The 112,601-nt window shown below is 67.2% G+C and carries 104 protein-coding genes and 4 pseudogenes (1 of these 108 running past the window's edge); 52 read left to right on the forward strand and 56 right to left on the reverse strand.

The window, feature by feature from the left end; translation table 11 throughout:
- The first annotated feature begins 563 nt into the window (after positions 1–563).
- Entirely contained in the window at positions 564–1,034 is a 471-nt protein-coding gene (locus HWX36_RS29785; RefSeq protein WP_175957291.1) for an ATPase, read from the forward strand.
- A 153-nt stretch (positions 1,035–1,187) separates the two neighbouring features.
- Here HWX36_RS29785 and HWX36_RS29790 read toward each other — a convergent pair whose 3' ends face one another.
- The 11 genes from HWX36_RS29790 to HWX36_RS29840 form a co-directional block, all read right to left on the reverse strand.
- Entirely contained in the window at positions 1,188–1,874 is a 687-nt protein-coding gene (locus HWX36_RS29790) for a DUF429 domain-containing protein (RefSeq protein ID WP_175957293.1), read from the reverse strand.
- Between the two features lie 9 nt (positions 1,875–1,883).
- Positions 1,884–2,408: an HD domain-containing protein gene (locus tag HWX36_RS29795; protein ID WP_175957295.1), complete on the reverse strand. Its 525-nt coding sequence runs from the start codon at positions 2,406–2,408 to the stop codon at positions 1,884–1,886.
- A gap of 112 nt (positions 2,409–2,520) precedes the next feature.
- A complete protein-coding gene (locus HWX36_RS29800; RefSeq protein WP_175957304.1) occupies positions 2,521–5,991 on the reverse strand; it encodes a YhaN family protein in 3,471 nt (1,156 codons plus the stop codon).
- A gap of 3 nt (positions 5,992–5,994) precedes the next feature.
- A complete protein-coding gene (locus HWX36_RS29805) occupies positions 5,995–7,245 on the reverse strand; it encodes a DNA repair exonuclease (protein WP_175957306.1) in 1,251 nt (416 codons plus the stop codon).
- Positions 7,246–7,309: 64 nt separating this feature from the next.
- Positions 7,310–7,852 (reverse strand): CbrC family protein, encoded by a 543-nt coding sequence (locus HWX36_RS29810; RefSeq protein WP_175957308.1) that lies wholly within the window; start codon positions 7,850–7,852, stop codon positions 7,310–7,312.
- Positions 7,853–7,930: 78 nt separating this feature from the next.
- Positions 7,931–8,536, reverse strand: coding sequence for a hypothetical protein (locus tag HWX36_RS29815; protein ID WP_175957310.1), 606 nt, complete (start codon positions 8,534–8,536; stop codon positions 7,931–7,933).
- Positions 8,537–8,662: 126 nt separating this feature from the next.
- Entirely contained in the window at positions 8,663–9,433 is a 771-nt protein-coding gene (locus tag HWX36_RS29820; RefSeq protein WP_175957312.1) for a hypothetical protein, read from the reverse strand.
- Between the two features lie 375 nt (positions 9,434–9,808).
- A complete protein-coding gene (locus HWX36_RS29825; RefSeq protein ID WP_175957313.1) occupies positions 9,809–10,333 on the reverse strand; it encodes a hypothetical protein in 525 nt (174 codons plus the stop codon).
- A 292-nt stretch (positions 10,334–10,625) separates the two neighbouring features.
- A complete protein-coding gene (locus HWX36_RS29830) occupies positions 10,626–10,994 on the reverse strand; it encodes a hypothetical protein (RefSeq protein ID WP_175957314.1) in 369 nt (122 codons plus the stop codon).
- Positions 10,995–11,073: 79 nt separating this feature from the next.
- On the reverse strand, positions 11,074–13,059 hold the full coding sequence (locus HWX36_RS29835; protein ID WP_175957315.1) for a gamma-glutamyltransferase family protein: 1,986 nt from the start codon (positions 13,057–13,059) through the stop codon (positions 11,074–11,076).
- 231 nt (positions 13,060–13,290) lie between these two features.
- Positions 13,291–14,247 (reverse strand): LysR family transcriptional regulator, encoded by a 957-nt coding sequence (locus HWX36_RS29840; protein ID WP_175957316.1) that lies wholly within the window; start codon positions 14,245–14,247, stop codon positions 13,291–13,293.
- 102 nt (positions 14,248–14,349) lie between these two features.
- On the opposite strand from HWX36_RS29840, the gene HWX36_RS29845 reads away from it, so the two are divergent.
- The 3 genes from HWX36_RS29845 to HWX36_RS29855 all read left to right on the forward strand — a co-directional run bounded on the left by HWX36_RS29845 (position 14,350) and on the right by HWX36_RS29855 (position 17,941).
- Positions 14,350–15,474 (forward strand): aryl-sulfate sulfotransferase, encoded by a 1,125-nt coding sequence (locus tag HWX36_RS29845; protein ID WP_175957317.1) that lies wholly within the window; start codon positions 14,350–14,352, stop codon positions 15,472–15,474.
- A gap of 58 nt (positions 15,475–15,532) precedes the next feature.
- Positions 15,533–16,888: a uracil-xanthine permease family protein gene (locus HWX36_RS29850; protein ID WP_175957318.1), complete on the forward strand. Its 1,356-nt coding sequence runs from the start codon at positions 15,533–15,535 to the stop codon at positions 16,886–16,888.
- A gap of 114 nt (positions 16,889–17,002) precedes the next feature.
- Complete coding sequence (locus tag HWX36_RS29855) at positions 17,003–17,941, forward strand: site-specific integrase (RefSeq protein ID WP_175957319.1); 939 nt, start codon at positions 17,003–17,005, stop codon at positions 17,939–17,941.
- A gap of 34 nt (positions 17,942–17,975) precedes the next feature.
- On the opposite strand, the gene HWX36_RS29860 is transcribed toward HWX36_RS29855, so the two are convergent.
- From HWX36_RS29860 to HWX36_RS29870, 3 genes and pseudogenes are all read right to left on the reverse strand, one after another.
- Positions 17,976–18,455, reverse strand: coding sequence for an RES family NAD+ phosphorylase (locus HWX36_RS29860; RefSeq protein ID WP_175957321.1), 480 nt, complete (start codon positions 18,453–18,455; stop codon positions 17,976–17,978).
- A complete protein-coding gene (locus tag HWX36_RS29865) occupies positions 18,452–18,907 on the reverse strand; it encodes an antitoxin Xre/MbcA/ParS toxin-binding domain-containing protein (RefSeq protein ID WP_041492387.1) in 456 nt (151 codons plus the stop codon). Before HWX36_RS29865 ends, HWX36_RS29860 begins: the two co-directional genes overlap by 4 nt.
- A gap of 989 nt (positions 18,908–19,896) precedes the next feature.
- Positions 19,897–20,463: pseudogene (locus tag HWX36_RS29870) on the reverse strand (HD domain-containing protein); the annotation flags it as partial.
- Here HWX36_RS29870 and HWX36_RS29875 point away from each other — a divergent pair.
- Positions 20,459–20,731, forward strand: a pseudogene (locus HWX36_RS29875) (helix-turn-helix transcriptional regulator); the annotation flags it as partial. The pseudogenes HWX36_RS29870 and HWX36_RS29875 overlap by 5 nt on opposite strands.
- Before the next feature lie 69 nt (positions 20,732–20,800).
- Here HWX36_RS29875 and HWX36_RS29880 read toward each other — a convergent pair.
- Positions 20,801–21,064 carry a hypothetical protein gene (locus tag HWX36_RS29880; RefSeq protein ID WP_175957327.1) on the reverse strand — a complete coding sequence of 88 codons (264 nt, stop codon included), beginning with the start codon at positions 21,062–21,064 and terminating at the stop codon, positions 20,801–20,803.
- On the opposite strand from HWX36_RS29880, the gene HWX36_RS29885 reads away from it, so the two are divergent.
- Positions 21,051–21,362 (forward strand): DUF4148 domain-containing protein, encoded by a 312-nt coding sequence (locus HWX36_RS29885; RefSeq protein WP_175957329.1) that lies wholly within the window; start codon positions 21,051–21,053, stop codon positions 21,360–21,362. The two genes, HWX36_RS29880 and HWX36_RS29885, sit on opposite strands and share 14 nt — an antisense overlap.
- A 60-nt stretch (positions 21,363–21,422) precedes the next feature.
- On the opposite strand, the gene HWX36_RS29890 is transcribed toward HWX36_RS29885, so the two are convergent.
- Positions 21,423–21,686: a hypothetical protein gene (locus HWX36_RS29890; protein ID WP_175957331.1), complete on the reverse strand. Its 264-nt coding sequence runs from the start codon at positions 21,684–21,686 to the stop codon at positions 21,423–21,425.
- Between HWX36_RS29890 and HWX36_RS29895 the strand changes: the two genes are divergently transcribed.
- Positions 21,685–22,398, forward strand: a complete 714-nt coding sequence (locus HWX36_RS29895) for a dienelactone hydrolase family protein (protein ID WP_175957333.1) — start codon at positions 21,685–21,687, stop codon at positions 22,396–22,398. The two genes, HWX36_RS29890 and HWX36_RS29895, sit on opposite strands and share 2 nt — an antisense overlap.
- Positions 22,399–22,575: 177 nt before the next feature.
- Positions 22,576–22,713 (forward strand): hypothetical protein, encoded by a 138-nt coding sequence (locus tag HWX36_RS29900; RefSeq protein ID WP_175957335.1) that lies wholly within the window; start codon positions 22,576–22,578, stop codon positions 22,711–22,713.
- Between the two features lie 12 nt (positions 22,714–22,725).
- On the opposite strand, the gene HWX36_RS29905 is transcribed toward HWX36_RS29900, so the two are convergent.
- From HWX36_RS29905 to HWX36_RS29915, 3 genes are all read right to left on the reverse strand, one after another.
- Positions 22,726–23,697, reverse strand: coding sequence for an aliphatic sulfonate ABC transporter substrate-binding protein (locus tag HWX36_RS29905; protein WP_175957337.1), 972 nt, complete (start codon positions 23,695–23,697; stop codon positions 22,726–22,728).
- A 265-nt stretch (positions 23,698–23,962) separates the two neighbouring features.
- On the reverse strand, positions 23,963–24,904 hold the full coding sequence (locus HWX36_RS29910; RefSeq protein ID WP_175957339.1) for a LysR family transcriptional regulator: 942 nt from the start codon (positions 24,902–24,904) through the stop codon (positions 23,963–23,965).
- 297 nt (positions 24,905–25,201) lie between these two features.
- Complete coding sequence (locus HWX36_RS29915; RefSeq protein WP_175957341.1) at positions 25,202–26,500, reverse strand: adenylosuccinate synthase; 1,299 nt, start codon at positions 26,498–26,500, stop codon at positions 25,202–25,204.
- A 139-nt stretch (positions 26,501–26,639) separates the two neighbouring features.
- On the opposite strand from HWX36_RS29915, the gene gcvA reads away from it, so the two are divergent.
- Entirely contained in the window at positions 26,640–27,545 is a 906-nt protein-coding gene (gene gcvA / locus HWX36_RS29920; protein ID WP_175957343.1) for a transcriptional regulator GcvA, read from the forward strand.
- A 179-nt stretch (positions 27,546–27,724) separates the two neighbouring features.
- On the opposite strand, the gene HWX36_RS29925 is transcribed toward gcvA, so the two are convergent.
- On the reverse strand, positions 27,725–28,033 hold the full coding sequence (locus tag HWX36_RS29925; protein WP_175957345.1) for a DUF4148 domain-containing protein: 309 nt from the start codon (positions 28,031–28,033) through the stop codon (positions 27,725–27,727).
- A gap of 2,593 nt (positions 28,034–30,626) precedes the next feature.
- Between HWX36_RS29925 and HWX36_RS29930 the strand changes: the two genes are divergently transcribed.
- Positions 30,627–31,943: a replication initiation protein gene (locus tag HWX36_RS29930; protein ID WP_175957347.1), complete on the forward strand. Its 1,317-nt coding sequence runs from the start codon at positions 30,627–30,629 to the stop codon at positions 31,941–31,943.
- Positions 31,944–32,037: 94 nt separating this feature from the next.
- Here HWX36_RS29930 and HWX36_RS29935 read toward each other — a convergent pair whose 3' ends face one another.
- From HWX36_RS29935 to HWX36_RS29950, 4 genes are all read right to left on the reverse strand, one after another.
- Positions 32,038–33,069 (reverse strand): ParB/RepB/Spo0J family partition protein, encoded by a 1,032-nt coding sequence (locus tag HWX36_RS29935; RefSeq protein ID WP_175957349.1) that lies wholly within the window; start codon positions 33,067–33,069, stop codon positions 32,038–32,040.
- A complete protein-coding gene (locus tag HWX36_RS29940) occupies positions 33,062–33,757 on the reverse strand; it encodes a ParA family protein (RefSeq protein ID WP_011350423.1) in 696 nt (231 codons plus the stop codon). The genes HWX36_RS29935 and HWX36_RS29940 overlap by 8 nt, the downstream gene beginning before the upstream one ends.
- A 1,711-nt stretch (positions 33,758–35,468) precedes the next feature.
- Positions 35,469–35,813 (reverse strand): AraC family transcriptional regulator, encoded by a 345-nt coding sequence (locus HWX36_RS29945; RefSeq protein WP_244136565.1) that lies wholly within the window; start codon positions 35,811–35,813, stop codon positions 35,469–35,471.
- Positions 35,814–35,918: 105 nt separating this feature from the next.
- The gene (locus HWX36_RS29950) at positions 35,919–37,043 is read right to left on the reverse strand and encodes an MBL fold metallo-hydrolase (protein ID WP_175957352.1); all 1,125 of its coding nucleotides are present in this window, start codon (positions 37,041–37,043) and stop codon (positions 35,919–35,921) included.
- Positions 37,044–37,126: 83 nt separating this feature from the next.
- On the opposite strand from HWX36_RS29950, the gene HWX36_RS29955 reads away from it, so the two are divergent.
- Entirely contained in the window at positions 37,127–37,780 is a 654-nt protein-coding gene (locus tag HWX36_RS29955; protein ID WP_175957354.1) for a TetR/AcrR family transcriptional regulator, read from the forward strand.
- 192 nt (positions 37,781–37,972) lie between these two features.
- Positions 37,973–38,464: an NAD(P)H-dependent oxidoreductase gene (locus tag HWX36_RS29960; RefSeq protein ID WP_175957356.1), complete on the forward strand. Its 492-nt coding sequence runs from the start codon at positions 37,973–37,975 to the stop codon at positions 38,462–38,464.
- A 110-nt stretch (positions 38,465–38,574) separates the two neighbouring features.
- On the opposite strand, the gene HWX36_RS29965 is transcribed toward HWX36_RS29960, so the two are convergent.
- A complete protein-coding gene (locus tag HWX36_RS29965) occupies positions 38,575–39,159 on the reverse strand; it encodes a DUF2889 domain-containing protein (protein WP_175957358.1) in 585 nt (194 codons plus the stop codon).
- Positions 39,160–39,890: 731 nt separating this feature from the next.
- On the opposite strand from HWX36_RS29965, the gene HWX36_RS29970 reads away from it, so the two are divergent.
- On the forward strand, positions 39,891–40,550 hold the full coding sequence (locus HWX36_RS29970) for a ProQ/FinO family protein (protein WP_175957360.1): 660 nt from the start codon (positions 39,891–39,893) through the stop codon (positions 40,548–40,550).
- Positions 40,551–41,050: 500 nt separating this feature from the next.
- Positions 41,051–42,112, forward strand: coding sequence for a DMT family transporter (locus HWX36_RS29975; protein WP_175957362.1), 1,062 nt, complete (start codon positions 41,051–41,053; stop codon positions 42,110–42,112).
- Between the two features lie 120 nt (positions 42,113–42,232).
- On the opposite strand, the pseudogene HWX36_RS29980 reads toward HWX36_RS29975, so the two are convergent.
- The 8 genes and pseudogenes from HWX36_RS29980 to HWX36_RS30015 form a co-directional block, all read right to left on the reverse strand.
- A pseudogene (locus tag HWX36_RS29980) lies at positions 42,233–42,590 on the reverse strand (bleomycin resistance protein).
- A gap of 61 nt (positions 42,591–42,651) precedes the next feature.
- Entirely contained in the window at positions 42,652–43,242 is a 591-nt protein-coding gene (locus HWX36_RS29985) for a nitrogen fixation protein NifQ (RefSeq protein ID WP_175957364.1), read from the reverse strand.
- An 84-nt stretch (positions 43,243–43,326) separates the two neighbouring features.
- Positions 43,327–43,752 (reverse strand): TOBE domain-containing protein, encoded by a 426-nt coding sequence (locus HWX36_RS29990; protein WP_175957366.1) that lies wholly within the window; start codon positions 43,750–43,752, stop codon positions 43,327–43,329.
- A 188-nt stretch (positions 43,753–43,940) separates the two neighbouring features.
- Positions 43,941–45,440: an efflux transporter outer membrane subunit gene (locus tag HWX36_RS29995; protein ID WP_175957368.1), complete on the reverse strand. Its 1,500-nt coding sequence runs from the start codon at positions 45,438–45,440 to the stop codon at positions 43,941–43,943.
- Entirely contained in the window at positions 45,437–46,432 is a 996-nt protein-coding gene (locus HWX36_RS30000; RefSeq protein ID WP_175957370.1) for an HlyD family secretion protein, read from the reverse strand. Before HWX36_RS30000 ends, HWX36_RS29995 begins: the two co-directional genes overlap by 4 nt.
- A gap of 1 nt (position 46,433) precedes the next feature.
- Positions 46,434–46,646 (reverse strand): DUF1656 domain-containing protein, encoded by a 213-nt coding sequence (locus HWX36_RS30005; protein ID WP_011350409.1) that lies wholly within the window; start codon positions 46,644–46,646, stop codon positions 46,434–46,436.
- A gap of 34 nt (positions 46,647–46,680) precedes the next feature.
- The gene (locus HWX36_RS30010) at positions 46,681–48,813 is read right to left on the reverse strand and encodes an FUSC family protein (protein WP_175957372.1); all 2,133 of its coding nucleotides are present in this window, start codon (positions 48,811–48,813) and stop codon (positions 46,681–46,683) included.
- On the reverse strand, positions 48,810–49,289 hold the full coding sequence (locus HWX36_RS30015) for a MarR family transcriptional regulator (protein ID WP_175957374.1): 480 nt from the start codon (positions 49,287–49,289) through the stop codon (positions 48,810–48,812). Before HWX36_RS30015 ends, HWX36_RS30010 begins: the two co-directional genes overlap by 4 nt.
- Positions 49,290–49,609: 320 nt before the next feature.
- Between HWX36_RS30015 and HWX36_RS30020 the strand changes: the two genes are divergently transcribed.
- The 3 genes from HWX36_RS30020 to HWX36_RS30030 all read left to right on the forward strand — a co-directional run bounded on the left by HWX36_RS30020 (position 49,610) and on the right by HWX36_RS30030 (position 51,461).
- The gene (locus HWX36_RS30020) at positions 49,610–50,470 is read left to right on the forward strand and encodes a MaoC family dehydratase N-terminal domain-containing protein (protein WP_175957376.1); all 861 of its coding nucleotides are present in this window, start codon (positions 49,610–49,612) and stop codon (positions 50,468–50,470) included.
- A 213-nt stretch (positions 50,471–50,683) separates the two neighbouring features.
- A complete protein-coding gene (locus tag HWX36_RS30025; protein WP_175957378.1) occupies positions 50,684–50,971 on the forward strand; it encodes a DUF1330 domain-containing protein in 288 nt (95 codons plus the stop codon).
- Between the two features lie 28 nt (positions 50,972–50,999).
- Complete coding sequence (locus HWX36_RS30030) at positions 51,000–51,461, forward strand: hypothetical protein (protein ID WP_175957380.1); 462 nt, start codon at positions 51,000–51,002, stop codon at positions 51,459–51,461.
- 144 nt (positions 51,462–51,605) lie between these two features.
- Here HWX36_RS30030 and HWX36_RS30035 read toward each other — a convergent pair whose 3' ends face one another.
- From HWX36_RS30035 to HWX36_RS30045, 3 genes are all read right to left on the reverse strand, one after another.
- Positions 51,606–53,306 (reverse strand): dihydroxyacetone kinase family protein, encoded by a 1,701-nt coding sequence (locus HWX36_RS30035; RefSeq protein WP_175957382.1) that lies wholly within the window; start codon positions 53,304–53,306, stop codon positions 51,606–51,608.
- 247 nt (positions 53,307–53,553) lie between these two features.
- Complete coding sequence (locus tag HWX36_RS30040) at positions 53,554–54,654, reverse strand: sigma-54 dependent transcriptional regulator (protein WP_175957384.1); 1,101 nt, start codon at positions 54,652–54,654, stop codon at positions 53,554–53,556.
- Positions 54,651–55,883, reverse strand: coding sequence for an acyl-CoA dehydrogenase family protein (locus HWX36_RS30045; RefSeq protein WP_244136566.1), 1,233 nt, complete (start codon positions 55,881–55,883; stop codon positions 54,651–54,653). The genes HWX36_RS30040 and HWX36_RS30045 overlap by 4 nt, the downstream gene beginning before the upstream one ends.
- 18 nt (positions 55,884–55,901) lie before the next feature.
- Between HWX36_RS30045 and HWX36_RS30050 the strand changes: the two genes are divergently transcribed.
- The 4 genes from HWX36_RS30050 to HWX36_RS30065 all read left to right on the forward strand — a co-directional run bounded on the left by HWX36_RS30050 (position 55,902) and on the right by HWX36_RS30065 (position 58,289).
- Entirely contained in the window at positions 55,902–56,372 is a 471-nt protein-coding gene (locus tag HWX36_RS30050; RefSeq protein ID WP_175957385.1) for a hypothetical protein, read from the forward strand.
- A 73-nt stretch (positions 56,373–56,445) separates the two neighbouring features.
- Complete coding sequence (gene msuE / locus HWX36_RS30055; RefSeq protein ID WP_175957386.1) at positions 56,446–57,006, forward strand: FMN reductase; 561 nt, start codon at positions 56,446–56,448, stop codon at positions 57,004–57,006.
- A gap of 36 nt (positions 57,007–57,042) precedes the next feature.
- Positions 57,043–58,146, forward strand: a complete 1,104-nt coding sequence (sfnG, locus tag HWX36_RS30060) for a dimethylsulfone monooxygenase SfnG (protein WP_175957387.1) — start codon at positions 57,043–57,045, stop codon at positions 58,144–58,146.
- Entirely contained in the window at positions 58,146–58,289 is a 144-nt protein-coding gene (locus HWX36_RS30065) for a hypothetical protein (RefSeq protein ID WP_175957388.1), read from the forward strand. The genes sfnG and HWX36_RS30065 overlap by 1 nt, the downstream gene beginning before the upstream one ends.
- A gap of 72 nt (positions 58,290–58,361) precedes the next feature.
- On the opposite strand, the gene HWX36_RS30070 is transcribed toward HWX36_RS30065, so the two are convergent.
- Positions 58,362–59,009: a LysE family translocator gene (locus HWX36_RS30070; protein ID WP_175957389.1), complete on the reverse strand. Its 648-nt coding sequence runs from the start codon at positions 59,007–59,009 to the stop codon at positions 58,362–58,364.
- A gap of 110 nt (positions 59,010–59,119) precedes the next feature.
- Here HWX36_RS30070 and HWX36_RS30075 point away from each other — a divergent pair, with 110 nt between their 5' ends.
- The gene (locus HWX36_RS30075; RefSeq protein WP_175957390.1) at positions 59,120–59,971 is read left to right on the forward strand and encodes a LysR substrate-binding domain-containing protein; all 852 of its coding nucleotides are present in this window, start codon (positions 59,120–59,122) and stop codon (positions 59,969–59,971) included.
- Positions 59,972–59,993: 22 nt separating this feature from the next.
- Here the strand turns inward: HWX36_RS30075 and HWX36_RS30080 are convergent, their stop codons facing one another.
- Positions 59,994–60,890 (reverse strand): LysR substrate-binding domain-containing protein, encoded by an 897-nt coding sequence (locus HWX36_RS30080; protein ID WP_175957391.1) that lies wholly within the window; start codon positions 60,888–60,890, stop codon positions 59,994–59,996.
- 153 nt (positions 60,891–61,043) lie between these two features.
- Here HWX36_RS30080 and HWX36_RS30085 point away from each other — a divergent pair, with 153 nt between their 5' ends.
- Positions 61,044–64,103, forward strand: coding sequence for an FAD-binding and (Fe-S)-binding domain-containing protein (locus HWX36_RS30085; RefSeq protein ID WP_175957392.1), 3,060 nt, complete (start codon positions 61,044–61,046; stop codon positions 64,101–64,103).
- A 93-nt stretch (positions 64,104–64,196) separates the two neighbouring features.
- On the opposite strand, the gene HWX36_RS30090 is transcribed toward HWX36_RS30085, so the two are convergent.
- The 3 genes from HWX36_RS30090 to HWX36_RS30100 form a co-directional block, all read right to left on the reverse strand.
- On the reverse strand, positions 64,197–64,499 hold the full coding sequence (locus HWX36_RS30090; protein ID WP_175957394.1) for an XRE family transcriptional regulator: 303 nt from the start codon (positions 64,497–64,499) through the stop codon (positions 64,197–64,199).
- A gap of 93 nt (positions 64,500–64,592) precedes the next feature.
- Positions 64,593–65,747, reverse strand: coding sequence for a branched-chain amino acid ABC transporter substrate-binding protein (locus tag HWX36_RS30095; protein ID WP_175957396.1), 1,155 nt, complete (start codon positions 65,745–65,747; stop codon positions 64,593–64,595).
- Positions 65,748–66,386: 639 nt separating this feature from the next.
- Entirely contained in the window at positions 66,387–67,286 is a 900-nt protein-coding gene (locus HWX36_RS30100; RefSeq protein ID WP_175957397.1) for a DMT family transporter, read from the reverse strand.
- A 57-nt stretch (positions 67,287–67,343) separates the two neighbouring features.
- On the opposite strand from HWX36_RS30100, the gene HWX36_RS30105 reads away from it, so the two are divergent.
- The 3 genes from HWX36_RS30105 (at position 67,344) to HWX36_RS30115 (ending at position 69,777) form a co-directional block, all read left to right on the forward strand.
- Positions 67,344–68,330, forward strand: coding sequence for a LysR substrate-binding domain-containing protein (locus HWX36_RS30105; RefSeq protein WP_175957399.1), 987 nt, complete (start codon positions 67,344–67,346; stop codon positions 68,328–68,330).
- Between the two features lie 183 nt (positions 68,331–68,513).
- The gene (locus tag HWX36_RS30110) at positions 68,514–69,182 is read left to right on the forward strand and encodes a nitroreductase (RefSeq protein WP_175957401.1); all 669 of its coding nucleotides are present in this window, start codon (positions 68,514–68,516) and stop codon (positions 69,180–69,182) included.
- A gap of 112 nt (positions 69,183–69,294) precedes the next feature.
- The gene (locus HWX36_RS30115; protein ID WP_175957403.1) at positions 69,295–69,777 is read left to right on the forward strand and encodes a sodium:proline symporter; all 483 of its coding nucleotides are present in this window, start codon (positions 69,295–69,297) and stop codon (positions 69,775–69,777) included.
- Here the strand turns inward: HWX36_RS30115 and HWX36_RS30120 are convergent.
- The 5 genes from HWX36_RS30120 to HWX36_RS30140 form a co-directional block, all read right to left on the reverse strand.
- Positions 69,729–69,893 (reverse strand): hypothetical protein, encoded by a 165-nt coding sequence (locus tag HWX36_RS30120; RefSeq protein ID WP_175957405.1) that lies wholly within the window; start codon positions 69,891–69,893, stop codon positions 69,729–69,731. The genes HWX36_RS30115 and HWX36_RS30120 overlap by 49 nt on opposite strands.
- A gap of 127 nt (positions 69,894–70,020) precedes the next feature.
- Positions 70,021–70,665, reverse strand: coding sequence for a glutathione S-transferase (locus HWX36_RS30125; protein WP_175957407.1), 645 nt, complete (start codon positions 70,663–70,665; stop codon positions 70,021–70,023).
- Positions 70,666–70,775: 110 nt separating this feature from the next.
- On the reverse strand, positions 70,776–71,948 hold the full coding sequence (locus tag HWX36_RS30130) for a porin (RefSeq protein ID WP_175957409.1): 1,173 nt from the start codon (positions 71,946–71,948) through the stop codon (positions 70,776–70,778).
- Between the two features lie 254 nt (positions 71,949–72,202).
- On the reverse strand, positions 72,203–72,715 hold the full coding sequence (locus tag HWX36_RS30135) for a DUF4262 domain-containing protein (protein ID WP_175957411.1): 513 nt from the start codon (positions 72,713–72,715) through the stop codon (positions 72,203–72,205).
- 124 nt (positions 72,716–72,839) lie between these two features.
- Positions 72,840–74,693, reverse strand: coding sequence for an ABC transporter ATP-binding protein (locus HWX36_RS30140; RefSeq protein ID WP_175957413.1), 1,854 nt, complete (start codon positions 74,691–74,693; stop codon positions 72,840–72,842).
- Here HWX36_RS30140 and HWX36_RS30145 point away from each other — a divergent pair.
- The 4 genes from HWX36_RS30145 (at position 74,693) to HWX36_RS30160 (ending at position 76,929) form a co-directional block, all read left to right on the forward strand.
- Positions 74,693–75,181 (forward strand): hypothetical protein, encoded by a 489-nt coding sequence (locus HWX36_RS30145; protein WP_208457830.1) that lies wholly within the window; start codon positions 74,693–74,695, stop codon positions 75,179–75,181. The genes HWX36_RS30140 and HWX36_RS30145 overlap by 1 nt on opposite strands.
- Before the next feature lie 102 nt (positions 75,182–75,283).
- The gene (locus tag HWX36_RS30150; protein ID WP_175957417.1) at positions 75,284–75,655 is read left to right on the forward strand and encodes a CidA/LrgA family protein; all 372 of its coding nucleotides are present in this window, start codon (positions 75,284–75,286) and stop codon (positions 75,653–75,655) included.
- Positions 75,652–76,386: an LrgB family protein gene (locus HWX36_RS30155; protein WP_175957419.1), complete on the forward strand. Its 735-nt coding sequence runs from the start codon at positions 75,652–75,654 to the stop codon at positions 76,384–76,386. Before HWX36_RS30150 ends, HWX36_RS30155 begins: the two co-directional genes overlap by 4 nt.
- Before the next feature lie 237 nt (positions 76,387–76,623).
- Complete coding sequence (locus HWX36_RS30160; RefSeq protein WP_175957421.1) at positions 76,624–76,929, forward strand: hypothetical protein; 306 nt, start codon at positions 76,624–76,626, stop codon at positions 76,927–76,929.
- Positions 76,930–77,011: 82 nt separating this feature from the next.
- Here HWX36_RS30160 and wrbA read toward each other — a convergent pair whose 3' ends face one another.
- Both wrbA and HWX36_RS30170 read right to left on the reverse strand, forming a co-directional pair.
- A complete protein-coding gene (wrbA, locus tag HWX36_RS30165; protein WP_175957423.1) occupies positions 77,012–77,614 on the reverse strand; it encodes an NAD(P)H:quinone oxidoreductase in 603 nt (200 codons plus the stop codon).
- Between the two features lie 61 nt (positions 77,615–77,675).
- Positions 77,676–78,401 (reverse strand): pirin family protein, encoded by a 726-nt coding sequence (locus tag HWX36_RS30170; RefSeq protein ID WP_175957425.1) that lies wholly within the window; start codon positions 78,399–78,401, stop codon positions 77,676–77,678.
- Between the two features lie 128 nt (positions 78,402–78,529).
- On the opposite strand from HWX36_RS30170, the gene HWX36_RS30175 reads away from it, so the two are divergent.
- The 5 genes and pseudogenes from HWX36_RS30175 to HWX36_RS30190 all read left to right on the forward strand — a co-directional run bounded on the left by HWX36_RS30175 (position 78,530) and on the right by HWX36_RS30190 (position 82,250).
- On the forward strand, positions 78,530–79,447 hold the full coding sequence (locus tag HWX36_RS30175) for a LysR family transcriptional regulator (RefSeq protein ID WP_175957427.1): 918 nt from the start codon (positions 78,530–78,532) through the stop codon (positions 79,445–79,447).
- Positions 79,448–79,541: 94 nt separating this feature from the next.
- Positions 79,542–80,663 (forward strand): Fic family protein, encoded by a 1,122-nt coding sequence (locus tag HWX36_RS30180; protein WP_208457831.1) that lies wholly within the window; start codon positions 79,542–79,544, stop codon positions 80,661–80,663.
- A gap of 47 nt (positions 80,664–80,710) precedes the next feature.
- A pseudogene (locus HWX36_RS37865) lies at positions 80,711–80,782 on the forward strand (hypothetical protein); the annotation flags it as partial.
- A gap of 118 nt (positions 80,783–80,900) precedes the next feature.
- Entirely contained in the window at positions 80,901–81,053 is a 153-nt protein-coding gene (locus tag HWX36_RS37870) for a hypothetical protein (RefSeq protein ID WP_347879236.1), read from the forward strand.
- Between the two features lie 126 nt (positions 81,054–81,179).
- A complete protein-coding gene (locus HWX36_RS30190; protein WP_175957429.1) occupies positions 81,180–82,250 on the forward strand; it encodes a lysozyme inhibitor LprI family protein in 1,071 nt (356 codons plus the stop codon).
- 37 nt (positions 82,251–82,287) lie between these two features.
- On the opposite strand, the gene HWX36_RS30195 is transcribed toward HWX36_RS30190, so the two are convergent.
- Positions 82,288–83,373: a LacI family DNA-binding transcriptional regulator gene (locus HWX36_RS30195; protein WP_175957431.1), complete on the reverse strand. Its 1,086-nt coding sequence runs from the start codon at positions 83,371–83,373 to the stop codon at positions 82,288–82,290.
- Between the two features lie 232 nt (positions 83,374–83,605).
- Between HWX36_RS30195 and rbsK the strand changes: the two genes are divergently transcribed.
- The 4 genes from rbsK to HWX36_RS30215 all read left to right on the forward strand — a co-directional run bounded on the left by rbsK (position 83,606) and on the right by HWX36_RS30215 (position 88,473).
- Positions 83,606–84,532: a ribokinase gene (gene rbsK, locus HWX36_RS30200; protein WP_175957433.1), complete on the forward strand. Its 927-nt coding sequence runs from the start codon at positions 83,606–83,608 to the stop codon at positions 84,530–84,532.
- A gap of 60 nt (positions 84,533–84,592) precedes the next feature.
- Positions 84,593–85,912, forward strand: a complete 1,320-nt coding sequence (locus HWX36_RS30205) for an MFS transporter (RefSeq protein ID WP_175957435.1) — start codon at positions 84,593–84,595, stop codon at positions 85,910–85,912.
- A gap of 44 nt (positions 85,913–85,956) precedes the next feature.
- Complete coding sequence (locus HWX36_RS30210; protein ID WP_175957436.1) at positions 85,957–86,901, forward strand: dihydrodipicolinate synthase family protein; 945 nt, start codon at positions 85,957–85,959, stop codon at positions 86,899–86,901.
- Between the two features lie 945 nt (positions 86,902–87,846).
- Positions 87,847–88,473 carry a hypothetical protein gene (locus tag HWX36_RS30215; RefSeq protein WP_175957512.1) on the forward strand — a complete coding sequence of 209 codons (627 nt, stop codon included), beginning with the start codon at positions 87,847–87,849 and terminating at the stop codon, positions 88,471–88,473.
- A gap of 203 nt (positions 88,474–88,676) precedes the next feature.
- Here the strand turns inward: HWX36_RS30215 and fliD are convergent, their stop codons facing one another.
- The gene (fliD, locus tag HWX36_RS30220; RefSeq protein WP_175957438.1) at positions 88,677–90,179 is read right to left on the reverse strand and encodes a flagellar filament capping protein FliD; all 1,503 of its coding nucleotides are present in this window, start codon (positions 90,177–90,179) and stop codon (positions 88,677–88,679) included.
- A 375-nt stretch (positions 90,180–90,554) separates the two neighbouring features.
- Here fliD and HWX36_RS30225 point away from each other — a divergent pair, with 375 nt between their 5' ends.
- From HWX36_RS30225 to HWX36_RS30250, 6 genes are all read left to right on the forward strand, one after another.
- Positions 90,555–90,743 carry a hypothetical protein gene (locus tag HWX36_RS30225; RefSeq protein ID WP_175957440.1) on the forward strand — a complete coding sequence of 63 codons (189 nt, stop codon included), beginning with the start codon at positions 90,555–90,557 and terminating at the stop codon, positions 90,741–90,743.
- A gap of 462 nt (positions 90,744–91,205) precedes the next feature.
- Positions 91,206–91,619: a DoxX family protein gene (locus HWX36_RS30230; RefSeq protein ID WP_011350305.1), complete on the forward strand. Its 414-nt coding sequence runs from the start codon at positions 91,206–91,208 to the stop codon at positions 91,617–91,619.
- Positions 91,620–91,955: 336 nt separating this feature from the next.
- Positions 91,956–92,921 (forward strand): SDR family oxidoreductase, encoded by a 966-nt coding sequence (locus HWX36_RS30235; protein WP_175957442.1) that lies wholly within the window; start codon positions 91,956–91,958, stop codon positions 92,919–92,921.
- Positions 92,922–93,081: 160 nt separating this feature from the next.
- Positions 93,082–93,990, forward strand: a complete 909-nt coding sequence (locus HWX36_RS30240; protein WP_175957444.1) for a LysR substrate-binding domain-containing protein — start codon at positions 93,082–93,084, stop codon at positions 93,988–93,990.
- A gap of 181 nt (positions 93,991–94,171) precedes the next feature.
- A complete protein-coding gene (locus tag HWX36_RS30245) occupies positions 94,172–95,500 on the forward strand; it encodes an MFS transporter (protein WP_175957446.1) in 1,329 nt (442 codons plus the stop codon).
- A gap of 81 nt (positions 95,501–95,581) precedes the next feature.
- On the forward strand, positions 95,582–96,565 hold the full coding sequence (locus HWX36_RS30250) for a succinylglutamate desuccinylase/aspartoacylase family protein (RefSeq protein ID WP_175957447.1): 984 nt from the start codon (positions 95,582–95,584) through the stop codon (positions 96,563–96,565).
- A 224-nt stretch (positions 96,566–96,789) separates the two neighbouring features.
- Here HWX36_RS30250 and HWX36_RS30255 read toward each other — a convergent pair whose 3' ends face one another.
- Positions 96,790–97,062, reverse strand: coding sequence for a hypothetical protein (locus HWX36_RS30255; RefSeq protein ID WP_175957448.1), 273 nt, complete (start codon positions 97,060–97,062; stop codon positions 96,790–96,792).
- Positions 97,063–97,978: 916 nt separating this feature from the next.
- On the opposite strand from HWX36_RS30255, the gene HWX36_RS30260 reads away from it, so the two are divergent.
- The 7 genes from HWX36_RS30260 to HWX36_RS30290 all read left to right on the forward strand — a co-directional run bounded on the left by HWX36_RS30260 (position 97,979) and on the right by HWX36_RS30290 (position 106,533).
- The gene (locus HWX36_RS30260) at positions 97,979–99,328 is read left to right on the forward strand and encodes a reverse transcriptase family protein (RefSeq protein WP_175957449.1); all 1,350 of its coding nucleotides are present in this window, start codon (positions 97,979–97,981) and stop codon (positions 99,326–99,328) included.
- A gap of 324 nt (positions 99,329–99,652) precedes the next feature.
- Positions 99,653–99,982 carry an H-NS histone family protein gene (locus tag HWX36_RS30265; protein WP_059522924.1) on the forward strand — a complete coding sequence of 110 codons (330 nt, stop codon included), beginning with the start codon at positions 99,653–99,655 and terminating at the stop codon, positions 99,980–99,982.
- Positions 99,983–100,275: 293 nt separating this feature from the next.
- Positions 100,276–101,523: an MFS transporter gene (locus tag HWX36_RS30270; protein WP_175957450.1), complete on the forward strand. Its 1,248-nt coding sequence runs from the start codon at positions 100,276–100,278 to the stop codon at positions 101,521–101,523.
- Complete coding sequence (locus HWX36_RS30275; protein ID WP_175957451.1) at positions 101,520–102,119, forward strand: DNA-binding protein; 600 nt, start codon at positions 101,520–101,522, stop codon at positions 102,117–102,119. The genes HWX36_RS30270 and HWX36_RS30275 overlap by 4 nt, the downstream gene beginning before the upstream one ends.
- Positions 102,120–102,384: 265 nt before the next feature.
- On the forward strand, positions 102,385–103,641 hold the full coding sequence (locus HWX36_RS30280; RefSeq protein WP_175957452.1) for a putative Na+/H+ antiporter: 1,257 nt from the start codon (positions 102,385–102,387) through the stop codon (positions 103,639–103,641).
- Positions 103,642–104,145: 504 nt separating this feature from the next.
- On the forward strand, positions 104,146–105,384 hold the full coding sequence (locus tag HWX36_RS30285; protein WP_208457832.1) for a dicarboxylate/amino acid:cation symporter: 1,239 nt from the start codon (positions 104,146–104,148) through the stop codon (positions 105,382–105,384).
- Positions 105,385–105,519: 135 nt separating this feature from the next.
- On the forward strand, positions 105,520–106,533 hold the full coding sequence (locus HWX36_RS30290) for a beta-xylosidase (protein WP_175957453.1): 1,014 nt from the start codon (positions 105,520–105,522) through the stop codon (positions 106,531–106,533).
- Here HWX36_RS30290 and HWX36_RS30295 read toward each other — a convergent pair.
- The 5 genes in view from HWX36_RS30295 to HWX36_RS30315 are tightly spaced (each overlapping or abutting the next) and all read right to left on the reverse strand, a layout consistent with a single transcriptional unit that may run on beyond the window.
- Entirely contained in the window at positions 106,510–107,571 is a 1,062-nt protein-coding gene (locus tag HWX36_RS30295) for a hypothetical protein (RefSeq protein WP_175957455.1), read from the reverse strand. The genes HWX36_RS30290 and HWX36_RS30295 overlap by 24 nt on opposite strands.
- The gene (locus HWX36_RS30300; RefSeq protein WP_175957456.1) at positions 107,561–108,847 is read right to left on the reverse strand and encodes a polysaccharide biosynthesis protein; all 1,287 of its coding nucleotides are present in this window, start codon (positions 108,845–108,847) and stop codon (positions 107,561–107,563) included. Before HWX36_RS30300 ends, HWX36_RS30295 begins: the two co-directional genes overlap by 11 nt.
- A complete protein-coding gene (locus tag HWX36_RS30305; protein ID WP_175957457.1) occupies positions 108,844–110,007 on the reverse strand; it encodes a polysaccharide pyruvyl transferase family protein in 1,164 nt (387 codons plus the stop codon). The genes HWX36_RS30300 and HWX36_RS30305 overlap by 4 nt, the downstream gene beginning before the upstream one ends.
- A complete protein-coding gene (locus HWX36_RS30310; protein WP_175957458.1) occupies positions 110,004–111,215 on the reverse strand; it encodes a glycosyltransferase family 4 protein in 1,212 nt (403 codons plus the stop codon). The genes HWX36_RS30305 and HWX36_RS30310 overlap by 4 nt, the downstream gene beginning before the upstream one ends.
- A protein-coding gene (locus HWX36_RS30315; protein ID WP_175957459.1) for a polysaccharide biosynthesis tyrosine autokinase crosses the window boundary here: on the reverse strand, positions 111,212–112,601 show its 3' portion. Its footprint extends 893 nt past the window's final position; only the last 1,390 of its 2,283 coding nucleotides appear in the window; its start codon lies off the right edge, out of view; it ends in the stop codon at positions 111,212–111,214. Before HWX36_RS30315 ends, HWX36_RS30310 begins: the two co-directional genes overlap by 4 nt.

The raw sequence follows: 112,601 nt of genomic DNA on the forward strand, positions 1-112,601 counted from the left end.
CAAAGCTGACAGGAATATGAATTGCTTCATAAACCTGACTTACTTTAGTGTGAGACTCTTGATACTTTTGCTATCTGATCCGAGGATCAGCTCGCTTCGATCAAGCGCCCACACTTATCGGCTGTTAATTTTTAAAGAGCATTCTGCGAGGAACTTCGTGTTTCCCGGCAGCGCTGCGTTTTCAGCAGCAGAGAAGCGAAATTATGAACCATGTTTCGCAGTTCGTCAACAACTTTTTAACATCAGCGTTGCGACTGCGGGGCTCAACTTCCAGGCCAGCTGCGCGCGCCACACTGCCGCACACCACCGACCCTGCTTCCCTCTCCCGCGCCGCGTTTCCGTTAGCGCGAAAGAGGCGTGATTCTAAGCACCCGCCCCCAACCACGCAAGCCCCTTTGTGAAAATATTTTGAAAAAGCCCCCGTGCGCTGTCGCGCACGGGGGCTGGGGCTCGACGGGACGCCCATCGCAACACGGTCCACCCTCGATTGATGTGAAGTATGTCTCTCGCCGCCTATATAGGAGGGCGCGGAACGGGCAAGGAATCGGGTGCGGTCGAGTATCATGCCGCGACCGAACCACGCACTCCTATCCACGATGAACAGCACCACTCAACCCGGCGACGCCGACCTTCGCGACGAATATGCAGCGCTGCGCGAGCGCGCCATCATCCTGGAAGAACAGGTTCCGCCGCTTCTGCAACGCATCTCGGATGTATTGCCGCGGATCAGCGGCGAATCCGAACTGGCGGACGAACACCGCGAGCGACTCGTCGGCGCGCGCAACGCGGCGATGGTCTCGATCGAAAACTATCAGCAGGCGATTCCTTTCCTGCAGACGGCCGACTCGATCATCGAGCAGCTGGACAAGACGCCCGAGCGCGACGAAGACATCGAGTGGCGCGAATCGCTGCTGCAACGACTCGACGAACTGATCGACGTCGCAGTCGTGATGATCGACGATGCTGAAGGCTACTTCGAACAGGCGCAAGCCTGCGACCTGTCCAGCGTGCCGAAAGCCATCCTCGAGGATTAAGGAGCGCCGCTCGGGATCGCGTCGCGCACCCGCGTCATGTCGTGTGCGGCAACCATCCTGATGCTTGCCGCGCCTTGGTCGTCACGCAGGCCACACCCCTCCCGCAAAAGCTCACCCTTTCTCTGCGCCTCTCGCCCAGGACGCGCGACGCTGCTACGGTGCGTCGAGAACGATCGCCTCGCTCACGGTCGGCACGCGGATATATCCGCCCTCCGTATCGCCATACGCGTGCGCATTCCCGTCGATGACGAATTGCGCCGTCAACGCGCAAAGGGTCGCGTCTCGCGCATCGACGGACTTCAGCGCCGACACGTCGATCCCCAGTCGCTCCAGCAATTGCCGGCGCTGGTTGCGTTTCTGCTTCGCCGACGCAACATGCTTGCCCAGCATCGCGCAGGTAATCGCATAAGGATAGGTTTCGAAGCTGGCGCGTCCGCCTGCATAGTGCGCGCCAGTCAGCAGCGGATAGGCATCTGCGAGCGCGCGGTAGACACGCTCTCCCATGAACATCCAGTCGAAGAAGCCTGACGTGCTCGCGACCGCCTGCTCCCGCGACGGCGTCGGAAAGCACGAGATCCGTTCGCGTGCGAGCGCCTGTTCGGCCGCCCGGCGCCCGCTGCCCGTCCACCACAGGCTCGGTGCGTCGACACCGACGACCACGACGTCATGGGCGAGACACAGCGCCGGAACCGCCTCGGGTGCGACCCGTTCCTCGCGGCAGACGACAGTGGGGCCGCGCAGGATCACGAGATCGCATTGCTTCTTTTCGCCGCCCACGTCGACACCCGCCACGGTCGGCAATCGACGCGCGGCGGATTCGATGGATCGAGCCGATCGCATGCGAGCGCCTCAGTCCACCGGTCGTGCGTCGTAGGCGGCGTCGAAGATCGCCTCGAGACCGGGATGCACGCCGCGCATCGGATCAACGACCGACTTCGCCCAGTCGAAGTACGCCTGCTTGCGCTCGAGCGGCCAGTCCGCGGGCGGATGCCGCGAGATGTCGCGCAGGTTGCAGATCTTGTCGGCCAGCTTCACGAGCTTCGCGCGCCGGCTGATGGTCGCCGCATGCTCGACCTGCAGGCGCTTGCGCTCCTCCTTCGGCAGCGACTTGTCGTCGGTGACTTCCATCACGATGTCCGCCACGTCCTTGCCGAACAGCCGCAGCAGTTCCTGCTCGGTCGTCTCGGTATCCTCGACCGTGTCGTGCAACACGGCCGCGACGATCACGCGCTCGTCCTCGACGCCGGCCTCGTTGGCCAGCACGTCGGCAAGCGCGATCGGATGATTGATGTACGGCGACGCTGCTTCGTCCTTGCGCCGCTGATTGCGATGCTTGTCCGCCGCGAACGCGATGGCGGCTACCAGCTTTTTCATATTCACCCCTCGTGTGGCCAGACCCGCGACCGGCAGAACCGGCCGCGTGCATTTCGGAACCGCCCATACTACCTGTACGCGATGACTCTGCCCGTGCACCGGCATCCCCGCATCACGCGCCCACCGGCATGCGCTGCAATTCGACCACGTTGACCCGTGCGCCGAATACGTCCCTCACGAGCGGCAGCAGGTGGTCGTGGTGCGTCAGGAACAGCACCTGGGTTCGCGTCGACAGATCGCGCAGCGCATCGAGGCCAGCCTTCGCGCGCGCATCGTCGAAGTTGATGAACAGGTCGTCGGCCACGAACGGCAGCGCGGTCCGGCTGCCGAGCTGCAGCTCCAGCGCCGCGATCCGCAGCGCGAGGAACAACTGGTCACGCGTTCCTTCGCTCAACCCGGCGACCTCGACCGATGCGCCCTTCGTCCGCCGTGCATACAGTGCAGGCGGCGTCCGTTCGGTATCGACGGTCAACCGCGCGAATTCGCCCAGCGTGAGCCCGGCGAAGATCTCTCCCGCGCGCCTGAGCATCGGCCCCTGCTTCTGGTCGCGATAGCGATCCGTCGCCCACTTCAGCAACCGGCTCGCCGTGGCTGCTTCCAGATACTGTTCGGCTGCATCGCCCATCGCCGCCAGCGCTTCCTGCCGTTTCGACTCGGCAACGGCCGCGTTCGCCTGGCCGTCGATCGCGCTGAACGCCTGGTCGGCCACGACCTGCTGCTGTGAAAGCGCGTTCAGCCGCTTGCCGATATCGCCGAGCGACTGCTTCACGGCTTCGAGCTGCGCCGGTACGTCGGCGATGTCCTGCTCCGCGACTTCCGCTTCGACGGCCGACCGGGACAGGCCATCACCATCGCGCACCAGCGCCTCGTGCGCGGCATCGACCGCCTGCCGAAGCTGGCGCTGGCGATCCGAGCGTTCCGCCAGCGGCAGCGCCGCGTCGATCGACGCCACGCCGGCCAGTTGCAGCAGCGGCTGAATGCGCGCGTCGGCGCCGGCCACCGCGGCAGCCGCATCCGCGACCTTGCCGTCGGCCTGCCGCACGGCCTCATCGGCACGACCGATCGCACGCGCGATTTCCCTGGCGGCGGCGAGGCGCATCGTCAGCCGGCGTGCGACGTCCGGCCAGTCGCCGCTCGTCAGCCATTCCGGCGCGAGCGCTTCGGCAAGCCGCCTTGCGCCAGCCTCGAGCGCGGCCAGCTCCGCGCGGATCGCGGCAATCCGGTTGCGCGGCGCGTCGGCATCGGCCAGTTCGGCCATCACCGCGTTGGCGAGCCCGAGCGCACCTTCCGCCGCAGCCAGCGTCGCCGCGCTCGCGGACAGCTTTGCGTCGGCCAGCGCGTCTTGCCATTGCGCGTGCCACGCATCGTAGGCCGTCTGCGCGTGGCCGACGCGCGACTGCGCCGTCGCGCATCCACGTTCGGCTTCCCGCGCACGATCTTCAAGGCTGTCCTGTTGCGCGAGCGCTTTCTCGGCCGACTGTACGAAGGTCTCGGCAATCGCGACGAGCGCCGCCAGGCCGTCCGACTCGCCACCTCGCGACACGGTGCGCAGCGCCGCGCGCAACGCGGCTTCGGCAGCGGCCCGTTCGGCGCGAATCGTGTCGAATTCGCGGCGCTGCCGGTCGAGGTCGGCCTGCGCGGCGAACACGATGTCGCGCTTCGCGAGCCAGTCGCTCATCGTCGCCAGCGGCATGCCGGGCACCGCGGCGGCCGTCGCCAGCGCGTCCCATGCGTCGCGATGCGCGGTGAGCTCACGCTCGCGCTCGTCCAATGCGGCCTGCCTGCGCGTCACGCCGGCACGTGCGGATTCGACCTGCTGACGAAGCGACTGCAACGTCGCCGCCGCCTGCGTCGCACCGAGCTGTGCATCGACGAGTTCGTCGGCAAGGCGAATCGCGTCGTCGACCGCAGGTGCGCCCGATGCGAGATCGACCGCGCCGCTGCGGATATCGCCCCACGCGCCGTCGCGCCGCGCACGCGCCGCCAGCACGTCGGCGGTCGTCACGACCTTGTGGTTCTCCGCGAAGTGTTTCTCCTGCAGTTCGAGCCGCTCGAGCTCTTCGAGCGCGCCGTCCCGCGCGTCGCGCGCAGCAGCGACCGCGCTCGCACGTTCGCTGTCTTCCTTCAGCAGCGCGCCGAGCCGCGCCGCCGATGGCACGTCGAGCGCACGCAGCGTATCGACCGGCATGCGCCACTGGCCGAGCGCATCGAGTGCGCCGGACAGCGTGCGGTCAGCAGCGGCGATCTCATGTTCGAGTGCCTGCTCGCGCTGGCCGCTATTGCGAAAGCCCTGCGCATCGGCCAGCGCCGCACGCAGCGCCTCCGGCACATCGACGGTCGACAGGCGCGCCTGTTGTTCCTGCACCTGCGCAAGCTCGCGCGTGCGTTCGTCGAGCGATTCGCGCGCGCCGGCAAGCGCCTGGTGCAGCGCACCGTGTTCGCGCAACAGGTTTGCGACGGTCTTCAGCGACAACGCCGTCGGCAACGATGCACGCAGCGACGCTTCGTCGGTCGGCCAGCCGAGCTGGGCGGCCGCAGCGAACGCGGCGGACAGGTGCCGTTCGACATCCGCGCCGAGCAGCAGCAGATCCTGCGCGTGATTCATGCACGCGCCGCGCAACCGATCGAGCGCTTCGATGTCGGTTTCGAGCGCCAGCGTGTCGGCGTCGGCGTCGATCGCATCGCGCGCCTGCCGTTTTGCGAGCAGATCAGCACGCCGTTCCTCGAGCACCTTCTGTTCGGCCGCGAGATCGCCCTGCGCCTTCAGCAGATCCGCATACGCGGTGGGTGGCAACTCGACGACCGCGCCCAGTTCCGCCAGCGCGGCGTCCTTGACCGTCAGCTCCTTCAGGTAGGGCGCGAGCCGTCGCACGCGTTCGAGCTTCGAACGCAGCGCTTCGAGCCGACGCTGTTCCGCGCGCGCCTGCTCGATCTGCTGTTCGACCGCTTCACGCGCGTCCTTGCGTTCGACCCAGTCGCGCGTGCGCACCTGAACCGTCTTCAGTTCGGTCACGGCTTCGTTGAACGACGCTTCCGCGAGTGCAAACGCGCTGCCGCTGCGGCGCGGCGCCCAGAGTTCGACCGAACGCGCATCGAGCTCCTCGCGCACCGGCCCGAGACTGCCGACACCGGCAGCCGATTCGAACAGCACCTGGCCGAGCTTGTCGGATGCGTCGAGAATGCTCCGGCCGCCGTCGACCAGGCGCCCGTGATCGAGCCCGAACATCTGCTCGAAAAATTCGCGCGTCGCGCCGTCGAGCACGGCGGCCAGATAGTCGTCGGGCAACTTGTCGTCAGCGGGCGTGCGCAGCGGACTGCGCCCGCGCGCACGGTGGAATGCGAGTTCGCCCGTGCCGCTCTCCAGCACGCCGCCGATCCGCAGTTCGGGCGTACTGTGCAGGAAATCCAGCGGCGTCTGCAGCTTCATCCCGAACAGCAGTTCCGACACGGCCGTGCGGATCGTCGACTTGCCGGCCTCGTTCGGCCCCACGATCACATGGAAATCCTCGCCGGCCGACGGGAAACGCAGCGTCTCGTCGGTAAACTTGCCGTACTTGATCAGATCGAGCTGATTGATCCGCATCGCTTACTCCCCCCTCGCCAGCCGCGCAAGCAACGCAGGCCCGACCTGCTCGACGAGTGCGGTAAGCTCGCCCGCACGTGCCTTCGTCAACAGCGGCACCTCCTCCTTCACGTCGCTGCGCACCTTGCCGACGAACGGCTTCAGGTCGCGTTCAAGCAGTTCGAGGAAATCCGGATCGCGCGCGGCGTCGGCCAGGATCTGCTTCAGGTCCTCCAGCGCTTCAAGCTGCTCGCTTTCGCCCGGCTGGTGATCGGCCGCGGACGTCTCGAGACGGACTTTCTCGAGCCACATCCGCTCGTTGCCGATGATGCCGATCTGGTTCAGCACCTCCGCGCGCAACTGCGGCGCGCGGCCGAAAAAGAGGCCATGCGCGCGTGTGCGCCCCGTGACGGTCACGCGTACCGCGCGCGGCACATGGCCGTCGACGGTCAGCAGCGCTTCCAGCGACTGGCCGATCTTTCTCGACAGGTCGGCAACGGTAAGGCAATCGGACGCGTCGACCGACACGGCTTCCCAGCGCAGCACGTCGAGATACAGGCGCTCGACCTGCGTGCGGCCTTGCTCGACCGTCACGAGCACCGCGCCGCGGCGGCCCGTCTCGCGGATATGACGCCCCTGCAGGTTGCCGGGAAACACCACCGTGGACGGCCCCGACCATTGCTGGAATTCGTGCACGTGGCCGAGCGCCCAGTAGTCGTAGCCTTTCGCGTGCAGTTCGGCCAGCGTGCACGGCGCATAGTTCGCGTGCGCCGCATGGCCTTCGAGCGCCGTGTGCAGCACGCCGATGTTGTAGTAGCCGGGCACCGGGTCCGGATAGCCGATCGCGAGATTGTCGACGACAGCCTTGTCCTTGAAGCTCTGTCCGTGCAGCGCAACGTCAAATTCCGGCAGCGTGTGGGTTTCCGCCTTGCGGTGGCTGAACACGGTGACGTTGTCGGGCAGCGTCAGCTTCTTCGTCATCTCGCTTTCGGCATCGTGGTTGCCGCCGAGGACGAACGCGCGGATACCGGCCTTGCGCAGGCGCCCCATCTGCTGGCCAAAGAAGATGCCCGTGTTGTGATCCTTCCAGTCGCCGTCGTAGAGGTCGCCGGCGATCACGAGGAACGCGACTTCCTCTTCGATCGCCCGATCCACGAGCTGCCGCAGCGCCTCGCGCGACGCGTTGCGCAACTGCGCAGCCGGCGCGTCGGGGTATGCGCTCAGGCCGTGCAACGGGCTGTCAAGGTGTATGTCTGCCGCGTGGATGAACTTCACGAAGATTCCTCTGTTTCATGACGATGGGGCCTGCGATCGCCGTGCGATGCCGCCAGCCGGGCCATCAGTCGCAATCCTGGTAGCCGCCGAATTCGCCGCAATGGATACGGCGAAACATATACGTTGTCGGTGAGCCGTCCTTGTCGAGTGCGGCGAAGAAACGCGCCCACTCGGCGCCCTCGTCGAGTCCGGTCGATTCACGAATCGACGCAACCGCCTGCGGGCCGAGCGCGGTCGGTTCGCAGGCGCCCGCACGACCGATGAACGTTGCGCCATCGCCGCAATGCGTCCACCACCGCGCCTGCTGCCAGCCCTGAAAGCCCGGCGTGCGGCAGGCGATTTCGTCGACGACTGCATCGGGCACTTCGTCCCATTCGCCGCCGCCCATGCCACGCGTGTCGGTAAAGACTGCATCGAGCCGCGCGTGCGCCGAGCCGTCGGCGATGCACCACGGGCAAATGCATTGCTCATACTCGTCTGCTGCATATACGGGGCCGGCGTACACGCAACCGCACGCATCGCCGCAACACGCGCAGCGCGCGTCCGAGCAGATCACGCTGCCCGTTGCCGGCGGGTCGGGATGGTACCTGAAAGCGGGTAACGACATGAGGCGCTCCGTCGATCCGGATGGTGAGGACGCACGCGAGGCGAATTCGAACGGCCATTGTGCCGCAACCCGGCCGCGTTACTGCGGAACCTCAGCCTCGACGAACGTGCCGTTCACGAAACGATAGACGCGATGCGTTGCACCGCCGTGCGCGAGATATTCCCACCGGATGTCGATGCCGACCGGGCCGTCGCGCCACGCGATCGCCAGGTAGGGAAATTGCGCTCCATCATCGGTCTCGAGCGAAATGGAGTCGATGCAGCTTTGAACCGGCAGCGAGAAACGCGGCACCGCACGGGCGCCGTGCAGTTCCAGCACGTACAGCGCCCCTTCTTCACCCGCGCCGCAATATCCGGTCGGGCGGCTGTTCGACGAGCGGTTGACGACGACCATCAGATAGTCTTTACCTTCGATCCGCTTCGTATGGTCCGACGGGAACGCGACACTCGATGCATCGCGCAATGCGTGGCGGAGCGCGGTCGGCACGATGAGTGCCGATTTCTCGTGGCGGCCTGCATCGACCTCGACCAACACCGGGCGCACCCACTCGATTTCGTGACCGTTGGCGAGCCGCACCGAATCGGGTGCCGGCGTTTCGGCGATGGCAACGGTGGCATTCGAGACCAGCAACGCCAGTGCCGCGAGCTCAACGCAATCGATTTCGTCGGGATGATCCGTGTCCACATGAATCGCGCAGGATTGTCGTGAAATTCACCGTATGCGCCAGCATGCCATACGTGCAGTGCCATTTCAGGATCGCCCGGCGTACGCCGTTCGTCACGACACACGCGGCCGACCCGCGACGCGCCGTCACTCTCCGCGCGGCACCGGCGGCGGTGCATAGCCGTTGTCATTGCCCGGGAACGGATTCGCGTTGCGGCGCAGCGCTTCCTCGTCGTTCTCCTTCTGCGCGAACACCGCGACGCCGATCACGCCGACGTTCGCGGCATCGCCATACTTCGAATTCGCGACATAGCTGTCAGGCACCGCCGCGAAGCGGAACGCGGCGACTTCGTCGCGGCTCTTGCGGAAGCCCTCGATCGTCAGCGTGTGCCCCGGATACAGCACGTAACCGCCGTTCGTATAGCTGCCCGGCCGCCCCGACAGCACGTCGAGCCCGTCGACGCTCGACACGACCTCGAACGTCCGACGCCCCTGGTTATGCAGCACGATCATGTAGCGCGAACCTTCGACGCCCGCCATGTGCCAGCGGCCGTCGCTGCGCGCCAGACGCAGCGGCGCACCCTTTTCGTCCGTATACGACAGCGCGATGTCGCCGTTGGCAAGCGCGACGCGGGTCGGCAACCGGCGAACCTGGGACGCGGGCGGGTGTCCGGGCAACGCATCGTTGTAGTAGACCGACGCGAGATCCGTCGGCTTCGCCGGATCCGCGCGTTCGAATTCGACCTGGCGAGTTTCGGACCGCACCGACTCGCCCCATGCCGTGCCCAGCCCGCGGCGTTCACTGGCATCCGGTGCAGCGGCGGACGCGCTGGAACTCGCGGACGGCGGGGGCGGCGCTGCGCAGGCGGCCAGCCAGAGCGCGCAGGCGAGCGCGAGAAGACGGAACAGCATGGTCATGACGTGAGGCCTCGGAATGTTATCGGGCCGCGCCGGGCTGGCCGGAACGGCGTATTGGTGTCGTCTGTCGTCACGATATCGCTCGGACGTGCTGGCCCGTATCGGCCGGCGTCGCGATCGCGGCGGCCCGGCAACCGGGAGCCCCGCTATTTAAGCATGGCACGCGGGTAATGGGCAGGGGACGCACGCCGCCCGTTGCCGGTCCGGGCCGGCGGGCATCCGGCAAGGCGCCGATGCGTGTCGCGTTGCCGGATAGATGGCGAACGCCGACGCATTCCCGTATCGAGGACGGGATGAACGGCGCGCCGCGCGCGCCAATAAAAAAAAGCCCGGCCCGCATCGAAGCGGGCCGGGCCGTGTCGGAAAGCGTGACGTTTACAGCGCGCCGCCTTGTGCCGATGCCGCTCCCTTCACGCCGACCGATGCGCCACCCTGCACCGAGTTCGTTGCGCCTTCGAGCGCCTCACCGGCTTTCGCCTTCGCGCCGCCTGCCGTCGACACCGCGCCTTGCGCGTGGCTCTTTGCCGTGCCTGCGACGTGCTTCACGTGCGATTTCGTCGAGTGGGCGGCCGATGCGGCGGCATCCTTCGCGGTGCCCGCTGCCGAACCGACCGCATGCTTCGCGCCGCCAACCGCGTTGCCGGCTGCCGAGCCCACGCCGCCGACCGTCTTGCCGACGCCGTTCAGCGCGCCGCCAACGGCGTTGCCCGCGCCCGAACCTGCCGCATTCGCGCCGGCGCCAGCCTGCACGCCCACGCCGCCACCGAGCAGCGGCGTCTGAACCTGTGCGCCGACACCTGCGGAACCCTGGGCGCCGGTCTGGGCCGTCTGTGCGAACGCAGCCGACGTCGCCATCGCCGTCAGTGCAGCACCCACCAGAATCGTACGAATCTTGTTCATGGTCATTCTCCCCAAAGACGTTGTTGCTGCGGGCCGCCTTCGTGCGGCCTGTCGCATGCCTTGCCGCGACGTGCGGCAGGTGGCGCTAATGTAGCGGCGCCGACGAGCAAAGCGATTGATTTGCGGGGACTGTTACTTCCGTTGCAAATGCTGACGATTGACTCACACTGCTTGACAATCGAGGGCTTTCGGCGGGATTGGACGGGGAGAATCTTGAGGCGTGCCGCGCGGAGCATGCCGCGACGGCGGCACGGCCGATTGCCACGGATCGGGAAACCAGGCAGGCGAACGGCTAGCAGGGAAACCGGCCGCTTCTATAAGCATTCCAAAGAACGTGTGTCGGCCAGCCGTCGGCGCGGCCCGACAACCGGCTCCGCGCGATCAGTTCGATATCGTCGGACACGCATGCCGCCACACCGGCGTTCCCCGATGCGCCGAACGCGAGCTTGAACGCCTTTTCCCTCAGCGCGCTCACGGCGGCCCGGTCGATCGCAGCACCCGGATCACCATCGATTTCGTCGAACGACGCCATCCACTGCGCATCGAACGGCTCGGCATCGCGACGGTCCAGCGCGCGGTCGCAATCCAGGTCGCCGAGGAAATCGAAAAAGCCCGGCACGGACAGGATGGCGTCCATTTCAAGCAGATGCGCGTTCGTCATTGCGACTCCTTCATGATGCGCGGCCCCGGCCGCCCATTGGTGAATATGGGCAGATCGAGGCCGCGCGCGTACCGCCCGATCACGGCCGGAATGTATCGCCGAGCACGACACCTTCACGCCGCGGGTCGGTGCCGCCCTGCAACGCGGGCGACTGGCCGACCGTTACGCGCATCACCGTATTGACGCCGCTCGCCTGCGCGGACGTCGACACCTTGTGCCCGAGCGCGAGCAGCCCCGTGATCAGCGGATCGTTCGCCCCGTTGTTCGCCGTGTTGACGTTCGGGTGCTCGCCGCCAATCGTGGTCGTCGGGCTGTTGCTCGCGCCGAAATCGACGAGCCCCGCGGACTGCTGCGCGTCGAGGCCCCAGTCGAGCCCGCCGACGAGCGTCTTGACCACGTATTGCGGAATCGTGCCGCCTCCCGGCGAACCGGTCGCCATCACGAAATCGCCGCGCGATCCGTCCGCGGCCTGCCCGAACACGATCGTCGGCGCCATCGAGCTGCGCGGCCGCTTGCCCGGCTGCAGGCGGTTGGCCACCGGATTGCCCGCGCTATCGACCGGGTTCGCGGAAAAATCGGTCAACTGGTTGTTCAGCAGGAAGCCGTTGGTCATGTGGAACGAGCCCATACTCGACTCGACCGTCGTCGTCGCGCTCAGCACGTTGCCGTCGCCATCGACGATCGTGAACTGGTTCGTGCCATGCTCGATCAGTGTCGTGTCGACACCAAGCGGCACCGCGCCGAGATTGCCGGGCTGTGCGGTGCCCATGCTCTTGGTCGGGTCGATCAGCGCCGCACGCGATTTCAGGTACGGCTTGTTCAGCAGCGTATTCCACGTACCGCCCGGCAGCGGCACGAAATCCGTATCGGCCACGTACTTGTCGCGATCGGCATACGCAAGCCGTTCAGCCTCGGTGACGAGGTGCACGCCGGCGACGGTCGGCTTGCCCCCTTCGAGATCGATCGCCGTCGGCTTCAGCAACTTCAGGTTGTAATTCTCGAGAATGCCGAGCGCCGACGCGACCGCGATGCCGCCCGACGACGGCGGCGGCATCCCGCATACCCAATAGCTGCGATAGGTCGTGCACACGGGCTCGCGGCGCTTCGCCTGGTACGCGGCCAAGTCGGCTAAGGTCGTCTTGCCTGGCGTGAGCGTCGAGCCGTCCGCGCCCTTCGTCGTGGCGATCTTCGCAACGATGTCCTGCGCGATCTGCCCCGTGTACAGCGCGTTCGCACCCGACTGCGCCATCAGCGTCAGCGTGCGCGCATACGCCGGATTCTTCAACACGGCGCCGAGCGTCTTCGGCGAACCGTCGGCGTTCAGGAAATACGCGGCGGCCTCGGGGTCGCGCTTCAGGTTCGCGGCGTTCGCCGCGATCGCGTCGGCGAGCCGGCCGCCGATCGGGAAGCCGTTGGTCGCGAGCGTGATCGCATCGCCGAACAGGTTCTGCCACGGCAGCCGGCCGTGATCCTGCTGCAGCGCCTCGATCAGCCTCGGCACGCCGATCGTGCCGATCGAGCGGCCGCTCGCCCGCGCGTTCGGCAGCGGCACGGACTGGTTGGTTGCGTCGTCGACGTAGCGCAGGTAGTTCTCCGTCGCGGCCGCCGGCGCGGTTTCCCGGCCGTCGTACGCCTGCAGCGTCCTGCCGCGCGCATCGTAATAGAGCAGCACGCCGCCAGAGCCAAGGCCCGTCGCTTCGGGCACGGTCAGGCCGAGCACGGCCTGCACGGCGACTGCCGCGTCGGCGGCCGTGCCGCCTTTCTTCAGCACCGCGCAACCGGCCGCGCTCGCGTACGCATTCGACGTGGCCACCAGATAGGTCTTCGCATACACCGGCTTCATCCCGGTGCGATAGCCCGACGATGCTTCCGGCAGTGACGGGTCGCCCGGCTGGTTCGAGCCCACCACGACCGTCGCGCCGCTGTTGTCGACCGCGAGGCAGCTCGCATCGATGGAAGGTGTCGGCGTGCGGCCTGCTTCGTTCTCGACATCGCCGCCGCACGCCGTCAACAGGGTGGCCGCGAACAACGCGGACGCATACGGAAAAATCGTCGTTCTGTTCATTGTCTGCCGATGTTCTTTTAGCTCGTTGCGATAGACATCACGCTGCCTGCGACCCCCTCGGTGCGCCGGCAACGCGTTCGATAGTCCCATGAACAAAATTTTTTCCGCAACAAGGGAATGGCGTCATTCGGCCGGACGTTGCGTATGCAACGTCACCGATCTCGCCGGCGGGTTCGCGTGTTGCCCTGCATCGCAGTGCGATGCGCTTGCGCGACCGATGTCGTTGCGCCGTTACCTTACTGCCCGACGGCGCTTGCCGGCTGCCCGGCCGTCGCGCGCCAAACCGCTCTCCATCGCCTCGATTGCCTCGGAGAAGAACTCGAGGAACATCGTCATCGCGACGGTCGCGCTCATGTCCGCCCGCTGGTAGATGCAGCTGAACGAGCGTGCCCCCGCATCGGCAAGCGGCGTCCACGCGAGCCGGCCGGCGGCCACGTCGTCCGCGACGTTCTCGGCAATCAGGAAGCCGACGCCCGCGCCTTCGGCCGCGAGGCGCCGCACCATCGGCACCGACCCCGTCTCGACCAGCGGCCGCACGTTGCGCGGCTGTCGCGCATCGATCCGGTCGAACATCGCACGCAGTTCCGTGTCGGGTGTCATCAGGATCAGCGGATGCGCGCAGCAGTCGCGCATCCGCACCTTGCCGGCGGACGCCGCGAGCGGATGGCCCGGCGCCGTGACGACACCCAGCGGCTGAGCGAACGCGCGCACCTCGACGACGCCCGCCGACGTGCGCCGGCGCAGCGCATAGCCGATGTCGGCCTCACCCGTCTCGACCCAGCGCACGATGCTCTCGCCGTTTCCCGAGCGCACGCTGTACGTGACGCCCGGGTAGCGCTGCATCGCGGCGAGGATAGCGTCGGGCACGAGCTTTTCCGCGGTGGACGCGGGCACCGCCAGGTTCACATGCCCGCGCCGCAGCGCGCGCAGGTCCTCGACCTGCGTGAGCGCATTGTCGAAATCGCGCTGGCCGCGTCGCACGGCCGCGATCACGATCTCGCCGGCCAGCGTCAGCTGCATCCCGCGCGGCAGCCGGTCGAACAGCGGTGCGCCGACCTGCTCCTCGAGATTGCGGATCTGCTGGTGCACCGCCGCAGCGGTGAGGTGCAGCGTGTCGGCCGCCTTGCGGATCGAGCCGCGTCTCGCGACTTCGTCGAAACAGCGGAATGTCTGCGATATCGAACGCATGAAGGATCCGTTAGATTTTTCCGAACAGGGCGTCAAGAATAATCCGATTTTACTGACCGTCCGGATCGTCTAGATTCCGCTGCATCCCCGTGTCCGATTCGAATGGAGACCGCAGTGACAACCGTCGACCAGATTACCCAGCGCCGCCGTGGCGTCGGCCTCATTGCCCACGATCCCGCCCTGTCCGCGGGCGGCTATACGCTCATCGCGCCACAGACGGCCGACGGCAACGTCTATCTCGTCGGCATCGACGGCGAAGTCGCCCATCAGTGGAAGATGCCCGTGCGCCCCGGCCGCCATGCGGTCATCCTCGCGAACGGCAACCTCGGCTACAACGGCAACCATCCGCAATCCGAATCACGCTATGCGCCGTGGTCGATGTGGCACGGCGGCGACTTCTACGAGGTCACGCCGCAAGGCGAAACCGTGTGGCGCTACGAGGATCCCGCGCACCACCACGATGCACAGTGGCTGCCGAACGGCAACCTGCTCTACGCCGCGTGCGAGCCGGTCGACGCCGCGTTCGCGCGGCGCGTGCCGGGCGGCACGCCGCACGGCGACGACGAGGTGATGTATGCAGACGTGATCCGCGAGGTCAACCGGACCGGGCAGATCGTCTGGGAATGGCATGCGCGCGAACATCTGCGGCCCGAGGATTTCCCGATCGCGTCCGGCTTCGGGCGCTATCACTGGCCGCTCGTCAACGGCCTTGCGGTCGATGCGAACGGCCGCGTGCTGATGAGCCTGCGCACGACGTCGGGCATCATCGGCGTGGATCGCGAAACCGGCCGCGTCGACCTGCAGATCGGGCCCGACGTCGTGTCGCATCAGCATGCGCCGGTACCACTCGCGAACGGCAACATCCTCGCGTTCGACAACGGCAATTTTCGCCACGGCGCGCACGTCGTGTTCTCGCGCGTCGTCGAGATCGATCCCGCGACGCAGCGCGTCGTGTGGTCGTATGCGGACGACGTCGTGAACCTGTTCTACACGCCGTTCATGGGCAACGCGCAGCGCTTGCCGAACGGCAACACGCACGTCACCGAATCGTCGACGGGCCGGCTGTTCGAAGTGACGCCCGCAGGCGAGGTCGTCTGGGAATACGTGATTCCGTGGTTCGCCGAATACCCGGACGAAGCCGCGCGCAAGACCGGTCCCGGGCAGCTCAACAGCGTATTCCAGACGTTCCGCTACAGCGCCGCGCAACTGCCCTGGCTGCGGGGCTGACCTTCCGTTCACCGCCGGTTTCCGGCGCTCGCCGCCGTTCGCTTCGAAGGGGCCTGCCGTGTCGCACGATCCGATCCCAACGCCCGTCGACCCGCGGCTGCCCGCATGGCAGCTCGTGCTGTTCGGGCTGCAGCACGTATTGTCGATGGCCGCGTCCCCGATCACGGCCGTGTTCCTGATCGCCAAAGTGCTCGCGCTGCCGGCGGAGTTGACGGTCCAGCTGATCGGCGCGACGTTCTTCGCGTGCGGGATCGGCACGCTGCTCCAATCGCTCGGCGCCGGCCCGATCGGCGCACGCATGCCGTTCGTGATGGTGCCCGGCGGCGCACCGACGATGCTGTTCGCCGGCATCGCCGCGCAATCGGGCCTGCCGACGGCGGCCGGCGCGGCGCTGCTCGCCAGCGCGTTCTACTGGGTGCTGCTGCCCGTCTTCACGCGCTGCCTGCGACTCTTTCCGCGCATCGTCGTCGGCGCGATGATGCTGCTCGTGTCGATCAACCTGATCCGGATCTACGCGACGATCGTCGTCGGCCAGCCGGGTTCGGCCGACTTCGCTCAGCCGCGCGCGCTCGGTCTCGCGCTGGCGACGATCGTCACCACCGTCGTCGTGGCCGGTGCGTTCCGCGGCACGATCGGGCGGCTCGCGGTGCTGATCGGCCTGATGGCCGGTGCGACGCTCGGATGGGCGATCGATGCGATGCCCGCGCTCGCCGACGTATGGCGCGGCCCGCTGTTCACCCATCCGGTATGGCTGCCGTTCGGGATGCCGCGCTTCGACGTGCTGGCCGCGCTGCCGCTGCTGATCTTCACCGCGATCTCGATGGCCGAGGCCACGGCGCAGACGGTCGCCGTCGGCGAAACGTGCGGCAAGACGATCTCGCTGTCGCGCGACGTGCCGAAGACGATACGCGGCGATGCGCTGGCGTCGCTGGCCGGCGCGCTGTTCGGCACGCCGCTGATCGTGACCAGTGCCGAGAATATCGGCGTCGTGCAAACGACCGGCGTACGCTCGCGCTACGTGACAGCTGCCGCCGGCGCGATCCTGATCGTCATCGCGCTGTTCGCGCCGCTCGCGCGGCTCGCGTATGCGATTCCGGCCGCCGTGGTCGGCGGCACCGCGCTGGTCGTGTTCGCGATGATCGGCGTCATGGGCATCCGGCTGCTCGCCAGCGTCGACCTGCACGCGCGCGCCAGCCAGTACACGCTCGCGGCCGCGCTCGTCGTCGGCCTTGCACCGATCCTGGTGCCGAACCTGTATCGCCATTTCGGCGCGCCGGTGCAGATCGTGCTCGGCAACGGCATGGCGGCCGGCACGCTCGCGGCCATCGCGACGCAACTGGCGTTCGCTGCATTTGCGCGGGTACGCGGACCGGTGAGCACGGGAGCGGTACCTGCGCCTTCGCGCGACGCATGACGGCGACGGCCGGCAGCGCGACACGCGCGCTGACGCGTCGCTTGCAGCGGGCCGGGCGGCCGGAAGGACATCGGGACGATTGCCGGCGTCATCGCGTCCGGCTATAAATCGTGCATGGACACGAATCGCTGGATTCACGACCCCGTTGGCGCCTTCCGCACGTGGCAGGAAACCGCCGCGACCGGCGCCGATCGCCGACCGTTCGCGCCGCGATCGGTCGTGCAGCACGTCGCGATGTTCGAACGGTTCCTGCGTTATCTGCTCGCACGGCGCGTGTCGCTGGCCACGTTCGGGCCCGACCACGTCGCAGCCTTCCTGGCGGAACTCGAACGCACCTGCGCGCCCGGCACGTCGACCCGCGTGCGCTACGCGAAGCTGATCGACCGGCTGGGCCGGCATCTGGTCGAAGCCGGCTTGCGCACGATCCATCCGGCCGGCCGGACGACGCGCGATCTCGCATGGCCGGACGGCGAGCCCGAGCCGTGCTATCTGCCGCCCGATGCCGACGCGGCGCTGCAGCGCCATGTGCAGCCTCGAGCGGGCGACACTGCGGCCGACTGCAGGAATCACGCGATCGTCGCGCTGCTGCTTGCGAGCGGCATCACGTCGGCCGAGATCCGCGCGACGACCCATGACGCGCCCGATCTCGACGCGCGGCCGCCCGCGCTATCCTTGCCGCGCGATCGGGCACGGCCGGCGCGCCGAATCACGCTCGCCGAATTTGCGCTGGCGCCGCTCGCCGCATGGCGCGTGCGCTCGGCGGACGCACCGGCGTCGGCGTTACTGTTTCCCGCGCCGCGCGGCGGTGGCGCGATGAACGACATGTTCCTGCTGCTCGTGGTGCGCGACGCGTTGACCGCGATCGGTTTCCGCGCGGCGGACATGAGCCCGCGCGTGCTGCGCAATACGTATGCGCGCCGCCAGTTGCTTGCAGGCCACGCACTTGCCGACGTCAGTTCGATGCTCGGTCTCGTCAGCACGCGAACGGTCACACGCATCCGGCAGACGCTGCCGCCCGATGCCGCCGCGGACCGCGCCGCACACGAGCGCTGATTGCGCTCGTGCTCGGCGCGTGCCGTCGGGCTCCCTATTCGCCTGCCGGCGGCTGGATCAGCCGCAGAATCCGGGTGTCGTACGGCGATTGCATGACTTCCGCGATACGGGCCTCGGAAGCGGCCGGATGCAGCGGATTCAGCAGGAAGTTGTGCGCGTGCGGCACGATGACGCTTGGCACGCGCAGCAGCGCGCTCGGCTGCGTGTGCAGCCATTCGGTGCCGGCGCTGCGGGTCCAGTCGACGTTGGTTCGCCAGTCGTCCGGCGCATCGCCCTCCGCGATTTCGGCGATATCGACCGAATCGGCCACCTCGATGCGAAGCAACTGGTATCCGCTCGGTAATTGCGCGACCGTGGCGATTTCGAAATGAACGAGCGTCTCGAGCAGCGCGAGCGCCGGATGCTCGGCGAGATACACGACGGGCTGCCCGGCAAAATGCCAGCGCCCGCCGGCACGCAACCCGCCGATGCCTTTCAGGTCGGCGAAATTGCTGATCCGCCACAGCGTCGTCAAGCGAAGTACCCCTCGTCGATCTGCGTGAGGACTTCCTCGACGAGCCGCGCGCCATGCTCGGTGCTCGCCATGTCGAGCGACGTGCGGCCGCCGAAGCGCTGGAGCCCGTTGCGCAGCCACGCCATCGCCTTGTCCTGGTCGCCGAACGTGGCCGTCGCCTGCGCGACGATGCGCGCGAGACGAATCGCCTTGTCGGATTCCTCCTGCGACAGGCGTTCGTGCGCCTGGCGACGATGGCTCAGCGTGCGACGCGGAATGATGAAGGCCAGTTCGTCCGATTTCAGCCCGCGCTCGGACAGACGGTCGATCACCGAGACGTCGACGCGTGCGCTCGCCAGTTCGGCAAGATCGGCCCCCGATCGGACACGGATCGCCAGCAGCTGTTCGAGAATCGTGAATTCGGCCTGGCGCGGATGCGCGACACCCGAAGGATGGAAAGCGATGGTGCTCATGACTCTCTCCCGGCAATTTGCCCAACCATTATAGGCGTTTTGCCAAACTTGCGGAAGGCGGATGATGAGCGCGCCTGAGCCGCTCGCCAGGGTGCCTGCGAAGGTGGGAGCGACATGACTCACCTGCCGGGAGACAGGCTTCCGTGACCGCGAATCGAAGATTCGCCCGGGAGACGGGATGCAGTCATTCAGTATATAAAGTCCCGATAAACATCGTACGGTTGTCACGTAACAACTTTTTAACTGGCTTCATTTGCTCCCATTTCGCCGCTTCATCCTTCCGGACAAGGTCGAGCACACACCGATACGGGGAATATCGGGCACGTTATGAAGTATGGAAGCCATTGGAACGCTCGTATCGGTAGAAAATCCGGCAGCGTAATGAATCGCGCCCCCATATACGGCTACCTTTTCGCCTGCGACGCGGCGGATGCCACCACACCAACCCGCCCCGCTGGACTCGACGCCGCCGCCAGCCGCACCCGTGTCGCCGCGATGCCCGCGCCACAAGTCGGCCCGGGCTTCGCACAGTTGCCAACTTGACGTGAGGGATGCCCTTCGACACCCCGGCGATCCGACGCGCGCTGTTGTCCAACGACGTCGACCGAACCACGTTCGCCGCTGACCGTCGGAAAGCGCGCAAACATCAGCGTCTGCTTGCCGATTGCCGAGATGGTTACCGCCCCTCGTGCATCGGCCGATCTCGTCCGCCACGGCAAACGTGCCGTACACGCCAACACCCTTCGCATGCATGCGCTGCTCCGGGATCACTGCGCGATCAGCCAGATATCCCACAACCGCGCGAGGTCGCCCGGGCCGGCCGTATGAATATTGGCGTTGTCGCCCGCAGTCGCGCCATTCGCGTGGGTAAGCGGTCGATCGTGCGATTTGCAATATATGATCGCACTCCTGAATACGCCATGAACCACGATTCACGCTACACGCACGATCTCCGCTCAGCACCCGGACGTGCACCGTCCCGCGAGCAATTAGCCGGCCCACGCAGACGACCGGATCACGCTGCAGAAATTTCCCGCGCGGAAAGGCGGATCCTTGTCTGCGAGCACGTCGGCCTTCACGTTGCCGAACGTCGAGTCGGGCTTGTGCTTGATCCCGTCGTAGAACGCCTGAATGATGTCTTCCTTGAAGTGCGGCGTACGCGGATGCGCACGGACGACAGCCTCACGTTCGACGTCGCTGTATTCCGGATACATCAGGCCCAGCACGTCCATCTCGACGCCGGCGGTAACGAGCGCGATCACCGGATGCATGTGCTGCGGGATGCCCGGCGTGGTATGCAGCGCGATCGAGGCCCACACGACGTCGATCTCCTGCTGCGAGATGCCCTTGCCCTTCAGGAAATCGCGGGCGGCGTTGGCGCCGTCCACCTCGAAACGCTCGCACGCGCTGCTGTGTCTGTGCGTGAGCCCCATGTCGTGGAACATGCAGCCGCAGTAGAGCAACTCGGGATCGTATTCCAGCCCGCGCCTCTGGCCCGCGAGCACGGCGAAATAGAACACTCGACTGGAATGATGGAACAGCAACGGAGATTCGGTGGCTGAAATGGCGAAGCACGCGGGCATTAGCCCGCGCCACTTCGCACGGCTGTTCCGCGCGGAAGTTGGCATGACGCCCGCCGCATGGGTCGAGGCGACCCGCATTTCGGCCGCCCGCCACTTGCTCGAGAACGGCCACGACACGCCGAAACAGGTCGCCGCGAAATGCGGCTTCACGAATGTCGATACGCTCAGGCGGTCGTTCACCCGGCACGTCGGAATCACGCCTGCCGAATACCGGAAACGGCAGGCGGTCGCGGTCAAGTGACGCGGCTGTGTGCCTGCGATACGGCATGAACGATATGAGCGGCCTCGCTCAAATACTTCGGAATGCGATTTAACTGATCGTTGTGTGGCCCCGGCCGATCGACGACATCGCTCCATTCTCAGCGCCATCCGCAGTCCCTATCAAGCGCCGGACAGCGTCGCCATCATCAGACAAAACGCCAGCCACCTCGGATCGTTTACCCAGTTGCAATAATGATTCGCTGGAACGCGTATTTCCGACCGGTAACGTGATCGTTACGATGCAATCAACCGCTGAACGCAACAAGCGAAGCGCGAAATCAATGAAACCGGAGGTCATCATGAAGTCGTTCATCTACGCTGTCGTCGCCGCAACTGCCCTGTCCGCCTCGTACGCCGCATTGGCGCAATCGAACCCGTCGGGCCAGTTGACGCGTGGCCAGGTGCGTGCGGAACTCGTCCAGCTCGAACAGGCCGGCTACAAGCCGGAGGTCTCCGATCAGTATTACCCGCGCGCGCTGCAGACCGCACAGGCCCGTGTGACGAACGCCGATGAAACCGGCTACGGCGCGCAAGCCTCCGCCGGCGTACACGCCGGCCGCGCGATCGCGGTCAAGCAGGACGGCCGCGACTCCGTGTATTTCGGCCAGTAAGCCGGACACGCGCCCGCATATTCCGATACGCGCGCAGCAAACGAAACACCCCGCTCCCGTTCATCGGGGCGGGGTGTTTGCGTTCCGGGCGCCCGCTTCCGGAACGGATTGCGCGCCCCGATCGATGCGATCTTGCGGATCGCGCGCGGCGCGGCTCCGTTCACGCCGGCAGCCGGTGTTTGCGCATAGAATGGCCGCGTGGTCGGCGCCGGCCGAAACGAACGCGAGCAGAACCACGACGCCCGGCCTGTCCGATCGTCGCCGCGCCCGCAGGCCGGCCCCGATGCCGCACTCATCGCATTTTTCGAAAAGGAGCGGTTTCATGTCTCAAACATCCGGTTCCATGATCACGTTTCGACGCCCGGACGGCCAGGAACTGCAGGGCTATCTCGCCACGCCGGCAAAGACCGAGGGCGCGCCCGCGGTCGTCGTCATCCAGGAATGGTGGGGGCTGAACGACCAGATCCGCGGCGTCGCGGATCGCCTCGCGCGCTGCGGCTACTTCGCGCTCGTGCCCGACCTGTATCGCGGCAAATCGACGGTCGAGGAAGAGGAAGCGCACCATCTGATGACCGGGCTCGATTTCGGCGACGCGGCTTCACAGGACATTCCGGGCGCCGTGACGCATCTGAAGACGCTTGCCTCGCGTGTCGCGGTAACGGGTTACTGCATGGGCGGCGCACTCACGCTGCTGTCGCTGCAATTCGCCGATGCGGACGCGGGCGTCACGTGGTACGGCTTCCCGCCGCTCGACTACCTCGATCCGGCGAAGCTCAAGGTGCCGCTGATGGGCCACTGGAGCACGCAGGACGCGTTCTTCGCGATCGACCAGGTCGATGCGCTCGAGAAGAAGCTGACCGATGCGAAGGTCAATATCGAATTCCATCGCTATCTCGCGCATCACGCGTTCGCGAATGAAACAGCCGTCGGCCCCGGCCGCATCGCCGGCACGCAGTTCGATCCGGTGTGGTCGCAAATGGCGTGGGATCGCACGCTGACGTTCTTCGGCCGCACGCTTTGGGAAAAGCAGGGGTAACGTAACGCCGCTTCCAACGCGAACGGCTACGCAGGTTGCGTAAAAAGAAACGCCACGGATTTTCATCCGTGGCGTTTTCGTTTTCGCGTACGGTAGCCTCCGCGAACAGGGGTCGTGGCTTGCCCCTGCCCTTGGACTTGCTTACCCGTCAGCCTTCGGGCGAGATCTCGAACGGCAATGACCGCGACCGCGATCGACCTGCTCGTCGCGCCGGACACACTCGCACAGGTGAAGGCGGAACTGCCCGAGCGGCGCGGCGGCCGGCCGTATGTGCGCCCGATTCCGGACGATGTCGCGCTGCCGTTCCTCCGTTGACCCGCGGCACCGTCAAGCGAGCGCGGGTGGTGCAGCCAGGCTGACGTCGACGCGCTTCGGCAGGACGCCGGCCTGGTAGAACACGTCGGCGATGCGCTGCTGATACGCGAGCGTGTCACGCGTAACAGGCTCGACACCGAAGCGCGCGCGGCGAAACGCGAGCGCAACCGCCGGCTCCGGAATCCCCCACAGCTTCGAGAACTCGGCCGCGCCCTGCGCGCGGTTCGCATCGAGCCATCGCTGGACCGCCGTCAATTCCGCCACGGCCGCGTCCAGCACGTCGGCATTGCGCTGCGCATACGTGCGCGACGCAAAGTAGTAGCCGCGATTCTCGACGAGCCCAGTGCCGTCCGCGACGATCCGCGCGCCGAACGCCTGCTGTACCACCGCGAGAAACGGATCCCAGATGATCCACGCATCGACCGAACGATTCTCGAACGCGGCGCGCGCATCGGACGGCGACAGCCAGACCGGCGAGATGTCGGCATGGTTGAGCTTCGCGGCCTGCAGCAACCGAACCAGCAGGAAGTGCGTGTTCGATCCCTTCACCAGCGCGATGCGCTTGCCACGCAGGTCCGCAAAGGTCCTGACCGGCGAATCCTTCGCGACCACCAACGCCTCGGCCGAAGGGCCGGCCGGTGTCTGCGCGTAATAGACGAGCGGCGCGCCGGCCGCGAGCGCGAAGATCGGCGGCGCCTCACCGACATCGCCGAAGTCGATCGATCCCGCGTTCAGTGCCTCGAGCTGCGGCGGCCCTGACGGAAACTCGGTCCACGTGACGGTCACGCCGAGTGTCGCGAGCTTGCTTTGCAGCGTACCGCGCGCCTTCAACAGGCTGAGCGGCCCTTTCTGATAGCCGATGCGCAACGTACGCGCGCCGGCCGTGCTCGCCAGCGCGAAGCCCGGATGCGCGGCGGCGCCCGCCGCGATCGCCAGGCCGGCATGCAGGAACCTGCGGCGGGTTGTGGAGTGTTGGTCTGCCATGTCGTATCGGGTTCGATGAAGAGGATGCAGCTTGGCGCACGCATGCGATGAAGCCGGTCGAACCGATTCTAGGGCGTCGGCACCACGCACCGAACCAACGATGTTCGATATCGAAAGCAAGCGCTTTCATAAGGGCACGCCGGTTACGCGGGCGTCATTGCCCGGGCCGGTCGTGGGGATGGCCGATATCTGCGCCAAATAGAGGACTGCGTATTACTCGTTTGATTGACGCACCGCCTCGTGCTCACACGACGACGGTACAACCTCAGGACTTGCAGGAAGCGTGCAGCGCAGCCTCGTCGGTGGACAGCATTTCGGGCACGCATTCGCGCAGGAAATCGACGAATGTGCGGATCTTCGCATCGAGATACTGGCGCGATGCGTACAGTGTGTAGACCGTCAGCTTCTGCAATCGGTAGTCGGGCAGCACGCGTACCAGTGCACCGCTCGCCAGCGCGGGCAGCGCCGACGACATCGGCAGCGAACCGATGCCGAGGCCGGCGCGCAATGCGGCGCCGAGCGCGTCGGCGATGTTCACCTGGAAATCCGGCGACGGCAGGTCGAACGTCTCGGGGCCGTCAGGGCCGTGGAGATGCCAGCGATCGCGCGGAAATACCGGCGTGACGATCTGCAGGCACGCATGGCCGTCGAGCTCGCGTACCGTGCGCGGCGTACCGCGCTCCTTCAGATACGCGGGCGACGCGCACAGCACGCTGTGCACCTCGCCGAGCCGCTGCGACACAAGCCCTGAATCGGGCAACTCCGTCGCGCTCAACTGCAGCGACACGTCGTAGCCTTCGTCGATGATGTCGGGCACGTGCTGCGACAGCGTCAGCTCGACCGCGACCGATGGATAGCGCTGCCGGTATCGCACGACCGCGGGCACCACGTAGGCCTGGCCGAAGCTCGTCGTCGCATGGACATGCAGCCGTCCGGACGGCTTTGCCTGTGCATCGGCCGCCTCGGATTCCGCTTCTTCGATATAACCGAGGATGCGCTGGCAGCGGTCGAGATAGCGCTGCCCGGCGTCGGTCAGCGCGATGCGGCGCGTGCTGCGGTTGAGCAGGCGCGTGCGCAGATGCGTTTCGAGCTGCGCGACCGACCGCGATGCGTAGGCCGTCGTGATGTCCAGGCGCTGGGCCGCGCTCGTGAAGCTGCCCTCCTCCGCAACCCGGACGAAAATGCGCATCATCTGTAACGTGTCCATCGACCTGTCCCCGGGATTGAGATCACGTCGCGCCACCGTGTGGCCATGGTGCCGGCGGCTCCGGCGCAGGCCGGTCTGGCGCGAATTGTGCGGAACAGTACAGCAGCGGTGCAGACGTGTCCAGTTCGCCGTACGCGGCGTGATCCGGACGCCGGATCGTGTCGCCGAGCCGCCGTGCGCGATGGATGGCCCGAGCGGATACGCGACCGGTCGCGCCGGCACACGAGCGGCACCGGATCGGCAAAAACTGCCCGACGACCACGGTGCCGCCCCGCGATTCACCGCATGCATGACGCCTCAGGCCGTGGCTGCGGCATCGAACGGATTACGCAACACGATCGTGTCGTCGCGCTCCGCACCGGTCGTGATCATCGATACCGGTGCGCCCGCGACCGCCTCGATGCGCGCAATGAAATCCTGTGCGGCGCGCGGCAGCGCCGCCCGTTCACGTACCCCTTTCACGGTGCCGCTCCAGCCGTCGAACCGCTCGTACACGGGCTTCGCGCGCGACTGTGCATCGAGGCTCGCAGGCAGATGATCGACCCGCACGCCGTCGAGTTCGTAGCCGACGCACAGCGCGATCGACGCGAAACCGTCGAGCACGTCGAGCTTGGTGAGCGCCAGCGAATCGATACCCGAGATCCTGACCGCCTGACGCAACTGCGCGGCATCGAGCCATCCGCAGCGGCGCGGCCGGCCGGTATTCACGCCGAACTCCTGCCCGCGCGCACGCAGCGTTTCGCCGGTCGCGTCGGACAGCTCGGTGAGGAACGGGCCGCCGCCGACCCGCGTCGCATACGCCTTGGTGACGCCCAGCACGTGGCCGAGCTTCGCCGCACCGAGCCCCGTACCGGCCGCCGCCGCCGATGCAACGGTACCGGACGACGTCACGAACGGGTACGTGCCCCAGTCGATGTCCAGCATCACGGCTTGAGACCCTTCGAACAGGATGCGCTCGCCGCGGTCGGTCGCGTCGTTGAGATCGGCCCAGACGGGGCGCACGAACGGCAGGATCCGCGGCGCCAGATCGACCAGCGTCGCCAGCATCGTGTCGCGCGAATACTCGTCGAGCCCCAGGCCGCGGAACCACGCGTTGTGATGGTCGACGAGCGCATCCAGTTTGGCGGCGAGTTGGCCCGGTTCCGCGAGATCGCCGATGCGCAACCCGCGACGCCCGACCTTGTCCTCGTAGGCCGGCCCGATCCCGCGCAGCGTGGTGCCGATCGGCTCGCGGCGCAGACGCTCCTGAGCCTGGTCGATCGCGCGGTGTATCGGCAGCACCAGCGTCGCGTTCTCGGCGATCGACAGGTTGTCCGGCGTCACCGACAGCCCGAGCTCGGCCACCCGCCCGATTTCCGCGAGCAGCGCTTCCGGATCGAGCGCCACGCCGTTGCCGATCACGCCGCGCTTGCCGCGCACGACGCCGCTCGGCAGCAGCGCGAGCTTGTACGTCTTGCCGCCGACGACCAGCGTATGACCCGCGTTGTGGCCGCCGTTGTAGCGTGCAACGAGATCGGCCTGTGCCGCCAGCCAGTCCACGACGCGCCCCTTGCCTTCATCGCCCCATTGAGCGCCCACGACCACCACGTTCGGCATGCTTCGTACTCCATGTGAGAAATTCAGACAATCGTTCGGCCGAATCGGCCGTTTGTGTGCCATATTGGCGGAGCTTAAGCCCCCGATCAAACGATAAAACCTGAATCCTCGTGTGAGCAAATATCACACGAACCATACAATGGCCCGACGACTCCCTCCGCTGAATTCGCTGCGTGCGTTCGAAGCCGCCGCGCGCCTCGGCAGCTTCACGCTGGCCGCCGACGAACTGTGCGTGACGCACGGCGCGATCAGCCGTCACGTGCAGCAACTGGAGACATGGCTCGGGCGGCCGCTGTTCGAACGCCACAACCGGCGGGTCGAGCTGACCGATTCGGGCCGTGCGTATCTCGCCGAGGTCGGGGCGTCGTTCGACCGGATCGCGCTCGCCACCGCGCAGCATTTCGGCCATGCGCAGCCACGGGTGCTGCGCGTGAGCGCCCCCGCGACGTTCTCGTTGCGCTGGCTGGTGCCGAAGCTGTCGTCGTTCCAGGTCGCCCATCCGGCTATCGAAGTGCGGCTGTCGACGTCGAACGAGCCGATCGACAAGCTGCGCGACAGGGTCGACCTGATCGTTCGCGGCGGCCCGCAGGCCATCGACGGGTACGTTGCAGAGGAATTCCTGTCCGAAGTCCGGCTGCCGGTGTGTGCGCCGAAGCTGCTGGAGGGGCGGCCATTGCATACGCCGGCCGATCTCGCCGGCTTCACGTTGCTGCACGCGGCCACCTATCCCGGCATGTGGCCCGAATGGCTCGCGGCAGCCGGACAGCCGAATCTCGTGCCGCGCCACTCGCTCACGCTCGAGCATTTCTACCTGACGCTGCAAGGGGCGCTCGACGGGCTCGGCGTCGCGATGGGGCCGATCGCGCTCGTCGCGGACGACATCGCCGAAGGTCGGCTCGTGCAGCCGTTCAGCGAACCGGCGCTGCCGCCGTGGCGCTACTTCACCTACGTGGCCTCGGCCCGCGCGAACGACGAAGCGGTGCGGGCGTTCAAGGACTGGCTGAAGATGACGGGAAATGCGGCTGCACCTGGCGGGGGGAACTGACTGGGCAGTGTGCGGGAAGGCGTGCGCCAAGACATGCAGGAATGCGAATCAAATAACGCAAGCGTATCGATTGCGTTTTCCCTCGTCGATACCGGGAATGTGGTTTTCGATGTGCGCCGTGAGATCACGACGCACACGGCAAGCCGCGGATCGAACCGTGGCTTGCCGCCGGCCGACGCTTACTGACCAGCGCCGGCAGCTTTCTTCTCCGCGTTCTGCAGGTTCTGCGGATAGTTAGGATCGTTGGCCGCCGGCTTGTAACCGGCATCTTCGAGTTTCTTCAGCTCGGCGGTGTTCTTCGCACGTGCAGCCTTGTGCTCCGCCCTGCGTTGGGCCCTGGCCGCCTTGCGTGCCTGGCTCTTCGCTGCTTTCGCGTCCTGTGCCGCGGGCGCGCTGGCGTCGGTCTGCGCAAACGCGGGAACTGCCGAGCCGAACAGGAACGCGGCTGCAGTAGCAGCCAGCGTGAGTTTTCTGATCTGGATTCGCATCGCTGAACTCTCTTTTCTGGTTTATCACGGATTGAAAGACCATCGAGATACCGCCCCTGACCCGATCGGTTGTCATGCCGTGTTCGGGACCTGTGCATCATAACCGTGCCGCGAAAAATGTGGCGTCAACGTGCAAGCGCAATTGGGATACACGTATGGGAGAAAACGTGGGGGGCCGCTTGACTGTCACAGGCACGATGAACTGTGTCGTGCGTGTCGGCACGCCTGCTGAGCGCGCGGTGGCGGAGACGGGAAACGGTCGGTGCACCCGTGCTTCAGTGCCGAGGATGGGCCATGTCCGCGCGGTGCAGTGTGATGTGCGTTACCCGTGACTGTTTCATAAACGGTGCCGCCGGCACGCTCACGCTTGATGTGACCGTTATCAGATCAATCACGATCACAGCATCAGCAGTCGAACTGTCTGCCGCGTTGCCAGTCGCCGCGGTTCAAGCGACGGTTCTTCCCATAAACGACCACGATTCGGTTTAACGGTAATCAGGGCATGCGCGATCGAATCGCCGCAGCGCCCAGCAATCGCTCCGGCAACCAATCGCCGCGCTGTGATGCCAAGCGTTACCCGAGCCGGTATCACTCGTCGCCGCGCGGTCCTGTGGCCCGTATGACGAAAGGTGTGGACACGTTGCGTGCGGTGAAGAATTCGGTGGGAATCACTTCACGGCTACGCCGACGATACGGCACCGAGGTCGCCACGCTCGTCTGGCGATCTTGGCACGTTGGGTCGTGATGTCGCGGCAATGCTTGTGACCCGTCCGATTCCGCTCAGGAACGTATCGCGCAACATGCGCGGATCACAGGATTTTCATTCCGCGGTTTTGGCCGCCGGGAATTCAGGCGGGAGTCGCTGCCCGCACAGCATGCCGATTCCTGCGGCCTCGTCTGGTTGGTGAGCTTTTACGGGATCTGGAACTATCGGAAGGTGAGAATGTTCGGGATCATCGCTCGAATTCGATTGCGGTGAGCTTCGCGGTCGCCCGCATCTTCACGTTGGTTCACGGCATGCACGAGATCGACCCAAGAGCCGGCGACGCGTGACCCACCGGGTCCATCTATGGGAAGCCGTTCCCGGGCCTCTCCTCGTGAGACGGACGCACAGCATTGAACTTGGGTTGGTCGCTCCAAAGGTAGAAAGTTGGAAGACCACGGAGGCAGCAAATCGAATGGCGTCGATTTCCTCTGTGTACAGGCCACAGGCTAAATTTGACGAGATGCGTGGGCGGGCAATCGGAAAAACTTGTCCATGGACAGGGAAGCGTGAGTGCAAAAATCCCTTCGCCTGCCGTCCCGGATGATTTCAAGCTGCTGTGAACGAAACCACAGAGATTCGTGTTTTCGGAACGCTGATCTGCTTTGCCGGTTGGTAACAGGTGCTGACGAGGTTACGGTGCCGGGTTTTGGGTCCCATAAATGGGAACCTGTGCCTGGAAACGGCACTTTCTTCCCGTTTTTCTCCCATAGGTTTCTACGTTTCAGTCGATGTGAGTGGGTGCTCACCTCTTCTGGAAGCCTTGTCGGGCCTCGAGCCAGTGTCGATCGAGGAGCCAAGTCATTGTTTTCAGGCTTGAATCGACGGTTTGAGTTGTCTGGGACACCACAGACGGCTACCAATTGGTAGCGGTTTATGGGGTTCGTCTTTCTGCGGAAGCGCACGTGTGTTTACATCTTTTGTTAACCACGTTTACTTCTTTAACTACTTTTAGACGGCTCACAGCCTTATCTGACAAGGGTTTGACGGGTGTTCGGTACCCATTTATGGGAGCACAGGTGTAAGGCGCTGGGGGTTAAGGTCTGTGGATTTGGGGTTTGGGGTACCGCGTTGTGGGGAATCGGGGTTGTGGATATGGGGCACGCGTACCCGGTTATGGGAAATCGGCCCGGAAACGCGTTGGGTAGTCGTCTATGGGAATGCCCGTAGGTAGCCTTTTATGGGGCGCTTTTTTTGATCCGTGGACGCCGGGTCACACAGTGTTTTTTCTCGGGTAGCCGGTTATGGGGCGCCTTAAAGGTAGCTGGTTATGGGTAGCATTTGGGTCAGCTCGGTTGCGTGCCACCACGATTCCCTATGGCTGGTTCCCATGGACAGGATCGATGGCACCAACAGGTAACCTTTTATGGGGAAACCAACAGGTTGCCGTTTATGGGAGCGATGTCTGCCTTCAAGGCCAAAATCACCGCAGTCAACGCTACCGAAGCGGGTCGATAGGTACCCTCCTGTGGGAATCGGCAAAGGTAGCAAGTTATGGGAGCAAAACAGGTCTGTGCTGCAGAGCATCACGAATTCGCGAACCGATCTCGGATCCGCACGTTTGCTTCCCATGGATGGTTACCTTGCCGAGGGCAAATCTCATGCCGGGTTTCCGTGTCCGGGCATGAAAGGTAGCGGCTTGTGGGAAGCTTTTTTGACGAAAGGTAGATGGATATGGGGCTCCGCACAGATCGTCTGATCGTAAATTTTCTTTTCATATCAGAATGTTAGCAGCGATATTGCAAGTAAAGCCGGAACAAGGGCGTTGCTCCTCGACACGAAAAGGTATAAAGTCCGCTTTCAACAAGGTGACCTTATCCGGACATTACGATGCCGCGCAAGCCCGCAAGCAAAGGCTCAGATAAACAGGTTTCGCTGTTTCAGACACCCGAGCCGCCCGACTTGCTGCGCAAGGCGGTCCAGGCGATTCATATCGCGCCCAAGTCCGGAAAGATCGGTCTGCAGCAGCGCAAGATGTTCAGCTCGCTGATCAAGAACGCGCTTCGACAGGAGGCGTTCGAGCCAGGCCGGACGAGCTTCTCGATCTCGATTGCGTCGCTTTCGCACGAGAGCGGGTTGAACAGCAACAACACGAAGTACGTGAAGGACACGGTCAACTCGCTGATCAGTACCGTCGTCAACTGGGACTATCTGGCCGCGGATCGGTCGACAGTCTGGAAAGCATCGGGCCTGCTCGCCGGCGCGGAGCTCGAGCAATCGGTGCTGAAGTACAGCTTCTCCGACCAGATTCGCAGCGAGTTGCTCAACCCCGAGATCTACGCACTGATCGATATGCGGATCGCCCGCGAGTTCCGGCGGTCGCACTCCCTCGCGTTGTGGGAAAACACGGTGCGCTACGAGGGGATCGGCATCACCGCGAAAATCCCGCTACCGAAATTTCGTGACCTCATTCTCGGCCAGGACAAGGCGTCGCAGTCGTACAAGGAATACAAGCTGTTCAAGAGCAAGGTCCTGGTGCCGTGCATTCAGGAGGTGAACGAAGTTTCGGATCACACGCTCGAGTTGATCGAACACAAGTCCGGCCGGAGCGTGGAGGCTGTCCAGTTCAAGGTGACGCGCAAGCAGAGCACCGATACGGTCGAGGACGGCGACGTCAAGAACGAAGCGCTGGTCGAGGAGGTCGCCAAGTTCGGCATCCCGCGTTCGGAAGCGCGCCGGCTGATCACGCAATACGGTGTGCAGCGCATCAAGGCGGCGATTGCCTATACGCTCAATCGGACTACGAAGAAGAATGCGGCCCCGGTCGACAACGTGGCCGCGTATTTCCGCAAGGCGTTGACGCACGGCTACACGCTGTCCGACGGGCAGGGAACGGAGGCGGCCGCGCCGGCGAAGGAATCCGCGCAGAGCAAGCAGGAACAGATTCGCGACAAATATCTGGCGGCCAAGGTCGAGGAAGCCGGCGCGTATTTCCGTGAACTGGAGATCGACGACCAGACCAAGCTGATCGAGCGTTACAACGAGACGGTGGCAGGTTCGAAAGACCTCACGCTGTCGCCGAAGAAGAAGGCGAGCAAGCTCGCGCAGACCAGCTTCTTCCGATGGCTCGCGCTGGATACGTGGGGCGAACCGACCTCGGACGACTTGCTGGAATTCCTGCTGAAAAGCAGTCTCGCAGGCAACTGAACAAGGCCTCGCGGCCGGTGTGCGTCGCGGGCCGGACATCGTTGTCCGGCTTCGCGGTGCACACCCGGATGCGAGGCCTTCTGCTTTTCGCGCGTTACTGCTGCGTGGCCGTTGCCAGCTCGGCAACGTACGCGTCGATGACGGTCTTGAGCTTGTCGGCGAGCGCCTCCTGGTGCGATGCGTCGACGCCCTTGAGCTGCAGATCCAGGCGTCCGTCCGGATAGGTCTTCAACTGGCCGATCGCTCGCGATTCGAGCGCGAAGTCGTGGCGAACGCTGTAGCGCGTGCGCCCCGCTTTCTTGCTGCCGTCGCTCTGTGCACGCAGGAAATTCTCGAGATCTCGAACCGATTTTTTCCGGTCGATCACGGCCGTCAACAGCCGGTCGGCCGTCGGCTCGCCCAGGCGTTCGAAGATCAGCTTCAGGAAGTACGCCGCCTGCAGGCCGACCACGTCGTTCGCACTCGCCATCCGTTCCAGGAGGGTGTTCGGGAGCGCGTTGAGCGACAGCGTCTTGCTGATCGAAGCCTTGTCCTTGCCGATCTTTTCCGCCAGCGTGTTCTGATCGGAAAAGACCTTCTCGTCGAGGAGACGCTTCCACGCGACCGCATCGTCGAAGATCGTCTGGCGTTCGTGGTCGTGGTTCGCGCGATACGCGATCGTGTAGAGCTGCTCGGGCGTGTGATCCGTGCGGAACGTGGCGTTGATGGTTTCATCGCCGTTGATGCTCGTCGCGCGGAGCCGACGTTGCCCGTCGATCACCACGAGCTTGCCGGGAAACTCCGGGAGCCGCGTAACCTTGATCGGCTCGATCTGCCCTTCCCGTTTCAGCGTCAGGGCGAGCTCGTGCAGGCTCGACTCGGAGTAGAACACGCGCGGGTTGAACGGGTTCGGAATGCAATCCTTGACCCATACCTTCTGAGGCGCGCCAAGATCCGGCGTGCCGGCGGGCGTCGCTGCGGCCGGGGCGCCGATGGGCGCCGTCTCGCCGACGACGTTCGGTGCGATCGCCGGTTCGGGCAGCCGCGTTTCGAGGGCCGCGTTTTCCTGCGCGAGCCCGCGCAACAGGCCGGCTGCGAGATGCAGGTTGCCGGTCGGCTTCTTGTCTTTCGAAGTGTCCTTAGCCATGGGCGGCTCCGGTAGCGCGCGTCGACGCGATGTATTGGGCCATTTCCGTGACCAGCTTTTCGATTTCCGCCCGGGCTTCCTTCAGGCCCTTCAGGTATCGATTGTGGTGGTGGATCGTGGTGCCGAGCGCAAATGTCTGACGGTAGACCTCGCGTTGCGCGATCTGGCTGTCGAGCAGATGCTCCCCTATTTCCTCAGCTCTTAGAATTTTTAAAATTTCTTCACGCATTTTAGTTTTTCCATTAACACTATTCAGCATTAATGCGGAAGAAAGATTCGGGTTACGGACGGATCGCATCGACTCGATCATTCGGATCATCGCGACGGTGCTGTAGAGATCGGCCGGCGACGGCGACAGCGGCACGAGGCAGAAGTCGGCGACCTCGAGCACGGAGGCAATTCGCGGGTCTTCGAGGTTGCCAGGACAATCGACAACAATGACGTCAAAGTTCGCGTCCTGTTTCTTGATCTCGCCGCCGATGCCGCGACCGGCAGGGGCCAGAGAAAGAACCGTCATCGGCAACGTGTTCTCGCCGCTCGTCACCCACCGGACGGACGTGCCTTGAGGGTCGGCATCGATCAGGGCGACTTTGTTGCCGCCGGCTTCGAACGCGGCGGCGATATTGACGGAGATGGTTGTCTTTCCAGTCCCACCTTTTTGATTACTGACGGCGATCTTGAAAGCCATTAAATTCCTCCACGGAGTTTTGCGTAATATATGCAATTATTATCAAAATGTCCAGAAAACCCTTCGTCGAGATGTATGTTTTGGTGATCGATGTGGTTGTCACGTGACAAGTGGGCCGAATGGCTAACGAGTCGTCGTGACTGGTGGTCGAATAAAAATAAAATTGGCGATCACGATTGAAAAATACGTACGAAGATCGAGAGAAAATTCGACGCATTTCAATGTTGATGGTGGTGTTAGCGAGTGGCGAGAGGCTGCTGATCTCGTAGTGTTCTTGATAGAACTCGTCGGAGCTGGGATCGATCAATTCCGAGGGTGTCGCTGGAAAACTCAGTTGTCACGTGACAAGCAGCAGGGATTTGCTTCTTCTCAACGGAATCCCGTGTCAGTAAATCTTTGATTCAATCGAGCTTCCGGTAATGGCGAGATCATTTCGATGCCCGAAATTCTGTCTTTAGCTCGGCGTGACTACCTCGCGCGCGATGAGTTGTCACGTGACAATCGATTCAGAACGGAAGACAACGTCAGTGAGGAATCGTCTCTCAGGAGGCTTTGTGATCGGACTCCATTGAATGTGAATAAGTGGATCGTGAATGATGAGATTCGCTACCGGTGGCTCGTCTCGAAATGCACTTTTCTGGGCGAGTTCGCTGGCGTGTTGTCACGTGACAACTGAAGTGTTGTATCGGGGAGCTTCCGTGTCGAAGTGCCGGGTTACGCCCATGTCAGGCGGGAGGCACCTGTGTCGAAGAGTCTGAGTTATCAGTTGGTCTCCAGACCCTGGGCCTTTATCGCTGACTATTCGCAATCATGCGTCAGAGGAATGGCCGCTGGGCTACGCACGCGAATGTATATCATCGGCCATCTTTGATATGACCCCATTTATTCGAAGTGTTCAGATCACGTTCGTCGCATGTGTTGGCCGGCGGGGGAGGGTATAGGCTTTGTCACGCGTACCTCTCAGTTGCGACCAGTGCAGCTGGGAGCTTCCCGCTCAACTACGCATCAGGGGCCCCGATTTGCGACAAACTTCGGTGTTGAAGACCCTACGTCAACTCAAACGGGCCGGATCGTGAAACATTTGCGAGAAATCCGGTGTTCGTTGAAATCCTTATGTGGCAATGGGTTGCGCCATATTCTTCATGTTGTTTCACGCGAAATCGATGAGATCATCCTTGTAAATAGGGGCGCATGATCATTTCGCATGCTTCGCTCCGACGCTGGCGCTAATACATCGTGAATCGTCTCAATAGATACGTAATGTGTAGTATTTAAGACGTATTTAGCTAATCTGATGCCGCAGACACATCGAACCGCGGCGAATCAGTTGGATGCGCTGCGCCGATCTATCAGCGCGAGTTGTCACGTGACAACGCAGACTCTAGTCGCGCAAATCGTTGGATTGCAGCGTGGCGCGTGACTCCCACCACTCGAGAGTTAGCGGTCGATCGTCAGGAAGACATTAAGAAGACTCAATTGTGGAGGGGGCAAAGTCCTCATCAATCAACGAGGTTGGTATGAGGCGACTTGTCCCTAGTCGACGGACGCTTGCGAGTTCGGATACAGATCCGACGTCGCGAGGTGCCCACGCACCGCTCGGTACTCAAATTGAAATTCGCAGACGACCCGCCGAGCAATCAATCCGGAGCTGGCAACAAGCACGTATTCCGTTGCGCTCGTCTATCTCAACCAGATCGACAGGATTGCCCCTTCACGCGTGAACGGGCAATCCGCCCATTTTGCGGATACCACCTAAAGCGGCATCCTGCGTCACCGGTACCGTCTCAGCGATCAATACGTTGCGACCACAGACAGCACAACATCCGCTCCGCAGGCTATCGATATCTCTCCGCGCAGAATTACCGAACAACCGGCTGTATTCCCGATTGAACCGAGCCGGGCTCGCATATCCGACCCTGAACGACGCCGACGCGGCGTCGAGCCGCTCGGGACGCATCAGCCGACGTGCTTCGTTGAGCCGTATCCATTTCTGGTACTGCAGCGGACCTTTGCCAGTGAGCGGGCGGAAGTGGTGGTCGAAGGTCGAGCTGCTCATTTGTACCTGCACCGCCAGATCGTCGACGTGCGGGTACGCCGGCAACGTGCCTGCCGGAGCGCGGCATTGCCGCGCTCCGGGAAAAATGTGCAACGACCGCTGGGTCTACTTCGTCGCCTGCGATGCGCAAAGCGGCCGGCGGCGCGATGTCGTGGCAACGGGCGTCACACGCTCGTCGACCGTGCGCCACCACCGCTCGCCGCGGTGCGGCTCGTCGAGTGCGAGGCGCTCGCCCATCCTGGGCGTCGACAGTTCGACGCCGCGCACGATCGCCAGCGCCGTGACGCGTTCGAACGGTTCCTGCCAGCGATGCATCGCGAGATCGAACGTGCCGTTGTGGATCGGGACCAGCCAGCGTCCGCGCAAATCGATGTGCGCCTGCACGGTCTCTTCCGGTTGCATGTGCACGTACGGCCATTGCGCGTCGTATGCGCCTGTTTCGATCAGCGTGACATCGAACGGCCCGAGGCGCTCGCCGATCGTCCGGAAACCGTCGAAGTAGCCCGTGTCGCCGCTGAAGAACACGCGCAAGTTGTCGTCGACGATGACCCAGGAGGCCCACAGCGTGCTGTTGCCGTCGAACAGGCTGCGCCCGGAAAAGTGCTGGGCTGGTGTCGCGGTCAGCGTCAGGCCGGCCACGTCCACGCTTTGCCACCAGTCGAGCTGACGGACTTTCTTCGCGTCGATGCCCCATTCGATCAGGCGGTCGCCGACCCCCAGCGTTGTCACGAACACACCGGTGGTTGCCGCGAGCGCGAGCACCGTATCGCGGTCGAGATGATCGTAGTGATCGTGCGACAGGATCACGCCGCGCAGCGGCGGAAGATCTTCAAGCGCGATCGGCGGCGCATGGAAACGCTTCGGACCGACACGACGAAACGGCGACGCGCGCTCGGCAAACACCGGATCGGTCAGCCAGAATTCTCCGCGCAGCTTGAGCAGCAGCGTCGAATGACCCAGCCGGTACAGGCTGCGATCGGGGGCTGCGTCGAGTGCCGCACGCGTCAGCGAATCGACGGGTAGCAGCCCGGCTGGCACGGTATTGCGCGGCTTGTTGAGCAGCATGTTCCAGGCGATCGCGAGCGTCTTGCCCAACCCCTCGACCGGACGGGGCGCGACATTGCTGAAGCGCTCGCCATTGTGCTGCGGCGAGCCGCCAGACAGCGCGCGGCCGCGTCGGGCGGCCGCAAAACCCAGAATGCGATGAATCAAAACGAGAGGCGATGCCATGTCGGTTCGTCCGGAGCAAAAAGTATACTGAACAGTGTAGTTTATTTCTGGGATAAGTAAACTCCCCGGTGTAAAATTTCTGAATGAATACCCGTACTCCCCCTCAGCGCCTGACCGATCGAAAGCGCGCGGCCATCGTCGACGCGGCCATTGAGGAATTCCTCGCATCGGGTTACGACGCGACCAGCATGGACCGTATCGCCGCGCGTGCGGACGTGTCGAAGCGCACGGTCTATAACCACTTCCCGAGCAAGGAAACGTTGTTCGCCGCGATCCTGCAAAAATTGTGGGATGCGACCCGGACCGGTAGCTCGCCAACCTATCGTGCCGATGTGCCGCTGCGCGAGCAATTGCTCGCGTTGCTGAATCGCAAAATGCGCCTGCTCAGCGACGAGGCATTTCTCTCGCTCGCACGCGTTGCGATCGGTGCGGCGATCCATTCGCCGGAACGTGCGCGTGACATGGTCGAGCGCCTTGGCGAGCGCGAGGAAGACATGACGGTCTGGGTGCGGGCGGCCGCGGCGGCCGGACGCCTGTCCGTGACCGATCCGGTGTTTGCCGCGCATCAGTTGCACGGTGTCGTAAAGGCATTCGCGTTCTGGCCGCAGATCACGATGGGCCAGCCGCCGCTCGCGGAGCCGGAGCAACAAACAGTCGCGCAATCGGCTGCCGACATGTTTCTCGCGTACTACGCGCGACCGGAACACACCGATGCACCGCGTGCCGTAACGGACTGATCGTGCGTCCGGCCGAACTAGCTCGAACCGAACCTGGCGCAACGCGCATGATCGATGCGTGCGTTGCCACGGCGAGCCGGCAAACCGGCAGATCCGCGCAAGCGACCGTGGAACAGCCTCATCTGGTCTGGCCATTCAGCGGAAATCGGCGATGCCGTCAGCGTACCTGAAACCGAACGCGAGTAACGACGAATGAAGACGCTGTTGATCGTCTATCACACGATGACCGGAGGCACGCAACAGATGGCTGAAGCGGCTGCCGGCGCTGCGCGCGAGCAGCCTGGCGTCGACGTCAGGCTGCAGCGCGCGGATGCGACGAGCGCGGACGACGTGCTGGCCGCCGACGCCTACCTGTTTGCCACGCCGGAGAATCTCGCGGCCATGTCCGGGCTAATGAAGGATTTCTTCGACCGCTGCTACTATGCGGCGCTCGATCGCGTGAACGGCCGCCCTTATGCGGTGATGATCTGTGCGGGAAGCGATGGGCAGAACGCGTTGCGCCAGATCGACCGGATCGCGGCCGGATGGCGGTTGAAGAACGTGGCACCGGGCCTGATCGTCTGTACGCACGCGCAGACACCGGAACGCATCCTTGCGGCGAAGACGATCGACGCCGCCGATCTCGCGCGCTGCGCCGAATTGGGCGCCGGTCTTGCAGCGGGACTTGCACTGGGTGTTTTTTGATCGGCAGCGCCGAGACTTCGACGACCGGTCGACGCACATTTGTGCACGCGACGCGCGCGTTCTCGAGCAGTACCGATCCTGTGGCACGGGGCTGGCCGAACGCCCGGCCCTTAGCTGTCCTTTGCGGTTTCCGAAGGCCGGTGATATTCGGGCCAAAGACGTTTCACGAGATCGCGCGATGCGCCATAGGCATGGCAGCTGTCGATCTTGCGCGGTTTTCCGTCGCTGTCGCGCTCCTCGAGCGACGACTTACGCATGCCGACCATCGTCTGGTAGGCCGTGGTGGCGATCGGGCCGAGCAATTCCTTCAGATGCGTGCACGTATCGCAGGACGGCAGGCGCTTGCGAATCTCGCTGTTCCAGCCCGCGCCGATGCTCAGTCCGACGAGCGCCTGCAGCGAGTCTCCGCCGCCCGGGCACTGCGCATACGGATGCGACCGGAGGAACGTGGACACGGCGCGGACGACCATGTCGGAGTCGAAGACCAGCGTCACGCCGAGGTCGTGGATCGGCGACCGCGCGGCGACCGTCCGCGTGCCGCCGGGCGGCGTGAAATCAAAGGTTTTGCGGTCCGCGAGGCAGGCTGTGACTTCGAACTGGCCGTCGCTGCGCCGGTAGCCGCGCATGTCGATCTGCCGATGGTGAATCTCCTCGCGTGTAATGCCGTCGTGCGGGATGTCGTGTGGGGGAACCATGTATCTGCTCCGTTTCGTACAACCGGTTCGTTCTTTGGGCAGTCAAGGGAGATGCCGACGGCTCGCCGGAAGGGCGCGGCGAAACGGCCCGAGGTACGTGGCGACGACATCGATCCGGCCATACTACGCACTTTCCGGCCGCTTCGTGCGCCACGGGATCGATGCGGACGCAACGAGTCATGCGCGGGCGCCGACGTGATCGAATGGGCACGGCACTTGCGCCTATCCATCGCCGTGAGCGTTGATTCGCACGCAGCCGACGCCGCTGTCCGGGATGCGGAATCGCAGCCGGGGCCCGCAACGTACCGATGCGGGGGGATCCGCGTTCGACGTCCCGAGGCGGAACACCACGTGTCGGGCGTCGATCAGTGCCGCCAGGGGCAATCGGGGCGCGCAAGATGGCCCCGATTTCCGCTATAGAGGGTGAACGGCGTGACTTCCGGCAACGTATCCCTATAATGCGCAACACGACCGCATGGACGCATTTCCGGTACCCCGAATCGGGCCCATGCAGACCAGCGAGTCAACCAGCCGTCGCGCGTACCGGTATACTTCCACTCCTGCCTTGTCCGGCATCGTGGCCGGGTGCCTGAAAACAGAGTGGCGTGCGCGATGCGGCCCCGTTGTGTTCCGCAACGGCGGCAGACGGGGCGCCCGCATGGCGGCGAAGCTTTTGCGCCGCGCGGCATGACTGCACGAACCACACCTTATATTCCTGGTGGATTGAATTTATGGGTTTTGAACAACTTGCCGAATTGCGGGCGCAGCTCGCAGCGAAGGCCAAGCAGGAGCGCAACGCGAAGCGGCCGGCAGCGCCGGCGGACACCGGCGCGAAGCCGAAGTCCGGCGACCAGCCGCAGCGTGGCGCCAAGCCGGCTGCGGCCGGCGGCAAAGCACCGCATCGCGCGAAGCCCGCATCGGCGAAGCCGTCGGCGCCGGTCGATCCGGTCATCGTTGCGATCGGCAAACTGCAGCGTAAGTTTCCGCGCGCGTTCCCGAAGAATCCGGCCCCCAAAGTGCCGCTCAAGGTCGGTATCTGGGACGATCTCGCACGTGAAGCACAGGCCGTCGGGCTCAACGAAGCCGAACTGCGCGAAGCGATGTCGACGTGGTGCCGTGGCAACCGTTACTGGTCGTGCCTCGTCGAAGACGCTGTGCGGGTCGACCTGCAGGGCAACGAAGCAGGGCGCGTCACGCATGACGACGCAGCACGGGCGCGCCGGCTGAAGGCGCGCCGCCCCGGCAAGGGTGCGGCGCAAGCGGCCAAGGGCCCGCAGCAGCAGCCAAAGGCCGGGCAGCAGGCCGAGGCCGCCGAGCCGCAACCAGCAGACGTGGAAGCGCAAGCCGACGCAGCGCCGCAGGTCGAGCAGCAAACGGCCGGAAACGAGTAACCGGCACCGCGCCGCTGCATGCCGCACGGCGCGATCCGCATGCACCTCGCCTGCGGTGAATGACACGACAGACCGACCTGCCTCGACAGAGGCAGGTCGGGACTGCTCTCACCGGCACTCGACGTGCCGGGTCCGCACCTGTCCCGCCTCGAACAGATCACACGACCGGACGAAGAAAGTGCGTCGATCGGCGCTGCATGTGCGATGTTTCGACTTTGCCGTTTGCGCATGGACGGTTCATATGTCCTGAATGCGGAAATAGTTCCATCAATTATTTCGTTTTCCTAAAATAAAATGATACCGGGCCATCGATTGGCCTGTGAGCGTTCGCGCCAGGTCATCGTGACATGACGACGCGCGATAATCCCGGCGGGGCCGTCGGTTCGCGCGCGCAACCCGGCCGATGCGATGCAGCTTGCATTCCGAAAGGTACGAAAAGCCCGCTGCGATACGGTCCGCTGCCACGGCCGGCGCCTATCAACGTCCATTCAAACCGGATCATGTACTCGAGACATTCCGCGATTCTCGTCGCGCTCACCGCTGCCGCGCTGTTCGGCGCCGCGACACCGCTCGCCAAGGCACTGGTTGGCGCGATGTCACCGTTCATGGTCGCCGGCCTGTTCTATCTCGGCAGCGGCGTCGGGCTCGGTATCGGGATCCTGCTTCGCCGCCTGCGCAACCGTCATGCGCCGGTCGCGGACGCCGCGACACTGCAGCGTGCAGACCTGCCGTGGCTGGCCGGAGCGATTGCGGCGGGCGGGGTGGCCGGCCCGGCTTTGCTGATGCTCGGGCTATCGAGCACGCCAGCAGCGACGAGCGCATTGCTGCTCAATCTCGAGGGCGTGCTGACGGCTGTCATCGCGTGGGTCGTGTTTCGCGAGAACGTGGATTCGCAGGTGTTCCTCGGGATGGTCGCGATCGTCGCCGGCGGCATGCTGCTGTCGTGGACGCCGGGGCGGGCCGGCGTGCCGGTCGGCGCGTTGCTGATCGTCGGCGCATGCCTGTGCTGGGCGGTCGACAACAACCTGACCCGCAAGGTGGCCGCAAACGACGCGATGGTCATCGCGTGCGCGAAAGGACTGATCGCCGGACCCGTGAACATCGGCATCGCGCTGGCGACCGGCGCAACGCTGCCGGCTATCCCGGTCACGGCTGCCGCGATGCTGACGGGGCTCGGCGGCTACGGGATCAGCCTCGTGCTGTTCGTCGTCGCCCTGCGTCATCTCGGCAGCGCGCGCACGGGCGCGTATTTCTCGATCGCGCCGCTGTTCGGTGTCGTGCTGTCGCTGCTGATCTGGCCCGCGCTGCCGCCCGCGACGTTCTGGATCGCCGCCGCGCTGATGGCGCTCGGTATCTGGCTGCACGTCCGCGAACGGCATGAACACATGCACACGCACGAGCAACTCGAGCACACGCATCGGCATCGGCACGATGAACATCACCAGCATGTGCACGATTTTGCATACGACGGTAACGAACCGCATGCTCATCCGCACGTGCATCTGCCGATCACGCACAGCCACGCGCATTTCCCGGACATTCATCACCGGCACCGGCATTGACCGCGTCATGAAAGGCGGACGCAACGGATCGCAAGGTGACCGTTTATGGGGCGTTCGCCGTATCGCGCGCGCACCGGTTTGCCGCGCCGCCCGGTCGCGGCCGCAACAGCGGGTGCGGGCCTAGTCTTCGGCCTGGATCAGCCGGATCAGCCGGATCGATCGGCGTGGCGACCGTGCCGCCCCGGGCGTCGCGCGTCGGCCGGGGCGCGCGTGGCCAGCCGGCCGCCTGCTCCGGAATGCCGGCTGCGGGCACGTCGTCGAAGAACGTGCCGACGTTCTCGAACCGGAAACCGCAATTGAACCCGCTGGTCGCCGGATCGAGTTCGGGATGCGGGAAGCATTCCAGCAACAGGTTGCCGCGCTTGAGGATCATCCAGCCGTCGCCGCGTCAGGTTGCAGCGAACCCCGGTTTTCCGTCGAAGCGGGACGTGACTTCGAAATCGCGCGACGGCAGGTTGGCGCTCGCAACGCCGGTCAAGACGGTTTCTCCGGATGGCGATGCGACGAATCGAATGAGCAGCCCGTACTGCCGTGCGTGATTATCGCGCGTGAGGAAAGCAGATGCCGAAATCCTCGCAGCCCGGGCACCCGGGGGCCGGGCCCGGCGGTACCCCGAGCGATGCGGCCACTTCCCGTGCGAGGAATTGCTTCCAGCGCAGGTGAGCGACGTTGCGCGCGGCGAGCGCAGGGAAATAGCGATCGAGCATCGCGGATACCGCGTCACGTCCGTCGAGCCCGAGATCTCGCCACAGATGATCCGGGCGCAGGCAGGCGTGCGCGATGATCGACGCGAGACAGCCGACGTCGTCGCGGTCGGCGGCGGGATTCGCGTCGTCCATCAGCCGTGTGTGCAGCGTCGCGACGAATGTCGCGTGGGGGGATGGCAGCAGTACCGTCGCGGCCGTCGGCACGAGTGCCGCGACATCGGCCGCGGGCAGGCGCGGAAACTGCCGTGCCAGCAGGCCGGCCAGTTGCGGATGAGACAGGCCGAGCAGCCCGAGTTCGTTGCGGCGCGCGCGCGTCGCAACGAGGGCGCCGAACAGGCGTGCCTCGGGCGTGGCGGTGTTGGCCGCTGCGGACTGCAGCGACTGCAGCGCTCGTTGCCGAGCGTGATCGAACGCGGCTGTCATCGCGTGTATCCGACCGACCGCCGCACGGCGCGCTTCGCGTGAATGCACCGTGACAAGCGGATCGCAATCGCGATCGTCACGCGTTCACTCGACGCCGACGATCACGCTCGATGCCTTGAAGATCGCGGACGCGGCCGTGCCGCTCGCGAGGCCGAGGCGATCGACGCTGTCGTTGGTGACGATCGCGACGATCTCGGCGCCGCCCGCGGCCTTGATCACGACTTCCGAATTGACCGCGCCTTTCGCGACCGACGAGACGGTGCCCGCGACGCAGTTGCGGGCCGACACCTTGCTGCTGTCGACGTCGACCATCACGATGACCGACGACGCCTTCACGAGTGCGAACGCCTTCGAGCCGGCCGCGAGGCCCAGTGAAGCCGCGCTGCCGTGAGTGATCACGGCGACGATGTCGAGGCCGTCCTGCGTGCGGAGCATGACTTCGTCGTTGACGGCGCCGGTCTTGACGGCGCTGACCTGGCCGGCGAAGTGGTTGCGGGCGCTGGTTCGCATTATCGATCTCCGAGTGGATGCCGCCGCGGGTTCCGCGGCGAAAGATGAATGGAAATGCATCGGCCAGTTTACCGTCAACGCGGGTGTCCGTCGTTCGTCCGACGCTATGGCGCGAATCGGCAAAACCCGCCACCCCGGGCGTTTCGCCGGACAAGCGTTACGTATCGAAGGCGATGACGCTACCGTGATTACTCGCTGGTCGCGGGTGTCGCGGCGGCTCGTATGGCGTCGGGACGGGCATCCGTCGCAGGCGCCGCACCCTCGGATTCCCACCCGCCGCCAAGCGCGAGGAAAAGCCGCACCTGGTCGGCGGCGACCTGGCCTTCGGCTGCCGCCACTTGCGCCTGCACGCTCGTCAGCGTGCGCGTCGCGTCGAGATCGGAGATGAACGACTCGCGGCCGGCCAGATAGAGACGATGCGTTTCGTCGGCGGAATTGCGTGCCGATTCGTAAGCCGTGCGCAGTGCTTCCGTGCGCTGCAGGTCGGCCGCATAGGTCGCGAGGCTCGACTGCGTTTCGCGCAGCGCGTTCAGCACGACGCCGTCGAAGTGCGCGAGCGCGCCGCCCGTCGCGGCTTCGGCCTCGCGCACGCGCGCACGCTGGCCGTTGACGGGGAACGACCAGCTGATCAGCGGGCCGAACGACCAGCGATTCGTCGTGGACGAGAACAGGTCGGCGGCGACACCGACCGAGCCGGCCGACGCGCCGATGCTGATCGACGGGTACAGCGCGGCGGTTGCCACGCCGATCCGCGCGGTCGCCGCGGCGAGTTGCCGTTCGGCGGCGCGCACGTCGGGGCGGCGGCGCAGCAGCGCGGCGCCGTCGCCGATCGGAATCGGCTGGCGCAGCTTCGGCAGGCGCTCGCATTCGGCGACGGCCTTCGGCAGGTCGGCCGGCGAGCGCGCGAGCAAGGCGGCGAGCTGGTATTGCGCGACCTTGCGGCGGCCTTCGAAGCGCGGGATATCGGCGGCAAGGGTGCGTACTTGCGTCACGCCGCGCGTCACGTCGGTCTGGTTGCCGCGGCCGGCATCGCGCAGCCGCTGCGACAGCGCGACGCGCTGCTTTTGCAGCGCGAGCGACTGCTTCGCCACGGCCAGCTCGTCACCGGCCGAGCACGATTCGACGTACGCGCGCACGACGTCGGCGACGACCGTGATGCGCGCCAGGTCGCCGGCGGCCCGAACGGCTTCGCTATCCGCGCGCGCGGCTTCGACGCCGCGCCGCAGCTTGCCGAACAGGTCGATCTCGTACGACACGTTGATGCCGACCAAGCCTTCGTTGACGACCGGCAGCTTGTTCTCGAGCAGGTATTGCTCGGCCGATTCCTGAGCGCGTTGCACGGCGGCTTCCGCGCCGCCCGAAAAACCGCCCTGCTGGCTCGCGACTTCCAGCGCCGCGCGCGAGCGCGCGAGGTTGGCCGCGGCGACGCGCAGGTCGGTGTTCGACTTCAGTGCATCGCGCACGAGCCCGTCGAGCACGGGGTCGTCGTAGAGCTGCCACCAGTTGCCGGGCACGGCGTCGCGCGACACGAGCGTGCCGTTCGCGTCGTCGAGCGCATGGTTCGCGAGCGGCGCATTCACGTACGCCTGCTGCGGCAGCGTGTAATCGGGGCCGACGGACTTGCACGCGCCGAGTGCGAGCGCAAGCGGCGCGAGCGTCGCGGCGAGACGCAGACCGTGCCGCTTCATTGCGATGCTCCTGCTGCGCCGGCGGCCATGCCGGAAGCCGTCGATACCGGCGTGACGGCCGACGAAGCGCCGGCGGCTACCGCCGATGCGCCGGCTGCAGGTTTCGCCTTGTCGTTGCGTCGCGTGTCGGCTTCGCGCATCGAGACGGTCGCGGTGCGGCCCGCGATCATCCGGAAATCGTCGGGCACTTCGTCGAGCACCACGCGCACCGGTACGCGCTGCGCGAGCCGCACCCAGCTGAATGCCGGGTTCACGTTCGGCAGCAGGTTCGCGCCCTGCGTGCGGTCGCGATCCTCGATCGCGGCGACGATGCTCTGCACGTGGCCGCGCAGCGCACGCGGCTCGCCCATCACGATGATGTCGACCGGCTGGCCGATGTGGATGCCGCGCAGCTTGGTTTCCTCGAAGTAGCCGTCGACGCGGAACGAATTGCGATCGACGACCGACAGCACCGCGCGGCCGGCCGGCACGTATTCGCCGACGCGCGGCGCGCGGTCGTTCAGGTAGCCGTCCACGGGACTGACGATCGTCGTGCGCTGCAGGTTCAGCTTCGCCGTGTCGAGCGACACCTGCGCGTCCGCGACGGCGGCTTCGCCCTGTTCGACGCGCGTGCGGCTTTCCTCGACCTGTTCGCTCGCGACCAGGTTGCCGAGCTGCAGGTTGCGCGCGTATTCGCGTTTCGCCTGGGCGAGCGTCGCGCGGCGCTGCGCGAGCGTGGCTTCGGCGAGCCGCTCCGCGAGCGTGTAACGGGCCTGGTCGATCACGAACAGCACCTGGCCGCGCTTGACCTCCTGGTTGTCGGCGACTTGCACCGACGTGATGAGGCCCGCCACGTCCGGCGCAACCTGGATCACGTCGGCGCGCACGTGACCGTCGCGGGTCCACGGCGAGAACATGTAGTAGTTGACGATGCGCCACAGCACGATGGCGGCCACGACGACGACGATCAGGGTGAGCAGGATTTGCCCTGCCGAGAGCCAGGTTTTTTTCACGTTAGGTAGCCACGAGATGGTGGGAAACGATCACGACGGCGGCAAACACGAATACGTAGATGCCGAGGTCGAAGATCGAACGGTGCCAGACGAGGCGGTAGAAGCCGACGCGCTCGAGCACGGCACGCACGACGATGTTGATCAGGTAGGCGATCAGCATCAGCACGAGCGGGGCCGGCACGAATACGCCGAAGATGTCGATTTCGCCGATCATGGTCGCGGTCGGAAAGACGAATGGGAAAGCGGGATCATGCGCGTGCTCCGTCGGCCGCCTGCGGCGGCTGCCCGGCCGCGGCCGGATACAGCGACAGGCGCAGGCCGACGAGCGCGTGCAGCGTGTCGCGCAGCCGGCGATGCATGGTGGGCGTGGCCGGCGCAGCGGGCGCCGTGCCGCTGTCCGCCGGCGCGGCGCCCGGCAGGTTGCGGCCCGCGACGCGGCGCAGCGCGTCGTCGATCGTCGCGAGCAGCGCCGGCGGCGCCGGCTGGCGCGCGTTCGCGGCGGCGCAGCGCGCGTAGTGTTCCGTGACGCCGGCCAGCACGCGGTCGATCGCATCGGGCACGTCGCCCGACAGCCGGCGGCGTGAACGGCGCAAGTCGAGCGCATTCAGCGCGATGCGCAGGTCGCGGAAGCTTTCGATCGACGGGTGGCGATGGTCGTCGGACGCGCCGAGGCGCGGCAGCAAGTGCGTGACACGGTCGAGCATGCGCGACGCGTGGTTGCGCTGGTCGTCGAGCGGCTGCGTCGACGCGGAGCGTGCGACGTCTTCCCAGCCCGAGCGCAGCAGGCGCCGCACCGCGAGTTCCGCACCGAACGGCCGCGTCGCACGCGTCCATACATACGCGAACAGCAACCCGGCGACGCCCGCGAGGTTGCTGTTCAGGAACACGAAGAAATCGGCGTCGTACGCACCCTGGATGCTGATGAAGGTGGCCGTGTTTACGGCGACGAGCATCGTCACCATGTTGAACTGCGGGCGCGGCAGCAGCGTGCCGATCAGGATGAACGGGCCCGCGAACATCACGACGAGCATCGCGAAATCGTGCACGTGCGGCAGCACGACGAACAGGTACAGCCCCGCGAACACGACGCTCGCGGTCGTCGCGAGGAAGAACTTGAACACCAGCGGCGCCGGCTCGTCGAGCGCGGCGAAGAAGCTGCAGGACACGGCCACGAGCGTGACGGCCGCGGCGCCGTCGTGCCAGCCGGACGCGATCCACAGCCAGCTCGCGAACACGATCGCGGCGGCGACGGTCAGCGTCGAGAACAGCATCATCCCGCGATCGAAGAAGCGTTCGGTGCCACCGAGCCGCCAGTGCCGGTAGCGCGGCTGCCAGATGCCCGCTTCGTTGCCGATCAACGCGCGCAGCGAGCGGCAGTCCTGCCAGATGTCGATGACCTGGCGCAGCCGCCACAGCGCGTTCGACAGCAGCGCGCCGTCCCAGCTCGCGAGCGCATCGTCGGCCGGCTGCAGCGCCGCGATGCGTTCGCGCAGGCGTTGCGCGACCGGGTCGTCGGCCATGTCGCCGTCGGTGCCGGCCTTGACGGCCGGCAGCGGCGCGTCGAACCATTTCGCGGCATCGGCCAGCAACTCGTCGAGCCCGGCCGGCCGGACGCGCAGGTCGCGCATCAGCGCGATCAACGGATCGGCGAGCGACGACATCAGCGGCAGGAACAGCTGCATCCGGCCCGCGAGCGCCTGTGCGCGCGCGAGGATGCGCGGGTGGGCATGGTCGTAGCTCAGCTGGCTCAACAGGAACTCGAGGCCCGTGATGGTCGACGCGAGGCGTTGCCGGCACGCGGACAGCGCCTTGCCGGCGATGTGCCCGGACAGCGTCTCGCGGCCGTAGAACGCGGCATCCTTGAACCACGCGTCGGTGCGTTCGATCAGCGTCGGCGCGAGCCGGTTCGGGAAGATCGCGCTGCCGACCACGCTTGCGCACACGATGCCGAGCACGATCTCCTCGGTACGTGCAATCGCGACGTCGAACACGGTCGACGGATCGGTCACGGTCGGCAGCGCGATCAGCGGCATCGTATAGCCGGCGAGCATGAATACGTAGCTGCGCGCGGTGCGGTCGGAGATCGCGAGGTAGAGCAGCGTGCCGCACCAGGCGGCGACGATGATCGCGAACAGCAGCGGCGTCTCGACGAACGGCGGCACGAAGAAGATCGCGGCGGCCGCGCCGAGCGCGGTGCCGAGCGCACGATACAGCGCCTTCGAGCGCGTCGCGCCGACGAACGGATTCGACACGATGTAGACGCTCGCCATCGCCCAGTACGGGCGCGGCAGCTGGAAATACAGGCCGAGGTACAGCGCCAGCATCGACGCGGCGAACGTCTTGCCCGAGAACAGCCAGTCGCGAAGGCTCGGAAAGGTCATGACGTGGCGTTGCCGGTGTGGGAGGCGCGCGCGGCGGGCGTGTGCGCCTCGGACGCATTGAAGGCGTCGAGCACGCGCAGCGTCGCTTCGAGATCGGCGCGCGTGACGCCCTTGAGCACCCGTGCACGCAGCACGCGCAGGTCTTCCTCCATCTTCGCGGTGACCGCGCGGCCGGCGGCCGTCAGCGAGATCGTTTTCGCGCGGCGATCGTGCGGATCCTCGTCGCGGCGCGCGAGGCCGGCCGCGCACAGCTGGTCGAGCAGGCGCACGAGCGACGGCCCTTCGATGCCGACGTGTTCGGCGAGCGTGCCTTGACGCACGCCTTCGCCGAGGCGCCCGGCGATCAGCAGCGGCGCCGCGCAGGCCTCGGACACGTTGTACGCGGTCAGCACGCCGTCACTGGTACGGCGCCACTTGCGCGCGGACAGCACCAGCAGGCTGCTGACGGCGAGGCGGAGGTCGTGCAGATTGGTCATGGGCGAGATGATAGGGGCAAAATAATTCGATAGCAAACTATCGTTTTGTCACCCGCATGACACATCGCTCGCCGCGCGGCCGGCCCGTCTGATGCAATTTAGGCGGCGTGCCGGGAAGGGTCAAGCGGTAAGGTTGTCGGTACGGCACGGCGCGTCGCCTGCGCGCGGCGGCCGCGATCGAATGGTCAGACGAAAGTCGTCCGGCAGGGCCGCGCGGCAGGTCGGGCCGGTTCGAAGCCGGGGTTCTGGAAATCCGGCTTCGCGAAACGGCGCGCGGCGTGCATATTGAGACCGTTGCAAGCCTCCCGGAGAATCCGCGCGTGTCCACCTCATCCTCGCAGCCCCCCGCCCGGGCGTCGCTCGACGCGTGGCTTGGCAAGACCGAAACGCTCGGCGACGACATCGCCGCGTTCCCGCTGAACGCGCTGGCCGCCACGCTCGACCGCCCGTCGCCCGGCGACGTCGTGCCGCCGCTGTGGCACTGGCTCTATTTCCTGCCCGTCGCGCCGCTGGCCGAAGTCGGCCCCGATGGCCACCCGAAGCGCGGCGGCTTCCTGCCGCCCGTGCCGTTGCCGCACCGGATGTGGGCCGGCGGCCGCCTGGCGTTCCACGCGCCGCTGCGCACGGGGCGGCGCGCGACGCGCGAATCGACGATCGAGAACATCGAGGACAAGACGGGCCGCAGCGGCCGGCTCGTATTCGTGACGGTGCAGCACCGGATCGAGTGCGACGGCGCGTTGTGCGTCGAGGAAGAGCACGACATCGTCTATCGCGATGCGCTGCAACCGGGCTCGCCGGCGCCGAAGCCGGTCGCGGCGCCGGCAGGCGAGACGTGGTCGCGCACGGTCACGGCCGACGCGGTGATGCTGTTCCGCTATTCGGCGCTGACCTTCAACGGTCACCGCATCCACTACGACCGCGGCTACGCGACGCAGGAGGAAGGCTATCCGGGGCTCGTCGTGCACGGCCCGCTGATCGCGACGCTGCTCGTCGATCTCGTGCACCGCGAACGGCCCGACGCGACGCTCGCGAGCTTCGCGTTTCGTGCGGTGCGCCCGACGTTCGACGGGGAGCCGTTCACGCTATGCGGCAAGCCGTCGGAGGACGGCAAGACGATCGAGCTGTGGGCGAAGGATCGCGACGGCTGGCTGACGATGCAGGCCACCGCGACCCTGGTGTAACGGGCGCCGTGCCGTTCATCCGCGATGCGGCGAGATCCGCACGCGGGTGACCGGTACCGCACGCCGCAACTGCCCGGGCGGCCACTCGGGCGGGCCCCGGCGTTCGTCGGCAATTCCCGGTAAGCTGCGAGCAGGTCGCATGACGTCCCGCCGAACGGCGCGGCGCGCGGCCGGCCCTTCCCCCTTCCACGCATCGCATCAGGAGCACGTATCTTGGCCACCTATATTGTGTTTACACGTGAAAGCATGCAGGACCCGCACGAATTCGACCTCTACCAGAACAAGGTCGGTGCGACGCTCGCCGGGCATCCGGTAAAGGTGCTCGCCGCCTACGGGCCGCAGGAAACGCTCGAGGGCGAAGGCCCGGAAGGCGTCGTGATCGTCGAGTTCCCGTCGAAGGAAGCCGCGCACGCGTGGTATCACGGCCCCGAATACCAGGCCGTTGCCCAGCACCGGTTCAAGGGCGCGCGCTATCGCGCCGTGCTGGTCGAAGGCGTCTGAACGACCCGCATCGGACGCCCTGCCGCCGATGAAACCATCGATCTCCGCCCCTGCGCCCGTTCGGCCGCCGATGGGGCGCGCTGCCACCGCGCTGCTGGCGATCAGCGTGGCGCTCTATCTGGTCGCCATGTTCACCGCGCCGTTCCGCACCGGTGCGCCCGACCCGCATCCGTGGGCCGACGGCTGGCAGGTGCTGCTGACGGGCTGGATGGGCGTGCTCGGCGGCATCTATGCGTGGCTCGCGAATCCGCTTGTGTTTGCCGCCTGGCTGCTGACGGTGAAGCGCTACCGCGCGCAGGCGGTCGTGCTGGCCGTACTGGCCTTGCTGTTCGGGATGAGCTTCCTGTCGCAGCGCCAGATCGCCGTCAACGAAGCGGGGGACGTCGAACCCGTGCATCTCGACGCGATCGGCTACTGGTGCTGGCTTGCGAGTTTCGGCGCGGCGTCGGTCGGCGCGACGTTGTTGCCCGGGCGGACGAAGGCGCGCTGATGGATGGCGGACGCTCGATGCGGATGTCGACGGCGGTGAAGCCGCGCGGCATCGCAACGATCCGCTGCATCGGCGCCTGACGCGAAAGGGCGTCTTGCGTGCCGATGCATGGAAGGCGCGATGCCGATGGCGCGCCTTCAACCTTCACCCGATGTGTGCCTGCAACGCACGCAGCCAATACGACACCGCTACCGCGCCGCCGTCCGGCGTGCCGATCGCACGTTCGCCGAGATAGCTCGCGCGCCCGGCGCGCGGCGTCATGCGTGCGGTTTCCTGCGCGCCGCGCTCGGCGGCTTCGACCGCGGCCGCCCATGCGCCGGCGGGATCGCGATCGTTGTCGAGCGCACGCTCGAATGCCGCGACGGCCGGTACCAGCGCATCGAGCATCGTGCGGTCGCCGGCGTGCGCGCCGCCCAGTTCGCTGATCGCATCCACCGCGCCGCGGAACGCCGCCGCCCAGTCGCGTGCCGACGGCTCGGCGATATCGGCCAGCCGGCGCGACGCGCGCAGCAGCGCCGTCGCATAGAACGGCCCCGAGCTGCCGGCGATCGCGCGGCGCAACGCGGCGCCGAGCGCCGCAAGTGCGCCGGCCGGCGTGCCGTACGCGGTTTCCGGCAGTGCGAGGATCGCCTGCGCGGCGCGCAGCATGCTCGCGCCGAGATCGCCGTCGCCGGCCGCCGCATCGAGATCCGTCAGCGTCTGCTCGTGATCGGTCAGCGTCTGCGCGACCGCGTGCAGCGCCGGTCGCAGGCGCGCCGCCCACGCGCGGCCGTTCGCGTCGAGCGGCGGCAACGGCGCTTTCGGCGCAGCGGCCGCGGCCACGCGGATCCGCGTGTTCACCGCGCCGCCGCCCGGCCATGCGCGCGCTTGCGTCGGCGCGTCGAGCAGCACCGCGCGCTCGTCGTTCAGCCGCAGCACCGAGATCGAGCAGCCGGGCATGTTCAGCGCCGACAGGAACGTGCCGGCCCACGCGCGCGCGACGACGATGCCGCGCCGGTGCAGGTTGTCGTGCGCGGCGCGCAGCACGATCGCGAGTTCCATGTCCGGCGTCGCGCCGAGGCCGTTGACGAACAGCGCAACGCGTTCGCCGCGGTCGAGCACGAGATCGGCGACGATGCTCGACAGCAGCGTGTCGACCAGCGCATCGACCGGCAGCGGCGCGCGGCGTTCGACGCCTTTCTCGCCATGAATGCCGAGACCGAGTTCGATCTCGTGATCGCCGAGGCTGAAGCCCGACTTGTCGGCGCCCGGGATCGTGCAGCCGTCGAGTGCGACGCCCATCGTGCCGAGTTCGGCCGCCGCGTCGCGCGCGATGGCCGCGACGCGGGCGAGCGGCAGCCCGCGCGCGGCGGCCGCGCCGGCGAGCTTGTGGATCAGCACGGTGCCGGCGATGCCACGCCGCTGGCCGCGCTCGACGCGGCCGCGCAGCGACACGTCGTCGGCGACGATGACGGTCTCGACCGGAATGCCTTCGGCGCGCGCGAGCTCGGCGGCGAGCCCGAAATTGAGCCGGTCGCCCGTGTAATTCTTCACGATCAGCAGCGCGCCGTTGGGGCCGGCGCTCGCGCGGATCGCGGCGAGCACGGCGTCGGTGGACGGCGACGTGAACACTTCGCCGCAGACGGCCGCGCTCAACATCCCTTCGCCGACATAGCCGCCGTGTGCGGGCTCGTGGCCGCTGCCGCCGCCGGAGAGTATGGCGACGGGGCGTAGCGCCGGCTCGGGCAGCGGCTGGCGGACGAGCACGTGCTCGTCGCCGAGGATCGCGACATGCGGCGACTGCCGCGCGATGCCTTCGAGCATTTCTCTCACGACATCGGACGGGCGGTTGACAAGCTTTTTCATGGCGAGGGATTCCGGACGGGTGAGAACGGCACGGCCGGGCCCGCACGGGCGCCGGACGGCTTTTCGTGTTGCGCAGGATCGTGCGGGCGCGCTGTCGCCGGGTGCGGGCGGTCGCGTAACGGACGACCGGATGCGGGAGGCAGACGAGGCGCATGCTTCGCGCCACGATACATCAGGTTCGGACGTTGCTGTAAGGATCGCGGTGCGATCGCGCCGGAGCAACGCAGCGGCGCGCTCCCATACGCGGCTACTTCACCGCCGCAATTTCCTTCGCGCGAATCAGCCGCGCGCGCAGCACGTTGCGGCTGATGCCGAGCAGCCGTGCGGCCTGAATCTGGTTGCGGTGGCTGAATTCGAACGCGACGCGCATCACGGTGTCCTCGATGCGTTCGAACAGGTTGCCGTGATCCTCGTCGAACAGGTCGCGCAGCGCGCGTTCGAGCGCGGCCTGTGCACCGGCGGCCGGGCCGGGTTCCTGCTCCGGCGTGCGCGCGGCGGGAGTCGGTACGCCCGGCGGCGTGATGTGCAGGTCGGCCTCCTGCAGCGCGTCGTGGCGACTCACGAGCAGCGCGTGATGGATCACGTTCTCGAGCTCGCGGATATTGCCGGGCCAGCCATGTGCCTCGAGCCGGCGCTCCGCGCGCGGATCGATGCTGCGCGGCCCGTAGCCGAGGCGGCTCCGGTAGTCGTCGAAGAAGTGGCGCGCGAGCGGCAGGATGTCGCCCGGGCGCTCGCGCAACGTCGGCACCGCGAGCTGCACGACGTTGAGCCGGTAGAACAGGTCGCCGCGAAACTGTCCGTTCGCGACGGCCTGCTGCAGATCCACGTTGGTCGCGGCGACCACGCGCACGTCGATCGGCACGCCCGTGCGCGAACCGAGCCGCACGACCTCGCGCTCCTGCAGCACGCGCAGGAGCTTGACCTGCATCGACAGCGGCAGGTCGCCGATCTCGTCGAGAAACAGCGTGCCGCCGTTCGCGGCTTCGAACCAGCCGGGCTTCGCGCTGAACGCGCCGGTAAACGCGCCTTTCTCGTGGCCGAACAGTTCGCTCTCGACGAGTGTTTCGGAGAAGGCGCCGCAGTTCACCGCGATGAACGGCCCGCCATTGCGGCGGCTGAGGCCGTGTACGTGGCGCGCGATCAGTTCCTTGCCGGTGCCGGTCTCGCCGACGATCAGCACGTTCGCATCGCTCGGCGCGACCAGGCGAATCCGTTCGAGCAGCGCGACCGAGCGCGGATCGACGAACACCTGCGCGCGGGCACGAATGGACGTCGCAAGCGCGGGCCGATCGGGCAGCGTGAGGACGGGCGCGGCGTCGGGCCACGTATCGGAAGGGGAGTGGTTCACGAGTAGAAGCCCGGCGTCGGAGGGGTTCGCTTGAGCGCCCATTCGCCGATCTCGCGAATCTTGTACGCGAGCGGGTCGTGGAGCGTGTGGGTGCGCAGGTTGCGCCAGTGCCGGTCGAGCCGCAGCGCGCCGTGCGTTGCGCGCGCGCCGGCGACGTCGAACATCCGCGTGCAGAGATCGAGCCCGGTGCGCGCGGCCGACACCTTGGCCGCGGCTGTGGCGAGCGCAACCTGGCCGCGCTCCGCATGCGTGAGCGCCGCATCGCGCGACCATGCGGCGTCGAGCTGGTCCGCCGCGCGATCGGCGAGCACGCGTGCGGCTTCGAGCCCGACCCAGAATTCGCCGTACTGGCCGAGGATGTACGGATCGTCGCCGGTGCTCGCGACCTGCGCGCCGGGCCACGGCCGCGCCTCGTGCAGCGTGTAGTGCCGCGCGTCGTTGAACGCGGCTTCGGCGATGCCGAGATACACGTTCGTCAGCACGAGCTGCGCGACGAGCGGGCGCAGGCACGCGAACGGCGTCGACAGCGGGCCGGGGTCCGTCAGCAGTTCGTGATCCTCGACGCGTACTTGCTCGAACGTGACCGTGCCGCTGTCGGTCTGGCGCTGGCCGATGTTGTTCCAGTCGTCCGCGATCGAGATGCCGCTGCGCTGCGTCGGCACGGCGGCGACCAGGAACGCACGCGTGTCGGCATCGTGCGCGGACGCGATCAGCATCTGCGAATCGAGCGCCCCCGAGCAGAAACTCTTCTGGCCGCTGAATTCATGCCATGCGCCGCGCGAGCGGCTGAGCGTGCGCTCGTCGAGCGGATTCAGCGCGTTGCCCCAGAACCATTGCTGGCGCGCGGTGCGTTCGAACCACGATTCCCACTGCGCGGGCGCGCCGAACAAGCGCACGGTCGCGAGCATCAGGTGGTGGAAACCGAACACGTGCGCGAGCGAACTGTCCGCCGCCGCGAGTACGCGGACGACGTCGAGCGTCGTGCGCCAGCTCGCGCCGAGGCCGCCATAGGCGGCCGGGATGCTCAGCGCGAGCAGGCCGCTGTCGCGCAACTGGTCGCGCTCGGCCTTCGGCGTGCCGCCCTGCCGGTCGCGTTCGGCCGCCGTGCTCGCAAAGCCGGCCGCCAGGCGCTCGGCAGTTTGCAGGGCGTCAGCGGGCGCCGGTTCGCCGCGGGGCGGCGCGACGACGCGCAGGCCTTCCGCGCGGGGCGATACGGAAATGGATGTCATGGCGATGAATGCGTCGAGTTGCCGCACGAAAACGGTCGGGCCGCGGCGGGCGTTGCTGACCGGGTGCTGCGTGATCAGCAGAGTGTTCAACGTTTTGCGCAACGCGGGAAACATCGATTTCTGATAACCAATGCGGGATTGCTGCGCTGGACGCAGTCTTTCACGGCAAGGTCGCGCGGCGCGGCGATCGGCGGTGCCCAAGGTGACGATGCGGCACGCATGTCGGCGCTACGGCAAGGACGGGACGCGCCGTGCCTGACGGAATCCGTGTCGAAGCAGAAAAATACGCGTGCCGGACACAGCGCTGCTGATCACGCAGCAGCGTATCAGCAGCGTTGTTTCCCCGAGTTCATCGCGCTGCGGAATATGGTTGTGATGCCGCGGCTGGCACGCTTATCAATGTGCGGCGTTCGTCGGGGAGGCCATGACGGGCCGTCGATCGCGATGCATTTCGTCATGCAGACGATTGTTCGTCGTCGCGATCGTTGAAATGGCACGCTCCTTGCTGATCCATGACGCGACGGGTGCGTCGGCACCCGACTCGACAATGGGAAAGCAACCGATGAGCCATGCAATCAACGTGGTCGCGATATCGGGCGGGCTGCAACGGCCGTCCCGCACGCTGGCGCTGACCGACGCGATCGTCGCGGCGCTCGGCGCCGCGCTGCCGATCGAAACACGGCTGATCGAACTCGGCGAGATCGGCGCCCGGCTGGCCGGCGCGCTGACGCGCGCGCAGGTACCGGCCGACCTCGATGCGCAGATCCGCGCGATCGAGACGGCCGATGCGCTCGTCGTCGCGAGCCCCGTGTATCGCGCGTCGTATACGGGGCTCTTCAAGCACCTGTTCGACCTCGTGCATCACGAAGCGCTGATCGACGTGCCCGTGCTGCTTGCGGCCACCGGCGGCAGCGAGCGTCATGCGCTCGTGATCGACCATCAACTCCGTCCGCTGTTCAGCTTCTTCCAGGCCCGCACGCTGCCGATCGGCGTGTATGCGTCCGAAAGCGATTTCGACCAGTACCAGATCGCGAGCCCGGCGCTGCGCGCGCGTATCGCGCTCGCCGTCGATCGCGCGGTGCCGCAACTGCGCCCGCATGCGCTTTCCGTCGCGGCCGCGTAGGCGGCCTGCATTTTCTCCCCCGACCAGGACACACTCATGAGCCATACCGATCCTTCCGCCGACGGCGTCAAGTTCGCCTACTGGGTGCCGAACGTCAGCGGCGGCCTCGTCGTCAGCACGATCGAGCAGCGCACCGACTGGAGCCTCGAATACAACCAGCAGCTCGCGCGCACGGCCGAAGCGGCCGGCTTCGAGTATGCGCTGAGCCAGATCCGCTTCACGGCCGGCTACGGCGCCGAATACCAGCACGAGTCGGTGTCGTTCAGCCAGGCGCTGCTGCATGCGACGACGAAGCTCAAGGTGCTCGCCGCGATCCTGCCGGGGCCGTGGCATCCGGCCGTGGTCGCGAAGCAGCTCGCGACGATCGACCACATCTCGAACGGCCGCATCGCGATCAACGTCGTGAGCGGCTGGTTCAAGGGTGAATTCACCGCGATCGGCGAGCCGTGGCTCGAGCATGACGAACGCTATCGGCGCTCGAAGGAATTCATCCAGGCGCTGAAGGGCATCTGGACGCAGGACAACTTCACGTTCAAGGGCGACTTCTACCGCTTCAACGACTACACGCTGAGCCCGAAGCCGGTGCAGAAGCCGCATCCGGAGATCTTCCAGGGCGGCAGCTCGCGGGCGGCGCGCGACAACGCGGCGAGCGTGTCGGACTGGTACTTCACGAACGGCAATACGCCGGAGAACCTGAAGGCGCAGATCGACGACATCCGCGCGAAGGCGGCGGCGAACAACCATCGCGTGCGCATCGGCGTCAACGCGTTCGTGATCGCGCGCGATACCGAGGAAGAGGCGAAGGCCGTGCTCGACGACATCATCCGGCACGCGCACGTCGAGGCCGTGCATGCGTTCGGCGATGCGGTCAAGCAGGCCGGCAGCGCGTCGCCGGAGGGCGAAGGCAACTGGGCGAAGTCGACGTTCGAGGATCTCGTGCAGTACAACGACGGCTTCCGCACGAACCTGATCGGCACGCCGCGGCAGATCGCCGAGCGCATCGTCGCCCTGAAGGCGATCGGTGTCGATCTCGTGCTCGCGGGGTTCCTGCATTTCATCGAGGAAGTCGAGTACTTCGGCAAGCGCGTGCTTCCGCTCGTGCGCGAACTCGAGGCGCAGCGGCAAGCGGTTGCTGCGTAATGCGCAGGCCGGCGGGCGTCCATGCGTGGCTGCCTGATGTGTTCGTCGTGCTGCTGGCGATCGGGCTCGGGTGGTTTCTGGCGCTGCGCGTCCGGTTTCCGGAGCGCTTGCGCGAGCTCGAGGCTGAGTTGCTGACGAAGTGACCGAGCCGCGCCGACGCAGGCGTTCTTGCGTGACGGCCGGCCGATTCCGCTTCAGCGGCTCGCTCGCGGCCGTTACGCCACCCCGGCCATCTTCGACGCATCGACCAGCATCTGCACGCCGAGCCCGCCGAGAATGAGCCCCATCGCCCAGCGCTGCGCGAGCAGCAGCGTCGGGCGTCCGTGCAGGAATTTCGCGATGCGGCTCGAACCGATCGCCACCAGCCCGTTCGCGCAAGCGAATGCGGTGATCAGCAGCGCGCCGAGAAACAGCGATTGACCGAGCACGCTGCCGTTCCGGTAGTCGATGAACTGCGGCAGCAACGAGATGAACAGCATCGCGAGCTTCGGGTTCAGCACGCTGGTTGTCGCACCCATCGCGAGCAACCGGAGCGGCCGCTCGCTGGGCAACGCCTGCACCTCGAACGGCGAGCGGCCGCCGGGCCTGACGGCCTGCCATGCGAGATACAGCAGGTATGCGGCACCGACCACGGCCAGCCCGCTGCCCGCGTAGGGCACGCGCATGAACAGCGTCGTGATGCCGAACGCCGCGCCGAACATGTAGAACAGGTAGCCGATCATCACGCCGCCGAGCGAAATGAGCCCCGCCGTGCGACCTTGCGCGATCGAGCGCGACATCACGTAGACCATGTTCGGCCCGGGCGTGACCGCGAGCATGCCGCCGATGACGAGAAATCCGCAGAGCGATCCGGACGTATGCATGTCTGATGATTCCTGCAACGAGTGAGGGCTGACGGGATGCATTGTCCGGCCGTGGAGGAGAACAGTAAAACGGGATAAACTGAATCGATTAATCAGTTTTTCTGAATCCGATGAAAAAGCTCGACCTCGATGTGCTCGCGATGGTGGTGGCCGTCGCCGAATCCGGATCGTTCGCGCAGGGCGCGCAGGCCGTGCACCGGTCGCCGTCGGCGGTGAGCATGCAGATCAAGGCGCTGGAAGACGCGCTCGGCAAGCCGCTCTTCATCCGCGACACGCGCAACGTGACGCCGACCGACGACGGCACGACGCTCGCCGAATACGGCCGCCGGATGCTGGCGATGCGCGACGAGGCATGGGCGTCGGTCGTGCGCCCGGAGATCCGCGGCCGCGTGACGATCGGCGTGCCCGACGACTACATTTCGTCGCTGCTGCCGCAGGTGCTCGGCAAGTTCGCCGCGATGCATCCGCGCGTGGAAGTGCGCGTGATCGGCCAGCCGAGCAGCGCGCTCGTGCCGATGCTGAAGGACAACACGGTCGATCTCGCATGCCTCACGCGGATCAAGGGCGTGACCGGCGAGCTGATCCGGCTCGAACCGCTCGTCTGGGTCGGGTCGCCGAAGCGCAACGTGTGGGAGGAGCGGCCGCTGCCGGTGGCCTTCTTCACGCACGGCGGCAGCATGGCGCGCGATCAGGCGGTCAAGGCGCTGAACCGGCGGAAGATCCCGTACCGGATGTCGTACGAAAGCCCGAGCCACCTTGGCCTGCTCAGCATGGTGGAGGCCGGGCTGGCGGTCGCGCCGCTCGCGCGCTGCTGCATTCCCGATCATCTCGTGCAGCTGTCGGAAAGCCACGGGCTGCCGTCGCTCGGCGAACTCGAGGTCGTGCTCGCGCGCAGCGCGCAGTCCGCGCGCCCGCCGTGCGACTACCTGGCTGAGCAGATTCTCGGCGAATGGCGCACCTGAGCGGCCCGCCGGCGGTCGCGCTTCAGCACGACTTCAGCAGCCATTCGCGGAATGCGGCGAGCGACGGCAGCGTCTCGTTCCCCGGCGGGTAGACGAGGTAGTAGCTGCGCTGGCTGGTGATCGCGTCGCCGATCGACACGAGCTCGTTGCGGCTCAGCTCGTCTTCCACCAGCACCTTCGGCACCAGCCCGATCCCCATCCCGGCCCGCACCGCCTGGATCAGGTGCGACGTGAGCTCGAAGCTCGGGCCGATGCGCATCTGCCGATGGTCGAGCCGATAGTGCGAAAACCATTCCGCCCACGCCTGCTGGTTGCTCGTCACGCCGAGCAGCGTCTGCTTCGCGGCCCATGCCGGCGGGCGTGCGCCGGCCTTGCGGCGGCTTGCGCTGCCCGCGTCCGGCGGCGCGATCGCGATCAGGAATTCGTTGTACAGCCGGTGCGCGCGCAGGCCCGGCCAGTCGCCCGCGCCGACGGTAATGGCTGCATCGAGGTCGTCGTTGAGAAAATCGACGCCGCCGATCCGCGAATGAAGGTGCACGGTCACGCCCGGATGCGCGGCGTAGAAATCGTGCAGGTGCGGTAGCAGCCATTTCGAGCCGAATGTGGGCAGCGTCGCGAGCCGCAGCGTGCCGGCGCCTGCCTGGTGCGACATCGCCTGCAGCGTCGCGCCGCGGATGCGCCCGAGTGCACCGCTCAGCTCGGTGAAGTAGCGGCGCCCCACTTCGGTCAGCTTGACCGAGCGGCCCTCGCGCCGGAACAGCGGCACGCCGAGTTGATCCTCGAGGGTCTGAACCTGCCGGCTGATCGCGCTCTGGCTCAGCGACAGCTCCTCGGCCGCGCGCGTATAGCTTTCATGCCGCGCGGCGGCCTCGAACACGAGCAGCAGCGACATCGACGGGGTGAGGCGACGGTAATTCATGAGTTTTATGCAATATTCGCCGGAGCAGAATTCGTTTGTTTCTCGCGAGGTATCCAAAGATACTGGAATTCCCGGTCGCGTGGAAACTTGCTAAAAAATCATGTTTCGGCCGCGCGAGCCGGCCGGTTCCACCCACACTGCCGCTTCTGCCCCATGTCGATCGTCTCGTTGCCCCGTCCCGCCAGCCCGCCCGCGCAGGCATACCGTGACTTTCTCGCCGCGCTGCAGGCCGCCGGATTCGCCGGGGAAATCCGCGCGGACCACGCGAACCGGACGGTGCAGGCCACCGACAACTCGATCTACCAGCGCCTGCCGCAAGCGGTGGTCTGCCCCGCGCATGCGGACGACGTCCGGCTGCTGGCGCGGCTGCTCGCGGAGCCCGCGCATCGCGACGTCGCGGTGGCCGCGCGCGGCGGCGGTACGGGCACCAACGGGCAATCGCTGACCGACGGCGTGGTCGTCGACCTGTCGCGCAACATGAACCGGATCCTCGAAATCGACGTCGAGCAGCGCTGGGTGCGCGTGCAGGCCGGCGTCGTCAAGGATCAGCTCAATGCGGCGCTGAAGCCGCACGGGCTGTTTTTCGCGCCGGAACTGTCGACGTCGAACCGCGCGACCGTCGGCGGGATGATCAACACCGACGCGAGCGGGCAGGGCAGCTGCACGTACGGCAAGACGCGCGACCACGTGCTCGAGCTCGATTTCGTGCTGATGGGCGGCGAACAGTTGCACAGCGACGCGCTCGCGGACGACGAGCTGGAGCGCCGCTGCGCGCGGCAGGACCGCATCGGCAAGGTCTACCGCACCGCGCGGCGCATCAGCGACGACAAGGCGGCGCTGATCGAAGCGAAGTTTCCGAAGCTCAATCGCTGCCTGACCGGCTATGACCTCGCGCACCTGCGCGAACCCGATGGCCGCTTCAACCTGAACAGCGTGCTGTGCGGCGCCGAAGGCTCGCTCGGCTTCGTCGTCGAGGCGAAGCTCAACGTGCTGCCGATCCCGAAGTATTCGGTGCTGGTCAACGTGCGCTATGCGGGCTTCATGGATGCGCTACGCGACGCGCGCGCGCTGCTCGCGCACCAGCCGCTGTCGATCGAGACGGTCGACTCGAAGGTGCTGCTGCTGGCGATGAAGGACTTCGTGTGGAGCAGCGTGGCCGAGTATTTCCCGCAGGACGACGCCCGGCCGACGCTCGGCATCAACCTGATCGAATTCAGCGGCGACGACGCGGATGACGTCGATGCGCGCGTGCGCGCGTTCGTCGACCATCTGCGCACCGATACGAGCGTCGAGCGCCTGAGCCACACGCTCGCGGCCGGCGACGACGCGGTGAAGCGCGTGTATGCGATGCGCAAGCGCGCGGTCGGCCTGCTCGGCAACGTGCAGGGCGAGGCGCGCCCGCAGCCGTTCGTCGAGGACACCGCGGTGCCGCCGGAGAACCTTCCCGCGTATATCGCCGAATTCCGCGCACTGCTCGACGGCCACGGGCTGCAATACGGGATGTTCGGGCACGTCGACGCGGGCGTGCTGCACGTGCGGCCGGCGCTCGACATGAAGGACCCGAAGCAGGCGGCGCTGGTGCGGCCCGTGTCGGATGCGGTGGCGGCGCTCACGCAGCGCCATGGCGGCCTGTTGTGGGGCGAGCACGGCAAGGGCGTGCGCTCCGAATATGCGCCGGCGTTTTTCGGCGAGCTGTATCCGTCGCTGCAGCAACTGAAGGCCGCGTTCGATCCACACAACCAGTTCAACCCGGGCAAGATCGCGACGCCGCCGGACCCCACGATGCGGCTGCTGAAGATCGACGAAGTGCCGACGCGCGGCGACCACGACCGGCAGATCGACGAACGTGTGTGGCAGCGCTACGGCACCGCGATGCACTGCAACGGCAACGGCGCGTGCTACAACTTCGACCCGGACGATGCGATGTGCCCGTCGTGGAAGGCGACGCGCGAACGCGTGCAATCGCCGAAGGGGCGTGCGTCGCTGATGCGCGAATGGTTGCGTCTGCAAGGGCAGGCCGGCGTCGACGTCGTCGCGGCGGCGCGTGCGCGGCAGCCGTTCCTGAGCGGCCTTGCCGCGCGCTGGCGCAACAGCCGCGCGGCGCGCAACGGCGAAGCCGATTTCTCGCACGAGGTGTACGACGCGATGGCCGGGTGCCTCGCGTGCAAGTCGTGCGCGGGGCAGTGCCCGGTGAAGGTGAACGTGCCGGAGTTTCGCTCGCGCTTTCTCGAGCTGTATCACCAGCGCTACCTGCGGCCGCTGCGCGACTACCTGATCGGTTCGCTCGAATTCACGATGCCGTGGATGGCGCGGGTGCCCGCGCTGTACAACGGGCTGATGCGGGCGGGATGGGTGCGCACGGTGCTTGAGCGGCACGTCGGCATGGTCGACAGCCCGCTGCTGAGCCGTTTCGATCTCGCGGCCGTGATCCGTCGATGGCGCGTGAAGCCGGCCGACCCGCAGGCGCTCGCCGCGCTGAGCGACGCGCAGCGCGCACGCAGCGTCGTCATCGTGCAGGACACGTTCACGCGCTATTTCGATACCGAGCAACTGGCGACGCTGATCGAGCTGGCGGCGCGCATGGGCTTTCAGGTGTGGCTCGCGCCGCTCGCGCCGAACGGCAAGGCGCTGCACGTGCAGGGCTTTCTGCGCGCCTTTGAGCGCGCGGCGATCCGCAATGCGACGCAGCTGGCCGCGCTGGCGCGCTCGGGCGTCGCGCTGGTCGGCCTCGATCCGGCGATGACGCTCACGTATCGGCAGGAATACCTGAAGGTGACCGGGCTCACCGATGTGCCGAAGGTCGCGCTGCCGCAGGAATGGCTGCTGCAGGCACTGCCGGAAGACGGTACGGGAGCGGGCGCCGGCGGCGTGCCCACGGCGTACCGGTTGCTGCCGCACTGCACCGAGAAGACCCATGCGCCCGACAGCGGCAAGCAATGGGCGCAGGTGTTCGCGCGACGCGGGCTGCGTTTGCAGGTCCAGGCGGCCGGGTGCTGCGGGATGTCGGGCACCTACGGGCACGAGGCGCGCAATCTCGCGACGTCGAAGACGATCTATTCGCAGTCGTGGGCGGCGCACGTGGACGGGCCGGAGGACGAAGGCGAGGCGCTGGCGACCGGGTATTCATGCCGCAGCCAGGTGAAGCGGATGTCGTCGAAGCAGGTGCGCCATCCGTTGCAGGCGCTGCTCGATCACGTACGGGCGGCGGGGTGACGATCGGGCGTGGCGTTTCGCGTTGCCCGCGAGATGACGTTCGTTTCAGCGTCGAGCGGTAGGCGCCGTGCCGCTGTCGACGCACGCCTGTGCTCAGGCGTCGGCTTTGGCCGTCTTTCCGGAGTGCGGCTTGTCTGCCGCGGGAAACGCGCCGCCGCCGCGCGGCCGTTTCGGATCGATCCGCATCTGCCGGATCACGCGTCGGAAATCGATCTCGTGCGCCGCCATCGTGCCGATCAGTGTCGCGATGACCGCGAGGTGGGACGGGACCGTGCCCTTGCTCGAGTAGTTCGTGATCGAGCTTTCGTTCATCCGGATCAGGCGGGCGAACTCGCGCGCCGTCAGCTGTGCCTTCTTCAACTCCTGTTGGAATTCCGCATACGCCATTGCACACATGATGCTTTGTCTCCGTGAATCAGAAATCGGCCCGCGCGGCGCCGGCGCCGACGACGACGGGTGGCGTTCCCGTCGTGCCGGCGCGGCGGCGGGTTACATCTTCACCTGGTCGAGGAAGGTCTTCTTGCCGCTCTTGTAGCCGTAGATCGAGATGATCCCGTGCGTCAGATCGCCCTTCGCATCGAACGTCGTCGTGCCGATCACGCCTTCGTACTTCGTCGCCGGCATCGCCGCGAGGATCTTCGCCGGATCGGTCGAGTTCGCGCGCTTCATCGCGTCGACCGCGATGTAGACCGCGTCATACGCGAACGGCGCATCGAACTTGACGCCCTGGTTGAAGCGCTTCTGGTACTTCGCGAGGAAGGCCGCGCCGCCCGGCATCTTCTCGAGCGCAGCGCCGGCCTGCGAGCACAGCACGTTGTCGGCCGCCGGGCCGGCCAGTTCGGCGAGCGAGTCGGTGCACACGCCGTCGCCGGACAGGATCTTCGCGCGCAGGCCGAGCTGCTTCGCCTGCTTCGCGAGCGGGCCGCCGGTGGCGTCCATGCCGCCGTACATGATCGCGTCCGGGTTCTCGCCCTTGACCTTCGTCAGAATCGCGCGGAAGTCGACCGCCTTGTCGTTGGTCGCGTCGTGCGACAGGACCTTCAGGCCGAGCGCTTTCGCCTTCTTCTCGAACTCGTTCGCGAGGCCCTGGCCGTACGCGGTCGAATCGTCGATCACCGCCACGCTCTTCACGCCCTTCGACTGCGCGTAGCTCGCGAGCGCCGGGCCTTGCTGCGCGTCGGTCGCGACGACGCGGTAGGTCGTCTTGAAGCCTTGCTGCGTGTAGGTCGGGTTCGTGGCCGACGGCGAGATCTGCACGATGCCCGCGTCGCTGTAGATCTTCGACGCCGGGATCGACGTGCCCGAGTTCAGGTGGCCGATGACGGCGACGACCTTGTCGTCGACCAGCTTCTGCGCGACCTGCGTGGCCTGGCGCGGGTCGGCCGCGTCATCCTGCGCATCGAGTTGCAGCGTGATCTTCTTGCCGCCGATCGTGAGCCCCTTCGCATTGATTTCCTCGACCGCGAGGCGCGCGCCGTTCTCGTTGTCCTTGCCGAGGTGCGAGATGCCGCCCGTCGTCGGTTCGACGCTGCCGATCTTCACGACCTGGTCGGCCATCGCGGTCGACGCGGCCGCGAACGCGGCGGCAGCCAGTGCGACGGTGACCAGGGGTTTGCAGCGCATGCCGACAGTGCTTCGTTCCATCTGCCTTCTCCGATTTGAATGTCTTTCTATTGACGTCTCGACCGGCCGACGGCGAGGTCGGGGCGATCGGACGAGTCTCCATAGCCATCATGGGCTTCACTTGCATCGCGTCCGGCCGCTCGACGCGCCGCCCGGGTGAGCGGGCAAATCGGGGCCGGATACGGTGCAATTCGTGTGAATATATATGAAGCCGATTTTGCGCGCTGCAGCGAATCGCGTTGCGGGGCGGGTGCAGCACGGCCGGCGTCCGGCATTCGAAGGCGCCGGATGCCGGAAATCGTGCATCGCGGCAGGCTACAGCCTGCGATTCACTGTCGACGGCCTTACGGCCGCATCCATTATTCGGCCGGTGGCCGGGACGAAGCCATGGACACTGATGTGCGGTCAATCCGGAACTGTTCGGTCGATTTGTCTGCACAGTTTGGGCGATTTCGATTGCGCATCCGGTTGCGGGGCCATGCTTCCTCGGCATCGACGTGCGCTTTGATGCAACTAACGGTCAAGCTCGGTGGCGTCGGCGAACTGGCGCCGATCGACCGCCCACGCGACGCGTTCGGCTTCGCAGATACCGGAGTTCGTCCTGGCCGGCCCGCTTGCGGATCGCCGGGGCGATCGGGCCGGCCCGATGCGGCGTCGAGCCTACGAACGTCCGCGCAACGCCACGAAGATCACGCCGGCAATCGCCAGCAGGCCGCCGCACACCGTCTCGATGCCGGGCCGCTCGCCTGTCAGTGCCATCGACAGGAGCGTCGCGACCGCAGGCGTCAGATAGAGGAAGTTGGCGGCGCGCGCCGCGCCGAAGTAGCCGAGTGCGAACGTCCACGTCGCGTAACCCAGCGCGGCTGGGAAGATGCCGAGCGTCAGCACGGCCAGCGTCGTGTCGCGCGACCCGCTGCCCAGCGCCGCGAGTGCGCCCGGCAGCCACGGTGCGAGCAGCAGCGCGCCGGCCAGCAGCGTGTACGCGGTGCAGGCCAGCGCGCCGTATACCGGAATCAGCCGCCGCTGCAGCACGAAATAGCTGGCCGAACACAGGGCCGCGCCGAGAATCAGCGTGCTGCCGGCGCCGAGCACGAGGCCGCCCGGTTGCCCGCGCGCGATCACCGCGATGCCGGCGAGGCTGACCAGCGAGCCGAGCCAGCCCCAGCGATTGAAGCGCTCGCCGAGAAACACGGCGGCCAGCAGCGCCGTGAAGATCGGCAGCGTGTTCACGATGAAGCTCGCCGCGCCGGCCGAGACGGTCTGTTCGCCGGTATTGAGCAGCGCGTTGTAGAGCGCGATGCCGAGCAAGCCGCACAGCAGGAAGCGCAGTGCGTCGCTCCGTGTCGGCACGCGTGGCCGCCGCGCGATCAGCCACGCGACGATCAGCACGGCCGCGGTGGCGAAGCGCGCCGCCGCGAGCTGCAGCGGAGTCAGGCCATGCAGGCCGATCCGGATGAACGGGAAAGCGGACGCCCACGAAACGATCGTGAAGGCGACCGCGCCGGCCGCGATCAGCGGCTGTCGCGCAGGGCGCGACGACGGTGTGGAGAGTGTGTTCATGCGGCAATGATGCGATGTGGCAAGATGCTAAGCTAGCGCACAGATCAGCACGCAGATATGACCATGATTCACAGCTCGAGCCGGCGGACGGCCAGCGCTTCAACCCGCGCGAAGCGCGCGCCGGCAGCGTCGCCCGCCGCGGCGCCAGCGCCGGGTTCGCGGCCGCCGCTCGCGAGCCTGGAGACGGTGTGCACGGTCGCGCGCGAGGGTTCGTTCCTGGCGGCGGCCGATGTTTCCGGCGTGACGCACGGCGCGATCAGTCGGCGGGTGGCCGCTGTCGAAAACTGGCTCGGGCTGAAGTTGTTCGAACGTCATGCGCGCGGCGTGCGCCTGACGCCGGACGGCCAGCGCTTCGTCGGCCGGATCGAACAGGCGTTCGCGATCATCGACAGCGCGGCCGATCAGTGGCGCTCGCCGCGTACGCCGCGACTGGTCAGGATGAGCGTGGTGCCGGCCTTCGCGCAGCTCTGGCTGTTCGAGCGCCAGCATGCGCTCGAGAGCGAGGCGCCCGCATTGCGGATCGAACTCGGCATCGATCTTCGCAACGTGGATATCGCCGGCGGCGAAGCGGACTTGTCGGTCCGGTACGGGCGCGGCAACTGGCGTCAGCTCGAGACCCGCGCGTTCATGCCGGAGCGGCTCTATCCGGTCGCGCATCCGCGGCTCGCCGCACAACTGGCCAAGGCGCGCCGCCGGCGCGGCGATGCCGCGTTGCTCGACCTGCCGTTGCTGCACGATTCCGATGTGACCGGCTGGCGCACGTGGTTCGATGCATTGGGCGTGCCGTTCAAGCCGCGCGCGCAGGATCGCCGTTTCGAGGATTACAACCTCGTGCTCGCCGCGGCCGAGGCCGGACTCGGCGTGGCGCTGGCGCGTGTACCGCTCGCCGACGCCTATCTCAAGCGCAGCGGCCTCGTGCGCGTGAGCCGGCACGAGGTCGATTCGGTGCTCAGGTATTACTTCGTGCACGCGAAGGGGGAAAATCGGCCTGAGGTGCTGGCGTTGATGGAGCGGATGCGAGCGGCGGTGGGGGCAGAAGGTTAGCCGGCCTGCCGCCGCGAGACCTGCCACGGTGCGCCGGCGGGGGCGAAGAAAGCGTTGTGCGATATGGGGCACTAGGCTCGGGCCGCCGGATCGACGACAATGCGACCGCGAATAACGATGAGGTGGAGCGATGAACGAAATTCGAAAATACATGCATCCGTGCGGATGCAAGCGAGGTCAACAATGAACAAGCCAGACAAGTCGTCGAAAGCGCGTGCCGCGCTCGACCAGCTGTTTTCGGGCATGGCGCCCGCGGATGCGACGCGCGCGTCGCGTCCGGGCAATCCGTTCGAAGCGAACGCAAACGAGGCATCCACTGGCACGGGCGGCCGCGGCGGGATCGAAGTCACGCTGTCGACCCGGATCCAGTTGCGCGGCTATCCGAATGCGAACGCATTCATGAAGCGCATGGCCGAAGCCTGGGGGCTGGAGTGGGGGATGTACGACAGCGTCAAGGCCATCGCGACGCTGCCCGCCGGATGGCGAGCGCGCCGGCTTCCGGAAGTCACGCAGATCCTCGACGGGCACGACGTGCTGCGCGCGGAGAGCAGCCTGCAGGGCGGCGAGATGTCGTATCTGAAAGTGCATCCGCGCTATTACATCGACGCACGCAAGGGGCTGGGCTGGGGCAAGTCATCGAAGGCGTCCGACGATCCGGATCTCGACGGCCCCGACTGGAACTGCTTCGTGATCGATCGCGAAAAAGCCATCGAAGTGCACGAATTGACCACCTCGTCGCTGAAAGCCGACATGGACAACGCGCGGGCGACGTTGGTGAAATGGCTGGACGAGAACTATCCGAATCATCGCGATCCTTTCGCGTACTGGACGGATTGCGAAGGGGCGTCGTAATTTTGCGTGGTGGCCCGGTTCGGTATCGCGGGCACACGCTGCGCGACCGGCGCCGTAGCCGGCGGCGCGCAGGCCGCTTCGAGGCATCGGCCGGTTGCGACGGGAGCGTCAATTGAAACGAGCCGGTTTCGTCCCGGTGCTCTGGGCAGCGTTCGGTGCAGCGTTCGGTTCGACGGTCGTCGAGCTGCTGCTCTGGCCGATCGTTGGCGACGACGCCATCGCGAACCTGTTGCGCGACGCACGCCTCACGGCGGCGATCGTGATGGGGCGCGGCGTGCTCGGTGCATCGGCCGGCTTCGATCCACGGGTCATGGCGGTCGCGACCCTCGTGCACCTGGTGTTGTCGCTGGCCTACGCGGCCGTGCTGGCGAAGGTGATGCGCAACCTGTCGCTTGCGGCCGCGCTATTCGCAGGCGGCGCGTTCGGCCTCATCCTGTACGGCGTCAACCTGTACGCCTTCACCGCGATCTTCCCGTGGTTCATCCCGGTTCGTGGCGCGATCACGCTCGTGGCCCATCTGGTATTCGGGATCACCGGAGCAGTCGTTTACCGCCTCGCCACGCGCCATGCCGGACGCCAGCCGCGGCAACGATAGTCGCGGTTGCCCGTGTCGATCATTTGCACCATTTCCACCACTTCGATCGCGTCGCCCGCTTCAACCGGATGGAGCATTGCCGCTTCGGCGTACCGATCGGCGGCGGCTTTCGCCATGGCGCGTTTCCTGGCACCGCCGGCCACGGATTCGACGGCATGCATCCGTTCGGCGGCGTGAGCGGATTCGGTGGAATGCGCCGACGTCAGGCGGTGTTTCCGCGCAGATCCGCGGCCAGCGCATCTGCTAATCGAGCCGCCCGCGCAAGTCGTCGAATGGAATCATCACGTGCGTGCGATAGGCGGGCCGCGCCTTCAGCCGTTCGTACCAGGCTTGTACGTGCGGGAGGTCCGGCCGTGCGATGTCGAGTTCGAAGTAGCGATACAGGTGCGTGCCGGCCGCAATGTCGGCGAGCGTAAGCGCGTTGCCCGCGAGAAACGGTTGCCCGGCCAGCGCCGCATCGAGCGTCTGGAAGTGCTGCGCGCACGCCGCGATGCTCTGCTCGATGCGCGTGGTGTCGCGCTGCTCGGGCGGCGTCCGGAAGTAGCCCCGGAACACGCAGTTCAGGAACGTCGGCTGCAGCGTGGATTGCGACCAGTCCATCCAGCGGTCGGCGCGTGACTGTTCGGCCGGGTCGTCGCGCCAGAATCCGGGGCGTCCGTAACGCGCGGCGAGGTAGCGCAGGATGCAGTGCGATTCCCAGACGACCGTGCCACCGTCGTCGATCACGGGCACGCGCCCGTGCGGGTTCATCGCGAGAAAAGCGGGTGTGTCGAGCACGCCGAACTGGCCGCCGGCCGGTATGTGCCGATGCGCGAGCGCGAGCTCGTCGACGAGCCACATCACCTTCTGGACGTTGAATGCATTGCGGCGCCCCCATACGGTCAGCATGCCGGCCTCCTTGTGTCGTGCGGAACGGGATCGCGACAGTGTAAACGCCGAAGGCGCGCACCGCGGTGCGCGCCTTCGGCTATCGTCGTTGCCGCCGCGCGGCGGCGCGATCAGAACTTGTGGCGAATCCCGACGATCGCGAGCTCCTGCGTATCGGTGCCGGAGTTCACGCCGTACGAGCCGACCGACGCGGCGGCCTTCACGACCGCGCCGTTCGCGTTGAGCGTGTTGCCGCTCGCCTTCTGGTAGCCGAACAGCGCATACAGGTCGGTGCGTTTCGACAGCGCGTAGTCCGCGCCGAGGTTGACCTGGTTGTAGTGCGCGGAACTCGGCCCCGTCAGCGACGTGTAGTTGTAGCCGACGCCCGCGCGCAACGCCGGCGAGAACTGCCAGTTGAAGAACGCCGAGCCGTTGTTGAACTTCGCGTTCTGGCTGAACGCCGACAGCGTGTCGGCGCCGTACTGCGTATTCGAATACGCAAGGCCGAAGGTGGCGGGCCCGGCGACGTACTGGCCGGCCACGCGTACGATCTGGATCGACTTCGCGCTCGAGAAGCCCTGGTTGATCACGGTGTTGAACAGCGTGTCCGAGCTGCTCGACCACGTGCGCACGCCGTTCGCGACGGTGGAGCCGCCGTTCGCGTAGAAGAAGCCGGCGCCGAGTGACAGCGGGCCGTTCGCGTAGCTTGCGCCGAAGCTGTACGTGCGGCCGCTGCCGGTGGCGCCCGCGACGCCGCCGAAACCGTACAGGCCTTCGAACTGGAAGCCCGAGATCAGCGGGCTCGTATACTTCACCGAGTTGCTGACGCGCAGGCTGTTGTCGTAGTTGTCGAGGTCGCCCGGCGTCGCGAACACGCCGCCGAAGTAGTTGTCCTGCGTGAGGCCCTGCACGAGATCGACGACCGGATCGTACTGGCGGCCGAGCGTGACGGTACCGTACGTGCTGCTCGCGAGGCCGACGACGGCCTTGCGGCCGAATTCGCGCGAGCCCTGGCCGAGCGCACCCGTGCCGATGTTGAAGCCGTTTTCGAGCTGGAACAGCGCGGCCAGGCCGCCGCCGAGATCCTCGGTGCCGCGCAGCCCCCAGCGGCTACCCGACAGGTTGCCGCTGCTGAATTTGACGAGGCTCGACGCGTTGCCGCCGTTCGCGTTTTGCGCGTTGTGCACGTAGGCGATGCCCGCATCGGCGATACCGTACAGCGTGACGCTGCTTTGCGCGTGAGCGCCGGCTGCGTGGAGCGCGGCCGGCAGCGCGAGCAGTGCGAATGAACGGATCTGTTTCATTGTTGGATTCCCCCGTTGGTCGATGGGTCTGACGAGTCGGTGAACGATACGGACAGCGCATCGTCGAGGGAACCAATAAATAGTCGGATCGTTATGAGGCGGTGCGGGGATGGATGCGCGCGCAACCAGATGGCGGCTGGTGCGCAGGGGCGCTATGCGTCGTGCCGCCGCGACGCGTTTCCCGGCACGAGCGTCATCCGCTGCCGGCGCGAGTCGACGCCGAGCGTCGCGTGCCGCGCGATCCGGCGCGGGGATCACGGTCGACCGTCGCCCGATACGTACAGCCGCGGCTGCGCCGCATTCAACGCGTCGTCCGCTTCCGGCTGCCACGGAAAGATCCCGTTGCGGTCCGGCCACAGCAGCTGGACGCACGGGAAGTCGTCGTTGCCGTAGAACCAGCGATTCCAGCCGAGATGGGCTTCATAGTGGGTCTTCTCGACCGGCATGAGGAGCGCGTTCGCGTTGGCATAGACGGACGCGGTGACTTCGCCGACCGGCGGCGGCGTGCCGGCCGCGACCATCCGGTAGACGTCCCACAGCACGTCGTGGACGATGCGCGCCGGCAGCGAGAACACGATGATTTCCGGAAAACCGTGGTTCACCCACAGTCCGGTCGTGAACGAGAACCCTGGATTGTCCCCTTCCGCGAACACTTCCGTGCGGAACCATCCGTGCTGGCGAATCTGGTTCACGAATCGCTGCTCGGCTTCCTCGAGCACCGAATCGGGCGCGTCGAGTGCAGTGGCGATATCCGGTCGCGTGGTCATGACGGCTCCTTGGATCTGCATCGTGCGACAGGACGCCGGGCGATGGCGTCCGGCCGGCGGGAAAGCGACCGCGGCCGGGTTCGCCGCCGATCGCCGCGCCGCCATGTTGCCACGGCGGTACCGTTTACTGCTCCGCGCCTTCCGCGTCCGCCGTTTCACCGAGGAACCCGCCGCTCTGGTGCGCCCACAGCGCCGCATAGATGCCGCCCGCCTGCAGCAACTGCTGATGGGTGCCTTCCTCGACGATGCGCCCTTCGTCGAGCACGATCAGCCGGTCCATCGCCGCGATCGTCGACAGCCGGTGTGCGATCGCGATCACCGTCTTGCCGCTCATCAGGCCGTCGAGGCTGCGCTGGATCGCGACTTCGACCTCGGAATCGAGCGCGCTGGTTGCCTCGTCGAGCACGAGGATCGGCGCGTCCTTGAGCATCACGCGCGCGATCGCGACGCGCTGCCGCTGGCCGCCCGACAGCTTCACGCCGCGCTCGCCGACCTCGACGTCGTAGCCGCTGCGGCCGTGGCGGTCGCGCAGCCGGTCGATGAACTCGGACGCTTCCGCGCGCGCGGCCGCGTCGCGCATCTCGCGCTCGGTCGCGTCGGGGCGCCCGTACAGCAGGTTTTCGCGCATCGTCCGGTGCAGCAGCGACGTATCCTGCGTGACCATCCCGATCGCGCCGCGCAGGCTGTCCTGCGTCACGTGCGCGATGTCCTGCCCGTCGATCCGGATCGTGCCGCCGCCCACGTCGTAGAAGCGCAGCAGCAGGTTCACGAGCGTCGACTTGCCGGCGCCCGAGCGGCCGATCAGGCCGATCCGCTCGCCGGGCCGGATCGTCAGGTTCAACCCGTCGAATACGGCGCGGTCGTTGTCCTCGTGCGCGAACTGCACGTTGTCGAACACGATCTCGCCGCGCCGCACCGCGAGCGGCTTCGCATCGGGCGCGTCGACCACGCTGTGCACCTTCGTCAGCGTGTTGATGCCGTCCTGGATCGTGCCGACGTTCTCGAACAGCTCGGTCATCTCCCACATGATCCAGTGCGAATAGCTCGACAGGCGCAGCGCCATCGCGATCACCGCCGCGACGACGCCCGCGCTTGCCTCGCCGTGCATCCACAGAGACAGCGCGAGGCCGGTCGAGCCCACCAGCAGCAGCGTCGACAGCAGGTGATTGACGACCTCGAACGCGCTGACGAGCCGCATCTGCGCGTCGCCGGTCGCCTTGAACGCTTCCATCGCGCGGCGCGCGTGGTCGGCTTCGCGCCGCGTGTGCGAGAACAGCTTCACGGTCGTGATGTTCGAATACGCGTCGGTGATGCGGCCCGTCATCAGCGCGCGCGCATCGGCCTGGCGGCTGCCGACGGCGCCGAGGCGCGGCACGAAATACGCGCATGCCAGGCCGTAGCCGAGCGCCCACAGCGCGAGCGGGATCATCAGCCGCCAGTCGAAGCTCGCCGCGAGCGCGAGGATGCCGATCAGGTACGCGGCGACGCCGATCACGACGTCGACCGACATGAACAGCGCATCGCGTACCGCGAGCGCGGTTTGCATGATCTTGGTGGTCACGCGGCCCGCGAACTCGTTCGCGTAGAACGACAGGCTCTGGTCGAGCATCAGCCGGTGAAACAGCCAGCGCAGCCGCATCGGGAAGTTGATCGCGAGCACCTGGTGCTTGACCATCGTATGCAGCGCGATCAGCAGCGCACTGCCGGCGAGGATCGCCGCGAACCCGGCGAGCGTGCCGAAGTGCCGGCCGCCGAAATCGGCAGGCGATGCGGACGCGAGCCAGTCGACCACGCGGCCCATCATCGCGAACAGCGCGGCTTCGTACGCGGCCAGCGCGGCCGACGTCAGCGCGATCAGCAGGATCCAGCCGCGCGCGCCCTTCGTGCACGCCCAGACGAACGAGAAGAAACCCCGCGGCGGCGTGGCGGGATCGTCGAGCGGGAAAGTCGGCAGGCGCCGTTCAAACCACGAAAACATTGAAACCTCTCCTTGATGCGTCCACGCCGGCCGGCGCGGCCCGTATTGCCCGTTTCATGCGCGACGCCTTCGACGGCGACGCCGTGTTGCACACATGTCCACTGCGCCCGGATCCATGCGTCGGTCGGGCCGAGCGCGCCCCGTGCCTGCGCATGGCGCCCGAGCGTCGTGGACAGCCGCTTCTTCCATTTGTGCGCGATGAAGCCGAAGCGGCGCGGCTCGATGTCGGGCGGCGGCGCGGCTCGGCCGGAACGTCCGTCTGGCCGACGATCGCGTCGTTGTCGCGCCGCTCGGCGGCCAGTGTCGCATCGATTCGATCCCGTTGCAGGCCGGTTGCCCTGGGGCGGCTGTCGCGCGAGGTAAGTGCGTTGCCGCCGTCGACGATCACCGGGGGCGCGGGCCGCACCGCACGCGCGACGCACGGAATCACCCGGTCAGCCGGCAGCGTCTTCCCGCGCCCGCACGCGGCGATGTTCGATCGCGCATGAAGTTGGTACGATCGCCCGTATCGTTCACGCCGGCGCCGCAAGCCGCCGGCCATCGGTCGCGCGGCCGCCCGGCAGCGCGGCCCCGTTCGGGAGAAGCGGCTCATGCTGCAGGCGTTCGCGGTCTTGCTGACCTTCCAGTGTCTCGGGGAAGGCGTGTCCTACCTGTTCGGCCTGCCGGTGCCGGGCCCCGTGATCGGCATGCTGCTGCTGTTCGGCTTTGTGATGCTGCGCCCTCAGGTGGCCGACGCGATCGAGCCGACCGCGCTCGAGCTGCTGCGCCACCTGTCGCTGCTGTTCGTGCCGGCCGGCGTCGGCATCATGGTGTCGGCCGGCCGCGTGCGCGGCGATGCGGTCGCGGTCGTCGTCGCGCTGGCGGTCAGCACCACGCTCGCGATCGCCGTGACCGCGCTCGTCACGCGCGCGCTGCTGCGCCGCCAGCGGCGCGCGGGCGGTGCGGCGGAGGGTACGCGTTGACGGCCTTCCCGAAACTCGGCGCGATCTGGGTCTATCTCGCCGCGACCCCGCTGCTGGGCCTGACCATCACGCTGATCGCCTATCTGCTCGCGCAGGCCGTCTATGCGCGGGCGCGCTTCAACCCGCTCGCGAACCCGGTACTGATCGCGGTCGCGCTGATCGTCGTGCTGCTGACGATCACCCATACGCCGTATCCGACGTATTTCGAAGGCGCGCAGTTCGTCCACTTCCTGCTCGGCCCCGCGACCGTCGCGCTCGCACTGCCGCTGTACCGCCAGTGGTCGAAGCTGCGCCGCGCCGCAGTGCCGCTGCTGGTCGGCCTGCTCGCGGGCTCGCTGACCGCGATCGTGTCGGCGGTCGGCATCGCGGCGCTGTTCGGCGCGTCGCACCAGACGATCGCGTCGCTCGCGCCGAAGTCAGCGACGACGCCGATCGCGATGGCCGTCGCCGCCGAAATCGGCGGGATTCCGTCGCTCACCGCGGTGCTCGTGATCTCGACCGGGATCTTCGGGGCCGTGTGCGCGCGCGGGATCCTCAACGTCCTGCGCGTCGACGAACCGGCCGTGCGCGGGTTCGCGCTCGGCGTCGCGTCGCACGGGATCGGCACCGCGCGCGCGTTCCAGGTCAGCGAGGAGGCCGGCGCGTTCGCCGGGCTCGGGATGGGGTTGAACGGCGTGCTGACGGCCTTCGTCGTGCCGATCCTGCTGCCAATGCTGTCGCGCTGGATCTGAGCGCCGGCCGGGCCGCGCCGGGTTATCGGTTTCCCTGATGGCGCGCGCGGGACGCCGGAACGGCGGCGCATGCGGTGCGCATGTATCGTGGCCGTTATCGGGAGAATTCAGGAACGCACAGGGACAAGTGCATACTGTTCGGCTAACGTTGCATCGGCGCCGTTGTCGCAAGCGGTCGAGTGCGCGCCGGTGTCCGACCCACAACCAACAATCGACAATCGACAAGGAGATCCGGCCATGAAGAAGGCTCGCGTGGTTTCGGTGGCAGTGGCAGTAACGGCGTCGTTCGGTCTGCTGTTGACCGCCGCGCCGGCGGCATACGCGCAGGATCCGGCGTCCGCGCCGACGCAGAAGCAGATCGACAAGGCGCAGAAGAAGGCAGCCCGCAAGGCCGCCCGGGCGAAGCATGCGTCGGACCTGAAGGCGATCGGCACGGGCAGCGGCTACCGGCTGACCAACGACCAGAGCAACTATCCGCAGAATGCCGTCTCGAAGGCGCCCGCGACGAAAGCGGCGCCGGCCGCCCCGGCGTCGGGCCAGTAACGGCCGGAGCCGGTACCCGGCACGAACGGCGCCGGATCGACCGGCGCCGTTCGTGCGGGTGCGGGGCCGCGAGGCCGCCGTGTTACGACGCGAGCTTGCTCGCGAGTTCCGCGACGTGCTTGCCCTGGTAGCGCGCGATGTCGAGCTCGTTCGCGCTCGGCTGGCGGCTGCCGTCCGCGCCGGCGAGCGTGGTGGCGCCGTACGGCGTGCCGCCGGTGATTTCGTTCATGTTGACGAGGCCGCTGCATGCATACGGCACGCCCACGATCACCATCCCGTGGTGCAGCAGCGTCGTGTGGAACGACGTGATCGTCGTTTCCTGGCCGCCGTGCTGCGTGCCGGTCGACGCGAACACGCTGCCGATCTTGCCGACGAGCGCGCCCTTCATCCACAGGCCGCCGGTCTGGTCGAGGAACGTGCGCATCTGGCCGGCCATGTTGCCGAAGCGGGTCGGCGTGCCGAAGATGATCGCATCGTAGTCGGCGAGTTCGTCCACCGTCGCGACCGGTGCCGCCTGGTCGACCTTCACGCCGATCGCGCGGGCCTGGTCGACGGGAATCGTTTCCGGCACGCGCTTGAGCGCGACCTCGACGCCCGCCACCGATCGTGCGCCTTCCGCGATGTGCTGCGCCATCGTTTCGACGTGTCCGTAGGACGAGTAGTAAAGAACGAGTACCTTGGCCATGTTGCGAATCTCCGATTAAAAGGGCCCCGCGTTCAGCGGGGCCCGGTTTCCCGAACAGGCTTCATGCCCACTCGGCCGTGACTTCGACCGGACGCAGGTCGAACGCCAGCACTTCGGCATCCTTCCCGTCGGCGAACGTCAGCGCCTGTTCGTCGCGGATGCGCACGCCGTCGCCTTCGCCGAGCGTCACGCCGTTGACCGTCACGCTGCCGCGTGCCACGTGCACGTAAGCAAAGCGGTTCGGCGCCAGTTCCAGCGTCGCGCGTTCGTCACCGTCGAACAGGCCCGCGTAGATCCGCGTGTCCTGCCGGATCTTCAGCGAACCGGCGTCGCCGGCCGGCGATACGACGAGCGCGAGCTTGCCGCGCTTGTCGTCGGCCGTGACGTTCGTCTGCTGATAGCGCGGCTCGGCACCCTTTTCGGACGGCCCGACCCAGATCTGCAGGAAGTGGACCGGCAGTTCCGGCGAGTGGTTGAACTCGCTGTGGCGCACGCCGGTGCCGGCGCTCATCAGCTGCACGTCGCCCGGCACGATCACCGAGCCGGTGCCCATCGAGTCCTTGTGCTCCAGCGCGCCGTCGAGCACGTACGACAGGATCTCCATGTCGCGGTGCGGGTGCGTGCCGAAGCCGCGGCCCGGGGCGACGCGGTCGTCGTTGATCACCAGCAGGTCGGAGAAGCCGACCTGCTTCGGATCGTAGTAATTCGCGAACGAAAACGAATGACGGGAGCTGAGCCAGCCATGCTCCGCACGGCCACGTTGGTTTGCTGCACGGATTTCGATCATGATTTTTGTTCCTCAAGACGCCGGACCTCGGAAGTGGGCCCGGCCGTTCGTTGAGATGCATCTTAGGTCAATCGATTTGACAAATAAATCGCTGTAGAGATAATGACTGTCGCTATGGAGTGGACAATATGGAACTCAACGATCTGAGGATCTTCGTCGCGACGGTCGATGCGGGCAGCTTCACGGCGGCGGCCGACCAGTTGATGCTGTCCAAGCAGTTCGTCAGCCGGCGCACGATGGCGCTGGAGGCGTCGCTCGGCGTGCGGCTGTTGCACCGGAACACGCGCAACCTCGCGGTGACCGAATCGGGGCAGGAGTTTTATGTGCGCGCGCAGCGGATCCTCGCGGAGATCGCCGACGCCGAGCAGGCGATGTCGGTGCGCAGCACCGAGCTGCACGGGTCGCTGAAAATCAGCGCGCCGCTGTCGTTCGGGATCACGCACGTGTCGCCGCTGATCGCCGAATTCCTGTCCGCGCATCCGGCCGTGCGGCTGAACCTCGACCTGACCGACCGGCGCGTCGACCTGATCGGCGAGGGCTTCGATCTCGTGCTGCGGATCGGCTCGCTCGAGGATTCGACGTTGATCGCACGCCCGCTCGGCGCGTGGCGGATGGTCGCGTGCGCGAGCCCCGCCTACCTGAAGCGGCAGGGCACGCCGCGGACGCCGGCCGATCTCGCCGGCCATACATGCGTGCTGTACGGGCGCGAGCGGCGCATCGGCTGGGAATTCCGTGTCGACGGCGTGGCGCGCACGTTCGACGTGCAGGGGCCGCTCGTCGCGAACAACGGCGAAGTGGTGCGCGACGCGGCGATCGCGGGGCTCGGCATCGCGCTGCTGCCGGATTTCATCGTCGGCGGGGCGCTCGACAGCGGTGCGCTCGTGCCGGTGCTCGACGCGTATGCACCGTCGCCGATCACGCTCAATGCGGTGTTTCCGCAGCATCGGGAAGGGTTCGTCACGCTGCGCACGTTCATCGGGTTTCTCGCGGAACGGCTCGGCGAGGCTGCGCCGGCGGCGAAGGGCGGGGCCGGGCGGGCGCGGTAACGGACGGGGTTGCGGGGAATGACGGCGCCATTCTCCGCATAATTTGCGGAGAATATTGAGTCATGCGGGGAATCGGTGAGATAATCTCCGCATCATGAGCGGAGATTACACCTACATCTGGGAGTCGGCCGACTGGCCTGCATGGCGCTTCGACCTCCCCGCACTGGCGACGCCGCTTGCCGACGTCAGCCGTGCGCAAGGCATGCTGGCCGGGCGGCTGGCGGATGTCGGCCTGGCGTTGCGCGACGAGGCCAGCCTGGCCGCGCTGACGGAGGACGTCGTCAAGACCAGCGCGATCGAGGGCGAAAGCCTGAGCGTGGCATCGGTCCGGTCGTCGATCGCTCGCCGGCTCGGGGTCGATATCGGCGCACTGGCGCCGGTCGATCGTCACGTCGAGGGCGTGGTCGACATGGTGCTGGACGCGACGGCCCATGCGGCGACGCCGGTCACGGACGCCCGTCTGTTCGGATGGCATGCGGCACTGTTCCCGACCGGCTACTCGGGGATGTCGCGGATCACGGTCGGCGGCTGGCGCACGGACGCTACCGGGCCGATGCAGGTCGTGTCCGGCCCGATCGGCCGGCAGCGCGTGCATTTCGAGGCGCCGCCCGCCGCGCGCCTCGCCGGCGAGATCGCGCGCTTTCTCGCATGGCTCAATGCCGCGCCGGCCGAGCCCTTGCTGATCCGCGCCGGCCTGGCGCACCTGTGGTTCGTCACGCTCCATCCATTCGACGACGGCAACGGCCGGATTGCGCGCGCGCTCGGGGATCTGGTCCTCGCGCGCGCCGACCGCAGCCCGCAGCGCTTCTACAGCCTGTCGGCGCAAATCCAGCGCGAGCGCAACGCGTACTACGACGTGCTGGAGCGGACGCAGCGCGGTTCGCTCGACGTCACGGAATGGCTCGCCTGGTTCCTGACCGCGCTCGGCAGGGCCATCGATCACGCGCACGCGACACTCGACGCGGTGCTGGTCAAGGCGCGCTTCTGGCAGCGCTGCGCGGGCTTCGCGATGAACGAACGCCAGGTCAAGGTCATGAATCGCCTGCTCGACGGCTTCGAGGGGAAGCTGACGACCACCAAGTGGGCAGCGCTTGCGAAGTGCTCGCAAGACACCGCGCTGCGGGACATCACCGAGCTCGTCGAGCACGGCGTGCTGCGTCGCTCGTCGTCCGGCGGCCGGAGCACGAGTTACGAGCTGATGGCGGTCGACGGGTGATGCCGGCCGGGTTTGCGCGTACGCATCGGGCGATCGGACATGACGCGATGCCGGCGTTCGCGAGCGTCACCGTCGCCGCGCCGGACGTGCTCGACGAGGCGCGGCTGCGCGCGCGGCTGAGGGCGTTGCCGCGCACGATCCTGCGCGCGAAGGGCATCGTGTGCGTGGCCGATGCGTACGGCACGGCGCGCTGCGCGCGTTTGTCAGGTAGCCGCGCGGCGCAATCGGTTCGCGTCGATGGAAGACGAAGGGCTGGCCGCGCACGAAGGATGCGACGTGATGGGGTTCATCGGGTTCATCGATGCCGCCGTGGAAGCCGCACTGAGTGACGGCATCATGCGGTGCAGCGTGGCAGCCTCGACGGTTGCGCCTGCATCGAACGTCGATTGATCGACGTCGCGCATTCGGGTTAGGCTTCGGCGAGCAACAGCATGCGCCACGTGCCGGGCGCTTTTACCCCGAATGCCCCGTGCAGGTAGCTTCTGCAGGCGCGCGATCCAGCAACGATCCAAGCCGATGACCATCCAGAACCGATCGAATGCGCGCGGGCAAGCCGCGACTCCCGCACGTGATGCATCACACGCGCATCTGCGGTCCATCGCGTCCGCCGCGTGGCTGGCACTGCTGCCGCTCGCCGCGCATGCGGCCGGCTTCGACTGCGCGAAAGCCGTTTCGCCAACCGAGAAGGCCATTTGCGCGGATGCCGCGCTGTCGAAGCTCGACGGCGACCTCACGGCGGCGTGGAAGCAGGCGCTCGCAAAAGGCGGCGATACGGCCGCGCTGAGGGCCGCGCAGTTGAAGTGGCTCAAGCAGCGCGACCGGTGCGACGCCGACGCATCGTGCCTGGGCGACCGCTACCGCGAACGGCTCGCGAGCCTGAACGGCAAGCCGCTGGCTGCGGACCGCTGGCAGCAGACGTGGTACATGACAAGCGACAACCCGTCGTTCGGCGGCGTGCTGACGTTCACCGGCACGCCGCCGCGCCTGCATTTCGAGCTGGGCGGCAACAACGGTGCGAATACGGGCGAACTCGACGGCGACATCGTGCTGCACGGCGACAGCGGCACCTACCGCAAGGACAGGTGCCGGCTCGATTTCGAACGGAAGGGCGCGCGCATCCGCGTCACGCAACACGGCGCGGATGTCGATTGCGGTGCCGGCTCGGGCGTGTTCTACGGCGGCGAGTATGTGACCGCAGCGCGGTTCCAGGCGAAGCCGGCGGCCGACCTGCTGAGCCTCAAGGTCGTTGATGACGCGACGCAGAACGCGGCCGCGCACACACTGCTCGGCGCCGATTACCAGACGCTCGTCGACATCGTCAATTACAGTGCCGACGAGAAGGATCTCGACGGGCTGAACGCGCACGTGGCGTCGTACTGGGTGCGCGGCATCGCGACGACGAACGCGGCGATCGTGATGCGCCGCGGTAACGATCTGTGGATCGGGGTGCTCGTGTTCGACGCGCAGAGCAACGTCCGGATGCGCTATTACACGAACGTGCCGGCGTGGAAGAAGCGCGTGCCGAAGACCATCCTGGCGTGGCATGACCATCTCGACAAGACGCTGCCGGTCGACGTGATGCAGTGACGGGCGGGCCGGGCGGCCGAAGCCGCCCGGCGCCTCTTCATTTCCTTCGCGCTGCGCGCGCGTGCGCCGGCGCCGCAGCCGATTCCCGCGCACGCAACTCCGGCTGCACCGCATGACCGGGCCCCGTTGCACCGTTCTCGAGCGCGTCGAGCAAGGCCTGCGCGGCCTGGCGCCCGATCGCGTCGGTGTCGACCCACATCGTCGTCAGCGGCGGCTGGATCTCGCGCGCGAGCGCGATATCGTCGAACCCGGTGATCGACAATTGCGCGGGCACGTCGATGCCGAGCGCCTGCGCCTCGAGCAACGCGCCCAGCGCGAGCGCATCGTTGCCGCAGATCACGGCCGTCGGCCGCGTCGCCGCGTCGCTGCCGGCGATCGCGCGCAGGCTCGCCCGCCCGAACGCGATCGTGGCCGCGCCTTCGTGCTGATGGACCGGGCGTACCGCGAGCCCGCGCGCGGCCAGCGTGTCGTGAATGCCGCGCAGGCGGGCCTGCACGCGGTCGTTGTCCGCCGACGGCTGCATGATGATCGCGAAATCGCGGTGGCCGAGGTCGAGCAGGTGGGTGGTGAGCCGCGCGAACGCCGCGCGGTTGTCGAAGCCGATGCAGCAGTGCGGGCTGTCGTCGCGATACGCATAAGTGACGACGTACGGCACGCGGTGCATCGCAAGCAGTTCGAACAGTTCCGGCGGATACGCTTCGCCGACCAGCGACACGGCTTCCACGCCGCGCGACAGCATCGCGCGCACCTGGGCCAGCGCCTGCGCGGGATCGTAGTTCGAGCAGCCGAGGAACAGCGTGATGCCGTGCTCGGCCATGACCGTCTGCATGCCCGCGACCTGTGATGCGAACACCTGGTCGTCGAGCGTCGGAATGATCGCGCCGGTGATGTGGGTGCGCGTGGACGCGAGCGCACGCCCCGCCGCATTCGGAATCCAGTTCAGCGTGCGCGCCGCGTCGCGCACGCGCTGCTGCACGTCGGCCGACACCTTGCCGGGATCGTTGTACACGCGCGAGACGGTGGCGGTCGACACGCCGGCCAGTTTCGCGACATCGCCGAGCACCGAGCGGCCGCTGCCGCGGCGCGCGCGGGGCGCGCCGCCGCGGGACGGTGGCGTGCTCATCGGCCGGCTCCCGGCGTGGCGGCGCCACGCGTTGTCAAATGCGTCATTGTTTACCCTCGATTCATGGTGGCGCCGCTTGCGTTCTCGCTCGACCCTGTGAGAATGTAAGCGCTATCTTGACATGCCTCCTTATTATGTCAGACATGGATTCCATCCATAACGTGAAATTTTCATCGACGACGGCCGTTCCGGCCATTTTGTCCGCCGAAAATGTAAGCGATTACATTCGGAAATGAGCGACGCCTATCCCCCTCGTATCGCCGTCGTCGGCAGCGTGAACATCGACCTCGTCACACGCGCGCCGCGCCTGCCGGTGCCGGGCGAGACGCTGCTCGGCACGGATTTCCAGACCGTTCACGGCGGCAAGGGAGCGAACCAGGCGGTCGCGGCCGCGCGCCTGGGCGCGTCGGTCGCGATGATCGGCTGCGTCGGCGACGACGCGTTCGGTGCGCGCCTCTACGACGCGCTGGCGGCAGAGGGCATCGACGTGACGCATCTCGACCGGATCGGCGGTACGGCGACCGGGGTGGCCACGATCACGGTCGACGAGGGCGGCGCGAACAGCATCGTTGTCGTGCCCGGTGCGAATGCGCGTCTCGATGCCGGCCGGATCGACGCGGCGCGCGAAGCGATCGCCGGGGCCGCGATGCTGGTGTGCCAGCTCGAAGTGCCGGCGACGACGGTCGCGCGCGCCATTGCCTGTGCCTCCGCGCACCACACGCCGGTGCTGCTCAATCCCGCGCCTGCCCAGCCGCTGTTCGACGCGCTGCTGGCACGGGTCGACTACCTCGTCGTCAACGAAACCGAAGCCGAGTCGCTGACCGGCGTCGCCGTCGGCGACGACGCGTCCGCCGTGCGTGCCGCCGACGCGCTGTGCGCGAAGGGCGTGGGCAACGTGCTGGTCACGCTTGGCGCGCGCGGCGTGTGCTGGCGCGGCGGGGCGGGCAACGGCCGCCTGCGTGCGATGTCGGTGGTCGCCGTCGATACGACCGCGGCCGGCGACACGTTCGTCGGCGGGTTCGCGGCCGCCCGCGCGGGCGGCGCATCGATGATCGACGCGATCGGCTTCGGCCAGCGCGCCGCCGCGATCAGCGTGACGCGCTACGGCGCACAGACCTCGATCCCGACGCGTGACGAAGTGGCGCGCCTGGAAACCTGAATTCCGCATGAGACGGACAGGCCGGAACCGGCCGATACCAGTGACATGGAGACAACCGCAATGAACGAAACCCCGACCGTTCCGCCCGCCCCGCCACGTATCCGGCGCGGACAACGCATCGCGCTCGCGCTGTTGATGGCGAGCGGGATCGTCAACTACCTCGATCGCGGCACGCTGGCCGTCGCAAGCTCGGCGATCCGCGGCGATCTCGGCCTGTCGCTCTCACAGATGGGGCTGCTGCTGTCGGCCTTCTCGTGGAGCTATGCGCTGTGCCAGTTCCCGGTCGGCGGGCTGGTCGACCGCATCGGGCCGCGCCGGCTGCTCGGGATCGGCTTGATCGTCTGGTCGTTCGCGCAGGCGGCGGGCGGCATCGTGTCGACGTTCGGCTGGTTCATCGTCGCGCGCATCGTGCTCGGCATCGGCGAGGCGCCGCAGTTCCCGTCGGCCGCGCGGGTGGTGAGCAACTGGTTTCCGCTGCGCGCGCGCGGCACGCCGACCGGGATCTTCAACGCCGCGTCGCCGCTCGGCACCGCGCTCGCGCCGTTGCTGCTGTCGATCCTCGTCGCGTCGTTCGACTGGCGCTGGGCGTTCATCGCGACGGGCGCGGCCGGTCTCGTCGTCGCCGTCGCCTGGTTCGCGCTGTACCGCGATCCGGTGCGCGCGCAACTGACTGCCGCCGAGCGCAATTATCTCGACGCCGATGCGCAAAGCGCGGTCGCGGCGCCGAAGCTGACGTTCGCCGAATGGCGCGGCCTGTTCTCGCACGGCACGACCTGGGGGATGCTGATCGGCTATTTCGGTTCCGTGTACCTGAACTGGGTGTACCTGACCTGGCTGCCGGGCTACCTGACGATGGAGCGGCACATGAGCCTGATCCGCACCGGCTTTGCCGCGTCGGTGCCGTTCCTGTGCGGATTCGTCGGCTCGCTGCTGGCCGGCTGGTTGTCGGACCTGGTCACGCGCCGCAGCCGTTCGCCGGTCGTGAGCCGGCGCAATGCGGTGGTGGTCGCGATGCTCGGGATGGTCGCGTTCACGATTCCCGCCGCGCTCGTGCAGAGCAACACGGTCGCGCTCGCGTGCATTTCGGTCGTGATCTTTCTCGCCAACGCGGCGTCGGCCTGCTCGTGGGCGCTCGCGACGGCGGCCGCGCCGCCGAGCCGCATCGCGTCGCTCGGCGCGATCCAGAATTTCGGCGGTTTCGTCGGCGGCGCGCTTGCGCCGATCCTGACGGGCATCATTGCGCAGAAGTGGTCGTTCGTGCCGGCGCTGCTGACGGCCGCGGCGATCGCGTTCGCGGGCGCGATGGCGTACCTGCTGCTGGTGCGCAAGCCGATTCCCGAACAGGCCGCGAACGCCGCGCCCGGGCCGTTGCCGGCCTGAGCACGCGGTATGCGCCCCGCATTCACTGAAGCAAGGAGAAACAGATGCAACACCCGCAGCAATCGAACGTGACCATCGAGGGCATCGTCCCGGTGATGCTGACGCCGTTCGACGATGCCGGCGCGATCGACTACGCCGGGCTCGAGCGGCTCATCGAATGGTATCTGGCACACGGCGCCGATGCGTTGTTCGCGGTCGCGCAGTCGAGCGAGATGCAGTTCCTGAGTCTGGCCGAACGCGCGGAACTCGCGCGCTTCGTGGTCGAGCGGGTGGCCGGGCGCGTGCCCGTCGTCGCGTCCGGGCACATCAGCGACGATCTCGACGCGCAGGCCGAGGAGCTGTGCGCGGCGGCCGAATCGGGCGCGCAGGGCGTCGTGCTCGTGACCAACCGGCTCGATCCGCAGCGCAAGGGCAGCGCCGCGTTGCTCGACCATCTTCACCGGCTGCTCGCGCGATTGCCGTCGGATCTGCCGCTCGGGCTGTACGAGTGTCCGGCGCCGTACCGGCGGCTGCTGTCGGATGACGAACTGCGCGCGTGCATCGACACGGGCCGCTTCGTGATGCTCAAGGACGTGAGCTGCGACCTGGAGACGGTGAAGCGGCGGGTCGCGCTCGCCGAGGGCTCGCCGCTGAAGATCCTCAACGCGAACGCCGCGATTGCCTGGGACGCGATGAAAGCGGGTTCCGCCGGCTTCAACGGTGTGTTCACCAACTTCCATCCGGATCTGTACCGGTGGTTGCGCACGCAAGGGGATACGAATCCGGCGCTGGCCGACGAGCTCTCGACGTTCCTCGTCGTTTCGGCGGTGTCGGAGGCGCTGGGGTATCCGGCGCTCGCGAAGCTCTATCACCAGCGGATCGGCACCTTCGCATCGATCCGTTGCCGCGCGATCGACTACGACGTGCGTGAACGGTTCTGGGCGCTCGATGCGGTGCTCGACAAGATCGTGGCCGGGACCGAGCATTTCCGTCGACGGATCGCCGCGTAACAGCGCACGCGGTGGGCCGTTCGAGGTTTGCCGGGCGCGGTGGGGTGGCGTGCCGGACGGGCGGCCGCCTGCGCGCGGGTTCGTCGCGACGCGCGTGGCGGCGGCGCACGGTGGCTGCAAGCACGGCCGGCTCGTCGCGATGCGTCTCGGACGCGTTGCGACAAGCGGCGCGAGGGGTGTATCGGCCATGCCCCGGATGGCGTGAACCCGGCGCGGCGTTCGGGCCGAACGTGCAATGCGGCGAATGCGTCGGGAATTTCAATGCGGTCGAAGGCGGCTAGGCCGCCTGTCGCAGCCAGGCCGCCGCACTGACCAGCCGGTTACGGGCTGTCCGTTGTGACGAACGACGGCGTGTCGCCGACGCACGGCCCCACCTTCATTCGTTCCATCGCACGATCGAGCCGCCGCAAGCCGCAAGCCCCAAGCCCCAAGCCCCAAGCCCCAAGCCCCAAGCCCCAAGCCCCAAGCCCCAAGCCCCAAGCCCCAAGCCCCAAGCCCCAAGCCCCAAGCCCCAAGCCCCAAGCCCCAAGCCCCAAGCCCCAAGCCCCAAGCCCCAAGCCCCAAGCCCCAAGCCCCAAGCCCCAAGCCCCAAGCCCCAAGCCCCAAGCCCCAAGCCCCAAGCCCCAAGCCCCAAGCCCCAAGCCCCAAGCCCCAAGCCCCAAGCCCTACGCCCTACGCCCTACGCCCTACGCCATACGCCATACGCCCCAAGCGCTGGGCGTCGAGCGCGACGCCACCGCTCGTCCATCCGACCCGTTGCGTCCCGCGGTTTGCGGCAACCCCCACCCGCCCCCGCGCATGTCCACATCGGACGACAAAAGCACACAAATCTGATCAAACGCTTCCGCCGTTTCTTGTAACGATTCGTAATATCGCGCCGCCGAGCGCATTTTTGCCGACGAACCGTTGAATCCGCATCCGCTTCCCGCGCACCCCGTCACGACGATGAGCCAGCCGCCGATCCTGGCGGCCCCGGTAGATGCCACGCTGCACGCCGTGATCGACGAAGCCGTCCACCGGAGCGTGTCGGAAGCGACGACGCGCAGCGGCTACATGCGATGTGCCGACTACGCGATCGTCGGCGCGCAGGTGCTGACCCTGCTGACCGGCAAGCCTTACCGGCCGTTCGCGGGTGGGGAGGTGCTGGATTTCGGCGGCGGCAACCTGTATGCGCTGTGCACGACGCGCGAGCGGCGCCGCACCGCGCGGCATCTGTCGCAGCTGGCGAGATATCACTGCTGGATCGAGGCGCGTCACGATATCGGCGGCCGTGCGCGCAAGGAAATCGTCGATTTCACGCTGCGCCACGACGAGACCGTGGCGAGCAATCTGGGGATGCCGTTCGCGCGTGCGCGCCACGCGTATTTCTGGGGCTGGGACGACGAGCACACGGTACCGGCCGAGCTGCACGCTCATCCGGTCTTCGCGAAGCAGGGCCCCGTGTGGCGCTGGGCCGAGCGTGAATGCACGTCGCTGCTGCGCGCCTACGAGCGCGAGCGGCCGGGCTATTTCGGGCGTCAGGTGTCGCGTGCGATCGACTTGTTCGCCGATCGGGTGGAAGGTCTCGGCTGACGGCGCCTCTGTTTCGGGCGAACCGCGGACAGGTTGCGTGCCGCGATGGCGAAGGGAGCCCGTCGCGCGCTCGCGCACAGCCGGGCCTGAGCGATGTGTCCTGGCGGGACATCGCGAGCAGAGGCGCGCGCGGCGGCGCGAGCCGGTCGATCATCCATTGACCGGCGGCCGCCGCCACGATCATCGTGCGGCCCGGACGCTCGTCACTTGTTCGCCAGCGTGCCGCTGCTGTTGGCGCCGCCGAACAGTCGAGTCAGGTACTGCGTGTTCGAGTTCATCTTGGCCATCAGCGTGTTGAGCGCCGTGAACTGCGCCTGGTACTGCTTGGTCAGTTGCGCGGTATAGTCGGCCAGGTCCGTCTGCTGCTGGGTGACGCGCTTCAGGTCGGCGCTCAGCGCGTTCGTGCGCACCTCGATCATCCCGCCTTTCTTCGTGAAGGGCGCGATCTGGTCGGTCAGGTGCTTGCCCATCCCGTTCGTCGAGTTGAACAGGCGCGCGACGCCCGACGGGTTGTTGGTCAGCGCACTGTCGAGCTTCGCGCTGTCGACCTTCAGCGTGCCGTCCTTCTCGAGCGAGATGCCGATCGCCAGCAGGTTCGTGTGCCCGTTGCCGTTCTCGTTGGGGACGCCGCGCGCGACGATCGACGCGAGCGAGTTGCGGATCGTGTTCAGCGTCGAATCGCCGATCAGCGCGCCCTGCGAGCTTGCCCCTTCCGTGTAGCTCGACAGTGCGCCCGTCGTCTTGACGACGGTGTTGTACAGGTTCACGAAATTCGTGATCGTGGCCGCCTGCGACTTCGTATCGGTGCTGACCGTCAGCGTCTGCGTATCGGTTGCGCTGACCGCGGCCGCCGACAGGTTCAGCGTGACGCCGTTCAGCACGCCCGACACCGCGTTGCTCGCGCTGGTCGACGCGATGCCGTTGAGCGTGAACTTCGCGTCCTGCGCGACGGCGCTTTGCCGCCACGCGGCCGCGCTGTTCGCCGAGTCGATCTTCGACGCGCCGCCGGTCGTGTCGGCCGTCGACGTGACGCCGAGGTTCGACAGCCCGTTGTCGTCGGCCACGTTGCCGACCGCGACGCTGATCGCGTTCGCCGAGCCCGTCTTCGTCGATGCGAGCACGAGGTGCGCGCCGTCGGTGCCGTTGATGACGGTCGCGCTGATCCCCGGGTTGTTCGATGCGGCGTTGATCGCGGCCGCGATGCCCGACAGCGTGTTGTTCGTGCCGTTCACGTCGACCTTGAACGACTGGCTGCCGAGCGACAGCGTCAGCGTGCCGGTGCCGAGCGCCTTGCTTCCGTCGAAGCCCGACGAAGCCAGCGCCTGCGCGGTCGCGATCTGCGTGACGCCGACCGTGTAGGTGCCGGCAACCGCGCCTGCGCCCGCCGTCGCGGTCAGGCCCTTGCCGCTCGCGACCGCGGTAAACGTCGACTGCAGCGCGCCATTCGTCAGCGACGCGAGGCCCGCCTCGAGCGCCCCCAGCGCCGACGACAGCGCACCGAATGCGGAAATCTGCGTGGTGCTGGTCTGCTGCGACGCGGCGAGCGCCGCGACCCGGCCGGCCGTCTTCGCGTTCACCAGCGTCTTGACGAGCGTGCCGACGTCCATCGACGGATTGCCGGTCGAGCCGTTGATGATCGATTGCGCCGCCTGTTGCATCAGGCTGTTCGCGTTCGCGCTGCTGTTCACAGGCGTGTTCGTTGCCATGGGTGGTCTCCGGTTGAAAAGCGATCCCGTGACGAGCGGCTGCCGTGACGGCCTGCGGCGGTTCGCCTGCCGGCCGCGTCCGGTGCGACGCGTTCCGGGGTTCACGGGAGTGTCGGGAAAACGTAAGGACGTGCGCTATCGTATATTTAAATCGGTATTGCATGGTAATTTTTTGTAATGCATGTCGAAAAAAATGCAGAAAGAAATGCGGCGGCGTAGCGCGGGCTAAAGGTTTGCGATTTTTTGCCGTTAACACATCGCCTCGATTGTATTTATTCAAGGATTTTTTGCCGGCATTGAAAACTTGCCGAGCGCGTGAATGCCTGATCACGTAGTCTCGCTTGCCCTGCTAAACACCGGATCGATCGACGGTGCGTGGAAGGTGTTCCTGCCGGCGGCTATCGGGCTGAAATCCTTGTCCACTGGACGAAAGCCGCCGCGGATGACATCGACCCGCTCGCGCGTGAAACGTTTTCGCTTGCCAATGTGCATTTCCAGGCCAGGCGTCTTTTCCCGAAACAGGATGAGTCGCCGATTGGAAAGAATGCCGAATTTCCCACTTAATTCACTGACAGCAGATTCGTGCGCATAACGTATCGTCGAATAACGATTGCGATGCGTCGATGTGGCCTGTACGCGCCAATTGGCGCTTCAATATCGACTGGATACGGAATCCGGATAGGCGCGGGCAGTTTTCATGCTCTTGAAACATGAGGTCAGGTCGATTTGATCGGATTCGTCGCTGCCGCGTCACGGCCTTGTTTCGCTCGATTGTCCACCTATTTGAGACAGCGAATCTTGTTTTGACGGATTGATGATTCGTGGCGGGACAGTAGACTGCATCCGTGCTTCGCCAGAACCGATCCGGAGCGCGCCGGGAGCGGCGCGGCCGGACGGATTCTTCGGCGGCGGGCCAGCCGGCTTGCTGTCCGACCGTGCGAGGAGTGGTTCGTTGCCGACCTGGCGCGCCAATGTGGCGCGTATCGGCACCGGACGCATCAAACCGTCAATTCAAGGGTGATTGTCATGCGTTACGTTTCGCTGGAATCGAAGAAGGACGAGCTGCTGCTGGCGGCTCGCGTGCTGTTGATGATCCTGTTCGTGCTGTTCGGCTGGCAGAAGCTGAACGGCTTCTCGGGCACGGTCGCATACATGGCGTCGACGGGGAACCCGGCGCCCGAGCTGGCAGCCGCGATCGCGGTCGGGGTCGAACTGGCCGGTGGCCTGCTGATCGCGATCGGCTTCTATACGCGTCCGCTCGCACTCGTGTTCGCCGCCTATACGCTCGCGACCGCGCTGATCGGCCATCGCTACTGGGCGCTGCAGGGGATGGAGCAATACATGGCGATGATCAACTTCTACAAGAACGTGAGCATCATCGGCGGGTTGCTGTTGCTCGCCCTGACCGGGCCGGGGCGGTATTCGCTCGACCGGAAGTAAGGCGGGGCGGCGTTGCCTGCCGATGTGACCGCCCGGTGCGTGCAAGCGCACCGGGCTTTGCTCGTTGGCGGGGGCGCGCGGTGTGGCGGCGCCGCAGATCGCACGCACGCGGGGGCGGCCGTGCAGCGAGCCGACGTCGCCGGCAGCACGGGCGTCATTCCGGCGGACGGTGCGCCGTGCTCGCCGTCGGCCGCGGTGCGCGTGACACCCGTCCGTCCAGGCGTTTCCGATCTGCCGCCACGATGTGCCGGCTGCGATACTCGGCTATCCTCCGCACCACCATGGCTCGAATGTCGATCGAGACTTCGCGCCCCCCAATCACCCGGATTGCCGCCCATGCCAAACCCGACCACGTCGACCGCCCTCCCGACCGTCCTGCTCATCGGCGCCGCCGGCCTCCTCGGCCGCGCGGTTGCCGCGTCCCTGGCCCGCGAATCGTCGTTGAACCTCGTCGCGACCCTCCGGAACCCGCAAAGCGCAGGCGCAAAACGCCTCGCACTGCCGCCGGAAAACCTCGCCGAACTCGACGTCCTCGACGAGCCGGCCCTCGAACGCCTCTTCGCCACCCGCCAACCGGCCGCCGTGATCATCTGCGCGGCAGAACGCCGTCCGGACGTCTGCGAACGCGATCCTGCCGGCGCCCGCGCGATCAACGTCACCGCCCCGGCCCGCATCGGTGCGCTTGCCGCGCGCCATGGCGCATGGACGCTCGGCATCTCCACCGACTACGTCTTCGACGGCAAGGCTGCCCCGTACCGCGAGGACGCCGCCCCGAATCCGCTGAACATCTACGGCCGCACGAAGCTGGAAGGCGAGGCGGCGCTGCTCGCCGCGTCGCCGCTGTCGTGCGTGCTGCGTCTGCCGCTGCTGTTCGGGCCGATCGTCGACTGGAGCGAATCGGCCGTCACGAGCCTCGTGCCGGCGATCGTCGCATCCGCTCGGCCGGGCGCCGGCCCGGTCGGCATGGACGCATGGGCGATCCGTTACCCGACCTATACGCCGGACGTCGCGGACGTCATCCGCGACCTGACGCTGCGCCATCTCGCGGGGGCGTCGATCACGGGCCTCCGTCACTGGTCGGGCGAGGAGCCGATGACGAAGTACGACATCGCGCAGCGGATCGCGGCCGCGCTCGGCATCGAAGCCGCGCTCGAGCGGATCGACCAGCCGACCGACGCGACGCCGCGCCCGTACGATTGCCATCTGGACGCATCGCGCGTGCGCGCGGCCGGGATCGATCACGCGACGCCGTTCGATACTGCGCTGCGCGCCGTGCTGCGCGATGCGCCGCAGGCGCTGTAGGATCCGGACGCCGCGCGCGGCCCGCGTGGCCTGCACGGCCTGCGACGCATGAGCCGCAGAGCCGCACGAGCCGCATCTGCCCATGTCGGCGGCCGCGCCATGCATGCCGTTCGCGAGCGGGCACCGGCCCGCACCTCGTCGTCCACCCGGGAGCCCAGCCATGCAACTGAAATGGCTCGAAGACTTCGTCGAACTCGCGCGCACGCGCAGCTTCACGCGCGCGGCGGAGAACCGCTTCGTCACGCATCCGGCGTTCGGCCGCCGCATCCGGTCGCTCGAGGAATGGGTCGGCACGCGCCTGATCGCGCGCACGAAGCCGCTCGAACTGACGGCGGCCGGCACCGTGTTCCTCGATGCGGCGTCGAACGCGCTCGACATCCTGCACGGCGCCCGCACGCAACTTCAGGAAGCGACGCCGGTGCTGGAGAACAATCTCCGGATCGCGACCGGCCGCACGCTCTCGGCCACCTTCTTCCCCGACTGGTACGACGAGACGGTTGCGCGCGCAGGCTTCTTCACGGCGACCGTATCGACCGGCAGCGCGGAGGAAGCGATCCTGCAACTCACGGCCGGCGATGCCGACATGCTGATCGTCTATTCGAGCCCGCATACGCGGCTGCTGATCGATCGCGACCGCTTCGACTGGCTGTCGGTCGCGCGCGAGGTGCTGGTGCCGGTCAGTGCGTTCGATGCGCGCGGCAGCGTGCGCTACCGGCTGCCGGCGGGGCAGGCGCCGGTGCCATGGCTCGCGTTCGCGCGCACGCTGACGCTGCGCGCGGTGCTCGCACGGCATCTTGCCGAAATGCCGAACCGCCCGACGCTGCGCCCCGTGTACCAGGCCGATTCGTATGAAGCGATCCTCGCGATGGCGCGTCGCGGGCTCGGCCTCGCGTGGCTGCCGCAGCGGCTCGTCGCCGACGACGTGCGGCGCGGCGAACTCGCGATCGTCGGGGGCGCCGACTGGCAGATCGGCTTCGACATCGCGCTGTACCGGCGCCGGAACGACCCGCACCCGGTGCTGGATGCGATCTGGCGCACCGCGCCGTCACGCGACGACGGCGCGGCATAGCCCGCCGTGAGCGGCGGTTCCGGGGCCCGCGCGCCGATCGGCACGATTGCGTGCCGAAACGGCACGAACGCCCGCCCCGCGTTGCCTACACTCCGCGCTTGACTGGCCCGAACGGCCGCCGGCAAAGCCGCGCACCGTCTCTCAACATCCTGATGGCCAGCATGACCGGAGGAGCACAGGGATGACCCGCAACACGCACGCCGCGACGCCGGCCCCGCACAATCCGTGGCGCGAGATCTGCGCCGCGAGCATCGGCAACGCGCTGGAGTTCTACGACCTGCTGATCTACGGCTATTTCGCGATCGTCATCGGCCAGCTGTTCTTCCCCACGCACGACGCGGCGACTTCGCTGCTGCTGTCGGTGGGCACGTTCGGCATTTCGTTCGTCACGCGCCCGCTCGGCTCGATCGTGCTCGGCAGCTATGCGGACCGCGCGGGCCGCAAGGCGTCGCTGACGATGTCGATCGGGCTGATGATGCTCGGCACCGCGATGATCGCGTTCGCGCCGACGTATGCGCAGATCGGCATCGCGTCGCCGCTGCTGATCATCGCCGCGCGGATGCTGCAGGGTTTCTCGACCGGCGGCGAATTCGGCGCGGCGACCGCGTTCATGGTCGAGCAGGCCGATGCGAAGCGGCGCGGCTTCTTCGCGAGCTGGCAGATGTCGACGCAGGGGCTCGCGACGGTGCTCGCGGCCGGCGTGTCCGCGCTGCTGAGCCTGCTGCTGACGACCGGCCAGCTGCATGCGTGGGGCTGGCGCGTCGCGTTCTCGGTCGGGCTGCTGATCGGCCCGGTCGGGCTCTACATCCGCCGCAACATCGACGAACCGGCCGATTTCCGCCGGCTCGGCGAGAAGGGGCGAGCGAAGTCGCCGCTGCGCGACGTGTTCGCTCGCGATCGCGCGAACCTGCTGCTCGGCGCGGGCGTCGTCGCGACGGCCACGGCGTTCAACTACGTGCACAAGCTGTACATGCCGACGTACGCGGTCAGGCAACTGCATATCCCGGCCACGTCGTCGTATCTCGGCGCGGTCGTCACGGGCGCGATGCTGATGGTCGCCGCACCGGTCGTCGGACACCTGTCGGATCGTTTCGGCCGCATCCGCGTGATGCTGATCGCGCTGATCCTGGTCGGCGTCACGACGTGGCCGCTGTTCGTGATGTTGAACCGCTATCCGACGGTCGGGACGCTGCTCGCGGTGCAGGCGCTGGTCGGCCTGCTGATCGCGGTGAGCCTCGCGCCGCTGCCGGCGCTGCTCGCCGACATCTTCCCGACGAGCACGCGCGGCACGGGCCTCGCGCTGTCGTACAACTTCTCGGTGACGCTGTTCGGCGGCTTCGCGCCGCTGATCGTGACCTGGCTGATCGACGCGACGCACAACAAGCTGGCGCCGAGTTTCTACGTGATGGCGACGGCCGTGCTCGGGATCACGTCGGTGATCTCGCTCGGCCGCCGGATGCGCGGCGCGGCGGCCGCCGGCGCGCCGTCGACGCGCGCGACCGGGGCGTGACGCGCCGGCCGCGAACCCGATTCCGGCGCAACCGGCACGCGCCGGCCGCGCCTTTCCCGAACCCTGTTGAGCCTTTCCGACATGACCACGCTTGAAGCCATCCGCGCCGCGTTGCCGGCCTATCCGATCGAAGTGGCCTTCCCCGACATCGCGCGCTGGCGCGCGGGCAATACGGGCATCGACTATCTGCACACGTTCGACAGCGGCCGGCCCGGCAAGCACGTGATGATCCTCGCGCTGACGCACGGCAACGAAGTCAGCGGTGCGATCGCGGTGGACACGTTGCTGGCCGCCGGCCTGCGTCCGGTGGCGGGCCGCCTGTCGCTCGGCTTCGGCAACGTCGCCGCATACGAGCGCTTCAGCGCGGTGAATGCCGATGCGACGCGCTACCTCGACGAGGACATGAATCGCGTGTGGACGCCGGCCACGCTCGACGGCACGCGCGACAGCCGCGAACTCGCGCGTGCGCGCGCGATGCGTCCGCTGCTCGATACGGTCGACCTGCTGCTCGACATTCATTCGATGCACGAAGCGTCCGCACCGTTGATGATGACCGGGCCGCTCGACAAGGCGATCGCGCTGGCGGCCGCAATCGGCACGCCGGAGCACGTGATCGTCGATCGCGGCCATGCGAACGGCACGCGGCTGCGCGATTACGGCGGCTTCGGCGATCCGGCGAGCGCGAAGAATGCGCTGCTGATCGAGACGGGCCAGCACTTCGCCGCGAGCGCGCGCGATGTCGCGCTCGACAGCGCGGCGCGCTTCCTGCTGCATGCGGGCGTGGTTGCGCGCGACGACGTCGCGGCCTTCCTCACGCAAGCCGCGCCGGTGCGTCAGATGTTCGTGGAGATCACGGAGCCGGTCGTCGCGCGTTCGATGGATTTCCGGTTCTCGCAACCGTTCACGGGGCTCGAGGTGATCGAGCGGGCCGGCACCGAGATCGCGCGCGACGGCGACGACGCGATCGTCACGCCGTACGACAACTGCGTGATCGTGCAACCGTCGATGCGCCATCTCGGCGTGAACGTCACGATGATGCGGCTGGGGCGGTTGCTGGATCGCTGATGCCGCCTGCGGCGACAAAGGCGCGATAATGCCTGTCCCGTCACGGTAAGCACGGCCCGTTTCGTGGATGCCGGGGCGGAACTGGCAGGGGGTGATCGGGTAGCGGGCATGAAAGTGTCATGATGCGCAGCGCCGACACCCCAGCCCGCGATGACGCTGGATTCAGACTGTCAATCCAGCACCAGGCTCCACGTACCGATAATCGTCGAGCATTTCAAGATTGATTAGCGAATGGCGAAGCGGGTTGCCGGCGAGCCATTCGCGCAATTATTGCCGTAGATAAAAAGATTCCGGTTTTCAGAATACGCCTGGTAAATAATTGAATAAACTTCCTTGGCGCTGAACGAGTAGACGCCGTCGTTAATGGTCACCAGCAGGTTGCCGGTGGGGTCGGTTTCGATCTTGTCGATCTTGCCGGCCTTGCAAAGCGCCTGCGCGGACGCGCACGTGGAGGCCAGCATCAGTGCTGAAAACAGCACGGTTGCAATCTTCTTCATGATTTTCCTTTGATATCGAATTGAATGAATTAATGCGATCTGACGACGTCGGTCAAGTCCGGGAAGACGTGTCCGTCTTTCCGGATTGCTGATTCACAAGTATCTGGAAATCAACAGTGGCCTGACAAGGTGGAAACTGTGCGACCAAGCACGAATGAAATAAATCGTGCTGCGCCTCCGGGCATCGTTGATTTTTGATTCGCGGTGTTGCGGCGCACAACACAGATTATTTATTTGAATTTGATGGCGCCAATCGTATTAATTTATCGTTAATCGGATTCGATAATTTTGTTTGAATTATATTTGACTGAATTATGTGGTCTGTTGTTTTTGTTTTTTGATTATTTCGATATTCAAATAATCGGCGGCGAATATTGATTCGATGGTTAATGGCGTGGCGGCCGGAGCGCATGGGCGTTCATGGGGGCTCAAGCGTTCGAGCGAGGCGCGGGACGATTCCCCGGACGGGAAACCGGACGGGTTCCTGCCCGACGTTCGGGCGCGTGGCTCGTCCGGTGCGCGCGCTGCGCGGCGCACATCCTTCGAAGTCGGCGCCGGCCGGGTCGGCCCGGCGCGGAAAGACGCTACACTGCGCGAGTTCCCGAACCTGCCGGGAGCGTCAGGACACCGGGCTCACGGATGGCAAGCACATGACGATGCCATTGCCCGCCCCCTGACGAACTCGAACAAGTCAAGCCAGGTTTGACACGCCGCGTTCGCGGCCATTAAAGTCGCATCGCGGGCCGGTGGGTCAAGCACACGCCCGGAACAGGCAACCGATGTTCCAGGACTACGGGGCTACCCCGTGGATCAGATCGACACCCCGATGCGTCGCAAGGAGCACGGTTGCGCGTTGCGCAACATCGCTCCTCGCAGCACCAGTCACGTTGGCTCACCGTCCCGCCCATCGATTCCCATGTCCGGCTCCCTGTTCGACACCACCCGCACGATTGCCGAAGCAATGCTGGCCGGTGCGCCTGAACGCGCCGGCGTCCTGTCCCGGATGGCGGCCGTGCTCGGCAGCGCGCCACCGTGGACGCACGAAGTCGCGGATGCCGCGCTCGCCCGCTTCGGTGCGCGCTGGGACGACGTCGACATCGATACGCTGGCGGCGGTCCTCGTCGATGCGCCGGCTTTCGTGCTTGCCTGGTCCGGCAACGATCGGCCGGCCGCGATCCGTGTCGTGCGGCGTGCGCCGGTCCAGCGGCCGTTGCCGGCGCCGCTCGCCGGCTGCGACGTGCCGCAATGGGCGACGCCCGGCGATCTTGCCGGCTGGCTCGGCGTGAGCGCGCCGGCGCTCGACTGGCTGTCCGAGCACTGGCGCGCCGACGCGCGCGGCAGCGCCACGCCGCTGCATCACTACACGTACGTGGCGCACGACAAGCGCAGCGGCGGCAGCCGTCTCGTCGAAATCCCGAAAGGCCGGCTGCGCGAAGCGCAGCGCCGCATCCTGCATGGGCTGCTCGATCGCATCGCGCCGCACGGTGCCGTGCACGGTTTTCGCAAGGGGCACGGCATCGTGTCGTTCGCGGCGCCGCATGCGGATCGCGATGTCGTCGTCCGTTTCGATCTGGCGGATTTCTTCGTATCGATACGCGCCGCCCGCGTGCACGCGCTGTTCGTCACGCTCGGATATCCGGCCGAAGTCGCGCGGACGCTCACCGGGTTGTGCACCAATCGCGTGCCGTCCGCGCGGCTGCTCGCGCCCGACCTGCGCGACCGGTTCGACTGGATCGGCCGCCAGCGCTATCGCGAACGGCATCTGCCGCAAGGGGCGCCGACGTCCCCGGCGCTGGCGAACCTGAGCGCATTCCGGTTCGACATGCGGCTCGCCGCGCTCGCGCGATCGCTCGGCGCGACCTACACGCGCTATGCCGACGATCTCGCCTTTTCCGGCGGCGGCGCGCTGGCGCGCGACGTCGAGCGGCTGCAGGTCCGGGTCGCCGCGATCGCGCTCGAGGAGGGCTTTGCGCTGCAACTGCGCAAGACGCGCGTGATGCGGCGCGGCATGCGGCAACAACTGGCCGGCGTGGTCGTCAATCGTCATCCGAATCTGGCGCGCGACGAGTTCGATCTCCTGAAGGCCATCCTGACCAACTGCGTCCGGAGCGGGCCGGCATCGCAGAATCGCGATGCGCATCCGGATTTCCGCGCGCATCTCGCCGGGCGCGTCGCGCATGCGGCCGCGCTGAACGCGGCGCGCGGCGCGAAGCTGCGCGCGCTGTTCGACTGGATCGCGTGGGACGCCCGCGACGTCTACAGGTAAACGGCCGGTTCGCAGCGACGCCGGCCGCCGGATTCTGCAACACGGCGCCCAGCACTGCTATCATTCGCGCCATGCCGCGCCGTGCCAAGTGCGGCGCTTACTTGCCCAGCCGCTCGCCGTGCCTTCGTCCATGGCGGGCTGCGCGTTGCCGGCCCGGTCCTGTCTTGCCATTGATTGACGCGTGACGTCGTTTAGTGCGTATCGCGCAAGCCATGCCGGCTCAGGCAATGGATACATACATTTGACAGCCCCAATCGGCGGAACTTCGTGATAGGTTCCGCGATCGGAGCTTTTTGCAAAAACATGCCCAAAGAGGATGAATACATGACCCAGGCCCTGCAGGAACTCGAAGCACAACTTCGGGACCTGAACATCAAGCTGTCGGACGCGAAGCAGAAGGAGAAGCAGGCCGCGCTCGCGGCATTCAAGGAACAGGTCGAGCTTTTGGGAATTTCGCAGCAGGAAGTACTGAGCGCGCTTGGCTATATCGTCCAGCGAAAACGCAAGGCGCCTGCGAAGTACTACGATCCGACGACCGGCCGCTCGTGGTCGGGCCGCGGCCCGCGCCCGAAATGGCTCGAAGGCAAGGATCTCGATACGCTCGCCGTCGACCGGGGGGCCAAGACCTGGTGGCCCGGAGACGACCAGGGCTGAAGCCGGCCGGGCCGCGAGGCCGCCCGGCGCCGTCCGGTTCGCGCAAGCGGGCCGGCCGGCAACACTGCGCCAGCATGCTGTCTTTCATCCGGTGTCCGGCCTGACCGCGACATTGCCGGCCTCGCCGCCACCGGATCGCCGTTTTTCCCTCCCGTTCGCTGCCCGCCGATTCCCGCCCGCCGCCCCGCAAGCGGGTGCCGACGCGCGCGCACCCTCGCCGGCGGCGGGTCTGCCGGCCCGTCGGGCACGGGCACAGGCCTTAGAATGTCGCCGGACAATCGTGGCGGGACACCATGGCAGCAAACATGAAATCCTCGTCGCTCGGCGGCCCGTCGGCCCCGCGCGCGGAGCCGGTCGGCGCGTATGCGTGGAAGGCGCTGGCCGGATCGGCGATCGGCTATGCGATGGACGGCTTCGACCTGCTGATCCTCGGCTTCATGCTGCCGGCGATCACGGCGGCGCTGCACCTGACGCCCGGGCAGGGCGGCGCGCTGGTCACGTGGACGCTGATCGGCGCCGTCGCCGGGGGCATCCTGTTCGGTGCGCTGAGCGACCGTTACGGGCGCGTGCGCGTGCTGACCTGGACGATCCTGCTGTTCGCGATCTTCACCGGGCTGTGCGCGTTCGCGCAGGGTTTCCGGGATCTGCTGGTGTACCGCACCATCGCGGGCATCGGGCTGGGCGGCGAGTTCGGGATCGGCATGGCGCTCGCGGCGGAAGCGTGGCCGGCCAGCAAGCGCGCACGCGTGTCGTGCTACGTCGCGCTCGGCTGGCAGGCCGGCGTACTGCTGGCCGCGCTGCTGACGCCGTTCCTGCTGATGCACGTCGGCTGGCGCGGGATGTTCCTGGTCGGCGTGCTGCCCGCGCTGCTCGCCTGGGCGATGCGCAACAAGCTGCACGAGCCTGAAGCGTTCGTGCAGCGCGCAGCCCAGCCGAAGCCCAACGCGTTTCGCCTGCTCGTCGCGGACGGCCGGACCGCGCGCACGAGCCTCGGCATCGCGATCCTGTGTTCGGTCCAGAACTTCGGCTACTACGGGATCATGATCTGGCTGCCGACCTTCCTGTCGAAACAGATGGGCTTCTCGCTGACGAAGTCGGGGCTGTGGACGGCGGCGACGGTCGTCGGGATGATGATTGGCGTCTGGGTGTTCGGGCAACTGGCCGACCGCATCGGGCGCAAGCCGACGTTCCTGCTGTACCAGCTCGGCTCGGTCGTGACGGTCATCGCGTATGCGCGGCTGTCGGACCCGGCCGCGATGCTGTGGGCCGGTGCGCTGATGGGCATGTTCGTCAACGGGATGGTCGGCGGCTACGGAACGCTGATGTCGGAAGGCTATCCGACGGCCGCCCGCGCGACCGCGCAGAACGTGCTGTGGAACATCGGCCGCGCGGTCGGCGGCTTCGGCCCGGTTGCGGTCGGCGCGCTGGCCGCGCATTACTCGTTCCAGACGGCCATCGCGCTGCTCGCCGGCCTCTACGTGCTCGACATGGTCGCGACGCTGTGCCTGATTCCCGAACTCAAGGGCGTCGAACTCGAATGAGCGCGGCGATCGCGCATGCCCCAACGATTTCACCGGAAACCACGATGCAACAGCAGAACAAGACGATCGGCGTGATGGGCTCGGGCAAGGCGCCGTGGCTCGCGTTTTCGGAGCCGCTCGGCGCCTGGCTCGCGCAGGCCGGCTTCAACCTGCTGACGGGCGGTGGGCAGGGCGTGATGCTGGCGGTTGCGCGCGCGTTCGCCGGCGTGCCGGGGCGGGCCGGCCGATCGATCGGCATCCTGCCGACGCAGGCCGATCCGCGCGCGGGCTTCGTGCCGCTCGACGGCTATCCGCATCCGTTCGTCGACATCCCGATCCTCACGCCGCTGCCGCGCCGCGAGCCGGACGCCGCCCCGGACACGATCAACCGCAACTACGTGAACGTGCTGAGCAGCGACCTGATCGTTGCGCTGCCGGGCGGGCACGGCACGGCCGAGGAAATTGCGCTCGCGCAGCGCTGGCGCAAGCCGCTCATCTGTTTCGGGCCGGACGGGGCGTTTCGCGAGCTCGCGGCGGGGGCCACGTGCACGTCGTCGCTCGACGACGTGATCCGTTTCGTGGAACACGCGTTTTCGACGGAGCAGGCGCTGCGATAGCGCGTCGAGCAGCGTCGACGCGTGTACGCCGCGACGTCCGCGCGGCATGGCCGGGCCTGCCGTTGCCGTCCGTCCGGGCGACGGAACGCGACGAAGCGCGACGTGCCCGCATGGAACGGCAGTATCGGACTGGTCCGATTCAATGAGGTCAGTGCGCACGATACCCTTTGAGGGTCCAGGAACGGCCGGTCGTTGCGCTCGCCGGTTCGTCCGTCACCTCTGACCCTCCGGCCCGGTTGCGCGCCGGTTCATCCAGGAATCCGCCATGCCTCATACCGTCGAACTTGCCGGCGCGATCATCTTCGGTCTCGCGCTGCTCCACACCTTCTTCGCGAAGCGCTTCGAAGTGCTCGCGCATCGCCATCCGCGCCACGCGGGCCTGTTCCATTTTCTCGGCGAGGTCGAGGTCGTGTTCGGCTTCTGGGCGCTCGTGCTGCTGATCGCGATGACGGCGCTGGCCGGCCCGAAGCTCGCGCTCGACTATGCGGAATCGCGCGAATTCACCGAGCCGCTGTTCGTCTTCACGATCATGGTGATCGCGGCGAGCAAGCCGATCCTCGACGCGGTCACCGGCATCGTGCTGCGCATCGCGCGCATGCTGCCGGTCGACACCGGGGTGGCCGTCGTGTGGTTGTCGCTCGCGCTGATTCCGCTGCTCGGCTCGTTCATCACCGAGCCGGCCGCGATGACGCTCGCCGCGCTGATCCTGCGCGACCGGCTGTTCGGCGCGCCCGTCAAGGAGCACTGGAAATACCTCGCACTCGGCGTGCTGTTCGTCAACGTGTCGATCGGCGGCACGCTCACTGCATACGCAGCGCCGCCGGTGCTGATGGTCGCGTCCGCGTGGGGCTGGGACAGCGCGTTCATGGCCGCGCAGTTCGGCTGGAAGGCGCTCGTCGCGGTGCTGATCAACGCGAGCGTGCTGACCGTGCTGATGCGCGGCGCACTGGCCGCCGCACCCGCGCCGGCCGCGCAGCCGGACGCCGTGCGCGTGCCGGTGGGCGTCACGCTGATTCATCTCGGCTTCCTGGTCGGCGTCGTGCTGAGCGCGCACCATCCGGTGATCTTCGTCGGCCTGCTGCTGTTCTTCCTCGGCTTCACGCACGCGTACGAGCGCTACCAGTCGCCGCTGATGCTGCGCGAAAGCCTGCTCGTCGCGTTCTTCCTGGGCGGCCTCGTCGTGCTCGGCGGGCTCCAGCAGTGGTGGCTGCAGCCCGTCGTCGAGTCGATGGACGCCCATGCGCTGTATGCGGGCGCGCTCGGCCTCACCGCGATCATGGACAACGCGGCGATCACCTATCTCGGCTCGTTGATCGCGGGCATCCCGGACGAAGCGAAGTACATGCTCGTGGCGGGCGCGGTCGCGGGCGGCGGGTTGACCGTGATTGCCAATGCGCCGAACCCGGCCGGGCTCGCGATCGTGCGCAAAGGCTTTCACGACGAATCGGTGAGCGTCGGCGGCTTGCTGGCGGCGGCGCTCGGGCCGACGCTCGTCGCGACGGCGGCGCTGCTGCTGCTCTGACCGGCGGCGCCGACCGGATATCGGACCCGGCTGATTCACTTCGCCGGCCCGCTACGCAACAATGGCTGCATCGGCGGCGGGGTGTGCCGTCGGTAGGGTGATCTGGTTGGGTCGTCCGGTGTCGGGCGGCCCGTTTTTTCGCCGGATCGCCTGACCGCGCGAACGCGCAAGCGTGAATGTCCTGTGGCGGCCGGTGGGCGCGGTCGCAAGCCGATTTCATATCGGCGGGTGTTTGGAAAATACACGCTGCCAGATGCGAGCACGGGACATTCGCGCTTGCGCGTTCGACGTTCAGGGCCGCCTTCCACCGCGACGATCGCCGCTCGCCGCTGCCCGCCTTCTTGTCCTTGTCGCGATTTTCCCGGACAACCGGACACGAGAATCAGCCTGGTCCTACTGCCGGATCGCATGCGGGCCCGGACAATGAATCGAACGGTCAACCCGGCGCCGCGGTTTCGTGAGCGACGCGCACGAACCGCCGGTACCCCGCACGAAGGAGACTCCATGAACAAGATGCGTACCCTGTCCGCGCTGCCGCGCCTCGCGATGTGGCAGCAGATCCTGCTGGCGATGCTGCTCGGCGCCGCCGTCGGTCATTTCGCCGGCGAGCCGGCCACGCTGCTGCAGCCGCTCGGCGACATTTTCATCTCGTTGATCCGGATGTGCGTGATTCCGGTCGTGTTCGTGTCGCTCGTGTGCGGCATCACGTCGTTGTCGGATCTCGCCGCGATGCGCCGGATCGCGTGGAAGTCGGTCGCGGTCTACGCGGTGCTGATGGCGTCCGCCGCCATGCTCGCGATGGCCGCGGCGACGCTGGCCGGGGTCGGCAAGGGCTTCAGCCTGCCGGCCGGCATCGATGCCGCGCAGCTCGGCGCGACCGCGTCGCTGAAGGACGCGCTGATGGCCGCGATCCCGTCGAACCCGTTCAAGGCGTTCGCCGATGGCGCGCTGCTGCCGACGATCGTGTTCGCGGTTTTCTTCGGACTCGCGATCAACCTGTCCGGCGAGCGCGGCGCACCGGTGCGCGCGTTCTTCGACAGCCTGTCGGCGGTCGTGTTCCGGCTCATCGGCATGGTGCTGAAGTTCGCGCCGGTCGGCGTGTTCGGGCTGATCGCCTACGTGACGGCGGATCACGGCTTCTCCGCGCTGGGCCATCTTGGCTCGCTGGTCGCGGTCAACTATGTCGTGCTGCTGGTCGTGATGCTCGTGTTCAGCAGCCTGTTGCTGGCGCTGCGCGGCCTCAAGCCGTGGCCGTTCCTGCGCAAGATGGTGCCGGTGCAGCTGTTCGCGTACTCGTCGGCCAGCAGCGCCGCGACGCTGCCGCTCAATCTCGAGACCTGCCGGACGCGGCTCGGCGTCGACAGCCGCATCGCGAGCTTCGTGCTGCCGCTCGGCTCGACGATCAACATGGCGGGCCTCGCGGTCTATCTCGGCACGGTTGCGATCTTCGCGAGCCATGCCTACGGCATCGAATTGTCGGCGGGGCAGATGGCGATGGTCGTCGTGACGACGACGCTCGCGTCGATCGGCGCGGCAGGCGTGCCGGGCGCGGCGCTCGTCGTGATGAGCCTCGTGCTGGCGTCGGTCGGGCTGCCGATCGAGGTGATCGTCGTGATCGCGGCGGTCGACCGGCTGATCGACATGGCGTGCACGGCCGCGAACGTGACGGGCGACACCGTGGCCGCCGTGCTGGTCGCGCGGGCGGAAGGCGCGCTCGATATCGAGCAGTACAACCGGACGTAACAGGGATGCGACGCAGGCATACTGCCTGCACATGACAGGTCGAACCGGCGACGTTCTCGCGACGCGCCGGTTCTTCGTTTTTTCGGCTGTCGTGCCGGCCTGCACCGGCACGTGGCGCTTCATGAGAACACTTCCATGCCTATCGCCTTTCGGTATCCGCTGATTGTCGCGCTCGCGTTGACGGCCGGATACGCCGTCGCGCGCGATCGCGCGCAGTGGCCCGCGCCGGCACAGGACGGCGCGCCGCTCGTCGGCGTGCAGGTCAAACTGCAGTCGTTCACGGCGGACGACGCGCAACGCATCCGGCGCGCGGGTTTCGGTTTCGTGCGGATGGGCGTCTGGACCGACCGGCTGGAGCAGCCCGCCTATCGCGCGGCATTCGACGCCGCGGTCGCGACGGCGCATGCCGCGCAACTGCCGGTGCTGCTGACCATTCGCGCGCTCGAACCGCTGGCGCCGCGCGATGCCCCGCCCGACCGGCGCGCGGCCGCGCTCGCCGCAGCGGGCGCGAGCCTGGCCGGCACGGTGACGCAGCTTGCCGACGCGTACCGTGCGCGGCTGCTGGCGATCGAGCTGTGGAACGAACCCGATCTCGGCAAATACTGGCCGACCGGGGATGTCGACACGACGTTCGCGCCGTTCATGCAGGCCGTCTGCGCGCGCTTCGGCGCGAGCCGCCCGCGCGTGCCGGTCATCGGCTTCGCGTTCTCGCGGGCGCCTTTCGCGGGGTCGGCGCCGGATCGGCTGCTGGAACCGCTGGCGCCGTCGCTGGCCGGATGCGTCGACGCGATCTCGTACCACGCCTATGGCATGACGCCCGCGCAGATTCGCGCGGCGGCGCAGGATGTGCGGGCGCGTTACGGCTTGCCGGTCGCCATCACCGAGGATGGCGCAACGTCGGCCGGCGTCGAAGGCGACCTGCGTCAGGTGCAACGCCTGACGATGCTGTTGCGGGCATCGGGAGAACTGGCGACGCCGCTGATCTCGATCTACGAATGGGCCGACACGCCGAACGGCCCGGACGCCGCGCAGCGAAACTACGGGCTGGTCCGCGCGGATCGCACGGCCAAGCCGGCGCTCGACGCGGTGGAGCAGGCGCTGCGCGCCGGGCAGCCGCGCGCCCGCTCAGGCCGGCCGGGCGGCGGCTGACGCGCGGGCCGTACGCAGCGGCCACAGCACCGCGACGAACAGCGCCACGCTCGACAGGTGCCGCGTGTAGCTGCCGAGGTCGGGTTCGAACAGCATCGACACGGCGACATGGCCGAGCACCAGGCAGGCCAGCGCCTCGCCCCCGCGCAGCGACGCGGCGCCCGTGCCGGCCGCCGGCGCGACACGCGGCCACGCCGACGCCAGCACGAACGCGATGAAGCCCTGCATCGCGACCCCTTTCACGTCGAAGGAGAACAGGATCGGCAGGTTGAGCCGCACGACCGAGTACGCGTAATTGCCGACGAAGTGCACGAACGAATCGGGCGGATACGGGTTGTAGAAGCTCGTCCGCGCGCCGAACGGCGATTCGTAGACGAGATAGTCGACCGCCATGTCGCGCGGATGCTGGAGCAAGTAGTAGACGGCATCCGGCAGCGCGATCAATGCCGCGCCGAGCAGCAGCAGCCCGACGGCCTTCAGGGGCAGAGGCACCCGGCGAAACGCCCACGCGCCGCCCGCGCACAGCACGATCAGCACGAAATAGCTGCGGATGAACGCGGCGTAGCCGGCATAGAGCACGACGGCGGCGGCCAGCGTCCGCATCGTCCCGGTGCGGCGCGCGACCCACGCCAGCAGCACGGTGATCAGGACGACGAGCGTGTCCTTGCTCGCGACGAACAGGTTGAAGAACAGGCAGGGCGCGATCAGCACGAGGTTTGCGCACAGCGAGCCCGCGCGGCGCGTCTGCCGCAGCTCGAGCCAGATGAACAGCACGCCGAGCGCGGCGACGAACACGCTCGTGCCGGCATTGCCGAGCGCCTGATAGAAGCGGCCGACCGCATCGAACGACGTGCCGTCGTAGGTCGCGCCGCCGCCGATCTGCGTCTCGATCTTGTCGGCGTCGCGGAAGATGAACTCGGGCAGCAGCGCGCGCGCGTTCGCATAGACCGCGAGATACAGTAGCGCGACGCATGCGGCGATCGCATCGACGAGCCGCCGGCTCAGCAGCGGCCCGCTTGCCATCAGTTTATGCAGCATCGGCGGCTCCCGGTGCGGCGCCTGCCGTGCGGGCAACGCCGGGCGCGACGATCCAGATGAGCGCGGCGGCGATCGCGACGCTCGCGGCGAGATGCGCGCACGCCGCGCCGAGCGCGCCGAGGCCGCGGACGAAGCCGATCGACACCGGCAGGCACGCGAGCGTCAGCCCGGCCATCGCGAGCGAGACCGGGCGGCCCGCGCGCAGCGCGACGGCCGCCGCCCACAGCACGTCGGCGAGCGCGCGCAGCACGAACGACATCAGCAGGATCGCGAGGCCGGCGGCCTGCAGCGTATCGGCGGGTTCGTGCGCGAGCCGGAACAGCGGCCCGTGCAGCGCGGCGATCGCGATGGCCGCCGCGGCCGTCAGCGCGAACGATGCGCCGATCGAGCGCACGAGTTCGCGTCGAAACGCGCCGGGCGCCGCATCGCGCGCACGCACCAGGCGCGGCGCGGCGACCGCGACGACGGTTGCCGCCGCGACGGTCTGGATCGCATTCGCGATCGACCAGACGAACACGTAGCGGCCGAGTTCGGCGGCCGGCAGCACGCCGGCCGCGGCGAAGCGTTCGAGATATTGCAGGACCGACATCAGCAGCAACGCGACGAAGAACGGCAGGCCGTCCAGCCAGACACCCGTCAGGCCGCGCGACGCGTGCGGCCCGGCCGGCGCCCGCGACGCCGGCAGCGCGCGCGCGACCCGCGCGACGACGAGCCAGCCCGCCGCGACGACCGCGACGTCGGCGGCCAGCCAGAGCGCGAACAGCGCGTCGATCGACCCGATCGCGCCGGCCGCCAGCGCCGCGATCGCGACGCCGGCCCAGGCGCCGGTCCGCACGAACAGCAACCCGGACGCGGCCCGCGCGCGATGCAGCGAAAACAGATAGGTGTTGACCTCCAGCGCCGCGTGTTCGGCGCAGGCGATCAGCGCGACGAGTGCGAGCGGCAGGTGCGGCAGCGTCGCGACAGGCAGCATGCCGGCCGCCCAGCCGGGAACCGCGAGCGGCGCGCAGAGCACCGCATACACGATGCCGTAGAGCGCGAACAGGCGCGTTGCGGCGCGGATCGCATCGGCCGGCGCATCGCCTGACAGCCGCCGGTTCAGCTCGGTGCTGAAGCCGAGCCCGAGCACCTTCGACGCGACGACCGAGGCCGCGACGGCGAAGCCGTAGGCGGCGACGGCGTCGAAGCCGAGCGTGCGCGCGACGACGATCGTCAACGCGAACTTCATCGCGAGCGAGCCGACGCGCAGCCCGAGCCGGGATCCGAGCGCCTTCATCGGGCGGAGCGCCGGTAGACGGCGTCTTGCAGCGTCGCGACCAGGGTGTCGCGCGCCGACTGGAGGCGCGCCAGCCCGCCGCGCGTCGCGTCGCGGAAACGGTCGAGCGCGCCGGGGGCGAGCAGGGTGTGCGCGACCGCCGCCGCGTCGAAATCCGCCGCGTTCGCGACCCAGTCCGCGACGCCGAGATCGGCGTAGGCGCCGAAGCCCTTGCGCTCGTAGCTCAGGTGATACGCGGGCACGCCGTGCAGGATCGATTCGAGCGCGCCGTGCAGGCGTACCGACACGACGGCGTCGGGCGTGTCGTGCGCGAGCACGTGCTTGAGCGAATGCGCCGCGTCGATGCCGAGCGAGCGGTAGTACGCGCTGTCGTCGTTGCCGCGGCCGGTGCTCTGGACTGCGAACGTCAGCCGGCACGCGGTGCACAGCCGCTCGATCAGCGCGGCGGTCGACGCGTGGTAGCGCGCGCGTTGCGTGGCGGTCCACGCGGGCGGCTTGCGCAGCACGATCGCGACATGCGCGGGCGCCGCGCCGGGCGCGGGGCGGCGCGCCGCGAACCCGGCGCGGCCGCGTCCGAATTCGAGCACCGCGAGATCCGGCGCGCGGCGCGTGTTCGCGTTGTGCGCCAGGAACGCGGCCGAGCGGTCGTCGCGCACGAACACGTCGTCGAACGACGCGAGCATCGTCCGCATGTGCGCGGCGAGCCACGACCGGCTCGCGGCGGGCCCGATGCTTTGCGGCAGATAGACGGTCGGCTTGCGCGCGGCGCGCGCCAGCCGCATCTGCAGCAGGTGGCCGGCCTCGAGCTTCAGCGCTTCGGTCGCGCTGCGCGCACGCAGGTAGCCGCCGCCGACGCCGACGATCAGGTCGACGCGACTCAGCAGGTTGCGCAGCGCGCCGAGCGACGGATTGAGCACGAGCGGCAGCGGCGCGACGCTCGCCTGCGCGACGCGCGCCGCGCCGCGCGCCGCCAGCACGGGGGCGGAATGGACGTCGGGCAAGTGCGCAAACGATGCCGGATCGGCCGCGACGACGGAGACCCGCACGTGCGGGCCGAACGCGTCGCGCAGCAGGCCGATCGACAGGTCGACGAGCAGGCCGTCGCCGGAATTGCGCGTGCTGTACGCATGCAGCAGCGCGACATGAACGGGCTGGTTCATCGAGCGGGTTCCTCGAGCAGGTTCTGGTAGACGGCGAGCGTGCGTTCGACCATCGCGTCCGCCGAGTAATGGCGGGCGGCGAGCGCGCACTGCCGGCGCATGTCCGCGAGTCGCGCGGGGAAATCGGCGAGGCGCGCCACCGCGTCGGCGAATTCGCCGGGGCGGTCGTCGTTGCCGACGGTCAGCCCGACGTGGTAGCCGTCCACCAGTTCGGTCGCGCCCGCGACGCGGGTCGCGACGATCGGCACGTGCGCGGCGACGGCTTCGATGCAGACGTACGGAAAGCCTTCGTAACGGCTCGGCAGCGCGAACGCATCGAACGCCGAGAAGTAGCGGCGCGCGTGGTCGATACGTCCCGCGATGCGCAGGTTCATCGGCAGGTCGTTCGCTTCGGCGCCGGCGGCCCGGTTGAAGTCGCCGGAACCGATCGCGACGATCTGCAGCCGGTCGTCGTAGCGCGCGGCGAGCGTGCGTGCGATGCGCACCAGCCGGTCGACGCCTTTCTGCGCGTCGAAGCGGCCGACGAAGCCGACCACGAACGCGTCGTCGGCGACGCCGAGCACGGCCCGCGCGGTGGCGCGCGGCAGCAGCGCCGGCGGCGTCACGCCGTTCGGGATCGTGCGGATGCGTTCGCGGGCGATGCCGAGCGCATGCAGGTGCTCGGCTTCGTCGCCGGAGACGGCGATCACCGCGTCGGAGTGGCGATTGCCGAGCCAGCGCTCGATGCCGCCGTAGAGGCAGCGCTTCGCGGCGGACAGCGTCGGGTTCAGCGTGTAGACGGCATGCGGCGTGTAGACCTGTTTCCACGGCCCCCTGCACAGGCGCGCGAGCGCGCCGGCCTTCGAGCTGTGGCTGTGGACGACGTCCGGCTCGATCGCGTTCAGCAGCCGGTGCAGCGCGCGCGCGGCGCGGGCGTCGTGCAGGCCGACCGAGCGGCGGAACGGCAGCCGATGGAACGATGCGCAGTGGATCAGCGCGCGGGCCAGGATCGCGTCGTCGAAACGTGCGCCGAGCGGCGCGATCAGGTGGATCTCGACGTTCGCGCGCGCCCTGAGGCCGGCGATCAGGTCGACGAGGTGGACGGCGACGCCGCCGCCGGCCGCCTCGACCACCATCGCGATGCGCAGCGGCGGGCCGCTGCGGTCGGGCAGGCGAGCGGGGGCGGCGGCGGGTCCGGCGCGGTGCAGGTCGGTATCGGCGACTGTCATTTCGCCCTCCCGGTCAGGCGGCGCAGCGCGGCGCGCCAGCCGCGTCCGGACGTATCGTCGGACTCGTTCGCATAGCGGTATTCGGTATAGCGATACCCGCCGTATTTCGTGCCGTACGCGCAACGGCCGCCGCGCGGATCGATGCCGTTCAGGACGACCCGGGGCGCCGCGCTGCCGCGGCCGGCGAGACGCTTCGCGGTCTCGACCAGTTCGCCGGCCTTGGTGCGGCCGGCGCGCACGACCAGCAGGATCGCGTTCGCGTGCGTGCCGAGCCAGCTTGCGTCGGCGGCGGCGAGCACCGGCGGCGCGTCGATCACGACCGTGTCGTAGTGCGCGCGCCATTGCTCGAGCAGCGCGCCCAGGCTGGCCCGCTGCAGCAGCGCGGCGGGTGCGTGCGGCAAGGCGCCGGTCGCGATGAAGTCGAGATTCGGCGCGACCGCGCGGTGCACGACGCCGTCGGGCGCGGCGCGTCCCGCGAGCGCATCGGCGAAGCCGTTGTCGCGCGCGACGCCGAAGACCTGGTGCAGATGGCCCTTGCGCAGATCGCCGTCGATCAGCAGCACGCGCTTGCCGTCCGCCGCCTGCACGGCCGCGAAGTTCGCCGCGACGAACGACTTGCCGGCGCCCGGCACCGGGCCGGTGATCAGCACGACCGCATGCTCTTCGTGCGCCAGCGAGAAATGCAGCGCGGTCTGCAGGCTGCGCAGGCTTTCGATCGCCGGCTCGTACGGCTCGGCGAGTGCGAGCAGCGACGGGCCGGCCTCCCGGCGCGCGATCGCGCGCGTCATCGCGCGCTGGCCGTCGGCCGACGGCACCACGGCCAGCACGGGCAGCCCCGCGTGCCGTTCGATCTCGTCGATGCCGCGCAGGCCGCCGTAGAGGAAGTCGCGCGCGAACGCGACGAGCATGCCGAGCGCGAGCCCGACCAGCGCGGCGACGCCGATCACGACCGGCCGGTTCGGCCGCACCGGATCGTCCGGTACGATGGCCGTATCGACGACGCGCACGTTGCCGGTCTTGCCGGCCTTCACCAGTTCGAGCTGCTGAATGTTGTTCAGCAGCGCCGTGTAGAGATCGGTGCCGACCTTCACGTCGAGTTGCGCGCGCACTTCGTCGCGTTGCCGTTCCGGCAGCCGCGCGATGTTCGTGTCGAGCAGGCCTTGCTGGCGCCGCAGCGTCGCGAGCTGGGCGTCGAGCGCGGCCATGTCGGGATGGGACGGCATGAAGCGCCGCGACAGCTCGTCGCGTTTCTGCTGGAGTTCGAGCACGCGCGCCTGCACGTCCACGCTTTGCTGCAGCGCGAGCTTGCCTTCCTCGGCGAGGTCGATCGAATGTCCGCTGCTGCGCAGCGTCGCATAGCGCTGCTCGGCCTGTTCGAGCTGGCGC

It is taken from the genome of Burkholderia sp. BCC0405, assembly GCF_902833075.1.
Classification (GTDB): Bacteria; Pseudomonadota; Gammaproteobacteria; order Burkholderiales; family Burkholderiaceae; genus Burkholderia.

What these genes read in the sequence shown, in the direction of transcription:
- HWX36_RS29785 (WP_175957291.1), top strand. Translation starts at nt 564, where the DNA reads ATGCCGCGACCGAACCACGCACTCCTATCCACGATGAACAGCACCACT.
- HWX36_RS29790 (WP_175957293.1), bottom strand. Translation starts at nt 1,874, where the DNA reads ATGCGATCGGCTCGATCCATCGAATCCGCCGCGCGTCGATTGCCGACC.
- HWX36_RS29795 (WP_175957295.1), bottom strand. Translation starts at nt 2,408, where the DNA reads ATGAAAAAGCTGGTAGCCGCCATCGCGTTCGCGGCGGACAAGCATCGC.
- HWX36_RS29800 (WP_175957304.1), bottom strand. Translation starts at nt 5,991, where the DNA reads ATGCGGATCAATCAGCTCGATCTGATCAAGTACGGCAAGTTTACCGAC.
- HWX36_RS29810 (WP_175957308.1), bottom strand. Translation starts at nt 7,852, where the DNA reads ATGTCGTTACCCGCTTTCAGGTACCATCCCGACCCGCCGGCAACGGGC.
- HWX36_RS29820 (WP_175957312.1), bottom strand. Translation starts at nt 9,433, where the DNA reads ATGACCATGCTGTTCCGTCTTCTCGCGCTCGCCTGCGCGCTCTGGCTG.
- HWX36_RS29825 (WP_175957313.1), bottom strand. Translation starts at nt 10,333, where the DNA reads ATGAACAAGATTCGTACGATTCTGGTGGGTGCTGCACTGACGGCGATG.
- HWX36_RS29830 (WP_175957314.1), bottom strand. Translation starts at nt 10,994, where the DNA reads ATGACGAACGCGCATCTGCTTGAAATGGACGCCATCCTGTCCGTGCCG.
- HWX36_RS29835 (WP_175957315.1), bottom strand. Translation starts at nt 13,059, where the DNA reads ATGAACAGAACGACGATTTTTCCGTATGCGTCCGCGTTGTTCGCGGCC.
- HWX36_RS29840 (WP_175957316.1), bottom strand. Translation starts at nt 14,247, where the DNA reads ATGCGTTCGATATCGCAGACATTCCGCTGTTTCGACGAAGTCGCGAGA.
- HWX36_RS29845 (WP_175957317.1), top strand. Translation starts at nt 14,350, where the DNA reads ATGGAGACCGCAGTGACAACCGTCGACCAGATTACCCAGCGCCGCCGT.
- HWX36_RS29855 (WP_175957319.1), top strand. Translation starts at nt 17,003, where the DNA reads ATGGACACGAATCGCTGGATTCACGACCCCGTTGGCGCCTTCCGCACG.
- HWX36_RS29865 (WP_041492387.1), bottom strand. Translation starts at nt 18,907, where the DNA reads ATGAGCACCATCGCTTTCCATCCTTCGGGTGTCGCGCATCCGCGCCAG.
- HWX36_RS29885 (WP_175957329.1), top strand. Translation starts at nt 21,051, where the DNA reads ATGAAGTCGTTCATCTACGCTGTCGTCGCCGCAACTGCCCTGTCCGCC.
- HWX36_RS29880 (WP_175957327.1), bottom strand. Translation starts at nt 21,064, where the DNA reads ATGAACGACTTCATGATGACCTCCGGTTTCATTGATTTCGCGCTTCGC.
- HWX36_RS29895 (WP_175957333.1), top strand. Translation starts at nt 21,685, where the DNA reads ATGTCTCAAACATCCGGTTCCATGATCACGTTTCGACGCCCGGACGGC.
- HWX36_RS29890 (WP_175957331.1), bottom strand. Translation starts at nt 21,686, where the DNA reads ATGAAACCGCTCCTTTTCGAAAAATGCGATGAGTGCGGCATCGGGGCC.
- HWX36_RS29900 (WP_175957335.1), top strand. Translation starts at nt 22,576, where the DNA reads ATGACCGCGACCGCGATCGACCTGCTCGTCGCGCCGGACACACTCGCA.
- HWX36_RS29905 (WP_175957337.1), bottom strand. Translation starts at nt 23,697, where the DNA reads ATGGCAGACCAACACTCCACAACCCGCCGCAGGTTCCTGCATGCCGGC.
- HWX36_RS29910 (WP_175957339.1), bottom strand. Translation starts at nt 24,904, where the DNA reads ATGGACACGTTACAGATGATGCGCATTTTCGTCCGGGTTGCGGAGGAG.
- HWX36_RS29915 (WP_175957341.1), bottom strand. Translation starts at nt 26,500, where the DNA reads ATGCCGAACGTGGTGGTCGTGGGCGCTCAATGGGGCGATGAAGGCAAG.
- gcvA (WP_175957343.1), top strand. Translation starts at nt 26,640, where the DNA reads ATGGCCCGACGACTCCCTCCGCTGAATTCGCTGCGTGCGTTCGAAGCC.
- HWX36_RS29925 (WP_175957345.1), bottom strand. Translation starts at nt 28,033, where the DNA reads ATGCGAATCCAGATCAGAAAACTCACGCTGGCTGCTACTGCAGCCGCG.
- HWX36_RS29930 (WP_175957347.1), top strand. Translation starts at nt 30,627, where the DNA reads ATGCCGCGCAAGCCCGCAAGCAAAGGCTCAGATAAACAGGTTTCGCTG.
- HWX36_RS29935 (WP_175957349.1), bottom strand. Translation starts at nt 33,069, where the DNA reads ATGGCTAAGGACACTTCGAAAGACAAGAAGCCGACCGGCAACCTGCAT.
- HWX36_RS29940 (WP_011350423.1), bottom strand. Translation starts at nt 33,757, where the DNA reads ATGGCTTTCAAGATCGCCGTCAGTAATCAAAAAGGTGGGACTGGAAAG.
- HWX36_RS29945 (WP_244136565.1), bottom strand. Translation starts at nt 35,813, where the DNA reads ATGAGCAGCTCGACCTTCGACCACCACTTCCGCCCGCTCACTGGCAAA.
- HWX36_RS29950 (WP_175957352.1), bottom strand. Translation starts at nt 37,043, where the DNA reads ATGGCATCGCCTCTCGTTTTGATTCATCGCATTCTGGGTTTTGCGGCC.
- HWX36_RS29955 (WP_175957354.1), top strand. Translation starts at nt 37,127, where the DNA reads ATGAATACCCGTACTCCCCCTCAGCGCCTGACCGATCGAAAGCGCGCG.
- HWX36_RS29960 (WP_175957356.1), top strand. Translation starts at nt 37,973, where the DNA reads ATGAAGACGCTGTTGATCGTCTATCACACGATGACCGGAGGCACGCAA.
- HWX36_RS29965 (WP_175957358.1), bottom strand. Translation starts at nt 39,159, where the DNA reads ATGGTTCCCCCACACGACATCCCGCACGACGGCATTACACGCGAGGAG.
- HWX36_RS29970 (WP_175957360.1), top strand. Translation starts at nt 39,891, where the DNA reads ATGGGTTTTGAACAACTTGCCGAATTGCGGGCGCAGCTCGCAGCGAAG.
- HWX36_RS29975 (WP_175957362.1), top strand. Translation starts at nt 41,051, where the DNA reads ATGTACTCGAGACATTCCGCGATTCTCGTCGCGCTCACCGCTGCCGCG.
- HWX36_RS29985 (WP_175957364.1), bottom strand. Translation starts at nt 43,242, where the DNA reads ATGACAGCCGCGTTCGATCACGCTCGGCAACGAGCGCTGCAGTCGCTG.
- HWX36_RS29990 (WP_175957366.1), bottom strand. Translation starts at nt 43,752, where the DNA reads ATGCGAACCAGCGCCCGCAACCACTTCGCCGGCCAGGTCAGCGCCGTC.
- HWX36_RS29995 (WP_175957368.1), bottom strand. Translation starts at nt 45,440, where the DNA reads ATGAAGCGGCACGGTCTGCGTCTCGCCGCGACGCTCGCGCCGCTTGCG.
- HWX36_RS30005 (WP_011350409.1), bottom strand. Translation starts at nt 46,646, where the DNA reads ATGATCGGCGAAATCGACATCTTCGGCGTATTCGTGCCGGCCCCGCTC.
- HWX36_RS30010 (WP_175957372.1), bottom strand. Translation starts at nt 48,813, where the DNA reads ATGACCTTTCCGAGCCTTCGCGACTGGCTGTTCTCGGGCAAGACGTTC.
- HWX36_RS30015 (WP_175957374.1), bottom strand. Translation starts at nt 49,289, where the DNA reads ATGACCAATCTGCACGACCTCCGCCTCGCCGTCAGCAGCCTGCTGGTG.
- HWX36_RS30030 (WP_175957380.1), top strand. Translation starts at nt 51,000, where the DNA reads ATGAAACCATCGATCTCCGCCCCTGCGCCCGTTCGGCCGCCGATGGGG.
- HWX36_RS30035 (WP_175957382.1), bottom strand. Translation starts at nt 53,306, where the DNA reads ATGAAAAAGCTTGTCAACCGCCCGTCCGATGTCGTGAGAGAAATGCTC.
- HWX36_RS30045 (WP_244136566.1), bottom strand. Translation starts at nt 55,883, where the DNA reads ATGACATCCATTTCCGTATCGCCCCGCGCGGAAGGCCTGCGCGTCGTC.
- msuE (WP_175957386.1), top strand. Translation starts at nt 56,446, where the DNA reads ATGAGCCATGCAATCAACGTGGTCGCGATATCGGGCGGGCTGCAACGG.
- sfnG (WP_175957387.1), top strand. Translation starts at nt 57,043, where the DNA reads ATGAGCCATACCGATCCTTCCGCCGACGGCGTCAAGTTCGCCTACTGG.
- HWX36_RS30065 (WP_175957388.1), top strand. Translation starts at nt 58,146, where the DNA reads ATGCGCAGGCCGGCGGGCGTCCATGCGTGGCTGCCTGATGTGTTCGTC.
- HWX36_RS30070 (WP_175957389.1), bottom strand. Translation starts at nt 59,009, where the DNA reads ATGCATACGTCCGGATCGCTCTGCGGATTTCTCGTCATCGGCGGCATG.
- HWX36_RS30075 (WP_175957390.1), top strand. Translation starts at nt 59,120, where the DNA reads ATGAAAAAGCTCGACCTCGATGTGCTCGCGATGGTGGTGGCCGTCGCC.
- HWX36_RS30080 (WP_175957391.1), bottom strand. Translation starts at nt 60,890, where the DNA reads ATGAATTACCGTCGCCTCACCCCGTCGATGTCGCTGCTGCTCGTGTTC.
- HWX36_RS30085 (WP_175957392.1), top strand. Translation starts at nt 61,044, where the DNA reads ATGTCGATCGTCTCGTTGCCCCGTCCCGCCAGCCCGCCCGCGCAGGCA.
- HWX36_RS30090 (WP_175957394.1), bottom strand. Translation starts at nt 64,499, where the DNA reads ATGTGTGCAATGGCGTATGCGGAATTCCAACAGGAGTTGAAGAAGGCA.
- HWX36_RS30095 (WP_175957396.1), bottom strand. Translation starts at nt 65,747, where the DNA reads ATGGAACGAAGCACTGTCGGCATGCGCTGCAAACCCCTGGTCACCGTC.
- HWX36_RS30100 (WP_175957397.1), bottom strand. Translation starts at nt 67,286, where the DNA reads ATGAACACACTCTCCACACCGTCGTCGCGCCCTGCGCGACAGCCGCTG.
- HWX36_RS30105 (WP_175957399.1), top strand. Translation starts at nt 67,344, where the DNA reads ATGACCATGATTCACAGCTCGAGCCGGCGGACGGCCAGCGCTTCAACC.
- HWX36_RS30110 (WP_175957401.1), top strand. Translation starts at nt 68,514, where the DNA reads ATGAACAAGCCAGACAAGTCGTCGAAAGCGCGTGCCGCGCTCGACCAG.
- HWX36_RS30120 (WP_175957405.1), bottom strand. Translation starts at nt 69,893, where the DNA reads ATGGCGAAAGCCGCCGCCGATCGGTACGCCGAAGCGGCAATGCTCCAT.
- HWX36_RS30125 (WP_175957407.1), bottom strand. Translation starts at nt 70,665, where the DNA reads ATGCTGACCGTATGGGGGCGCCGCAATGCATTCAACGTCCAGAAGGTG.
- HWX36_RS30130 (WP_175957409.1), bottom strand. Translation starts at nt 71,948, where the DNA reads ATGAAACAGATCCGTTCATTCGCACTGCTCGCGCTGCCGGCCGCGCTC.
- HWX36_RS30135 (WP_175957411.1), bottom strand. Translation starts at nt 72,715, where the DNA reads ATGACCACGCGACCGGATATCGCCACTGCACTCGACGCGCCCGATTCG.
- HWX36_RS30140 (WP_175957413.1), bottom strand. Translation starts at nt 74,693, where the DNA reads ATGTTTTCGTGGTTTGAACGGCGCCTGCCGACTTTCCCGCTCGACGAT.
- HWX36_RS30150 (WP_175957417.1), top strand. Translation starts at nt 75,284, where the DNA reads ATGCTGCAGGCGTTCGCGGTCTTGCTGACCTTCCAGTGTCTCGGGGAA.
- HWX36_RS30160 (WP_175957421.1), top strand. Translation starts at nt 76,624, where the DNA reads ATGAAGAAGGCTCGCGTGGTTTCGGTGGCAGTGGCAGTAACGGCGTCG.
- wrbA (WP_175957423.1), bottom strand. Translation starts at nt 77,614, where the DNA reads ATGGCCAAGGTACTCGTTCTTTACTACTCGTCCTACGGACACGTCGAA.
- HWX36_RS30170 (WP_175957425.1), bottom strand. Translation starts at nt 78,401, where the DNA reads ATGATCGAAATCCGTGCAGCAAACCAACGTGGCCGTGCGGAGCATGGC.
- HWX36_RS30175 (WP_175957427.1), top strand. Translation starts at nt 78,530, where the DNA reads ATGGAACTCAACGATCTGAGGATCTTCGTCGCGACGGTCGATGCGGGC.
- HWX36_RS30180 (WP_208457831.1), top strand. Translation starts at nt 79,542, where the DNA reads ATGAGCGGAGATTACACCTACATCTGGGAGTCGGCCGACTGGCCTGCA.
- HWX36_RS37870 (WP_347879236.1), top strand. Translation starts at nt 80,901, where the DNA reads ATGGAAGACGAAGGGCTGGCCGCGCACGAAGGATGCGACGTGATGGGG.
- HWX36_RS30190 (WP_175957429.1), top strand. Translation starts at nt 81,180, where the DNA reads ATGACCATCCAGAACCGATCGAATGCGCGCGGGCAAGCCGCGACTCCC.
- HWX36_RS30195 (WP_175957431.1), bottom strand. Translation starts at nt 83,373, where the DNA reads ATGAGCACGCCACCGTCCCGCGGCGGCGCGCCCCGCGCGCGCCGCGGC.
- rbsK (WP_175957433.1), top strand. Translation starts at nt 83,606, where the DNA reads ATGAGCGACGCCTATCCCCCTCGTATCGCCGTCGTCGGCAGCGTGAAC.
- HWX36_RS30205 (WP_175957435.1), top strand. Translation starts at nt 84,593, where the DNA reads ATGAACGAAACCCCGACCGTTCCGCCCGCCCCGCCACGTATCCGGCGC.
- HWX36_RS30210 (WP_175957436.1), top strand. Translation starts at nt 85,957, where the DNA reads ATGCAACACCCGCAGCAATCGAACGTGACCATCGAGGGCATCGTCCCG.
- HWX36_RS30215 (WP_175957512.1), top strand. Translation starts at nt 87,847, where the DNA reads ATGAGCCAGCCGCCGATCCTGGCGGCCCCGGTAGATGCCACGCTGCAC.
- fliD (WP_175957438.1), bottom strand. Translation starts at nt 90,179, where the DNA reads ATGGCAACGAACACGCCTGTGAACAGCAGCGCGAACGCGAACAGCCTG.
- HWX36_RS30230 (WP_011350305.1), top strand. Translation starts at nt 91,206, where the DNA reads ATGCGTTACGTTTCGCTGGAATCGAAGAAGGACGAGCTGCTGCTGGCG.
- HWX36_RS30235 (WP_175957442.1), top strand. Translation starts at nt 91,956, where the DNA reads ATGCCAAACCCGACCACGTCGACCGCCCTCCCGACCGTCCTGCTCATC.
- HWX36_RS30240 (WP_175957444.1), top strand. Translation starts at nt 93,082, where the DNA reads ATGCAACTGAAATGGCTCGAAGACTTCGTCGAACTCGCGCGCACGCGC.
- HWX36_RS30245 (WP_175957446.1), top strand. Translation starts at nt 94,172, where the DNA reads ATGACCCGCAACACGCACGCCGCGACGCCGGCCCCGCACAATCCGTGG.
- HWX36_RS30250 (WP_175957447.1), top strand. Translation starts at nt 95,582, where the DNA reads ATGACCACGCTTGAAGCCATCCGCGCCGCGTTGCCGGCCTATCCGATC.
- HWX36_RS30255 (WP_175957448.1), bottom strand. Translation starts at nt 97,062, where the DNA reads ATGAAGAAGATTGCAACCGTGCTGTTTTCAGCACTGATGCTGGCCTCC.
- HWX36_RS30260 (WP_175957449.1), top strand. Translation starts at nt 97,979, where the DNA reads ATGTCCGGCTCCCTGTTCGACACCACCCGCACGATTGCCGAAGCAATG.
- HWX36_RS30265 (WP_059522924.1), top strand. Translation starts at nt 99,653, where the DNA reads ATGACCCAGGCCCTGCAGGAACTCGAAGCACAACTTCGGGACCTGAAC.
- HWX36_RS30270 (WP_175957450.1), top strand. Translation starts at nt 100,276, where the DNA reads ATGGCAGCAAACATGAAATCCTCGTCGCTCGGCGGCCCGTCGGCCCCG.
- HWX36_RS30275 (WP_175957451.1), top strand. Translation starts at nt 101,520, where the DNA reads ATGAGCGCGGCGATCGCGCATGCCCCAACGATTTCACCGGAAACCACG.
- HWX36_RS30280 (WP_175957452.1), top strand. Translation starts at nt 102,385, where the DNA reads ATGCCTCATACCGTCGAACTTGCCGGCGCGATCATCTTCGGTCTCGCG.
- HWX36_RS30285 (WP_208457832.1), top strand. Translation starts at nt 104,146, where the DNA reads ATGAACAAGATGCGTACCCTGTCCGCGCTGCCGCGCCTCGCGATGTGG.
- HWX36_RS30290 (WP_175957453.1), top strand. Translation starts at nt 105,520, where the DNA reads ATGCCTATCGCCTTTCGGTATCCGCTGATTGTCGCGCTCGCGTTGACG.
- HWX36_RS30295 (WP_175957455.1), bottom strand. Translation starts at nt 107,571, where the DNA reads ATGCTGCATAAACTGATGGCAAGCGGGCCGCTGCTGAGCCGGCGGCTC.
- HWX36_RS30300 (WP_175957456.1), bottom strand. Translation starts at nt 108,847, where the DNA reads ATGAAGGCGCTCGGATCCCGGCTCGGGCTGCGCGTCGGCTCGCTCGCG.
- HWX36_RS30305 (WP_175957457.1), bottom strand. Translation starts at nt 110,007, where the DNA reads ATGAACCAGCCCGTTCATGTCGCGCTGCTGCATGCGTACAGCACGCGC.
- HWX36_RS30310 (WP_175957458.1), bottom strand. Translation starts at nt 111,215, where the DNA reads ATGACAGTCGCCGATACCGACCTGCACCGCGCCGGACCCGCCGCCGCC.